General features: G+C 66.0%; 117 protein-coding genes, 5 tRNA genes and 1 pseudogene (1 of these 123 only partly in view). 64 read left to right on the plus strand and 59 right to left on the minus strand.

The features are described 5' to 3' along the window. The 3 genes in view from A5779_RS19495 to A5779_RS19505 are tightly spaced (each overlapping or abutting the next) and all read left to right on the plus strand, a layout consistent with a single transcriptional unit that may run on beyond the window. Window positions 1-621 carry the 3' portion of a cytochrome P450 gene (locus A5779_RS19495; RefSeq protein ID WP_064884931.1) on the plus strand. Its footprint begins 585 nt before the window's first position, so the window shows 621 of its 1,206 coding nt (coding positions 586-1,206); the start codon falls outside the window, past its left edge; it ends in the stop codon at window positions 619-621. After that, window positions 618-1,532 carry a tellurite resistance/C4-dicarboxylate transporter family protein gene (locus tag A5779_RS19500; protein WP_064884719.1) on the plus strand — a complete coding sequence of 305 codons (915 nt, stop codon included), beginning with the start codon at window positions 618-620 and terminating at the stop codon, window positions 1,530-1,532. The genes A5779_RS19495 and A5779_RS19500 overlap by 4 nt, the downstream gene beginning before the upstream one ends. Beyond that, window positions 1,513-2,100 carry a DUF1707 SHOCT-like domain-containing protein gene (locus A5779_RS19505; RefSeq protein ID WP_064884720.1) on the plus strand — a complete coding sequence of 196 codons (588 nt, stop codon included), beginning with the start codon at window positions 1,513-1,515 and terminating at the stop codon, window positions 2,098-2,100. The genes A5779_RS19500 and A5779_RS19505 overlap by 20 nt, the downstream gene beginning before the upstream one ends. Before the next feature lie 219 nt (window positions 2,101-2,319). Here A5779_RS19505 and A5779_RS19510 read toward each other — a convergent pair whose 3' ends face one another. Continuing rightward, the gene (locus A5779_RS19510) at window positions 2,320-2,943 is read right to left on the minus strand and encodes a hypothetical protein (RefSeq protein WP_064884722.1); all 624 of its coding nucleotides are present in this window, start codon (window positions 2,941-2,943) and stop codon (window positions 2,320-2,322) included. Window positions 2,944-2,973: 30 nt separating this feature from the next. Between A5779_RS19510 and A5779_RS19515 the strand changes: the two genes are divergently transcribed. Together A5779_RS19515 and A5779_RS19520 are read left to right on the plus strand one after the other, a co-directional pair. After that, the gene (locus tag A5779_RS19515) at window positions 2,974-3,861 is read left to right on the plus strand and encodes a phosphoribosylaminoimidazolesuccinocarboxamide synthase (protein WP_064884724.1); all 888 of its coding nucleotides are present in this window, start codon (window positions 2,974-2,976) and stop codon (window positions 3,859-3,861) included. Beyond that, window positions 3,858-6,005 carry a S9 family peptidase gene (locus A5779_RS19520; protein ID WP_064884726.1) on the plus strand — a complete coding sequence of 716 codons (2,148 nt, stop codon included), beginning with the start codon at window positions 3,858-3,860 and terminating at the stop codon, window positions 6,003-6,005. The genes A5779_RS19515 and A5779_RS19520 overlap by 4 nt, the downstream gene beginning before the upstream one ends. On the opposite strand, the gene A5779_RS19525 is transcribed toward A5779_RS19520, so the two are convergent. Beyond that, on the minus strand, window positions 5,934-6,380 hold the full coding sequence (locus A5779_RS19525; RefSeq protein WP_064884728.1) for a DoxX family protein: 447 nt from the start codon (window positions 6,378-6,380) through the stop codon (window positions 5,934-5,936). The genes A5779_RS19520 and A5779_RS19525 overlap by 72 nt on opposite strands. A gap of 85 nt (window positions 6,381-6,465) precedes the next feature. Between A5779_RS19525 and A5779_RS19530 the strand changes: the two genes are divergently transcribed. The 4 genes from A5779_RS19530 to A5779_RS19545 all read left to right on the plus strand — a co-directional run bounded on the left by A5779_RS19530 (window position 6,466) and on the right by A5779_RS19545 (window position 9,981). Then, entirely contained in the window at window positions 6,466-7,011 is a 546-nt protein-coding gene (locus tag A5779_RS19530) for a TetR/AcrR family transcriptional regulator (protein ID WP_064884933.1), read from the plus strand. 32 nt (window positions 7,012-7,043) lie between these two features. Next, window positions 7,044-7,532, plus strand: a complete 489-nt coding sequence (locus A5779_RS19535; protein WP_064884730.1) for a glutathione peroxidase — start codon at window positions 7,044-7,046, stop codon at window positions 7,530-7,532. 79 nt (window positions 7,533-7,611) lie between these two features. Next, a complete protein-coding gene (locus A5779_RS19540) occupies window positions 7,612-8,316 on the plus strand; it encodes a DUF2334 domain-containing protein (protein WP_064884732.1) in 705 nt (234 codons plus the stop codon). A gap of 21 nt (window positions 8,317-8,337) precedes the next feature. Beyond that, a complete protein-coding gene (locus A5779_RS19545) occupies window positions 8,338-9,981 on the plus strand; it encodes an FAD-binding dehydrogenase (protein WP_064884734.1) in 1,644 nt (547 codons plus the stop codon). A gap of 45 nt (window positions 9,982-10,026) precedes the next feature. On the opposite strand, the gene A5779_RS19550 is transcribed toward A5779_RS19545, so the two are convergent. Continuing rightward, window positions 10,027-10,665, minus strand: coding sequence for an MBL fold metallo-hydrolase (locus A5779_RS19550; protein ID WP_064884736.1), 639 nt, complete (start codon window positions 10,663-10,665; stop codon window positions 10,027-10,029). Window positions 10,666-10,711: 46 nt separating this feature from the next. Here A5779_RS19550 and A5779_RS19555 point away from each other — a divergent pair, with 46 nt between their 5' ends. From A5779_RS19555 to A5779_RS19580, 6 genes are all read left to right on the plus strand, one after another. Next, a complete protein-coding gene (locus A5779_RS19555) occupies window positions 10,712-11,347 on the plus strand; it encodes a hypothetical protein (protein ID WP_064884935.1) in 636 nt (211 codons plus the stop codon). 10 nt (window positions 11,348-11,357) lie between these two features. Next, the gene (gene purS, locus A5779_RS19560; RefSeq protein ID WP_054603966.1) at window positions 11,358-11,597 is read left to right on the plus strand and encodes a phosphoribosylformylglycinamidine synthase subunit PurS; all 240 of its coding nucleotides are present in this window, start codon (window positions 11,358-11,360) and stop codon (window positions 11,595-11,597) included. Beyond that, the gene (gene purQ / locus A5779_RS19565) at window positions 11,594-12,268 is read left to right on the plus strand and encodes a phosphoribosylformylglycinamidine synthase subunit PurQ (RefSeq protein WP_064884738.1); all 675 of its coding nucleotides are present in this window, start codon (window positions 11,594-11,596) and stop codon (window positions 12,266-12,268) included. The genes purS and purQ overlap by 4 nt, the downstream gene beginning before the upstream one ends. Window positions 12,269-12,375: 107 nt before the next feature. Beyond that, on the plus strand, window positions 12,376-12,663 hold the full coding sequence (locus A5779_RS19570) for a WXG100 family type VII secretion target (protein ID WP_064884740.1): 288 nt from the start codon (window positions 12,376-12,378) through the stop codon (window positions 12,661-12,663). A gap of 86 nt (window positions 12,664-12,749) precedes the next feature. Beyond that, window positions 12,750-14,003: a hypothetical protein gene (locus tag A5779_RS19575; protein WP_236734811.1), complete on the plus strand. Its 1,254-nt coding sequence runs from the start codon at window positions 12,750-12,752 to the stop codon at window positions 14,001-14,003. Then, window positions 14,000-14,740: a hypothetical protein gene (locus A5779_RS19580; protein ID WP_131811661.1), complete on the plus strand. Its 741-nt coding sequence runs from the start codon at window positions 14,000-14,002 to the stop codon at window positions 14,738-14,740. The genes A5779_RS19575 and A5779_RS19580 overlap by 4 nt, the downstream gene beginning before the upstream one ends. A gap of 53 nt (window positions 14,741-14,793) precedes the next feature. On the opposite strand, the gene A5779_RS19585 is transcribed toward A5779_RS19580, so the two are convergent. Both A5779_RS19585 and A5779_RS19590 read right to left on the minus strand, forming a co-directional pair. Next, window positions 14,794-15,591: a family 1 encapsulin nanocompartment shell protein gene (locus tag A5779_RS19585; protein WP_064884745.1), complete on the minus strand. Its 798-nt coding sequence runs from the start codon at window positions 15,589-15,591 to the stop codon at window positions 14,794-14,796. Then, window positions 15,588-16,619, minus strand: a complete 1,032-nt coding sequence (locus A5779_RS19590; protein ID WP_064884747.1) for a Dyp-type peroxidase — start codon at window positions 16,617-16,619, stop codon at window positions 15,588-15,590. Before A5779_RS19590 ends, A5779_RS19585 begins: the two co-directional genes overlap by 4 nt. 50 nt (window positions 16,620-16,669) lie before the next feature. Here A5779_RS19590 and A5779_RS19595 point away from each other — a divergent pair, with 50 nt between their 5' ends. Genes A5779_RS19595 through A5779_RS19605 form a run of 3 tightly spaced genes read left to right on the plus strand, consistent with a single transcriptional unit; the run spans window position 16,670 to window position 19,547 of the window. Beyond that, the gene (locus tag A5779_RS19595; protein ID WP_064884749.1) at window positions 16,670-17,929 is read left to right on the plus strand and encodes a M18 family aminopeptidase; all 1,260 of its coding nucleotides are present in this window, start codon (window positions 16,670-16,672) and stop codon (window positions 17,927-17,929) included. Between the two features lie 34 nt (window positions 17,930-17,963). Next, entirely contained in the window at window positions 17,964-18,311 is a 348-nt protein-coding gene (locus A5779_RS19600; protein ID WP_064884751.1) for a VOC family protein, read from the plus strand. 27 nt (window positions 18,312-18,338) lie between these two features. After that, on the plus strand, window positions 18,339-19,547 hold the full coding sequence (locus A5779_RS19605; protein ID WP_064884753.1) for a cation:proton antiporter domain-containing protein: 1,209 nt from the start codon (window positions 18,339-18,341) through the stop codon (window positions 19,545-19,547). Window positions 19,548-19,571: 24 nt separating this feature from the next. Here the strand turns inward: A5779_RS19605 and A5779_RS34580 are convergent, their stop codons facing one another. Together A5779_RS34580 and A5779_RS34585 are read right to left on the minus strand one after the other, a co-directional pair. Continuing rightward, entirely contained in the window at window positions 19,572-20,051 is a 480-nt protein-coding gene (locus A5779_RS34580; protein ID WP_236734812.1) for a hypothetical protein, read from the minus strand. Then, a complete protein-coding gene (locus A5779_RS34585) occupies window positions 20,048-20,551 on the minus strand; it encodes a hypothetical protein (RefSeq protein ID WP_236734813.1) in 504 nt (167 codons plus the stop codon). The genes A5779_RS34580 and A5779_RS34585 overlap by 4 nt, the downstream gene beginning before the upstream one ends. 91 nt (window positions 20,552-20,642) lie before the next feature. Here A5779_RS34585 and purL point away from each other — a divergent pair, with 91 nt between their 5' ends. From purL to A5779_RS19625, 3 genes are read left to right on the plus strand one after another with little or no spacing between them, the layout of a single operon-like run. Beyond that, window positions 20,643-22,937, plus strand: coding sequence for a phosphoribosylformylglycinamidine synthase subunit PurL (gene purL / locus A5779_RS19615; protein ID WP_064884755.1), 2,295 nt, complete (start codon window positions 20,643-20,645; stop codon window positions 22,935-22,937). Then, window positions 22,934-24,661 (plus strand): alpha/beta hydrolase, encoded by a 1,728-nt coding sequence (locus tag A5779_RS19620; RefSeq protein WP_064884758.1) that lies wholly within the window; start codon window positions 22,934-22,936, stop codon window positions 24,659-24,661. The genes purL and A5779_RS19620 overlap by 4 nt, the downstream gene beginning before the upstream one ends. Beyond that, window positions 24,661-25,311: an Rv0804 family intramembrane glutamic endopeptidase gene (locus A5779_RS19625; protein ID WP_064884760.1), complete on the plus strand. Its 651-nt coding sequence runs from the start codon at window positions 24,661-24,663 to the stop codon at window positions 25,309-25,311. Before A5779_RS19620 ends, A5779_RS19625 begins: the two co-directional genes overlap by 1 nt. On the opposite strand, the gene A5779_RS19630 is transcribed toward A5779_RS19625, so the two are convergent. After that, window positions 25,232-26,497, minus strand: a complete 1,266-nt coding sequence (locus A5779_RS19630; protein WP_064884762.1) for a hypothetical protein — start codon at window positions 26,495-26,497, stop codon at window positions 25,232-25,234. The two genes, A5779_RS19625 and A5779_RS19630, sit on opposite strands and share 80 nt — an antisense overlap. A gap of 62 nt (window positions 26,498-26,559) precedes the next feature. Further along, window positions 26,560-27,765, minus strand: coding sequence for an MCE family protein (locus tag A5779_RS19635; protein WP_064884764.1), 1,206 nt, complete (start codon window positions 27,763-27,765; stop codon window positions 26,560-26,562). Window positions 27,766-27,783: 18 nt separating this feature from the next. Between A5779_RS19635 and A5779_RS19640 the strand changes: the two genes are divergently transcribed. Then, on the plus strand, window positions 27,784-28,170 hold the full coding sequence (locus A5779_RS19640) for a sterol carrier family protein (protein ID WP_064884766.1): 387 nt from the start codon (window positions 27,784-27,786) through the stop codon (window positions 28,168-28,170). Here A5779_RS19640 and A5779_RS19645 read toward each other — a convergent pair whose 3' ends face one another. Then, window positions 28,171-29,523: a hypothetical protein gene (locus A5779_RS19645; protein WP_064884768.1), complete on the minus strand. Its 1,353-nt coding sequence runs from the start codon at window positions 29,521-29,523 to the stop codon at window positions 28,171-28,173. 211 nt (window positions 29,524-29,734) lie between these two features. Between A5779_RS19645 and purF the strand changes: the two genes are divergently transcribed. Beyond that, entirely contained in the window at window positions 29,735-31,279 is a 1,545-nt protein-coding gene (gene purF / locus A5779_RS19650) for an amidophosphoribosyltransferase (protein WP_064884770.1), read from the plus strand. Window positions 31,280-31,409: 130 nt separating this feature from the next. After that, window positions 31,410-32,501: a phosphoribosylformylglycinamidine cyclo-ligase gene (gene purM / locus A5779_RS19655; protein WP_064884772.1), complete on the plus strand. Its 1,092-nt coding sequence runs from the start codon at window positions 31,410-31,412 to the stop codon at window positions 32,499-32,501. Window positions 32,502-32,583: 82 nt separating this feature from the next. On the opposite strand, the gene A5779_RS33070 is transcribed toward purM, so the two are convergent. Both A5779_RS33070 and ygfZ read right to left on the minus strand, forming a co-directional pair. After that, window positions 32,584-32,757 (minus strand): DUF3073 domain-containing protein, encoded by a 174-nt coding sequence (locus tag A5779_RS33070; protein WP_082449106.1) that lies wholly within the window; start codon window positions 32,755-32,757, stop codon window positions 32,584-32,586. Window positions 32,758-33,020: 263 nt separating this feature from the next. After that, entirely contained in the window at window positions 33,021-34,115 is a 1,095-nt protein-coding gene (gene ygfZ, locus A5779_RS19660) for a CAF17-like 4Fe-4S cluster assembly/insertion protein YgfZ (RefSeq protein ID WP_064884774.1), read from the minus strand. A gap of 66 nt (window positions 34,116-34,181) precedes the next feature. Here ygfZ and A5779_RS19665 point away from each other — a divergent pair, with 66 nt between their 5' ends. Next, the gene (locus A5779_RS19665) at window positions 34,182-35,060 is read left to right on the plus strand and encodes an aminodeoxychorismate lyase (RefSeq protein ID WP_064884776.1); all 879 of its coding nucleotides are present in this window, start codon (window positions 34,182-34,184) and stop codon (window positions 35,058-35,060) included. 247 nt (window positions 35,061-35,307) lie between these two features. Here A5779_RS19665 and A5779_RS33075 read toward each other — a convergent pair whose 3' ends face one another. The 9 genes from A5779_RS33075 to lmeA form a co-directional block, all read right to left on the minus strand. Continuing rightward, the gene (locus tag A5779_RS33075; protein WP_082941758.1) at window positions 35,308-35,751 is read right to left on the minus strand and encodes a hypothetical protein; all 444 of its coding nucleotides are present in this window, start codon (window positions 35,749-35,751) and stop codon (window positions 35,308-35,310) included. 82 nt (window positions 35,752-35,833) lie between these two features. Then, window positions 35,834-36,082, minus strand: coding sequence for a hypothetical protein (locus tag A5779_RS19675; protein ID WP_064884780.1), 249 nt, complete (start codon window positions 36,080-36,082; stop codon window positions 35,834-35,836). Then, complete coding sequence (locus A5779_RS19680; protein ID WP_064884782.1) at window positions 36,082-36,765, minus strand: heme-binding beta-barrel domain-containing protein; 684 nt, start codon at window positions 36,763-36,765, stop codon at window positions 36,082-36,084. The genes A5779_RS19675 and A5779_RS19680 overlap by 1 nt, the downstream gene beginning before the upstream one ends. Before the next feature lie 263 nt (window positions 36,766-37,028). Further along, window positions 37,029-37,331 carry a DUF1416 domain-containing protein gene (locus tag A5779_RS19685; protein WP_003884652.1) on the minus strand — a complete coding sequence of 101 codons (303 nt, stop codon included), beginning with the start codon at window positions 37,329-37,331 and terminating at the stop codon, window positions 37,029-37,031. A 1-nt stretch (window position 37,332) separates the two neighbouring features. Further along, complete coding sequence (locus A5779_RS19690; RefSeq protein ID WP_064884784.1) at window positions 37,333-38,169, minus strand: sulfurtransferase; 837 nt, start codon at window positions 38,167-38,169, stop codon at window positions 37,333-37,335. A 48-nt stretch (window positions 38,170-38,217) separates the two neighbouring features. Further along, window positions 38,218-38,700 (minus strand): DUF4395 domain-containing protein, encoded by a 483-nt coding sequence (locus A5779_RS19695; RefSeq protein ID WP_064884786.1) that lies wholly within the window; start codon window positions 38,698-38,700, stop codon window positions 38,218-38,220. A gap of 91 nt (window positions 38,701-38,791) precedes the next feature. Continuing rightward, complete coding sequence (locus A5779_RS34980; RefSeq protein ID WP_350222965.1) at window positions 38,792-38,881, minus strand: Ms5788A family Cys-rich leader peptide; 90 nt, start codon at window positions 38,879-38,881, stop codon at window positions 38,792-38,794. 29 nt (window positions 38,882-38,910) lie between these two features. Next, the gene (locus tag A5779_RS19700; RefSeq protein ID WP_064884788.1) at window positions 38,911-39,333 is read right to left on the minus strand and encodes a thioredoxin family protein; all 423 of its coding nucleotides are present in this window, start codon (window positions 39,331-39,333) and stop codon (window positions 38,911-38,913) included. Next, window positions 39,330-40,145, minus strand: coding sequence for a mannan chain length control protein LmeA (gene lmeA / locus A5779_RS19705; protein WP_064884790.1), 816 nt, complete (start codon window positions 40,143-40,145; stop codon window positions 39,330-39,332). Before lmeA ends, A5779_RS19700 begins: the two co-directional genes overlap by 4 nt. A gap of 164 nt (window positions 40,146-40,309) precedes the next feature. On the opposite strand from lmeA, the gene A5779_RS19710 reads away from it, so the two are divergent. The 6 genes from A5779_RS19710 to pstB all read left to right on the plus strand — a co-directional run bounded on the left by A5779_RS19710 (window position 40,310) and on the right by pstB (window position 46,056). Beyond that, window positions 40,310-41,110: a winged helix-turn-helix transcriptional regulator gene (locus A5779_RS19710; protein ID WP_064884792.1), complete on the plus strand. Its 801-nt coding sequence runs from the start codon at window positions 40,310-40,312 to the stop codon at window positions 41,108-41,110. Continuing rightward, window positions 41,107-42,000 carry a mycothiol synthase gene (gene mshD, locus A5779_RS19715; protein WP_064884794.1) on the plus strand — a complete coding sequence of 298 codons (894 nt, stop codon included), beginning with the start codon at window positions 41,107-41,109 and terminating at the stop codon, window positions 41,998-42,000. The genes A5779_RS19710 and mshD overlap by 4 nt, the downstream gene beginning before the upstream one ends. Before the next feature lie 121 nt (window positions 42,001-42,121). After that, entirely contained in the window at window positions 42,122-43,249 is a 1,128-nt protein-coding gene (gene pstS, locus A5779_RS19720; protein ID WP_064884796.1) for a phosphate ABC transporter substrate-binding protein PstS, read from the plus strand. A 54-nt stretch (window positions 43,250-43,303) separates the two neighbouring features. Continuing rightward, window positions 43,304-44,359 carry a phosphate ABC transporter permease subunit PstC gene (gene pstC, locus A5779_RS19725; protein WP_064884798.1) on the plus strand — a complete coding sequence of 352 codons (1,056 nt, stop codon included), beginning with the start codon at window positions 43,304-43,306 and terminating at the stop codon, window positions 44,357-44,359. Continuing rightward, entirely contained in the window at window positions 44,356-45,270 is a 915-nt protein-coding gene (gene pstA / locus A5779_RS19730; RefSeq protein ID WP_064884800.1) for a phosphate ABC transporter permease PstA, read from the plus strand. The genes pstC and pstA overlap by 4 nt, the downstream gene beginning before the upstream one ends. A gap of 9 nt (window positions 45,271-45,279) precedes the next feature. Next, complete coding sequence (gene pstB / locus A5779_RS19735) at window positions 45,280-46,056, plus strand: phosphate ABC transporter ATP-binding protein PstB (RefSeq protein ID WP_055117691.1); 777 nt, start codon at window positions 45,280-45,282, stop codon at window positions 46,054-46,056. 87 nt (window positions 46,057-46,143) lie between these two features. On the opposite strand, the gene A5779_RS19740 is transcribed toward pstB, so the two are convergent. Next, complete coding sequence (locus tag A5779_RS19740; RefSeq protein WP_064884802.1) at window positions 46,144-47,118, minus strand: quinone oxidoreductase family protein; 975 nt, start codon at window positions 47,116-47,118, stop codon at window positions 46,144-46,146. Between the two features lie 81 nt (window positions 47,119-47,199). Between A5779_RS19740 and A5779_RS19745 the strand changes: the two genes are divergently transcribed. Then, window positions 47,200-47,715, plus strand: coding sequence for a MarR family winged helix-turn-helix transcriptional regulator (locus A5779_RS19745; RefSeq protein WP_064884936.1), 516 nt, complete (start codon window positions 47,200-47,202; stop codon window positions 47,713-47,715). 3 nt (window positions 47,716-47,718) lie between these two features. On the opposite strand, the gene phoU is transcribed toward A5779_RS19745, so the two are convergent. The 4 genes from phoU to A5779_RS19765 all read right to left on the minus strand — a co-directional run bounded on the left by phoU (window position 47,719) and on the right by A5779_RS19765 (window position 53,264). Continuing rightward, a complete protein-coding gene (phoU, locus tag A5779_RS19750; protein WP_064884804.1) occupies window positions 47,719-48,384 on the minus strand; it encodes a phosphate signaling complex protein PhoU in 666 nt (221 codons plus the stop codon). An 84-nt stretch (window positions 48,385-48,468) separates the two neighbouring features. Beyond that, complete coding sequence (locus A5779_RS19755; RefSeq protein ID WP_082941759.1) at window positions 48,469-50,844, minus strand: LCP family protein; 2,376 nt, start codon at window positions 50,842-50,844, stop codon at window positions 48,469-48,471. Window positions 50,845-51,081: 237 nt separating this feature from the next. Next, window positions 51,082-52,215 carry a tRNA dihydrouridine synthase DusB gene (gene dusB, locus A5779_RS19760; protein ID WP_064884938.1) on the minus strand — a complete coding sequence of 378 codons (1,134 nt, stop codon included), beginning with the start codon at window positions 52,213-52,215 and terminating at the stop codon, window positions 51,082-51,084. A 47-nt stretch (window positions 52,216-52,262) separates the two neighbouring features. Then, window positions 52,263-53,264 (minus strand): acyl-ACP desaturase, encoded by a 1,002-nt coding sequence (locus A5779_RS19765; protein ID WP_064884807.1) that lies wholly within the window; start codon window positions 53,262-53,264, stop codon window positions 52,263-52,265. A 210-nt stretch (window positions 53,265-53,474) separates the two neighbouring features. Between A5779_RS19765 and A5779_RS19770 the strand changes: the two genes are divergently transcribed. Both A5779_RS19770 and A5779_RS19775 read left to right on the plus strand, forming a co-directional pair. After that, window positions 53,475-53,921 (plus strand): hypothetical protein, encoded by a 447-nt coding sequence (locus tag A5779_RS19770; RefSeq protein ID WP_064884809.1) that lies wholly within the window; start codon window positions 53,475-53,477, stop codon window positions 53,919-53,921. 170 nt (window positions 53,922-54,091) lie between these two features. Next, entirely contained in the window at window positions 54,092-54,532 is a 441-nt protein-coding gene (locus A5779_RS19775; protein WP_064884811.1) for a hypothetical protein, read from the plus strand. 22 nt (window positions 54,533-54,554) lie between these two features. Here A5779_RS19775 and A5779_RS19780 read toward each other — a convergent pair whose 3' ends face one another. Then, window positions 54,555-55,139: a TetR/AcrR family transcriptional regulator gene (locus A5779_RS19780; RefSeq protein WP_055117677.1), complete on the minus strand. Its 585-nt coding sequence runs from the start codon at window positions 55,137-55,139 to the stop codon at window positions 54,555-54,557. An 80-nt stretch (window positions 55,140-55,219) separates the two neighbouring features. Between A5779_RS19780 and A5779_RS19785 the strand changes: the two genes are divergently transcribed. Beyond that, entirely contained in the window at window positions 55,220-56,230 is a 1,011-nt protein-coding gene (locus A5779_RS19785; RefSeq protein ID WP_064884814.1) for an oxygenase MpaB family protein, read from the plus strand. A 10-nt stretch (window positions 56,231-56,240) separates the two neighbouring features. Here A5779_RS19785 and A5779_RS19790 read toward each other — a convergent pair whose 3' ends face one another. After that, window positions 56,241-56,567 (minus strand): DUF732 domain-containing protein, encoded by a 327-nt coding sequence (locus A5779_RS19790; protein WP_236734814.1) that lies wholly within the window; start codon window positions 56,565-56,567, stop codon window positions 56,241-56,243. A 260-nt stretch (window positions 56,568-56,827) separates the two neighbouring features. Between A5779_RS19790 and A5779_RS19795 the strand changes: the two genes are divergently transcribed. Next, entirely contained in the window at window positions 56,828-57,193 is a 366-nt protein-coding gene (locus A5779_RS19795; RefSeq protein ID WP_064884817.1) for a group I truncated hemoglobin, read from the plus strand. A 56-nt stretch (window positions 57,194-57,249) separates the two neighbouring features. On the opposite strand, the gene A5779_RS19800 is transcribed toward A5779_RS19795, so the two are convergent. Further along, window positions 57,250-57,325 (minus strand) — tRNA-Lys (locus A5779_RS19800). Between the two features lie 135 nt (window positions 57,326-57,460). Here A5779_RS19800 and A5779_RS19805 point away from each other — a divergent pair. From A5779_RS19805 to A5779_RS19815, 3 genes are all read left to right on the plus strand, one after another. Then, window positions 57,461-57,533 (plus strand) — tRNA-Glu (locus tag A5779_RS19805). A 36-nt stretch (window positions 57,534-57,569) separates the two neighbouring features. Next, window positions 57,570-57,646, plus strand: a tRNA-Asp gene (locus A5779_RS19810). A 39-nt stretch (window positions 57,647-57,685) separates the two neighbouring features. Beyond that, a tRNA-Phe gene (locus tag A5779_RS19815) sits at window positions 57,686-57,762 on the plus strand. 38 nt (window positions 57,763-57,800) lie between these two features. Here A5779_RS19815 and A5779_RS19820 read toward each other — a convergent pair. From A5779_RS19820 to A5779_RS19845, 6 genes are all read right to left on the minus strand, one after another. Continuing rightward, on the minus strand, window positions 57,801-58,955 hold the full coding sequence (locus A5779_RS19820) for a tyrosine-type recombinase/integrase (RefSeq protein WP_064884819.1): 1,155 nt from the start codon (window positions 58,953-58,955) through the stop codon (window positions 57,801-57,803). After that, on the minus strand, window positions 58,955-59,191 hold the full coding sequence (locus A5779_RS19825) for a helix-turn-helix transcriptional regulator (RefSeq protein ID WP_062914809.1): 237 nt from the start codon (window positions 59,189-59,191) through the stop codon (window positions 58,955-58,957). Before A5779_RS19825 ends, A5779_RS19820 begins: the two co-directional genes overlap by 1 nt. Before the next feature lie 4 nt (window positions 59,192-59,195). Then, complete coding sequence (locus A5779_RS19830; RefSeq protein WP_064884821.1) at window positions 59,196-59,507, minus strand: hypothetical protein; 312 nt, start codon at window positions 59,505-59,507, stop codon at window positions 59,196-59,198. Then, complete coding sequence (locus A5779_RS19835) at window positions 59,504-60,826, minus strand: FtsK/SpoIIIE domain-containing protein (protein WP_064884823.1); 1,323 nt, start codon at window positions 60,824-60,826, stop codon at window positions 59,504-59,506. Before A5779_RS19835 ends, A5779_RS19830 begins: the two co-directional genes overlap by 4 nt. Continuing rightward, window positions 60,823-61,242, minus strand: a complete 420-nt coding sequence (locus tag A5779_RS19840) for a hypothetical protein (RefSeq protein ID WP_064884825.1) — start codon at window positions 61,240-61,242, stop codon at window positions 60,823-60,825. Before A5779_RS19840 ends, A5779_RS19835 begins: the two co-directional genes overlap by 4 nt. Window positions 61,243-61,342: 100 nt before the next feature. Further along, window positions 61,343-62,122, minus strand: coding sequence for a GntR family transcriptional regulator (locus A5779_RS19845; RefSeq protein ID WP_064884827.1), 780 nt, complete (start codon window positions 62,120-62,122; stop codon window positions 61,343-61,345). 92 nt (window positions 62,123-62,214) lie between these two features. Between A5779_RS19845 and A5779_RS19850 the strand changes: the two genes are divergently transcribed. Further along, complete coding sequence (locus A5779_RS19850) at window positions 62,215-62,643, plus strand: NUDIX hydrolase (protein WP_064884829.1); 429 nt, start codon at window positions 62,215-62,217, stop codon at window positions 62,641-62,643. 11 nt (window positions 62,644-62,654) lie between these two features. Here A5779_RS19850 and A5779_RS19855 read toward each other — a convergent pair whose 3' ends face one another. Then, window positions 62,655-62,858, minus strand: coding sequence for a hypothetical protein (locus A5779_RS19855; RefSeq protein WP_064884831.1), 204 nt, complete (start codon window positions 62,856-62,858; stop codon window positions 62,655-62,657). 66 nt (window positions 62,859-62,924) lie between these two features. Beyond that, window positions 62,925-67,844: a DEAD/DEAH box helicase gene (locus A5779_RS19860; protein WP_064884833.1), complete on the minus strand. Its 4,920-nt coding sequence runs from the start codon at window positions 67,842-67,844 to the stop codon at window positions 62,925-62,927. Between the two features lie 207 nt (window positions 67,845-68,051). On the opposite strand from A5779_RS19860, the gene A5779_RS19865 reads away from it, so the two are divergent. Then, complete coding sequence (locus A5779_RS19865) at window positions 68,052-69,107, plus strand: ParA family protein (protein WP_064884835.1); 1,056 nt, start codon at window positions 68,052-68,054, stop codon at window positions 69,105-69,107. Window positions 69,108-69,119: 12 nt separating this feature from the next. Beyond that, entirely contained in the window at window positions 69,120-69,743 is a 624-nt protein-coding gene (locus A5779_RS19870) for a hypothetical protein (protein ID WP_064884837.1), read from the plus strand. A gap of 69 nt (window positions 69,744-69,812) precedes the next feature. Here the strand turns inward: A5779_RS19870 and A5779_RS33080 are convergent, their stop codons facing one another. Together A5779_RS33080 and A5779_RS19880 are read right to left on the minus strand one after the other, a co-directional pair. Continuing rightward, on the minus strand, window positions 69,813-70,646 hold the full coding sequence (locus tag A5779_RS33080) for a pentapeptide repeat-containing protein (RefSeq protein ID WP_165609805.1): 834 nt from the start codon (window positions 70,644-70,646) through the stop codon (window positions 69,813-69,815). Between the two features lie 103 nt (window positions 70,647-70,749). Then, complete coding sequence (locus A5779_RS19880; protein WP_236734815.1) at window positions 70,750-72,105, minus strand: WXG100-like domain-containing protein; 1,356 nt, start codon at window positions 72,103-72,105, stop codon at window positions 70,750-70,752. 102 nt (window positions 72,106-72,207) lie between these two features. On the opposite strand from A5779_RS19880, the gene A5779_RS19885 reads away from it, so the two are divergent. After that, window positions 72,208-72,510, plus strand: coding sequence for a WXG100 family type VII secretion target (locus A5779_RS19885; RefSeq protein ID WP_064884843.1), 303 nt, complete (start codon window positions 72,208-72,210; stop codon window positions 72,508-72,510). Then, the gene (locus A5779_RS19890) at window positions 72,511-72,810 is read left to right on the plus strand and encodes a WXG100 family type VII secretion target (protein WP_064884845.1); all 300 of its coding nucleotides are present in this window, start codon (window positions 72,511-72,513) and stop codon (window positions 72,808-72,810) included. It begins immediately after the preceding gene. A gap of 15 nt (window positions 72,811-72,825) precedes the next feature. Here the strand turns inward: A5779_RS19890 and A5779_RS19895 are convergent, their stop codons facing one another. After that, window positions 72,826-73,299 (minus strand): hypothetical protein, encoded by a 474-nt coding sequence (locus tag A5779_RS19895; RefSeq protein WP_064884847.1) that lies wholly within the window; start codon window positions 73,297-73,299, stop codon window positions 72,826-72,828. A 15-nt stretch (window positions 73,300-73,314) separates the two neighbouring features. Further along, a complete protein-coding gene (locus A5779_RS19900; protein WP_236734816.1) occupies window positions 73,315-74,175 on the minus strand; it encodes a rolling circle replication-associated protein in 861 nt (286 codons plus the stop codon). 848 nt (window positions 74,176-75,023) lie between these two features. Between A5779_RS19900 and A5779_RS34070 the strand changes: the two genes are divergently transcribed. Beyond that, a tRNA-Phe gene (locus A5779_RS34070) sits at window positions 75,024-75,088 on the plus strand. Between the two features lie 137 nt (window positions 75,089-75,225). Here the strand turns inward: A5779_RS34070 and A5779_RS19905 are convergent. From A5779_RS19905 to A5779_RS19915, 3 genes are all read right to left on the minus strand, one after another. Then, complete coding sequence (locus A5779_RS19905; protein WP_236734817.1) at window positions 75,226-75,732, minus strand: hypothetical protein; 507 nt, start codon at window positions 75,730-75,732, stop codon at window positions 75,226-75,228. 68 nt (window positions 75,733-75,800) lie between these two features. Beyond that, window positions 75,801-76,109 carry a hypothetical protein gene (locus tag A5779_RS19910; RefSeq protein ID WP_082941761.1) on the minus strand — a complete coding sequence of 103 codons (309 nt, stop codon included), beginning with the start codon at window positions 76,107-76,109 and terminating at the stop codon, window positions 75,801-75,803. Window positions 76,110-76,165: 56 nt separating this feature from the next. Continuing rightward, on the minus strand, window positions 76,166-76,657 hold the full coding sequence (locus A5779_RS19915; protein ID WP_064884853.1) for a hypothetical protein: 492 nt from the start codon (window positions 76,655-76,657) through the stop codon (window positions 76,166-76,168). Window positions 76,658-76,708: 51 nt separating this feature from the next. On the opposite strand from A5779_RS19915, the gene A5779_RS19920 reads away from it, so the two are divergent. Beyond that, entirely contained in the window at window positions 76,709-77,056 is a 348-nt protein-coding gene (locus A5779_RS19920) for a DUF2200 domain-containing protein (RefSeq protein ID WP_064884855.1), read from the plus strand. 166 nt (window positions 77,057-77,222) lie between these two features. Here A5779_RS19920 and A5779_RS19925 read toward each other — a convergent pair whose 3' ends face one another. Further along, window positions 77,223-77,855, minus strand: a complete 633-nt coding sequence (locus tag A5779_RS19925) for a hypothetical protein (RefSeq protein ID WP_064884857.1) — start codon at window positions 77,853-77,855, stop codon at window positions 77,223-77,225. A gap of 125 nt (window positions 77,856-77,980) precedes the next feature. Here A5779_RS19925 and A5779_RS19930 point away from each other — a divergent pair, with 125 nt between their 5' ends. Continuing rightward, window positions 77,981-79,378, plus strand: a complete 1,398-nt coding sequence (locus A5779_RS19930; protein ID WP_064884859.1) for a hypothetical protein — start codon at window positions 77,981-77,983, stop codon at window positions 79,376-79,378. A gap of 281 nt (window positions 79,379-79,659) precedes the next feature. On the opposite strand, the gene A5779_RS19935 is transcribed toward A5779_RS19930, so the two are convergent. The 4 genes from A5779_RS19935 to A5779_RS19950 are packed head-to-tail and all read right to left on the minus strand — an operon-like array spanning window position 79,660 to window position 82,479. Continuing rightward, entirely contained in the window at window positions 79,660-80,478 is an 819-nt protein-coding gene (locus A5779_RS19935; RefSeq protein ID WP_064884861.1) for a L,D-transpeptidase, read from the minus strand. 38 nt (window positions 80,479-80,516) lie between these two features. Continuing rightward, the gene (locus A5779_RS19940) at window positions 80,517-80,699 is read right to left on the minus strand and encodes an SCO6045 C-terminal-like domain-containing protein (RefSeq protein WP_064884863.1); all 183 of its coding nucleotides are present in this window, start codon (window positions 80,697-80,699) and stop codon (window positions 80,517-80,519) included. Continuing rightward, a complete protein-coding gene (locus A5779_RS19945; RefSeq protein ID WP_064884942.1) occupies window positions 80,696-81,562 on the minus strand; it encodes an MbnB/TglH/ChrH family RiPP precursor modification enzyme in 867 nt (288 codons plus the stop codon). Before A5779_RS19945 ends, A5779_RS19940 begins: the two co-directional genes overlap by 4 nt. Next, complete coding sequence (locus A5779_RS19950; RefSeq protein WP_064884865.1) at window positions 81,559-82,479, minus strand: TIGR04222 domain-containing membrane protein; 921 nt, start codon at window positions 82,477-82,479, stop codon at window positions 81,559-81,561. The genes A5779_RS19945 and A5779_RS19950 overlap by 4 nt, the downstream gene beginning before the upstream one ends. A gap of 333 nt (window positions 82,480-82,812) precedes the next feature. Between A5779_RS19950 and A5779_RS19955 the strand changes: the two genes are divergently transcribed. The 3 genes from A5779_RS19955 to A5779_RS19965 are packed head-to-tail and all read left to right on the plus strand — an operon-like array spanning window position 82,813 to window position 84,268. Then, entirely contained in the window at window positions 82,813-83,379 is a 567-nt protein-coding gene (locus A5779_RS19955) for a YdcF family protein (RefSeq protein WP_064884867.1), read from the plus strand. Between the two features lie 22 nt (window positions 83,380-83,401). Continuing rightward, window positions 83,402-83,644 carry a hypothetical protein gene (locus A5779_RS19960; RefSeq protein WP_064884869.1) on the plus strand — a complete coding sequence of 81 codons (243 nt, stop codon included), beginning with the start codon at window positions 83,402-83,404 and terminating at the stop codon, window positions 83,642-83,644. A gap of 24 nt (window positions 83,645-83,668) precedes the next feature. Next, complete coding sequence (locus A5779_RS19965; RefSeq protein ID WP_064884871.1) at window positions 83,669-84,268, plus strand: TetR/AcrR family transcriptional regulator; 600 nt, start codon at window positions 83,669-83,671, stop codon at window positions 84,266-84,268. On the opposite strand, the gene A5779_RS19970 is transcribed toward A5779_RS19965, so the two are convergent. Then, the gene (locus A5779_RS19970) at window positions 84,261-84,737 is read right to left on the minus strand and encodes a DUF2834 domain-containing protein (RefSeq protein ID WP_064884873.1); all 477 of its coding nucleotides are present in this window, start codon (window positions 84,735-84,737) and stop codon (window positions 84,261-84,263) included. The genes A5779_RS19965 and A5779_RS19970 overlap by 8 nt on opposite strands. A gap of 90 nt (window positions 84,738-84,827) precedes the next feature. Here A5779_RS19970 and A5779_RS19975 point away from each other — a divergent pair, with 90 nt between their 5' ends. Both A5779_RS19975 and A5779_RS19980 read left to right on the plus strand, forming a co-directional pair. Next, complete coding sequence (locus A5779_RS19975; protein WP_064884875.1) at window positions 84,828-85,433, plus strand: TetR/AcrR family transcriptional regulator; 606 nt, start codon at window positions 84,828-84,830, stop codon at window positions 85,431-85,433. A gap of 76 nt (window positions 85,434-85,509) precedes the next feature. Beyond that, a complete protein-coding gene (locus tag A5779_RS19980) occupies window positions 85,510-87,066 on the plus strand; it encodes a phytoene desaturase family protein (RefSeq protein ID WP_064884877.1) in 1,557 nt (518 codons plus the stop codon). On the opposite strand, the gene A5779_RS19985 is transcribed toward A5779_RS19980, so the two are convergent. Continuing rightward, a complete protein-coding gene (locus A5779_RS19985) occupies window positions 87,063-87,410 on the minus strand; it encodes a UBP-type zinc finger domain-containing protein (RefSeq protein ID WP_064884879.1) in 348 nt (115 codons plus the stop codon). The genes A5779_RS19980 and A5779_RS19985 overlap by 4 nt on opposite strands. A gap of 33 nt (window positions 87,411-87,443) precedes the next feature. Here A5779_RS19985 and A5779_RS19990 point away from each other — a divergent pair, with 33 nt between their 5' ends. Further along, window positions 87,444-87,884 carry an SRPBCC family protein gene (locus tag A5779_RS19990; RefSeq protein WP_064884881.1) on the plus strand — a complete coding sequence of 147 codons (441 nt, stop codon included), beginning with the start codon at window positions 87,444-87,446 and terminating at the stop codon, window positions 87,882-87,884. 5 nt (window positions 87,885-87,889) lie between these two features. On the opposite strand, the gene A5779_RS19995 is transcribed toward A5779_RS19990, so the two are convergent. After that, window positions 87,890-89,557: an alpha-keto acid decarboxylase family protein gene (locus A5779_RS19995; protein WP_064884883.1), complete on the minus strand. Its 1,668-nt coding sequence runs from the start codon at window positions 89,555-89,557 to the stop codon at window positions 87,890-87,892. A gap of 17 nt (window positions 89,558-89,574) precedes the next feature. Here A5779_RS19995 and A5779_RS20000 point away from each other — a divergent pair, with 17 nt between their 5' ends. From A5779_RS20000 to A5779_RS20020, 5 genes are all read left to right on the plus strand, one after another. After that, window positions 89,575-90,657: a CaiB/BaiF CoA transferase family protein gene (locus A5779_RS20000; RefSeq protein WP_064884885.1), complete on the plus strand. Its 1,083-nt coding sequence runs from the start codon at window positions 89,575-89,577 to the stop codon at window positions 90,655-90,657. Window positions 90,658-90,716: 59 nt separating this feature from the next. Then, the gene (locus tag A5779_RS20005) at window positions 90,717-91,616 is read left to right on the plus strand and encodes a universal stress protein (protein ID WP_064884887.1); all 900 of its coding nucleotides are present in this window, start codon (window positions 90,717-90,719) and stop codon (window positions 91,614-91,616) included. Next, window positions 91,609-92,481 carry a universal stress protein gene (locus tag A5779_RS20010; protein WP_064884889.1) on the plus strand — a complete coding sequence of 291 codons (873 nt, stop codon included), beginning with the start codon at window positions 91,609-91,611 and terminating at the stop codon, window positions 92,479-92,481. The genes A5779_RS20005 and A5779_RS20010 overlap by 8 nt, the downstream gene beginning before the upstream one ends. Before the next feature lie 65 nt (window positions 92,482-92,546). Then, window positions 92,547-92,990, plus strand: a complete 444-nt coding sequence (locus A5779_RS20015; protein ID WP_064884944.1) for an SRPBCC family protein — start codon at window positions 92,547-92,549, stop codon at window positions 92,988-92,990. 92 nt (window positions 92,991-93,082) lie between these two features. Beyond that, a complete protein-coding gene (locus A5779_RS20020; protein WP_064884891.1) occupies window positions 93,083-94,000 on the plus strand; it encodes an LLM class F420-dependent oxidoreductase in 918 nt (305 codons plus the stop codon). On the opposite strand, the gene A5779_RS20025 is transcribed toward A5779_RS20020, so the two are convergent. Then, window positions 93,997-95,565, minus strand: a complete 1,569-nt coding sequence (locus tag A5779_RS20025) for a sensor domain-containing protein (protein ID WP_064884893.1) — start codon at window positions 95,563-95,565, stop codon at window positions 93,997-93,999. The genes A5779_RS20020 and A5779_RS20025 overlap by 4 nt on opposite strands. Then, on the minus strand, window positions 95,562-95,924 hold the full coding sequence (locus A5779_RS33880) for a hypothetical protein (protein WP_131811662.1): 363 nt from the start codon (window positions 95,922-95,924) through the stop codon (window positions 95,562-95,564). Before A5779_RS33880 ends, A5779_RS20025 begins: the two co-directional genes overlap by 4 nt. A gap of 249 nt (window positions 95,925-96,173) precedes the next feature. Here A5779_RS33880 and A5779_RS34590 point away from each other — a divergent pair, with 249 nt between their 5' ends. Beyond that, window positions 96,174-96,545, plus strand: coding sequence for a WhiB family transcriptional regulator (locus A5779_RS34590; RefSeq protein WP_330220077.1), 372 nt, complete (start codon window positions 96,174-96,176; stop codon window positions 96,543-96,545). On the opposite strand, the gene A5779_RS20035 is transcribed toward A5779_RS34590, so the two are convergent. Beyond that, window positions 96,542-97,708 (minus strand): pyridoxal phosphate-dependent aminotransferase, encoded by a 1,167-nt coding sequence (locus A5779_RS20035; protein ID WP_064884895.1) that lies wholly within the window; start codon window positions 97,706-97,708, stop codon window positions 96,542-96,544. The two genes, A5779_RS34590 and A5779_RS20035, sit on opposite strands and share 4 nt — an antisense overlap. A 55-nt stretch (window positions 97,709-97,763) precedes the next feature. On the opposite strand from A5779_RS20035, the gene A5779_RS20040 reads away from it, so the two are divergent. The 4 genes from A5779_RS20040 to A5779_RS20055 all read left to right on the plus strand — a co-directional run bounded on the left by A5779_RS20040 (window position 97,764) and on the right by A5779_RS20055 (window position 104,705). After that, complete coding sequence (locus tag A5779_RS20040; RefSeq protein WP_064884897.1) at window positions 97,764-98,870, plus strand: alkene reductase; 1,107 nt, start codon at window positions 97,764-97,766, stop codon at window positions 98,868-98,870. A gap of 533 nt (window positions 98,871-99,403) precedes the next feature. After that, a complete protein-coding gene (locus A5779_RS20045; RefSeq protein ID WP_064884899.1) occupies window positions 99,404-100,615 on the plus strand; it encodes an acetyl-CoA C-acetyltransferase in 1,212 nt (403 codons plus the stop codon). A gap of 15 nt (window positions 100,616-100,630) precedes the next feature. Further along, complete coding sequence (locus A5779_RS20050; protein WP_064884901.1) at window positions 100,631-102,778, plus strand: 3-hydroxyacyl-CoA dehydrogenase NAD-binding domain-containing protein; 2,148 nt, start codon at window positions 100,631-100,633, stop codon at window positions 102,776-102,778. 103 nt (window positions 102,779-102,881) lie between these two features. Further along, window positions 102,882-104,705, plus strand: a complete 1,824-nt coding sequence (locus tag A5779_RS20055) for a S9 family peptidase (protein WP_064884903.1) — start codon at window positions 102,882-102,884, stop codon at window positions 104,703-104,705. A 1-nt stretch (window position 104,706) separates the two neighbouring features. On the opposite strand, the gene A5779_RS20060 is transcribed toward A5779_RS20055, so the two are convergent. Genes A5779_RS20060 through A5779_RS20070 form a run of 3 tightly spaced genes read right to left on the minus strand, consistent with a single transcriptional unit; the run spans window position 104,707 to window position 106,825 of the window. After that, window positions 104,707-105,153, minus strand: a complete 447-nt coding sequence (locus A5779_RS20060; RefSeq protein ID WP_110777522.1) for a TIGR03618 family F420-dependent PPOX class oxidoreductase — start codon at window positions 105,151-105,153, stop codon at window positions 104,707-104,709. Between the two features lie 11 nt (window positions 105,154-105,164). Beyond that, window positions 105,165-105,587: a PPOX class F420-dependent oxidoreductase gene (locus A5779_RS20065; protein ID WP_064884905.1), complete on the minus strand. Its 423-nt coding sequence runs from the start codon at window positions 105,585-105,587 to the stop codon at window positions 105,165-105,167. Between the two features lie 32 nt (window positions 105,588-105,619). Then, window positions 105,620-106,825, minus strand: coding sequence for an FAD-dependent monooxygenase (locus A5779_RS20070; protein ID WP_064884907.1), 1,206 nt, complete (start codon window positions 106,823-106,825; stop codon window positions 105,620-105,622). Between the two features lie 76 nt (window positions 106,826-106,901). Here A5779_RS20070 and A5779_RS20075 point away from each other — a divergent pair, with 76 nt between their 5' ends. Then, window positions 106,902-107,378 carry a TetR/AcrR family transcriptional regulator gene (locus A5779_RS20075; protein ID WP_236734818.1) on the plus strand — a complete coding sequence of 159 codons (477 nt, stop codon included), beginning with the start codon at window positions 106,902-106,904 and terminating at the stop codon, window positions 107,376-107,378. 2 nt (window positions 107,379-107,380) lie between these two features. Here the strand turns inward: A5779_RS20075 and A5779_RS34595 are convergent. Beyond that, window positions 107,381-107,546 (minus strand): annotated as a pseudogene (locus tag A5779_RS34595) (TetR/AcrR family transcriptional regulator); the annotation flags it as partial.

The following is a 107,546-nucleotide window of genomic DNA, read 5'->3' on the forward strand; positions in this document are numbered from 1 at the left end:
TACACCTACGGCTCTGAGTTGATCGCGGCGAAGCGGGCCGAGCCCACCGACGACATGCTGTCGGTGGTCGCGAATGCGACGGATGCTTCTCTGTCTGACCTTGAGCTCTACCTGTTCTTCTCCCTGCTGTTCAGTGCAGGTGCCGAGACCACCCGCAACTCGGTGGCCGGTGGGCTGCTGGCGCTGATCGAAAACCCTTCGCAGATGGCGTTGTTGCGTGAGGATCTGGGTGAACTGCCGACGGCAATCGAAGAAATGGTGCGCTGGTCCTCGCCGTCACCGTCGAAGCGCCGCACCGCAACCCGGGCGGTGACGCTCGGCGGCTGCGACATCGAGCCAGGACAGAAGGTGCAGGTGTGGGAAGGGTCGGCGAACCGGGATTCACTGGTCTTCGCGCAACCGGACGTTTTCGACATCACCCGTAAACCCAATCCGCACTTGGGTTTCGGCTATGGCATCCACTACTGCCTTGGCGCCAATCTGGCCCGGCTGGAGTTGCGGGTGTTGTTCGAGGAGCTCCTTCAGCGGTTCTCGGCGGCCCGTCTGGTGAAGCCCGTCGAATGGACCCGCAGCAACCGTCATACCGGTATCCGACATCTGGTGGTGGAGCTCGGGGCGTGAAACCCGAGGCGTTCGCCGCGGTCATGGCGACCGGCATCGTGTCGATCTCCGCGGGGCAGCACGGCTATGGCGTCATCAGTTGGCCGCTGGCGGTGCTCGCGGCGCTCGGGCTGCCGGTGCTGATGTACCTCGCCGTCCTCCGTTGGCCGTCCCTCGATCTGCAGAGCATCGACACTGTGGTCGGTTTGTTCACGTATGTGGCGGCGTGCGCGGTGGTGGCTGCCCGGTTCGCCGAGTACGGGCCCGCGCTGTGGATCCTGGGAGCGATGGGTCTTGCCGGCTGGCTGGCGCTGATCCCGATGCTGCTGGTGCAGATGCGGCGGCTGGGGCCGACCGGCCTGCGGGATCGTGCCCGTGGCACCTGGGAGCTGGCCAGCGTTGGGACGTCCGGGCTGTCACTCATCTTCGTCGCTGAGGGAATCGTGTTCTGGGGGTTCATCTTCTGGGGTGTCGCCCTGTGCCTGTACGGCGTGATGACTCTGCTCATCGCGTGGCGGGCACTCGGTGAGCCCGAGGTTCGGCGCAATGTGCCATCCGATCACTGGATCCTCATGGGTGGCCTGGCAATCGCAACGCTGGCCGGTGAGCACATCTACGGTGCGCTGCCACCCGGCCCGATTGCCGATGCGGTGCGCGTCCTCACCATCGCGACTTTTGTTGTTGCCACCGTGCAGATCGTGCCCCTGGCGATCACGAGCCGGCGCCAGATGCTCGACTGGCCCGCGGTGTTCCCGTTGGGCATGTACTCGGTGGCCGCATTCGGCCTGGCCCTCGAAACCGGTTGGAATGCACTGTCTGTCGTATCGCAGGTGTTCTTCTGGATCGCATTCGTGGCCTGGCTGGCGGTGGTTGTCGTGGTGGTCGGGCGCGTCGTTCGCCTAACCTCGGGGCATGGACTCAGGCCAGAATGACCACCTCCGAGTCTCAGACGCCGAGCGCGCGAAGGTGGGACAACTGCTCGAACGCGCGGTAGCCGAAGGCATGATCACGCTCGACGAGTTCAGCGAGCGCTACGACGCCGCCCTGGCCGCCCGGACCCGTGGCGAGCTGAATGCAGTTTTGGTCGACCTGCCGTTGGGGCGGCCGGCCGTACCGACCCCGGCTGCGGCACCCGAGGAGCTGCGCGGCTGGATGTCCTCGGTTGTGCGGCGTGGACAGTGGACGGTGCCGCCCGCCCTGCACATGACAACGCGGCTGTGCAGCACCACCCTGGACTTCACGTCGGCCGTCCTGAACGGCCCGATCGTGGACATCGTCCTCGACGATTACTGCAGCTCGACAGAGCTCATCGTGCCGGCGTCGGCCACCGCCGACCTCAACGGCGTCAACGCCATCGCCGGCAGCGCCACCGTCAAAGTGCGCACCAGCCCGCCGTCGGACCAGCTGCACCTCGTCGTGCGCGGCCGTGTGCGGATGGGTTCTGTCACCGTGCGGCACCCGTTCGGAAGCTGGCTGCGGCGCTTGAGCGGCACCGGATAGCCTCGCCGGGGCGATCGTCAAACTTTTTGACGGTTCTGGTGAGGACTATCGGCCGGGAGTCTGGCCGGTGGTGGTCGTCTCTCGGTGCGACGCGTCGCACGGGACTTCGTCAAACTTTTTGACGGTTCTGGTGAGGACTATCGGCCGGGAGTCTGGCCGATGGTGGTCGTCTCTCGGCGCGACATGTCGCACGGAACTTCGTCAAACTTTTTGACGAAATCACTCGATACGGCGCAGGCGCATGCCGGCGGAACGCAGTTCCAGGGCGGCGAGGCCGCGAATGGCCCGCTGATCTTGACTGCGCCACGCGCCGACAGGGTCGTCCGACACCGCGGTCAGCTTGGCCAGCGGTCGGTTGGCCAGGGCCCGCAGCGCGAGCAGTTGTTCGCCGGCGCTCGTCGAGGCCAGGGTGATCGCGGTCCACTTGCGCCGGAAGAACCGCACCCGTAGGAACAGCCACGGCATGGCGACGAACAGGATCGGAGCGGCGGCCACTGCCAGGGCCAACACCCAGGCCAGCCAGCTCGCGGTGCTGTCCAGGTTGTGGCCGGCGCCGGCGATGTCGAGGGCGGCCTCGCTGGCGGCGCGCAACGGCTTGCTCAGTGTGTCGCCGATCAGCGGAACGTGGTCAGTGCTGTCGCCGGCCGATCCCAGGTTGTCGGCAACCCCGTTGGCGCCGCTCTCGACCTGCCTGCCGACCTCAGCGATGGTCGCCACCGCCGAATGCACGGCCATCCCGACCAATATCCACACCGCGATCCACGTGATGACGGCCACGTCGCTGAACAACTGGGCCAACAAGCGGCCAGGTCTGCTGGCATAGGGCAGGTACCGCGATCTCATGAGACCGATCCCAACACATAGGCTGACCCAATGCGTCCTGCTCTGTCCGACTACCAGCACTTGGCAAGCGGCAAGGTCCGTGAGTTGTACCGCATCGACGACGAGCACCTGCTGTTCGTGGCGTCCGACCGCATCTCGGCCTACGACTATGTCCTGGATTCGCAGATCCCGGACAAGGGCCGGATCCTGACGGCGATGAGCGTGTTCTTCTTCGACCTGATCAGCGCGCCCAATCATCTCGCCGGGCCGCCGGACGACGAGCGCATCCCCGCCGAGGTACTGGGGCGCGCGCTGGTGGTGAAGCAACTGAAGATGCTGCCGGTGGAATGTGTGGCCCGCGGCTACCTGACCGGTTCGGGGCTGATCGACTACCAGGCGTCGGGATCGGTGTGCGGTATCCCGCTGCCGCCCGGGCTGGGAGAGGCGAGCAGATTCGACGAGCCGCTGTTCACCCCGGCTACGAAAGCCGACATCGGTGACCATGACGAGAACATCGCGTTCGCGCAGGTGATCGAACTGGTGGGGCCGGTGCTGGCCGACCAGCTGAAGGAACGCACCCTGCAGACCTACCTGCAAGGTGCCGACCATGCGTTGACGAAGGGCATCATCATCGCCGACACCAAGTTCGAGTTCGGCGTCGACGGGAACGGCAACGTGGTGCTGGCCGACGAGGTGTTCACGCCGGATTCGTCCCGGTACTGGCGCGCCGAGACCTATCAGCAGGGTGTGGTTCAGGACAGCTTCGACAAGCAGTTCGTCCGCAACTGGCTGACCGGGCCGGACTCAGGCTGGGACCGGCACGGCGACACCCCGCCGCCACCGCTGCCCGAAGAGATCGTCGCAGCCACCCGGGACCGGTATATCGAGGCGTACGAACGGATTTCGGGCCTGCGGTTCGAGGATTGGATCGGCGCATGACCCCGTCCGTGCAGCCTCCGGTCGCCAAGCGCGGCAACCACCGCCGCGAGCACCACGGTGATGTGTTCATCGACCCCTACGAATGGTTGCGCGACAAGGACAACCCCGAGGTGATCGCGCACCTGGAGGCCGAGAACGCCTACACCGAGGACGCCACCGGGCATCTGGAGCCGTTGCGGCAGAAGATCTTCGACGAGATCAAGGCCCGCACCAAGGAAACCGACCTCTCGGTGCCGATGCGCCGGAACGGCTGGTGGTACTACGCGCGCAGCTTCGAGGGCAAGCAGTACGCGGTGCATTGCCGGTGCCCGATCGGCGATCCCGACGACTGGACGCCGCCCCAGCTCGACGAGGGTGCCGAGATCCCGGGCGAACAGATCCTGCTGGACGAGAATGTCGAGGCCGACGGTCACGAGTACTTCTCGCTCGGCGCAGCCACCGTGAGTCTCGACGGCAATATCCTGGCCTACTCGGTGGACGTCCTGGGTGACGAGCGATACACCTTGAAGTTCAAGGACTTACGCACCGGTGAGCTCTATGACGACACGATCGCCGGGATCGGCGCCGGTGGTACCTGGGCGGCCGACAGTCGCACCCTGTACTACACCACGGTGGACGACGCCTGGCGACCCGACACCGTGTGGCGGCACCGGCTGGCGTCGGGCCTGCCTGCCGAGAAGGTGTATCACGAACCGGACGAACGGTTCTGGGTCGCGATCGGTCGCAGCCGCAGCGACAAATACCTCTTCGTCGCGTCGGGCAGCGCGGTCACCACCGAGGTCCGCTATGTCGATGCGACTGACCCGACCGCCGAGCTCACCACGGTGTGGGAGCGGCGCGACCTGGTGGAGTATTCCGTCGAGCACGCCGTGGTCGGGGGCGAGGACCGGTTCCTCATCCTGCACAACGACGGCGCCGAGAACTTCATGCTGGTGGAAGCCCCGGTCAGCGATCCCAGCGACGTGCGCCCCCTGATCGAACACCGGTCCGATGTCCGCCTGGACGGCGTCGATGCGTTCGACGGTTTCCTGGTCATCAGTTACCGCAGTGACGCATTGCCGAAGATGGCGCTGTGGCCGCTGACCGCCGACGGCTATGGCACGCGCGAGGAGCTGACCTTCGACTCCGAGCTGACCGCCGCAGGGATGGGTGGCAATCCGAACTGGTCCACCCCGAAGCTGCGCATCGGTGCGACGTCGTTCATCACGCCGGCGCGGATCTACGACCTTGACCTGGCCACCGGCGAGCGCACGCTGCTACGGGAGCAGCCGGTGCTGGGCGGTTACCGGCCGGAAGACTATGTGGAGCGCCGGGATTGGGCGACGGCGTCCGACGGTGCCCGGGTTCCCATCTCGATCATCCACCGGGCCGGGTTGCAGTTCCCGGCGCCGGCGTTGCTCTACGGTTACGGGGCGTACGAGTCGTGTGAGGATCCGCGGTTCTCGATCGCCCGGTTGTCGCTGCTGGACCGCGGCATGGTGTTTGTGATCGCCCACGTGCGGGGCGGCGGCGAGTTGGGCCGGCCGTGGTACGAGCACGGCAAGCTGTTGGAGAAGACCAACACCTTCACCGATTTCATCGCGGCGGCAAGCCATCTCATCGACACCGACGTGACCCGACCGCAGAATCTGGTGGCACTCGGCGGCAGTGCCGGTGGCTTGTTGATGGGCGCGGTGGCCAACATGGCCCCGGAGTTGTTCGCCGGAATTCTGGCCCAGGTGCCGTTCGTCGATGCACTGACGACGATCCTGGACCCGTCGTTGCCGCTGACCGTGACCGAGTGGGACGAGTGGGGAAATCCGTTGGAGGACCCCGAGGTGTACCGGTACATGAAGTCCTACACGCCCTACGAGAACGTGGCGGCACAGGACTATCCGGCCATCCTGGCGATGACCTCACTCAACGACACCCGGGTGTACTACGTCGAGCCGGCCAAATGGGTTGCCGCACTCCGGCATACGAAGACCGATGGTCATCCCGTGCTGCTCAAGACCGAGATGGTGGCCGGCCACGGCGGACTGTCCGGACGCTACGAGCGGTGGAAGGAAGCCGCGTTCCAGTACGCCTGGCTGCTAGCCGCCGCCGACGGCGACAACTACGGCCGCGGCCAGGTACACAGCCTCTTCGGCGGTCCGAACACCTAACCGCGAGGTCATCGACTTCGGCGGGTCGGGCATGCGGGCCGCGTGGACGTTGGCCGGGAACATGGCCAGCATGAGCAGGAACAGGCAGACTGCCGCCGCCGTGCGGGTGGGCGGGTAGAGCAGGCCGATGGCGCCGGCCAACTCCAGTACGCCGGTGGCCGTCACCAGGATGCCGGGCGCCGGGAGAGCGGGCGGCACGATGGCGATCATGTCGCGCCGCAACGGATTGACGAAGTGTGCGACGCCGGTCATGACGAACATCGCGGCCAGTCCCACGGCGATGGCCTCAGGCCAACTGTCGAGGTAGTGCACGCCTGCCAGTCCGATCACCCGGGCTGCCACGCTGCCGAGAATCAGGGTCAGAAAGACGGCCATCGCGGGCTCCAATCTTGTCAGTGCCTAGATCGACACGCTACGCCTGATCTAGCCGCTGTCAAGATGCGGGATTAGGATGGACCACATGGGCTATCACCACGGCGACCTCAAGGCCGCGATCCTCGCGCAGGCCGCCGCCCTGGTGGCCGAACGCGGCGCCGACGGCATCTCGCTGCGCGAGCTCGCGCGTGCCGCCGGGGTCTCCCACGCGGCCCCGGCGCACCACTTCACGGACCGGCGCGGGCTGTTCACCGCCTTGGCCACCGAGGGGTTTCAGTTGCTGGCGGCGGCGCTGACGGGGGCCAGGCCGCAATTCATCGACGCCGCCAAGGCCTACGTGCGGTTCGCCCTCGACCATCCCGGCCACTACGAGGTGATGTTCGACAAGTCGCTCTACGACGACACCGACCCCGAACTGGTTGCGGCCGCGTCGGCCGCGGGTGCGGAGTTGAGCCGCGGCGTCGGCACCCTGGCCGACCCCAAGGCCGCAGCCGACCCGGAAAGCGCCGCACTCGCCGCATGGTCCCTGGTACACGGGTTTTCGATGTTGTGGCTCAACGATGCGATCGACACCGGGGGAGACCCGATCGCCAAAGTGGAGAGTCTGGCCGCGATCCTGTTCGACGGTTAAGGGGCGGAGCATCGTCCGCTAACCTCATTGCGATGAGCCTCAACGACATTCCTTTGACCACCCTCGACGGCAAACCGACGACGTTGGCCGAGTTGGCAACCGGCGCAGCGCTGGTCGTCAACGTGGCCTCAAAGTGCGGGCTGACACCGCAGTACAGCGCCCTGGAGAAGCTCGCCCAGGATTACGCCGCACGCGGGCTCACCGTCGTCGGTGTGCCGTGCAACCAGTTCATGGGCCAGGAGCCGGGCAGCGCCGAGGAGATCCAGACCTTCTGCTCGACCACGTACGGCGTGACGTTCCCCCTGCTCGCCAAGACGGACGTCAACGGCGCCGACCGTCACCCGCTGTATGCCGAGCTGACGCAGGCCGCCGACGCCGATGGCGAGGCCGGGGACATCCAGTGGAACTTCGAGAAGTTTTTGCTCGCCCCGGGTGGCACGGTGACCAACCGGTTCCGTCCCCGCACCGAGCCGGACGCGCCCGAGGTCATCGCGGCCATCGAAGCGGTCCTGCCGGCCTGATCGCAGGTCTATCCCAATGGACACTCGGCGTCAGAGTGTTCGACACCGTCCCGACATGTGACGTTGCCACACTGGCAGCGTGACCGGACAACTCATCGTCTCGATATCGCAGATCAGCGATCGCACGATGGCTGATGTCGAGTCGTTCTGCGCCGAGCTCGATGCCCGTGGCGTGCCCGCCTCGATGATGGTGGCGCCGCGGCTCAAGGGTGGCTACCGGTTGGACCGCGACGCCGACACTGTGGACTGGCTGGCCCGTCGGCGCAGCGGCGGTGACGCCATCGTGCTCCACGGCTATGACGAGGCCGCGACCAAGAAGCGTCGCGGTGAGTTCGCCTCTTTGCCCGCCCACGAAGCCAACCTGCGGCTGATGGGTGCCGACCGGGTGCTCGAACACCTCGGCCTGCGTACCCGGCTGTTTGCCGCCCCCGGCTGGACGGTGTCACAGGGCACGGTGACAGCTTTGCCGCGCAACGGCTTTCGACTGCTGGCCGATCTCAACGGCATCACCGACCTGGTCCGCCAGACCACGACGCGCGCACGCGTGGTCGGAATCGGGGAAGGATTCCTGTCCGAGCCGTGGTGGTGCCGGACCGTGGTTCTCGCGGCCGAACGCACGGCGCGACGCGAAGGAATGGTGCGGGTCGCCGTCGCTGGGCGGCACCTGCGACGGCCCGGGCCCCGGCAGGCCATGCTGGATGCAATCGACCTGGCTTTGCTGCATCAGTGCGTGCCCACCGTCTATCAGTGGCGAGGATTTTCGGTACTGACCGACGCCGCCTGACAGGGGCTACTCTTTCGTCTCATGGCAGACGCCGATGTCATTGTCGTGGGGGCCGGTCTCGCCGGCCTGGTCGCTGCATGCGAGCTCGTCGACAGGGGCCTGCGGGTCCTGATCCTCGACCAGGAGAACGCCTCGAACCTGGGTGGCCAGGCTTTCTGGTCATTCGGTGGCCTGTTCTTCGTCGACAGTCCCGAACAGCGCAGGCTCGGCATCCGCGACAGTCAAGAGCTGGCGCTGCAGGATTGGCTGGGCACCGCGGGGTTCGACCGACCAGAGGATCACTGGCCCCGAGAGTGGGCGCATGCCTACGTCGATTTCGCCGCCGGGGAGAAACGCAGCTGGTTGCGGGCTCGCGGTCTGCAGACGTTTCCCTTGGTCGGATGGGCCGAGCGGGGTGGTTACGGGGCACTGGGCCACGGCAACTCGGTGCCTCGCTTCCACATCACCTGGGGCACCGGTCCGGCGATCGTCGACGTCTTCGCCCGCCGGTTGGTGGACGAGCCCCGGGTACGATTTGCCCACCGGCACCGCGTCGATGAGCTCATCGTCTCCGAGGGTGCCGTCGTCGGCGTCCGGGGTGCGGTGCTGGAGCCCTCCGACGCGCCCCGCGGTGCGGCCTCGTCGCGAAACACCGTCGGGGAGTTCGAGTTTCGTGCCTCTGCGGTGATCGTGGCCAGCGGCGGCATCGGGGGCAATCACGATCTGGTGCGCGAGAACTGGCCGGCCCGCATGGGCAGGGTGCCCGAGCAATTGCTCAGTGGTGTGCCCGCGCACGTCGACGGCCGCATGATCGGCATCTCCGAGACCGCCGGCGCGCACGTCATCAACAGCGACCGGATGTGGCACTACACCGAAGGCATCACCAACTACGATCCGATCTGGCCGGACCATGGGATCCGCATCCTGCCCGGACCGTCGTCATTGTGGTTGGACGCCAACGGAAAACGACTTCCCGGGCCGCTGTACCCCGGCTTCGACACGTTGGGCACGCTGGAGCACATCTGCCGCACCGGGCAGGATTACACCTGGTTCATCCTCGACGCGCGGATCATCGCCAAGGAGTTCGCGCTGTCCGGCCAGGAACAGAACCCCGACCTCACCTCACGCAGCGTGCGTGATGTGCTGGCCCGGGTGAAACCCGGCGCCCCGGCGCCGGTGCAGGCGTTCGTCGACCGTGGCGTCGACTTCGTCAGCGCGCGTTCGCTTCGCGAACTGGTGGCGGCGATGAACGACGTGCCCGACGTGGTCGAACTCGACTACGCCACCGTGGCCGCAGAGGTCACCGCACGCGACCGCGAGGTGGTCAACAAGTTCACCAAAGACGGACAGGTGACTGCGATCCGGGCGGCCCGAAGTTACCTCGGTGACCGGTTCACCCGGGTCGTCGCCCCGCATCGGCTCACCGACCCGAAGGCGGGTCCGATGATCGCCGTCAAACTGCACATCCTCACCCGAAAGTCCTTGGGCGGTTTGGAAACCGACCTAGACTCCCGGGTGCTCAAGGAAGACGGGACGGCGTTCTCCGGCCTGTACGCCGCGGGCGAGGCGGCCGGATTCGGCGGCGGAGGGGTGCACGGCTACCGATCTCTGGAAGGCACCTTCCTGGGCGGCTGCATCTTCTCCGGCCGGGCGGCCGGGCGGGGTGCCGCAGCCGATATCGCCTGACCCGCACGACCGCTCGCGGTCAGAAGGCCACGGCTGGGCCGTGAATCAGAACTCGGTGCCGTTCTCCTCGGTGAGCACCTGGAAGTCGGTCTTCGTCATCTCGGACAGCCGCCCGTAGTAGATGCCCCGCGCATTCGGCTCGATGATGCCTTGATGGATCGGCACCGCCCGCGCCGGTGCGACCGCGCGCAGGAAGTCCACGGCCTCCGAGACTTTCATCCACGGAGCCGCCGCCGGGGTGGCCAGCACGTCGACCGGCTCACCGGGAACGAACAGCGCATCGCCGGGGTGCATGAGCCGAGCGGGATGCTCGTCGTCGCCCAGCAGGTACGAAATGTTGTCGATCACAGGGATTTCCGGGTGGATCACGGCATGTTTGCCGCCGGTCCCGCGCACGTTCAGTGAGCCGACCCGGAACTCGTCGCCGGGATGCACGGCCTGCCACGGCTCACCCAGCTGGGCGGCGGTCTGCGGGTCGGCATACAGCGCGGCCTGGGGGTTGGCATCGATCAGCGCAGGCAACCGGGCGGTATCGGCGTGATCGGGGTGCTGATGGGTGATCAGGATGGCCGACAAGCCGGTGATGCCTTCGAAACCGTGCGAGAAGTTACCCGGATCGAACAGCACCGTGGTGTCCGAAATGCTGGCCAGTAGGCACGAATGTCCGAAATGCGTGAGTTGCATACCTATATTGTGGCGCTCGGTGGGGCTATGGCGGGTGATCGTGGCGATGTCGATGGTGCTCTGCGGGCTGGCCGCAGCGCCTCCTTCCGCGTGGTCAGAGCCCAGCGCCGACTGCCCGCCGCTGTGTGACCGCATCCCCGATTCGGCGTGGGCGCCTGCCTCGCAACTCCCGTTGGCCCGCGAATACCGCTGGCCCGGACTGGCCGGCTTGGCCGTGACCGCAGTGGCACCGCGCTTCCGCCTCGAAGAGGAGTGTGGGTCGCCACTCGTGCCGGGGGATCCGCGCGGCTATGCCGTCGCGGCGCGATCGGAGGTGGCGCAGCCCGCCGGACACTGGCAACTGCGGGTCCAGGTCCTGCATTGGCGCGGGGAGACCTGGCAGGGCGGTCAGACCGCGCTCGCGGTGGTGCAGGGGGCTGCCGAGGCATTGCGGGCGTGCCCGGGGGCCGGGACGGCCATCACCACCGACCGGCCCGGGCGGCTGGCGGCGGCCGTCAACTTCGGTAACACCAAGGTGCTGCACCAGTACCTGCTCGCCGATCCGGGCAACAGCACCGTGGTTGAGTTGGCCCTCTGGTCGAGCACGCCACCACAGGTTCCGTGGTCGGCTCCATCCGATCGTCAGGTGCTCGATGCGCTGGCCGACCCACTGTGCACGGCTTACATAGGGTCGTGCCGGTAGAGTGTGCGCCGTGGCAAAGGTGGTTGTGCACGTCATGCCCAAGGCAGAGATCCTCGACCCGCAAGGTCAGGCGATTGTCGGGGCACTTGGTCGGCTCGGACATGGTGGTATCGCAGACGTCCGTCAAGGCAAGCGTTTCGAGCTCGAAGTCGACGACTCCGTAGCCGACGAAACCTTGGCAGAGATCGCTGAATCTCTGCTGGCCAACACGGTTATCGAGGACTTTTCGGTGAGCCGGGAGGACTCGTGAGCACCCGTGTCGGGGTGATCACCTTCCCCGGGACGCTCGACGACGTCGACGCGGCCCGAGCCGTCCGTCTGGCCGGGGCCGAGGCGGTCAACCTCTGGCACGCCGACGCCGACCTGAAGGGCGTCGACGCCGTCGTCGTCCCCGGTGGGTTCTCCTACGGCGACTACCTGCGCTGCGGGGCGATCGCGAAGTTCGCCCCCGTAATGGGGTCGGTCGTCGAGGCGGCCGGCAAGGGCATGCCCGTGCTCGGCATCTGCAACGGCTTCCAGGTGCTGTGCGAGGCCGGGCTGCTCCCGGGTGCACTGACGCGCAACGCCGGTCTGCATTTCATCTGCCGCGACGTGTGGCTGGAGGTCGCCTCCAACACGACCGCGTGGACGACCCGGTACGACGCCGGCGCCGATCTGCTGATCCCGCTCAAGTCCGGCGAGGGCCGGTACGTCGCGTCCGAGGCGGTGCTCGATGAACTCGAGGGTGAGGGCCGCGTGGTCTTCCGCTACCGCGAGAACCTCAACGGCTCGATGCGCGGAATCGCGGGCGTCTGCTCGGAGAACCGCCGCGTCGTCGGCCTGATGCCGCACCCCGAACATGCCACCGAGGCACTGACCGGACCGTCCGATGACGGGCTCGGCTTGTTCTACTCCGCTCTGGATGCGGTTCTCTCGGTTTAGCGCAGATTTTTCTGCACCGGCCCGGGATCTCCTGATGTTAGATTCATTACCTATGGTTTGTGTGCCTGAGTGGCACCGCTTGAATCGAAACATTGTATGGGGGACGCATGTTAGTCAATCCCGAGCTATTGCGTGGCTTTGCCAGTGAAGTAGGCACTGCCTCAGGAGATATCCAGAGGGCGGACGTCGGCCACAAGGCGAGCGCTGCTGCGGACGGACTTCCAGGATCGGCCACTCAGTGGGCTGTTCACCTGGTAGGCGCGCACATGAATCAGCAGGTCGAGAAGATCGCCAAAGGCGTCGGTGATATCGGTGTGGCGGTTCGAGGTGCCGCCGACAAATACGAGGTCGAAGACGGTTCTCTGGCTGGCAGTTTCAACGGATTGTTCAAGTAGTGATCCCTTCCCGCCCTCGGCTTCAGAGTTGGAATCCGGATTCGTTGTCTTCGGCGGCGCCAGGAGTCAACGCCGGCGGTGCATCGGTGTACCAAGCGGTGCGCCACCTTGACGACGGTGTGAACCGACTGGACGAGGTGCGAACCTGGAGGGGGCCTGCGCACGACGCCTCGACGCAGATGTTTGACAGGGCAACCCGCACAGCGTCGAGCTTCAAGGATTACACCGAGAAGGTGTCTGCGGCGATGCAGGCAGGCGGCTCATCTATTGCTGCGGCCAGAACTCCGTTGCTTAATAAGGCTGACGAAATCGATCAGGGTGAGTTGCATGTGACCGATCAATGGGTGGTTCTCATTAGGCCCGGTCAAATGTCTGCCGAGAAAGCGGAAAATCTGCAGAAGTTGGCGATGCAGGAGCAGGGGGAGATAAACAAGTTGCTCCTTGCAGTCGGACAAGCTGACGATGGAGCAGCGGATGCGATTCAGAACGCTGCGAAGGCGTACGGGTTCGTGCCGCAGCAGCCAAATGTCGTTGGCTCGCTTTCAGGCCTGGCGCGTCCGGGAGACGAGGTTCCCAACCCATTTTCGACGGTCGGCCAACTCCAACAGCAGATAGTTCGACAACAGGATATGTCAACAACGGTTCGCGAATCGCGAGAGTGGGACACATCGGACGGCCAACATCGCAAAACAATCACGATGCTGGACGGGAGCAGGCATGAAATATATGAATGGGGCGATACCCTGCCTGCCGTGGAAGACGATTACTACGATAAGGCTGGAAATCTAGTATCATCCGCCTCTTCGCACGATCTGACTAAATATAATGGCACAAAGCAATCTAGGTATACGCTGCAGGATGGTACCGAAATAATGATGACGCAAGATGCGGACGGTAACTGTACGGGTGGAGTTACTATGCCCCCGCCCGACGGTCGGCACGCGAAACTCCCGGATGAATTTTTCACCCATCCTGATTTGACGGTGTCTGGTGGCGTACTTACCGGTATTGAAAAGCAGGCGAAGAATGGAATACCGATGATGACTGCGGCATCCATGGAAGACATCGGCAAGAGTGCCAAGTATGGCGGATACGGACTAGGTGTCGCGACTGCACTGTATGACACGGTTACTGCCGACACGTGGCATAACGCCTGCGTTGCTGCGTTTTCCGGGGCGGGTGGCATTGCTGGTGGGGAGTTCGGCGCCTGGGGGCTAGGGCTATTCGCCTCGGAGACTGGACCTGGTGCGGTTCTCGCGGCGGGACTGGGTAATATCGGGGGAACCTGGGGAGGCGGATATCTCGGCGGATTCATTGGCGAACTGGTGTGCCCAAAATGACATTTCGAAAGGCGCTGCCAGGCTATTTGATTTCCATTCCTCTTGGTCTACTTGCAATTTGGTGGGCAGTGACTTGCATTGGACGCGGCGACCTTATGACTGCTGTTGTGAGTTTTGGTTTAGGTGTCGCTTTTCTTAGCATGACTGTGCCGCCAACGCGATCGATTGCTGGAAGAATTGAGCCGCGCGCTACCAGTAGCGGTGAGGGGACCACATTTCGATCCGACATAGTTTTCGAAATTGCGACTTGCGTCATGATCTCAGCCGCAGTTGTGTCATGCGCGCTAATTGCAGTTTTTGGTCCGCTGGGAAAAATAGACATACCGGTCCTGCACTCCGCGCGGTACTCAATTCCGTTTGTTGCCGGCGCGGTCGCGCTGATGGGGATTCCAACTATCTGGCTGATGATTCGTCGTGGAGGCATGAAGTATCTGCGTCTGACGCCCGCAGGGTATGAGGTCGCCGAGGGCTACAAGCTGGAACGTGGTGCCTGGAGCGAGGTCGCCGACGTCACCAGTATGGTGCCTGGATCGAATCGCCAGTTACCGAACGCTCTTGTTCTGGTTAAATCTGACGGCACTGCTGCGGTGCTCGCGGCGGGTGCAATTACACCGGGTGGTCGGGATCTGAGGGAATTAGTCCGCTTCTATTGGCAGCACCCGGCCTATCGGGACGAGCTGACTGACGATCGGGCGCTGGAAAGGCTGCAGAGCAAGAACTTCGCAGCTGATCGGTAGCGCCTGCCCTTACGCTGCGGGCGTGCACGGAGCAGGCCCGCAGCGTAGAGCGCTTACGCGGTGAGGGCGACGGACGCCTCGGCGGTGTAGGCCAGGAACGTCAGGGTCTCCTGCAGGTACAGCTGCACGCTCTCGGCATCGTGGGACAGGTAGCCGATCGAAACGTCGGTGCCGAGCTGCAGATCGAAATCGCCACCGCGGGTGGACAATACGAAGGCGCCGTCGATCGCGGGCGCCCAGATGATCTCACCGTCCACCAGCCGGCTCAGGTGCTCGCGGATCGGGTAGCCGTGCGCAGTGGTCTCGCTGACCTTGGTGTAGGTGGCTGCCGAGAGCAGCACTGAGTACGGCCCGTCGACACCGGCCAGTCGCAGCTCCGAAAGTGCCTGCGCGATCACGTCGGGAATCTCGCGGGCATCGTCGGGCAGGGCCAGCGCCGGGTTGGAACTCGAGCTGCGGATGCCTTCGATCGAGGCCGCCGGGTAGCCCTCGAAGATCGCGCGGTCCTCGACGAACGCCAGCTTCTTGGCGGCTTCCTTGACCGGATCCCAGTCGGAGTCCTGGGCGCCGCGCTCGACGTCGTCGATTGCGGTGCGCGACACCGTGAACGGCACCCGCAGCCGCACCAGCGGCCGCGCGTCGCGTAGGTGGGCCACCACGCCGTCACCGGGTGATTTCACGTCGAGCAGATGGCCGGTGCTGACCGCCGCGGTCACCGGGCCGCCGGGCTCGCTGACATCGACCACGCGCCGACCGGCGATGTGCCGCTTGAAGGTTCGGCTGGCCTCGAGTTCGATCTCGGCCCAGGCGGACTCGGTGATCGGAGCAAGCTCGCGGTACAGGTTGTTCATTGCGGGATTCCTTTCAGACTGCCGATGCCGAGCGAGCCGTCACGGTGGCCCTGAGCCGGTGGTGCTTCCGCTGCTGCCGACTCTTGGTCGGAGGAGGGCAGCGGCGGTGGATCATCCAGAAAATCGATCGTGGGGCTGAAGAACAGGCCACCGGTGACGGCGGTGGAGAAATCCAGGATGCGGTCGGTGTTCCCGGGCGGGTCGCCGATGAACATATTGGTCAGCATCCGCTCGGTGACTTCCGGGGTGCGCGAATAACCGATGTAGTACGTGCCGAATTCGCCCTTGCCGATCTCACCGAACGGCATGTTGTGTCGGATGATCTTGAGCTCGTTGCCCTCGTCGTCTTCGATCACGTTGAGCGCCACATGAGAATTGGGCGGCTTGACCGCGTCGTCGAGCTCGATGTCGTCGAGTTTGGTGCGGCCGATCACCCGCTCCTGCTCCTCGGTGGACAGCGAGTTCCACGAACCCATGTCGTGGGTGTACTTCTGCACATGGACGTAACAGCCGCCCGCGAAATCCGGGTCCTCGTCACCGATCTGGCTGGCGTTGACCGCCACCGAGCCGTTCGGATTCTCGGTGCCGTCGACGAAGCCCATCAGATCGCGGTTGTCGAAGAACTTGAAGCCGTGCACCTCGTCGACGATCGTCACGGCGCCGGCCAGCGCATCGGCGAACTTGGTGGCGAGCTCGAAGCACACGTCCATGGACTCGGCCCGCAGGTGGAACAACAGGTCACCCGGCGTCGCCGGCGCTCGGTGTCGCGGACCGTCGAGTGGAATGAACGGGTGCAGTTCGGCGGGGCGTGGACCGGAGAACAACCGGTCCCAAGCGTCGGAGCCGATCGACACGATGGCCGACAGGTGCTTGGTGGGGTCGCGGAAGCCGATGGCACGCACCAGACCTGAGATATCGGTCAGGGTGTCGTGAACGGTCGCCTCGCCGCCCTCGTCGATGGTTGCGACCATGAACACGGCCGCCGGTGTCAGCGGGGCCAGGACCGGCTGGGGCTGTGGTGCGGGCACAAGATCGACCCTAACGCGGCGCGCGTTGAAATCCCGGTCAAGATAGAGATATGGCAGCCAGCCCCCAGAGCATGTGCGAGTTCATCGACGCGTCCCCGTCGCCCTTCCACGTCTGCGCCACCGCCGCTCAACGGCTGCGTGACGCCGGTTTCACCGAGCTTGCAGAAGTGGACGCGTGGCCCGGCACGGGGAAGTTCTTCACGGTACGGGCGGGTTCGCTGGTGGCGTGGAACACAGAGGGTGCGGACGCCGCCGCACCGTTCCGGGTGGTGGGCGGCCACACCGACAGCCCGAATCTGCGAGTCAAGCAGCACCCGGACCGCGTCGTCGCAGGCTGGCAGGTGGTCGCGCTGGCGCCCTACGGTGGGGCCTGGCTGAACTCCTGGCTCGACCGCGACCTCGGGATCAGCGGTCGGCTCTCGGTCCGCGACGGCAACCGGATCGACCACCGGCTGGTGCGGGTCGACGATCCGATCCTGCGCGTGCCGCAGCTCGCCATCCACCTGTCCGAGGACCGTAAGGGGGTGAGCCCGGACCCGCAGCGGCATGTCAACGCGGTGTGGGGTTTGGGGGAGCGGCCGCGGTCCTTCGTCGGATTCGTCGCCGAACGGGCCGGTGTCGAGCCGGATCGGCTGCTCGGTTTTGATCTGATGACCCATGACCTGGCGCCGTCGGCGATCACCGGTGCCGACCGCGAGTTCGTCAGTGCGCCGCGGCTGGACAACCAGGCCACCTGTTACGCGGGGCTGGAGGCATTCCTGGGGGCGGATGCCGGAGCGCACGTGCCGGTGCTTGCGCTCTTCGATCACGAGGAAGTCGGCTCGACGTCGGATCACGGCGCCCAGTCAGAGCTGCTGCCGACCGTGCTGGAGCGCATCGTGCTCGCCGCGGACGGTTCCCGGGAAGACTTCCTGCGCCGGGCGGCCGGTTCCATGGTGGCGTCCGGAGACATGGCGCACGCGACGCACCCGAACTACCCGGACCGTCACGAGCCCGGACACCTGATCGAGGTCAACGCCGGGCCGGTGCTCAAGGTGCAGCCCAACCTGCGCTATGCCACCGACGGTCGTACCGCGGCGGCGTTCGCGCTGGCGTGCGATCAGGCCGGGGTGCCGCTGCAGCGCTATGAGCACCGCGCCGATCTGCCGTGTGGGTCGACCATCGGGCCGATGACCTCGGCACGCACCGGGATCCCGACCGTCGATGTCGGCGCGGCGCAGTTGGCCATGCACTCGGCGCGCGAGTTCATGGGTGCCAAGGACGTGGTGGCCTACTCCGCGGCATTACAAGCATTCCTTTCGCCGCACTGACGCGGTGTCACCGCCTCGGTCTAAGGTCGGCGCCATGACGCTCTCCGTGGAAATGATCACGTTCGACTGCGCCGATCCCGATGCGCTGGCCCAATGGTGGGCTCAAGCCGTCAATGGCACGGTAAATGCCGTCTTCCCAGGCGAATTCGTCCTCATCGACCTTCCCGACGGGCCCAACCTCGGCTTTCAGCGGGTACCAGACCCGACTCCGGGCAAGAACCGCGTACACCTCGACTTCCACGCCGCGGACATGGAAGCCGAGGTGGCCCGGTTGGTGGGCCTGGGTGCCACCGAAACGGGCAGGCACAACTTCGGCGAGGAGTTCAACTGGGTCGTCCTGGCCGACCCGGCCGGCAACGCATTCTGTATCGCGGGCGGATAACCGCCGGTAGCTGGCAGGATTCCGGCCATGCTGTTGTCGCTCGTCGCGGTTTCGGTGGTGCTGGCCGGATGGTCGCTCTTCTCGCGTGGCTTCGAGCGGCTACGGCTGACGGCGCCGATGGTGCTGGTGTTGGCCGGGATCGCGGTCGGCTTCACCACCCAGGACGCGTTGGCGTCGACGCTGAATGCCGTCACCGCCCAGCGCGTCGCCGAGATCATCCTTGCGGTACTGCTTTTCGTCGACGCCACCGATGTCCGCGGCGGGTATCTCGGTGCCGATCCGCGGTCGGCGCTGCGGCTGCTGTTCATCGCGATGCCACTGGGTCTGGCCGCATCGGTGCTGCTGGGGTTGTGGCTGATGCCAGGGCTGTCGTGGGCGGTGCTGCTGGTGATCGCCTGCGTGGTGGTGCCGATCGATTTCGCGCCGACGTCGTCGCTGCTGCGCGACACGCGGATACCCGAGCGCGTCCGCAGCTTGTTGACCGTCGAGGCCGGATACAACGACGGCATCGTGTCGCCGGTGTTCATCTTCGCGCTGGTGCTGGCCTCCGATCGCACCGATGCCGAGACCCCGCTCGACGCCCTGGCCCGGGCCGTTCCGGACGCGGGTAAGGCGCTGCTGGTCGGTGCGGTCGTCGGCGCCGTTCTGGCCATCGCGACCAACAATGCCGAACGCCGCAGCCTGATGACCGGGCAAGCCAAGCGACTGATCCTGGTGACGGCTCCGCTGTTGTCGTTCGGCGCCAGTCTCGGCTTCGGTGGCAACGGCTTCGTCTCGGCTTTCGTCTGCGGCATCGCATTCAACTACTTCCGTACCTCGCCGACCTTCGCCGACGAGCTCGAGCTCGTCGACGATCTCGGATTCCTGCTGGCCTCGGTGATGTGGTTCGTGTTCGGGCTCACCGCAGTGCTGGCGCTCGGCTACGGCGTGCCGTGGGGGACCCTGCTGTTCTGCCTGCTCGCCCTGACCGTGGTGCGTACCGCCGCGGTGCTGCTGTCGATGGTCGGCTCGTCGCTGGGTTGGCGCGAGAGGCTGTTGCTGGGCGGGTTGGGGCCGCGTGGCACTCCGTCGATCGTGTTCGGACTGCTGGCGTTCAACGCCCTCGAAGGTGCGGCCGAACACACCGTCGCGCAGGTACTCGTGGTGGCGGTCCTGGGCAGCGTCGTACTGCACGGAGCGGGCGCACCAGCGGTCGCCCGCGCCTATGCGAAATCGCAGGCCAAACCGGTCACGTGAGGTCTGCACCCGCCCGCTGCCACATCACCGTGGACAGCTCTCGAACTGGGCGCGCAGCTTGGTCTGCAGGTCCATCAGCGGTGGTGTCCGCGGCTGGGGTTCCTGGGCGTCCTTCGAACAACCCCCAGGCCGGACGGTGACCTGTTCGTCCTCGATTTCGTACACCGCGGGCAGTCCCGAGTTCTTGACGAGCTGAAGTTGGTCGACGGCAACGCGATCCCCGTCGGCGCCGGCAGGCACGTCCTCGATGGACAAGCGAGGCGGCTCCAGATCGAAGAGGCCATTGGTCGGTGCCAGCTGATCGAGTGCCTCCCACAACGCCAGCTGCTCTGCGGTGGGCAGTCCGTGGTCCGAGCGGATGCTCGGTGCGTTGTTGCTGTCCGCATCGAAGATGTGCCAGGCCGTGGTCGAGTCTGCAAAGTCCGCGATCAGCCGCCGCACCGAAGCCGCGAACTCCGATGCGCCCAGGGGATCGTGCACATGGTCGTAGCTGCGCAGGGTCACTCTGAGGCTGGTTCGAGCCGGTTGCCAGGGCCGTCAGGTGACGCCCAGCCGGTGACGTCGTACGCGTAGTCGCCCTTCGCCAGTTTGAGCCAGTCCTGCCACGGCGGTTCCGGGGTGGTCTTCGAAGGGTCGACGCTGACGTACATCGTGGCGCCCGATTGGTCGGGGAAGGACTCTGACGAACGGCTCACGTGGAGGTTTGCTCCCAGCCCGCCGTACACCATCGATCCGTGGATCTGGTCGGCGAAGGTGCGCCCGAGCGCTGAGAGTTGGTCAGCCGTCGCCTCGGGACTGACCATGACCTGAAAGTCGGCGGTGCGCACCCCGAAGCCCATGTCGCGTGCGACGGTGTGTGTGACGAACGTGACGCCGGGCTGACTTTTCAAGACGTTGTCGATCAAGCCGGCCGACCACGAGCCCCTGAACTGGCAACACGTGATGCCGAGCGCCAGCACGACACCGAGAATGGCCAGCCACACCTTCGGCCCGGGCTTTCGCATGTGCTGAGTATGCCGCCGCGGGGGCGGGTGGAGGCGCAACCGGCAATCGCCTGGTCGGACGTGCGCGAGCGGCAACGATAGACTCTTGGGCGTGACGTCTGAGCTCACCCACGCTATCGACACGGTGCAGCGGGCAGCCGCCACCCCTGATCAGCCCCAGCCGTACCGCGAACTCGGCCTCAAGGACGACGAGTACGAGCGGATCCGCGAGATCCTGGGTCGCCGCCCCACTGATGCCGAGCTGGCCATGTATTCGGTGATGTGGAGCGAACACTGCTCCTACAAGTCCTCCAAGGTGCACCTGCGCTACTTCGGTGAGACCACCACCGACGAGATGCGCGCGGGCATGCTTGCCGGGATCGGCGAGAACGCCGGCGTCGTCGACATCGGCGACGGCTGGGCGGTCACCTTCAAGGTCGAATCGCACAACCATCCGTCCTACGTCGAGCCCTACCAGGGCGCGGCGACCGGCGTGGGCGGCATCGTCCGCGACATCATGGCGATGGGCGCCCGGCCGGTGGCAGTCATGGATCAGCTGCGCTTCGGCGCGGCCGACGCACCCGACACCCGCCGCGTGCTCGACGGCGTGGTCCGCGGGGTCGGCGGCTACGGCAACTCGCTGGGCCTGCCGAACATCGGCGGCGAGACGATCTTCGACCCCTCCTACGCGGGCAATCCGCTGGTCAACGCGCTGTGCGTCGGTGCGCTGCGCAAGGAAGACCTACACCTGGCGTTCGCCTCGGGTACCGGCAACAAAATCATCCTGTTCGGTGCGCGCACCGGCCTGGACGGCATCGGCGGTGTCTCGGTGCTGGCGTCGGACACCTTCTCGGGTGACGAATCCGGCGCGGGCCGCAAGAAGCTGCCGAGCGTGCAGGTGGGCGACCCGTTCACCGAGAAGGTACTCATCGAGTGTTGCCTTGAGCTGTACTCGGCCGGCCTGGTGGTCGGCATCCAGGACCTCGGCGGAGCCGGACTGTCCTGTGCCACATCCGAACTCGCTTCTGCCGGCGATGGCGGCATGCGCATCGAGCTGGACCAGGTGCCGCTGCGGGCCAAGGACATGACCCCAGCCGAGGTGCTGTCCAGCGAGTCGCAGGAACGCATGTGTGCGGTGGTGACGCCGGAGAACGTCGAGGCGTTCATGGCCGTCTGCCGCAAATGGGAGGTGTTGGCCACGGTGATCGGTGAGGTCACCGACGGGGACCGGCTGGAGATCACCTGGCACGGTGACACCGTGGTGGACGTCCCGCCTCGCACCGTGGCCCACGAAGGCCCCGTCTACCAGCGGCCGGTGGCGCGCCCCGACACCCAGGACGCCCTCGTCGCAAACACCTCGGCCAACCTGCCGCGGCCCAAGACCGGCGACGAGCTCAAGGCCGCCCTGCTGGCACTGATCGGCAGTCCGCACCTGTGCAGCCGGGCGTTCATCACCGAGCAGTACGACCGCTACGTCCGCGGCAACACCGTGCTGGCCGAGCATGCCGACGGTGGCGTGCTGCGCATCGACGAGACCACCGGCCGCGGCATCGCGGTCTCCACCGACGCGTCGGGCCGCTACACCCAGCTCGATCCGTACACCGGCGCGCAGCTGGCGCTGGCCGAGGCCTACCGCAACGTCGCGGTCACCGGGGCCACCCCGGTCGCGGTGACCAACTGCCTCAATTTCGGGTCCCCCGAGGACCCGGGGGTGATGTGGCAGTTCAGCCAGGCCGTCCGGGGGCTGGCCGATGGCTGCGCGGCTCTTGGCATTCCGGTCACGGGTGGCAACGTCAGCTTCTACAACCAGACCGGCTCGACCGCGATCCTGCCGACCCCGGTGGTCGGCGTGCTCGGCGTGATCGACGACGTGAAGCGACGCATCCCCACCGGCCTGGGTACCGAACCGGGGGAGACGCTGCTGCTGCTCGGAGACACCCACGACGAGTTCGACGGGTCGGTCTGGGCGCAGGTCACCGCCGACCATCTGGGCGGGGTTCCGCCGAAGGTGGACCTGGCCCGCGAGAAGCTGCTCGCCGAGGTGCTGACCGCGGCCTCGCGCGACGGACTGATCTCGGCCGCCCACGATCTGTCCGAGGGTGGGCTGATCCAGGCCGTGGTCGAGGCTGCGCTGGCCGGTGAAACCGGTTGCCGGGTAATCCTTCCGGAAGGCGCCGATCCGTTTGTGACCCTGTTCTCCGAGTCCGCCGGCCGGGTCCTGGTGGCCGTGCCCCGCACCGAGGAGAGCCGGTTCCGGTCGATGTGTGAGGCCAGGGACCTGCCGGTGACCCGGGTCGGCGTGGTGGACCAGGGAAGCGATTCGATCGAGGTCCAAGGACAGTTCAGCATTACGCTCGCGGAGCTACGGAGCACGTCGGAGGGCGTGCTGCCCGGGCTGTTCGGGTGACGGGGAAAACCCTCGACGAACGTCATCCCCTGCTGCGCTGGGCCTGGAGCCTGGTGCGACTGGACTTCACCGGCATCGCCGTCGGAGCCCTGTTCTTCTGTCTCTCACTGACCCCGTCGCTGCTGCCGCGCGACTGGCTGTTCGCCGGTTTGATCGGCGGCATCAACGCCGCGATCGGCTACGGCATCGGCGTCCTGTTGGGAAAAGCGCTGTACCGCTTCGTGTTACGACGCAGGACGTGGTGGCCCCCGGGTAAGCGGGTGCTGCTGGGTCTCAAGGTGGTTGTCGTCGCCGGGGCGATCACGGCATCGATCCTGATGCTGATTCCCGCCGCGGCCTGGCAACGGCAGGTCTCGGCGCTGATGGGCATGGAAGGTCCGGCCACGGCGGGCTATCTGCGGACCCTGATCATCGCGGTCGCGGTGGCGGCGGGTTTGATCGCCACGGCGCGGATGCTGCGTGACTTCGTGCGACTGCTGGCCAAGGTGTTTATCCGCCGCTGGCATCTGCACCGGGAGGTGGCCCAGTTCATCGGTACCGCCATCGTGGTGGTGCTGGTGGTCACGTTGGTCAACGGTGTGCTCTACCGCGGATTCCTGGCCGGGGCCAGCCGGGTGTTCCAGCCGCAGAACTCCACCACCCGTGAAGGCGTCAGCCAACCTTCCGAACCCGAAAGGTCCGGCAGCCCAGCGTCATTCGCAGCCTGGGATTCTCTGGGATTCCAGGGCCGCAACTTCGTCGCGACCGGCCCGCGCGCGGCCGAGCTCGAAAAAGTCAACGGCGCGCCCGCCCGCGAACCCATCCGGGTGTACGCCGGCCTGCATACCGCGGACTCCGATGATCAGCGGATCGCGGTGTTGCTCAGCGAACTTGAGCGCACCCACGCCTTCGACCGCAAGCTGCTGGTGATCGTCCCGACCACCGGCACCGGCTGGGTCAACCCGACGGCCGCCCGTGCGCTGGAGCTGATGTACAACGGGGACACCGCGATGGTCGGCATGCAGTATTCCTATCTGCCGAGCTGGATCTCGTTCATGGGCGACCGCGAGAAGTCGATGAACAACGGCCGGTTGATGATCGACGCGATCCACGCCCGTTGGGAACAACTGCCCCCCGATCACCGTCCCAAGCTGGTGCTCTACGGGGAGAGTCTGGGATCCATGGCCGGGCAGGGCGCGTTCAGCTGGTTGCCCGACATCTCCAGGATGGGCTTCTCCTCGGTGCTGTGGGTCGGCCCGCCCAACGCGAGCCCGCTGTGGCGCGGTCTGACCGTGCGCCGTGACCCGGGCACCCCGCAGGTGCGTCCGCGCTACGACAACGGCCGCACCGTCCGGTTCTCCGAGGCCGCCGACGCCGCCGAGATCGCCGCCGACGCCGCCGAACCGTGGGAGGGGACCAGGGTCCTGTTCCTGCAACACCCCTCCGACCCGATCATCTGGTGGTCGACGGATCTGCTGTTCTCCGAACCGGATTGGCTCGTCGAACCGCCAGGGACGGACCGCACCGCCTCGATGCGCTGGTACCCGATCATCACGTTCTGGCAGGTGGCCGCCGACATCACCAACGCCTCCAGCGTGCCCAACGGACACGGGCACAACTACGGCGAATCGGTACTCGACGGCTGGGCTGCGGTGGCCGCACCGGACGGCTGGACGCACGACGACACCGAACGCATCCGGCTGGCACTGGAGAAGACCGAAGCCGACAACGGGCCCGAATACTGATGGCAGCGAACCGGGTTCGCGCCGTGACGCTGGCGGCCGGCCTGGTGGCGTGGAACGGTCTGGTCGATCCGAGGCTGCCGGCCCGGTGGCAACCGCTGGTGCGCGCGGTCCTCGGCAGCGCGTTGATGTTCGGAACCGGGGCCCGGCCGGGGTTACGGCCACCGGCGTTGTGGTCGGGTGTGCGCCTGGGCGCGGCGGCCGCGACCGCGGTGAGCGCCGGTGTGGCCGCGACCTCGGCGGTGCCGATCGTCCGCACCGGCATGCGCGAAAAGACCCTGCCTGCAGCGCCCGGCAGCTGGTTGCTGCTGCGGATCCCGCTCGGGACCGTCTGGCCGGAGGAGGCCGCCTTCCGCGCCGCACTCGGCAAGGTCGCTGCCGAAGCGTTCGGCCCCGCCGGCGGTCAGGTGCTGCAGGCGACCGCGTTCGGACTGTCCCATATCGCCGATGCGCGCGCCGCAGCCCAGCCCGTGATTCCGACCGTGCTGGTCACCGGGCTCGCCGGATGGGTGTTCGGCCGGCTGGCGCAGCGGTCGGCGAGCCTGGCCGCGCCGATGCTGGCGCACCTGGCGATCAATGAGGCGGGCGCGCTGGCTGCACTGGCCTTCCGAGCCGTGCCAACAGCGCTGCCACCGCGAGGATCGCGGCCGTGACGATCAGGGGCCACAAGGTGGGCATCGAGAAATCGGTGACCCGCAGCGGGATCAACACCACACAGACCGCCACCACGGCCAGGATCAACCGCGGCGCCTGCTGTGCCGCAGCCGAACCAGCCACACGCGAATTGGCCTCGGCGACAAGCACATAGACGGCCACCAGGAGCAGCGCGGGAACCACCACCGGCAGCCTGCCGACGTAATCCTGGAACCGGGAGAAGGTCACGGCCAGAACGCACATCACCGCGGGCACCAGGAGCGCCACCTCCGGGCCGGACCCGAACAGCCGTCCCGCGACCCGGGTGGCCGCCCACATCAGGGCCAGCAACGCAGCCGAGCCCAGGCACAATGCCCCGGTGGTGAACCAGTAGAAACCGGCATCGGCGAAGAACTGGGAGATGATCAGTGAGAGATTCACGGCGGTGCTGTGGAACCCGCCGGTCGCGCCGATGTTGGCGGCCGCCAGTAGGACCACTGCGCCCAGCGCCGTAACGCCCACCGCGGTGCCCACCGGCCGCGCCACCGACTCCAGACGACCGCTCACCACGGTCGCCGCCTCGAAACCGACCAGGCCGAGGCCGAGCGGGATGGCCGCCGCCGTTGCCAGCAGGACCGAATCGACGTGGGAGCTCCCCATCATCATCGGCGGTGTACCCGCCGCCACCCGGGCCATGATCGCCAGCGCCAGGTAGACGAAGATCAGCAGGCCCACGCCGGCCAGGGCGGCAGCCGTCGCAGCCACCGCCCGGGTGGGCAGGTAGGCCACCACCGCACCCGCGATCACCACCACGGCCACCGACCAGCCGGGCCACCACCAGCCGGCCAGCGCGGTCTCCAGGTCCGGTGCGCCGGTCAGCGGCTGCAGTGCGAGAGTCAGGGCGGCGCCCACACCCAGAAGCGCATACGCGGCCAGTTGGACGAGGCTGGTGAACCGCCCCGCCGCCGGACCCACGGTGGCCGCGACCAGATCACCCGTCGACACCGCCTGCGGCGCGTACCGGTGCAGGCGGGCGAACGCGACGACCAATACCGCCGCGATCGCCGCGGCGCACAGGCCGGCGACCCCGTTGAAGATCGCAGCGCCGATCGGTGCGAGGGACAGTCCGACGGCACGCCACGCGGGCAGAGCGGGCGGCCAGGTCGCGGGCGGTTCGGGGCTCGCCGGTACTGCGCGTTTAGGCATCCGCACTGCCGTTCACAAAATCCCCTCTCACCCGAATCCCCTGGATCAAGATCGTAAGGCCGTCACGGATTGATCGTGGGCTCACCGATCTGACGGCCCCAGACGTAGTCGACAAAGATCGGTGAGCCCAGCTCGACATGGTTGTACGGCGCAATCGACAAACCGGTGTCCATCACCAGATACGGCGCAGGCCACAGGTCGGCCGTGATCGGCTTCCAACAGCCCGGCTTGCCCTCGGGCCCGCCCTTGGCGTTCACCCGTGGCAGATTGTCCGGATAGACGTAGGTGTTGCCGACGCCGATGCTCGACAAGGTTCCCGTGCTCTCGAAGGAGTATCCGTTGTCGCCGCCGAACGTCGCATAGAAGGCGGGCGCCACGTCGTGGTAGTTGCGGATGGTGCAGAACAGCTGCCCCTGGTACTTGTCGAACAGCTTCGACGTCGGGATCAGGTCCTGCGCGCCGCGCTGCAGATACGGACCGCCGCGCTCGAGGATGTCCGAACCGGTTCCGGCGAAGCCGATCGCCGCGACCAGCGCGGCATCGAGGTTACCGCGCTGGGAGTTGAAGGTGGCAGCGCTACGCGCCGCGTCGCCCAGGCCGTCGAACAGATCAGGACCGGCCGCCGCATAGCGTTCGCCGAGGTCTGCCAGTGCGGTGATGTCGTGGCGCAGCGCGGGCATGCGCGGGTTCAGATCGTCGAGGATGGTGTTGCCGTCGGCCAGAGACTGGCCGAAGGCGCTGCCCAGCCCACTCAACGCCTGGGCCGTGGCAGACAAGGTCTGGTTCAGTTTGATCGGGTCGACCTGTTCGGTGATCGCGGTGATCGTCTCGAACAACGTGTTGAACTCGGTGGTGACCGCCGTGACGTCGAGTGGGGTCGAGATCGAAACCCGTTGCGGGCTGGGATGTTCCGGAGACGTGAAGGCCACGTATTTGTTGCCGAACACCGTGGTCGCCTGGATCGAGGTCTGTACGTTGGCCGGAAGTAGGTCCAGGTATTTCGGGTTGATGTCGAGATGCACCAGAGCGCGGACCGGATCGGAGTCGGCGTCCACCGAGCCCACCCGCCCGATCGGAACACCGTTGAAGGTCACCTTCGAACCCGGATCGAGCACCAGGCCCGCGCGTGAGGCCAGCAGTGTCAGTGGGGCCCTGGGCTCGAAGGCGCCCCGGAACTGCGCCACGATCAACCCCAGTAGCAGCGCGATGATCACCAGAAACACGGCACCGGCCAAGCGGTACGGCGGATTTCGGTGATCGGCAGACATTTTGCGAGACTCTATGGCATGGCCGCGCGAGGCAATGTCGATCCGCAAAAGACCAGGGCGGCGGTCGCCGCCGTGGCCGACTGGCTGCGCGCACCCACTCACCCGGAGCCCGCCCGCACCGAACTGGCCGAGGCGGTCAGGTTGACCGCTCGCACCCTGGCCGCGATGGCGCCGGGTGCCAGCGTCGAGGTCCGGGTACCGCCCTTCGTGGCGGTGCAGTGCATCGAAGGGCCGCGGCACACCCGCGGCAATCCGCCCAACGTCGTGGAAACCGACCCGCGGACCTGGCTGCTGCTGGCCACCGGACTGCTCGATCTCGATGCAGCCGGATCCGCCGTGCAGATGTCAGGTTCGCGGGCCGGTGAAGTGGCCCGATGGTTGCCCGTGGTGCCGCTGGGGGCCTGATCACCGGAAGTAGGGATACTCCTGCACCCAGTGAAAGCCCCGATTACGCAGCGTGAACTGGTCGAGATCCAGGCGATCCAGCCATATCGTGACGTCGCGACCGGACAGCGTGCCGGTCAGCTGCAGCTGGTCCGGAGTCGGACGGGATGCGGTGAGTGTGGCCAGGGGCGTGCCGTCCGGTCCCGACACGGTGAGGTTGTGCCCGTCGACCTTGACCGGTGCGTCCACCAATTCGCCGCTCATGCGCTGATAGGTCACGACCTCGGGCAGGTCGAAAACGACTCGCTGCCAACGGTACTGGTCGGCGGTCAGCGGCGGTGCCGTCCTGTCGTCGACGTCGAACCGGCTCACCGTCCAGATCCCGTACAACTCGGGTTTGGCGCGCCCGCCGCCGTACTCGCTCCAGCTCTGCCATCCGGTCAGGACACAGCCGGCCACCATCCAGATGCCGAGTACGGCCTGGACCCGTGTCGCGATGGTGTTGGCCCTGGCACCGGCGAACAGTTCGGGTTGCACGGCCGGTTCCGTGTTGCGCTGCAGCACCAGGAAGTCGGCCAGCCGCCGGTACTGCGGCGCCAGCAGCACCAGGCCCATCAACATGAGATGCCCGGACAGGATCTTGACCGGCACGTCGAACGTCATGTTCAGCAGGAACACCTGGACCATGCTGGCCAGGGCGAGCAGCGCACCCAGCGTCGCGGTTCGGGGCACGAACAGCAGCAAGCCGGCGAGAACCTCGACCGCACCCAGTGCCATCTCGTACGGATAGGAGCTGCCCACCTGCAGCCACAGCACCGAGGCTGGGCTGAACTCGCCGTACGGGCGTAGCAACGCCGCCAACGGTGGAGCCGGCATCTGCGTCGGGATGAGCTTGGCGAATCCGTAGAACAACATCTGACCGGCCACGCACAACCGCACAAACGTCAGGAACCACACCCACAACCCCGAGTAGTCCTGCCGCTGCCGGTCCACCCACGACCACACCGCGGTGCCGACCACCGAGAAGACGAGCAGGCAGAAGATCATCACCCAGATCGCGGCCTGGTCCCCGCTGCCCGAGTCCTGATGCAGCACCGCCTCGACGCCGAAGACATGACGGCCGACCCAGGTCACCACCGGGCCCAGGACGGTCATCTGCCACATCACCGCCCGGTCCGGCAGCCAGTGGCCCACGATCCCAAGGAAGGCGAAGGTGATCTGCGCGAACAACAAACAGAACAGGCCGAAGTACAGGAAGCAGAACCGGAATGCGATCTTCGTCACCTCCGGCCAGGGTTGCGGCTGAGCCGGGTCGTCGGAATCGAGGGGATCGGTTGCCGGCTTGTCGGAGAGTTGACGCGTCACGAAATCCATCCTTGCCGTTGGCATGTAGTGGGTCGATGGGGTTAACCCGACGGTTCCGGCTACGGCTGATCACACCCTGGCGAACGGGTGGGGGAATGGCGAAGGTAGCGCCGGTTGTTGCAAAAGCCGGTGCCAGACCGGCCATTCGATTCTTTTGTTGGCCCGCCTGGACCGTAGACTCGGTTATGTCACCAACCGCCGCCCCGGGAGCAGCCCTATCGTGACTGGTCAGCAACTCGACGAAAACGAACCGCGCGAAGAGTGCGGTGTATTCGGAGTCTGGGCTCCCGGCGAGGACGTCGCCAAGCTCACCTACTACGGCTTGTACGCGCTGCAGCACCGTGGCCAGGAAGCTGCGGGCATCGCGGTGTCCGACGGCTCACAGATCCTGGTGTTCAAAGATCTCGGGCTGGTCAGCCAGGTGTTCGACGAGCAGACCCTGGCCGCGATGCCGGGCCACGTCGCCGTCGGGCACTGCCGGTACTCCACCACCGGCTCCACCACGTGGGAGAACGCCCAGCCGGTGTTCCGCAACACGGCCGCCGGAACCGGCGTCGCACTCGGCCACAACGGCAACCTGGTCAACACCGCCGAACTGGCCACAAGGGCCCGCGCCGCCGGACTGATCGACATGACGATCCGGGGGAGCGCCACCGCTCCAGCGACAACGGACTCCGACATCCTGGGTGCGCTGCTGGCCCACGGCGCCGCCGATGCGACCCTGGAGCAGGCCGCCCTCGAGCTGCTGCCCACGGTGCGCGGCGCCTTCTGTCTGACCTTCATGGACGAGAACACCCTCTACGCCGCCCGCGACCCGCACGGTGTGCGGCCGCTGGCGCTGGGCCGGCTCGACCGGGGTTGGGTCGTCGCCTCCGAGACCGCCGCCCTCGACATCGTCGGCGCCTCCTTCGTCCGCGACATCGAACCCGGTGAACTGCTGGCCATCGACGCCGACGGGGTGCGCTCCACCCGGTTCGCCAACCCTGAACCCAAGGGCTGCGTCTTCGAGTACGTCTACCTGGCCCGCCCCGACAGCACCCTGGTGGGCCGCTCGGTGCACGCCACGCGCGTCGACATCGGGCGGCGGCTGGCCCGCGAGCACCCGATCGATGCCGACCTGGTGATCGGTGTCCCGGAGTCGGGAACGCCCGCGGCGGTCGGGTACGCACAGGAATCTGGCATCCCGTTCGGGCAGGGCCTGATGAAGAACGCCTACGTGGGGCGCACGTTCATCCAGCCTTCGCAGACCATCCGGCAGCTGGGTATCCGGCTCAAGCTCAACCCGCTGCGGGAGGTGATCCGCGGTAAGCGGCTCATCGTCGTCGACGATTCCATCGTGCGCGGCAACACCCAGCGCGCACTGGTTCGCATGCTGCGGGAGGCCGGCGCGCTGGAGGTCCACGTCCGGATCGCGTCGCCCCCGGTGCGATGGCCCTGCTTCTACGGCATCGACTTCGCCACCCCGGCCGAGCTGATCGCCAACGCCGCATCCGCCGAGCACCCGGGCGAGATGCTGGAGGCAGTGCGGCACGCCATCGGCGCCGACAGCCTGGGCTACATCTCCCAGCAGGGCATGATCGCGGCCACCGAACAGCCGCCGACCAGGCTGTGCTCGGCCTGCTTCGACGGGAACTACCCGATCGAACTGCCCGGCGAGACCGCGCTCGGTAAGAACGTCGTCGAGCACATGCTGGCCACCGCAGCCCGCACCGGCGTCCCGCTGCAGCCCGACAACGACAACGCTTCGGCACTCAGGCGTCCCTGACGTCTCCGACATCGTGGCGTCCCTGACGTCTCCGGCATCGTGGCGTCCTTGACGGCGCCACCTCCTTGAGGGGTCCTTAACGCCTCCTGCGCTGTACCCCCGCAACAGCGGGGCGGTAGCCTTGCTTGCGATGACTAAGGGCGCCGAACAGCACGGCATCGCCGAACACAGCAACATTTCCTACGCTTCGGCCGGAGTGGACATCGAAGCCGGTGACCGCGCCGTCGAACTCTTCAAACCCCTCGCCGCGAAGGCGACCCGTCCGGAGGTCAGGGGTGGCCTGGGCGGCTTTGCCGGGTTGTTCGCCCTGCGGGGCGGATACCGCGAGCCGGTGCTGGCTGCCTCGACCGACGGGGTGGGCACCAAGCTCGCCGTCGCGCAGGCCATGGACAAGCACGACACCGTCGGGCTGGACCTGGTCGCCATGGTGGTCGACGACCTCGTGGTGTGCGGCGCCGAGCCGTTGTTCCTCCAGGACTACATCGCCGTCGGTCGCACCGTGCCGGAGCGCGTCAGCGCGATCGTGTCCGGTATCGCCGAAGGCTGTGTCCAGGCCGGCTGCGCCCTGCTGGGCGGTGAGACGGCCGAACATCCCGGCCTGATGGAACCCGACCACTACGACATCTCCGCGACGGGCGTCGGCGTCGTCGAGGCCGACAACGTGCTCGGGCCCGACCGTGTCCGCCCCGGCGACGTGATCATCGCCATGCGCTCCAGCGGACTGCACTCCAACGGCTACTCCCTGGCCCGCAAGGTGCTGCTCGAGATCGACCGGATGAACCTTGCCGGCCACGTCGAGGAGTTCGGTCGCACGCTCGGAGAGGAGCTGCTGGAGCCGACGCGCATCTACGCCAAGGACTGTCTGGCGCTGGCCGCCGAGACCCAGGTGCGCACGTTCTGCCACGTCACCGGTGGCGGCCTGGCGGGCAACCTGGAGCGCGTGGTGCCGCACGGGCTGACCGCGGAACTGGATCGCGGCACGTGGACGCCGGCACCGGTGTTCCAGATGATCGCCCAGCGCGGACGCATCGAGCGTGCCGAGATGGAGAAGACGTTCAACATGGGTGTCGGGATGGTCGCGGTCGTGGCCCCTGAGGACACCGATCGCGCGCTGGCCATTCTGACCGCACGTCACCTGGACTGCTGGACGCTGGGAACCGTGAAGAAGGGCGGCAAGGACAGTGTGCGCGCCCAACTGGTTGGACAGCATCCGCGGTTCTAGGCATTAGACAAGGTCGCGCTGATAAGCGACGTGCGCTGTCAGCGCGACCTGTGTCTAGGTTCTACAACGGAGTGTCGACGGCTCAGCGCCGCCAGTCATCCTCGCCCGACCAGTCTTCGGCGTCGTCATTGGCGTCACCGGAATCGGGAGATCCCGACAGCTCACGTTGGAGCTGACTGAAGTCGGTATTCGGCGAGCTGTACTTCAGGTCACGTGCAACCTTGGTCTGCTTTGCCTTCGCCCGGCCGCGGCCCATGGGGGACCCCCTCGCGCAATAACGGAGCGGCCCAATAGCTAGGCGGCTCCGATCTGTGTGTCTTTATTGTCCTGCCAACACTTTACCGTGCCCGTCCGAGAAGTGCTGTCAGGCCCTGCCTCACATCGAGTGGCCGGGGCCCGGCTGCCCTGCGTCGTTGCACAGTTGGGCGACCGTCACCAGGTTCGCCGAAGGGGCGATGAGACGGTCGTCACGTCGTCGTTGACCGGGTGAGTTTACGTGCTGGTGAGCAGTTTCACCGCTTAACGGCCTCGGAGTCGGTCGACTGCCGCGCGGCCGGCTCCGGCGGTGGCGTCGGCCTCCGGCATCGAATCGGGGTCGATCACGGCCGGTGCCTGGGCCTGCTCCCCGACGACCAGCTCGATATCGACCGGTATTCCCCGCTTGACCAGGGCCAATGCGATCGGGCCCTCGTCGGCGTGCTCGACGACCGTGCCGACGCGACCGACGTTGCGGCCGCCCGCGGTCACCGCATCGCCGGTGACCGGGCGGTCCGTGGAACCGTCGAGTTGCAGGATCACCAGCATCCGGGGCGGTTTGCCCAGGTTGTGCACGCGGGCGACGGTCTCCTGACCGCGGTAGCAGCCCTTGTCCAGGTGCACGGCCCCGACGCCGGGCCCGCCGATCCAACCGACCTCGTGGGGGATGGTCCGCTCGTCGGTGTCGACGCCCAGCCGCGGTCGTGCGGCCGCCACCCGGTGCGCCTCATAGGCCCACACCCCGGCCGGTCGGACCCCGGCATCAGCGAGCCGCCGCGTGTAGTCCGCGATCGACTCGCGTGGCACCACCAGGTCCAGTTCGATGCCGGGTGCGGGCAACCGGCGCAGGAAACCGCCGCCGGGCAGTGCCACCGCGGTCGACTCCTGCGGCAGCCCTTCGACACCCACGGCCTTGAGCACCTTCTCGTCGGCCAACCCGGGCCCCAGCAGTGACAACACCGCGAGGTCGGCCGGCTCGATCTGCACGTCGGCCCAGAACACCATCTTGCGCAGGTAGGCCAGCAGCGGCTCGCCCCGCCACGGCTCGGTGTCCACATAGGTGGTCCCCGCGAGATCGGTCTGGATCCAGTGATCTTCGACACGGCCCTGCAGGTCCAGGCTCAGGTTCTCGGTGACCGCACCGTCCGGCAATGCGCTGACGTGCTGGCTGGAGATGCTGTGCAGCCACGTCTGCCGGTCCTTGCCGGTCAGTGTGAGGACCGCCCGGTGCGAGCGATCCACCAGGACCGCGGCGCTTGCCGCTGCGCGCTGTTCACCGAGCGGATCACCGTAATGCCAGACGGCGCCGGCGTCGGGACCTGCCTCGGGCGCCGGAACCGCTGACGGTAGTGCAGTCATAGCCCAACTGTACGTTTGTCGCTCTTCGCCCAAGCTGCTCGCACGCGCAAACTACGCTGGGGCCCCATGGCGAGCCCACCAGCCGTGCTGGTCACCCTTGACGGGCAGATCCACGACCCCAACGCCCCGCTGCTGTACGCCGACGACCTGGCCGCGGTGCGCGGCGACGGGGTCTTCGAGACGCTGCTGGTGCGTGACGGCAGGCCCTGCCTCCTTGAGCCGCACCTGGCCCGCCTGGCCCAATCCGCCAAGATGTTGGATCTGCCCGTGCCGGACCTGGATTCCTGGCGGGCGGCGGTGGCGCTGGGGACCGAGTGCTGGATCGCCGACCACGACGACGACGGCGTGCTGCGCCTGGTGTACAGCCGAGGGCGCGAAAGCGGTGGCCCCGCGACTGCGTTCGTCACCATCGGCGCCCTGGCCGACCGAGTGGCCGGCGTGCGGCGCGACGGCTTGGCGGCGATCACCCTGGACCGAGGGTTGCCGCTGGGTGCCGGCGACATGCCATGGCTGGCCGCGGGTGCCAAGACCCTGTCCTACGCGGTGAACATGGCCGCGCTGCGGCACGCCGAACGGCAGGGCGCCGGCGACGTGATCTTCGTGAGCTCCGACGGCTACCTGCTGGAAGGGCCGCGGTCGACCGTTGTCATCGCGACCGAGGAGAACGATGGTCAGCCTCTGCTGCTCACCCCGCCGCCCTGGTATCCGATCCTGCGTGGCACCACCCAGCAGGCACTGTTCGAGGTAGCCCGCAACAAGGGTTACGACTGCGACTTCCGTTCCCTCAAGCCTGCGGACCTGCTTACCGCACAAGGGGTTTGGCTGATTTCCAGCATCACCCTGGCAGCTCGGGTGCACACCTTGGACGGCCGACGGCTGCCCGATGCGCCACTGGCCGCCGACATCTCCGGCCTGGTGGACGCGGCGATCCTCAGTGACCGCTGAGCCGCGCGTAAATCGCTTGTCGGCGTGAGCGGACGGGGGTAGCTTCGTGATCACACAGGGAAGGAGGTGGTCCGAGAAATTGAGTGACTTATGGACATGTGAGGTGGCTGCCCGCTAGCAGCGCCGGGGATACTGCCTGCGCGCGCTGGCGAATTCCCCGCAGCCACCCGGCCCCCGAGCCCCTCGGTCTGTCCAACCAGGTACCAAGGCTCGGGGGCCGCCCCATATCTGGGGTCGGCTGAAACCGTTACTGCGGCGGCGGGTGTGGTGCCAGTGACTGGCAGGACTGCATCGCGTCCTCCCACTGCGCCTGATCGACTCCGGGTGGTGCCGGCGGCGTCGCACCCGCACCGGGCGGCGGGCTGTCTGACCCACCCGGAGGCGGACCGTCCGGGTGGTGACCGGGTCCGCCGGGATGCTCAGGTCCGCCGGGTGCACCGGGTGTGCCCTCGGGAGGCGCGGGAATCCCGTGCTCCTGCATGCACTGTCCGAAGGCATCCGGGGTGACCGACGCCGACGGCTGCCCCGACGATGACATGGGTGCCTGCGTCGACGACTGCGCGGCCTGCGTCGGGGAATCCGTCGACTTGCCGGAGGCGCACGCGGCCGCCGAACCGATCACCGCGAGCGCGGCCAGGCCCGAAATTGCGGTTCGCACAAAGGTTTGTCTCGTCACGGCGCTCTGTCTCATGCGATGACCGTATGAGACCCCGCTGAGCGCGGATTAATCGCCGGCTATGTGTCCGCTGTGCGGCGGGCAGTTACCGCGAGAACTAGCTCGGACCGGGAGCCAGCGTGGAACACGCCTTGACGGCCTGCTGCCAGGTCTGTTGGTCGACACCGGCCGGTGGCCCGGCGACCGGGCCGGGCGCGACGGGCACGCCGTGTTCGGACAGGCAGTGCGCGTAGTTGCCGTGCTCGGCAGGCGGCTCGGTGGGAGCCGGTTGCGGCCCCTCCGACGAACACGCTCCGAGAATCGCTGCCACGGCAAGCAGACCTGCCGCGATGATCGGCCGGCGCATCAGCCGACGTACCGGGACAGTCGGGCCGACAGGTGCGGCACCAGGCCGCCGTCGGCGTCTACACGTTCCTCCACGTAGCCCAAATCTCCGCCTTCGACGATGCCGTACAACCGTTTGGCGCCCCCCACCAGCAACCCGGACTTGCTGCGGGCCAGTGCATCGGTGACCAGCTCCCAGGACGCCTGGGTGAGGGGTTTGCCGTAGAAAAGCTCGACATAGCCGGCCGAATGGGCCAGCAGCAGTTCGATGGCCTGCGACTCGTCCCGGCCGGCGGGATCCTCGGGATCGGTCACGAATCGCCAATAGCCGGTCTCGCGCAGGCCTGGGGAGTCGTATTCGCCCGATTCGTTCAGTCGCCACGACCGGGAATCCCAGTTCAGGTAGTCACCGCCGTCATGGGAAACGATGATCTGCTGGCCGAACCGGTAGTCGCCATGGGTGTCGCGGCCTTCGCCTTCGCCGCGCCAGACGCCGACCAACGGCAACAGTGCCAGCAGCGCATCGTTGAGTCCGACGCCGTCGCGCAGATTGGCGGTATCGGCGGGAACCGGGAGGTCATCGAAGACCGGAATGTTCCGGGAGGCCGTGGCCTTGGCCCGTTCAGCGGCGGCCGCTATGGCTCGGTCACCTGAGCCTCGCTCAGGGACGGAGGCCTCGGCTGGAATGTCCCGGTCGGAGGTCACGACTCGTCGGTGACGAGGCGGTACAGCGCGTACAACGCGAACCACGTGATCACCACGACGGCCGCGACGAGCATTATCTCGAAGAAGAGCACCACGGGAGTGAGTCTAGTTCCTTGTCGAAGGTGTCGGCGCCCCGGGTCGGGACGCCCCTATACACGCCGAACGTGAGCTTGTGTGTCAGATTCGTGCGAATCCTCGTACACAAGCTCACGTTCGACTGGAGGAAGGACTAGGCCGAGCTGGATGGCCTAGCTCCTTCGTCGCTAGGCAACCTTGACGTCGACCTCGTGGATGCCGGCGCCGGTCGGGGCCACGCTGGCGTCGCCGTTGCCCGCGGGGGACAGGGCGCGCAGCGTCCAGGTACCGGGAGCGGCGAAGAACCGGAAATCACCGGTTGCCGAGGCCACGACCTCAGCGGTGAACTCGTCGCTGGAGTCCAGCAGACGCACGAAGGCACCACCGACCGCCTGGCCGGAGCCGTCCACCACGCGACCGGTGATGACGGTTTCCTTCTCCAGGTCGACGCCGGCGGGCAACGTCAGTCCTTGCTTAGGTGCAGAGCACATATCAACTTCCCAACTCGATCGGGGCGCCCACCAGGGAGCCGTATTCCGTCCAACTGCCGTCGTAGTTCTTGACGTTCTGGTGTCCCAGCAGCTCCTGCAGCACGAACCAGGTGTGCGAGGAACGCTCACCGATCCGGCAGTAGGCGATGGTCTCCTTGTCTCCGTCGAGGCCCGCCGCGGCGTACAGCTGCGCCAGGTCCTCGTCGGACTTGAAGGTGCCGTCCTCGTTGGCTGCCTTGCTCCACGGAACGTTGATGGCGCCGGGGATATGCCCGGGGCGCTGGCTCTGCTCCTGCGGCAGGTGTGCCGGGGCCAGGATCTTGCCGGAGAACTCGTCGGGGGAGCGCACGTCGACCAGGTTCTTCTCGCCGATTGCGGCGATGACCTCGTCGCGGAAGGCGCGGATGTTGTTGTCGGGTGCCTTGGCCGAGTACGACGTCGCCGGGCGGCTGACGGCATCGGTGACCAGCGGGCGGCCGTCGAGCTGCCAGCGCTTGCGGCCGCCGTCGAGCAGCTTCACGTCGTTGTGGCCGTACAGCTTGAAGTACCAGTAGGCGTAGGCCGCGAACCAGTTGTTGTTGCCGCCGTACAGGACCACCGTGTCGTCGTTGCCGATGCCCTTGTCGGACAACAGCTTCGAGAACTGCTGCTGGTCGACGAAGTCACGCTTGACGGCGTCCTGCAGGTCGTCCTTCCAGTCCAGCTTGACGGCGCCGGGGATGTGGCCCTCGTCGTCGTAGGCGCTGGTGTTCTCGTCGACCTCGACGAACACCACGCCGGCGGTATCGAGATTGTTCCCGGCCCATTCGGTCGAGACCAGGACGTCGGAACGTGCCATGTAACGAATTCCTTTCGGTTGCTTGCTATTTGATATGTCTGGTGGGTGTCATGCGGGATTGGGGACGCGGCGCAGCCGAGCCACCAGGGGATAGATCTGGCAACCCAGGCAGATGCCGAAGGCGGCGTTGAGGAAGGCCGCCACCAACGCGAACGCGGTGGCGGTAAGGCCGAGCGCAGTGATGCCGAAGGCGAACCCCACGGTCCCGGCGACGGCGAAAACGAACCCGACCAACTGGGCGAACTTCAGTGGCGCAACCGGCTCACGTTCGGTGACCGGTGCCAGGCGCGGCGCGACGAACGTGGCGAACAGCCGGCCGTAGGGATGCTTGCGCGGGCCACCGGCCGCGCCGATCGCGAACACCACTGCCTGTGCGCCCAGCAGCACCGCGGCCGCGGGCTCACTCACCCCGGCGACCAGCAGCGTGCCGATCAGGACCGCGGTGGTGACCCAGGCCGCGAACCTCGGCCCCCGCACGTCCACCTGAGCAGGCTGAACACCGGTGATGGGGCGGGTGGATGTCGAAGACATGTGAAAGAACTCCTGTTGTTGTCGAAGGCCCGGTTGTGTGCAGGCTCAGGGCTCAAGGCCCGAGCGGGCGCGCGAAAGCGCGCGGCTGCGCTCAACAGCAACAACAACAGCAGCAACCCGCGACGCGGCACAGATCGACTGCGCGGCGCTTGGTGAGCACAAGCTCAAGGCGGGCTGACACGACCGACAGCTTACCCAATAACCGCCGGGTCAGGCCAACAGTGGCTCCAGCGCCGAGCGCAGGTCAGCGGCCTTGGGGACCCCGCTGGTGCGGTACTGGGGCCGCCCGTCCCGGTCGAAGATGATGGTCGTGGGCAAGGACAGGACCGAAAGCCGCCTGGCGGCTTCGGGATTGGTGTCCATGTCGATTTCAACGTGAGCAACCTCGGGCAGCTCGGCGCACACCTGGTCGACGACGCGTCGTACCCCGGCGCAGGGCCCGCACCATTCGGCTGTGAAGTGCAGCACCGTCGGGCCGGTGTCGGACAAGCCCAGGTCGCTGGTGTCTACGTCGGCGGCTTCCTTGCCCGCCCTGATCAGGCCGGCGCGCAGCGTGATGAGGCGACCGATCACATAAGCCACCCCGAGCGCGGCGATCAGCACCACGATCGCCAGCACCAACGAAGAGCTCATGACTGTCTGAACCCCGCCAGGTCGATAGTTACTCCCGACGCGATGCCCTCGATGATCACGTCGGATCCCCGGGCGCCCGCAGTGGTCGGGGCGATCCCGAACGGCAGCTTCTGCCCGGTGATGGTGTGGCTGAACTCGGCCAGCACCGCCGCGGTCTTCTCGTCGGGTACCGGTTCGTCGGCGGTTCCCGGGCCGGTCAGGATCCCGGTCGCGGTCAGCACCAGGGTGGTGTCGTCCCGGTCGGCGAAGGACAGGTCCACCGAGACGCTGACCCGTTTGTCGAGTCCCGAGCCCTTGGGGGTCCCGGTGAACACCAGCCCCTGACTGCTGGATATGCCGGACTCGGTGGTGCCCCCGGTGGCGTCGTTGGTCTCCCGCGACGGAGCCTCCACCAGCAGATCGTCGATGCCCATGAACCGGCCGATGTGGGTGGAGTCGATGATGATGCGGCTCTCGGCCTTGTTGACGGGCAGTTTCGCGTCCGGCGGGATCAGCCACGACGAGCCGCTGATATCGATGCCGTGCAGGGTGGCCTCGAGCGAGGCTTTGCCGACCACCGGGTGGTCGACGCCGGCGGCACGGATCTCGATCTCTCTGTAACGGTCGTTGCGGACCTGGGTGAGGAACGGGAAACCGAGGATGGCGACCCATGGATCCCAGCTGAGGTCGGCCGCGCTGCGAACGTTGCGGGCCAGTCGGTACTCGGCGTAGATCGCCGAACCGAAATCCGTGCCGACGACGCCGACGACAAGCGCGGTCACGGTCGCGGTGAGCCCGATCAGCAGTTTGCGCACCGGCACATTGTCGCCCACGGCTGTCTGGTCTAAGCGCTTGGCGCGGCTGATCAGCAGGTGAGGCGTTATCGTTAGATCGCAAAAGGCCGGTAACGGCTACATGTCAGTCATGAATCCGACCGTGTGGACATCGGGGTCCGGGCGATCGTGGGAAGTGATTGCCGGCGCGCCGGAGGACCCTGTTGGATCTACTGCTACTGACCGTCGACCCGCATCCGGAGTCGGTGCTGCCCTCCCTGACGCTGCTGGCGCACACGGTGCGTACGGCACCGACCGAGGTGTCGTCGCTGCTGGAGGCAGGCAGTGCCGATGTGGCGATCGTCGACGCGCGGACCGATCTGGCGGCCGCTCGCGGTCTGTGCCGACTGCTGGGCACGACGGGCACCTCGGTCCCGGTCGTCGCGGTGATCAACGAGGGCGGGTTGGTCGCGGTGAACCACGAATGGGGCCTGGACGAGATCCTGCTGCCCAGCACCGGCCCGGCCGAGATCGACGCCCGGCTGCGGCTCCTGGTCGGCCGGCGTGGTGGGGGTGCCAGTCAGGAGAACGCCGGAAAGATCACCTTGGGTGAGCTCGCGATCGACGAGGGCACCTACACCGCCCGGCTGCGCGGACGTCCCCTCGATCTCACCTACAAGGAGTTCGAGCTGCTCAAGTACCTCGCGCAGCACGCCGGGCGGGTCTTCACCCGGGCGCAGCTGCTGCAGGAGGTGTGGGGCTACGACTTCTTCGGCGGCACCCGCACCGTAGACGTGCACGTCCGTCGTCTGCGCGCCAAGCTCGGTCCCGAGTACGAAGCGCTGATCGGCACCGTCCGCAACGTCGGGTACAAGGCGGTACGCCCGTCGCGCGGCCGCCCCCCCGCAGGCGGGGCGGCCGGGACCGGAGAAGCGGCCCCTGACGAGGGCCACGGCGACGACGACTTCGAGCCGGCAAGCGACGATGCGGACGAGCCGCTCGCCGGGCGGTTACCCAGCCAGTGACCGAACTCGACTGGCGTACCGGGCTGTCAGATGCCGAACAGGCCGGGATCCGGGAACTCATCGGCGCAGCCACCGCGGTCGACGGCGTGGCCCCGGTCGGCGATCAGGTGTTGCGCGAGCTCGGCCTCGACCGGACCCGTCACCTGCTCGCGACCGACGGGACAAGACTCGTCGGGTACCTGAACCTGGCCCCGGCCGGCGCCGACGACCCGGCGATGGCCGAACTGGTGGTGCATCCGGACGCCCGACGGCGCGGTACCGGTGCGGCGCTGGCCCGTGCCGGGCTCGCCGAGGGCGGGGCCGGCACACGCATCTGGGCACACGGCAACCTCGAGGCGGCCCGCTCCCTGGCGGCCACACTCGACCTCAAGGTGGCGCGCGAGCTGCTGCAGATGCGTCGCCCGCTGAGCGACCTGCCGCCGCTGCGCACCGCCGAGGGCGTGCGGATCAGTACCTATGCCGGTCCCCAGGACGACGCCGAGATCCTGCGGGTCAACAATGCTGCCTTCGCCTGGCATCCCGAACAGGGCGGCTGGACCGAACAGGAGATCGCCGAACGGCGAAGCGAGCCGTGGTTCGACCCCGACGGTCTGTTCGAGGCGTTCGACGAGCGCACCGGCGCACTGCTGGGCTTCCACTGGACGAAAGTCCACGCCGGTGTGGGCGACGACGCGGGTCTCGGCGAGGTCTACATCGTCGGCGTCGACCCCGCCGCGCAGGGCAGAGGCCTGGGCTCGGTACTCACCCTGCTCGGCCTGCACCACCTCGCCGAGCGGTCCCTGCCGACGGTGCTGCTTTACGTCGAGGCAGATAACTCGGCGGCCGTGGCGACCTACCGAAACTTGGGTTTCGAGGTGTTCGGTGTCGACGCGGCGTATGCCGCCGGTTAACCCGTTTAGCTGTGAACACGCTGAACCTATTCACTGCTGATTCACCTGTTGTCCGCGAGCCGTCCACTGCGGCCGAATACGTTGCCGGAGAGTTCGAAGCCGTCAACTGAAAGTGGGACAAGTGAAGCTCATGAGCATTGGCAAGCCGTTCGGTGTCGCGCTTTCCGCGACGGCGATCGCGGCACTCACGCTGACCGCGTGTGGCAGCGACAACAACGCCGCGGGCACCAGCTCCCCGGCCGCGGGCACCAGCTCGGCGTCGTCGGCCGAGTGCGGCGGCAAGGCCGCGCTGACCGGCGAGGGCTCGACGGCGCAGCAGAACGCCATTGCTGAGTTCAACAAGGTCTGGGGCCAGGTCTGCTCCGGCAAGAACCTGTCCTACAACCCGACCGGTTCGGGCGCGGGCGTGGATCAGTTCATCGCCAAGCAGGTCGACTTCGCGGGCTCCGACTCGGCGCTCAAGGACGATCAGGTCGCCAAGGCCGCCGAGCGCTGTGGCGGCAACGAGGCCTGGAACCTGCCGCTGGTGTTCGGCCCGGTCGCGCTGGCCTACAACGTCGAAGGCGTCGACAAGCTCGTGGTGAACCCCGACGTGCTCGCCAAGATCTTCCAGGGCCAGATCAAGAAGTGGAACGATCCGGCGGTGGCCGCGTTGAACGCCGGCACCACCCTGCCCGACCTGGACATCAAGCCGATCTACCGGTCGGATTCCTCGGGCACCACCGACAACTTCCAGAAGTACCTGGCCGCCGCCGCTCCGCAGACCTGGACCAAGGGCGCGGGCAAGGAGTTCCAGGGCGGTGCCGGCGAGGGTGCGCAGAAGTCCTCCGGCGTCGTGCAGGCCGTTCAGGCCACCCCCGGCTCGATCGGCTACGTCGAGAAGAGCCCGGCCGCCGCGGCCGGCCTGCCCTACGCCCAGATCGACAGTGGCGCCGGCGCGGTCCCGCTGGACGACCAGTCGACCACCAAGGCCGTCGGCGCCGCCACCTTCAAGGGTGAGGGCAAGGACCTGGTGCTGGATCTGAACGCGCTGTACGCCTCGAAGGAAGCCGGTGTCTACCCGCTGGTGCTGGCCACCTACGAGATCGTTTGCTCCAAGGGCTACGACGCCGAGACCGCAGCGGCAGTGAAGTCCTTCCTGACCGTGGCCGCCAACGAGGGCCAGGCCAGCCTGTCGCAGGCCGGATACATCGCGCTGCCCGACGAGTTCAAGCAGCGCCTGCTGACCTCGGTCGAGGCCATCGCCTAGTAGCCGGACTGGCTTTAGAGGACGGATTTGGGCGAGGATGGATTTACCGACCGCATGACGACCAGGGGCCCCGACGGGACGACAGTGACAACGCCGAATCCAGCTGATTCGGGGTCAGGGGAGACGCTCGCCTCCCCCCACCCCGAGCCGGCACCTATATCCACCAATCCGTCCAAGGGAGCCAAGGTTCGCCTTGGCGACCGAATTTTCCGTGGGCTCGCCGAAGGCTCAGGCGTCCTGATCGTCGCGCTGATCGCGGCGATCGGGGTGTTCCTGCTCTGGCGCGCAGTTCCGGCGCTGGCCCGTAACGAGGAGAACTTCTTCCTCTACGGCGGCAACTGGATCACCACCGACACGTCCGCGATGCACTTCGGCATCTTCGATCTGCTGCAGGTGACGGTGTTCGTCTCCCTGTTCGCCCTGGTGCTGGCGATGCCGGTGGCCTTGGGCATCGCGATCTACCTCACCCAGTACTCGTCGAGGCGACTGGCGGGTCCGCTGGGCTATCTGGTGGACCTGCTGGCCGCGGTGCCGTCGATCGTCTACGGCGTCTGGGGCCTGTACGTACTGGCGCCGGCGATCAAACCCTTTGCCGTTTGGCTCAATACGAACTTGGACTGGCTGTTTCTGTTCAAGACGGGCAACGCCTCGGTCGCCGGAGGTGGCACCATCTTCACCGCAGGCATCGTGCTTGCGGTGATGATCCTGCCGATCATCACCGCAGTGACCCGCGAGGTGTTCACCCAGACCCCGCGCGGCCAGATCGAAGCCGCGCTGGCGCTCGGCGCCACCCGCTGGGAAGTGGTGCGTACGACGGTGCTGCCTTTCGGCTTGTCCGGCTACATCAGTGGCGCGATGCTCGGTCTGGGCCGGGCGCTCGGTGAGACCATCGCACTGCTGATCATCCTGCGCGGCACCCAGACCGCGTTCAGCTGGTCGCTATTCGACGGCGGCTACACCTTCGCCAGCAAGATCGCAGCCACCGCAAGCGAATTCAACGATCAGTACAAGGCGGGCGCCTACATTGCCGCCGGCCTGGTGCTGTTCATCCTCACCTTCGTGGTGAACTCGCTGGCTCGCGCCGCGGTCGCCGGAAAGGGACGCTCATGACCTCCACGCTTGAGCGGCCGGTCAAGGCGCCTGCGTTCCAGGGCGTGAGTCTGCGCCGCAAGCTGACCAACCACCTCGCCACGGTGCTGGTGACCATGTCGTTGCTCGTCGCCCTGGTGCCCCTGGCCTGGGTGCTGTACTCGGTGATCGTCCGTGGCTGGAGCGCATTGACCTCAGCCACATGGTTCACCAACTCCCAGGCCGGGATGACGACGTTCACCGCAGGCGGCGGTGCCTACCACGCGATCGTCGGAACCCTGCTGCAAGGCATCGTGTGTTCGCTGATCTCCATTCCGATCGGCGTGATGGTGGGTGTGTACCTGGTCGAGTACGGCGGAGGTACCCGCCTCGGCAAGGTCACCACGTTCATGGTGGACATCCTCACCGGTGTGCCCTCGATCGTCGCCGCACTGTTCATCTACGCATTGTGGGTGGCCACGCTCGGGTTCGGCCGGTCCGGCTTCGCGGTGTCACTGTCGTTGGTGCTGTTGATGATTCCGGTGATCGTGCGGGCCACCGAGGAGATGCTGCGCATCGTCCCGATGGATCTGCGCGAAGCGAGTTATGCGCTGGGCGTACCGAAATGGAAGACCATCGTCCGCATCGTGATCCCGACGGCGCTGTCGGGCATCGTGACCGGGATCATGCTGGCGCTGGCCCGCGTGATGGGCGAGACCGCGCCGTTGCTGATCCTCGTCGGTTACGCCCAGGCGATGAACTTCGACATGTTCGGCGGCTTCATGGGATCGCTGCCGGGCATGATGTACGACCAGATCTCGGCGGGTGCCGGCGCCAATCCGGTGCCCACCGACCGCCTGTGGGGTGCGGCGCTGACGCTGATCCTGCTGATCGCGCTGCTCAACATCGGCGCTCGCACGGTTGCCAAACTCTTTTCCCCCAAGAAGGTGTAGGAACTATCCATGGCCAAGCGGCTGGATCTCAAGGACGTCAACATCTATTACGGCGCGTTCCATGCCGTTGCCGAGGTTTCGCTGTCGGTGCAGCCGCGCAGCGTGATGGCTTTCATCGGCCCGTCGGGTTGCGGTAAGTCGACGGTGCTGCGGACGCTGAACCGCATGCACGAGGTGATCCCCGGCGCTCGCGTCGAGGGCTCGGTGCTGCTCGACGGTGAGGACATCTACGGCGCCGGGGTGGACCCGGTGGGTGTGCGCAAGACGATCGGCATGGTGTTCCAGCGTCCGAACCCGTTCCCCACCATGTCGATTCGTGACAATGTGGTGGCCGGTCTGAAGCTGCAGGGCGTGCGCAACAAGAAGACCCTGGACGAGGTGGCGGAACGCTCGCTGCGCGGCGCCAACCTGTGGAACGAGGTCAAGGACCGGCTGGACAAGCCGGGCGGTGGCCTGTCCGGTGGTCAGCAGCAGCGGTTGTGCATCGCCCGCGCGATCGCGGTGCAGCCCGATGTCCTGCTGATGGATGAGCCCTGCTCGGCGCTCGACCCGATCTCGACGCTGGCCATCGAGGACCTGATCTCTACGCTCAAGCAGGATTTCACGATCGTCATCGTCACGCACAACATGCAGCAGGCCGCCCGGGTGAGTGATCAGACCGCGTTCTTCAACCTCGAGGCCACCGGCAAGCCCGGCAAGCTGATCGAGATCGACGACACCGAGAAGATCTTCTCCAACCCCACCCAGAAGGCCACCGAGGACTACATCTCGGGCCGCTTCGGCTGAGTCTCCTCCCACATTTCTTCCGCGAGCAGACGCAGACTCGCACTATCTGACTCGTGAACGTGCGATTTCACGTCTGCTCGCGAGGGATCAGGGTGTGAGCACGACGCGGGTTCCCGAGGGCTCCCCGCCGGCCCAGACCTCGGCAACGTCGGCCAATGCCCTTGGCTGGGTGCGTAATTCGAGCCGGCCGTCGGCGACCATCTGAAACAACTCCGGCAGCGCCTCGGTACGGGCCTTGACCAGGACCTCGGGCGGGACACTGCCGATGCCGACCCCGCTCAGGGTGATCCCGGTGCCGCGCAGCACCCCGGCGTCCAGGGGCAGCGTCGGCCCCGCCATCGACCCGATCTGCACGAACCCGGTCGGGTGGTAGTGCGCGGCCGGATGGGCGCCGGCCAGGGCGGTGAGCGCCTCCGCGGCGGGCTCGCCCCACAGGTAGTCGAGCACTGCGTCGAACGGGCGCTCGGCGTGCATCTGAGCGACCACGGCACCCAGGTCCTGCTCGCCCATGGCGATGGTCGCGTGCGCCCCGGCCGACCGCAGCCACGCAAGCCGCTCGGTGTTGCGTCCGGCCGCTACCACCATCCCGGCGCCGAACATGGCCGTGGCCAATTGCACTGCCATCGAACCGGTTACGCCGGTGGCGCCCAGTACCAGTACGTGATCGCCGGGCTTGACGGCCGCGGCGTGCGCCAGTGCGGTCCAGGCCGAGATGCCCGGATTGGGCAGCGCGGCGGCAGTCACCGAGTCGACGTGCTCAGGGATCTCGACGCCACCGTCTGGCTGGACCAGCGCGCGCTGCGCCATCATGCCGGAGGACCCCAGCGCACCGGTGTAGATCCGACGGCCGTCGGCGAGCCGGGCGATGCCGTCCACGCCGGGAATGGCTGGGAGATGAATCTCCTTGCTGGCGTAGTGCTTTCCTGACACCAGGGCTCGGGTGAGGTTGGTCAGGGCCGACGCCTCGACCTCGGCCACCTCGGCTCCGTCGCGCGCTTCGGGCTCAGGGACCTCGGTATAGACGGGGTGTCGCCCCCACTCGGTGACCACGGCAGCCAACATGGCGACTCCTTTGGTTTCTGAAGATATGGTTTCTATGGAAACAATCTACGCATCGCCGCGGTCGGTGGCAAGATGGTTTCCGTGAAAACCAAACTCGAGCTGATCGACGCCATCACGGCACTGATCGCCACGGTGGGCGATCGGCTCGGTAACGACGGGGACGGCGACGCGGAGCGTGATTTCATGGCCGCCGGATGCCCGCAGCGCCTGCAGCAGTTGGTGCGGACGCTACCCACGTCCTCGATGCACCTGCTGGCAGAGATCGCCGAAGGTCCGGTCAGTGTCGTCGGGCTGGCGGCGCGCTCCGGCCGGCTCAAGGGCACGGTCTCCAAGCATGTGCAGCGACTCGTGGAGGCGGGCCTCGTCGTCCGCACGCCGGTGCCCGGCAACCGCAAGGAGATCGAGCTCGGTCTGACCGTGGACGGAGAACTGGTCGCCGACGTGCACCGGAGGATGCACGACGAGATGAACCGTGGGGCCCGTGACTTCCTGCTGCGCTACAGTGGGGCTGACCTGCAGGTATTGGTGAAGATCCTGGGGGACCTGGCCGGGGCGCACAAGGACGGGGTCCGCCTCGTGCCGCCCGACCGGTCCTGAGTTCTACTTCGAGGAAACGGAGTCGTCTTCCGGGTAGGAGCCGGTGACCTGGAAGATGACCCGACGGGCGACCTCGACGGCGTGATCGGCGAAGCGCTCGTAGAAGCGGCTCAGCAACGTCACGTCGACGGCAGCGGTCACGCCGTGCTTCCACTCCCGGTCCATCAGCACCGAGAACAGGTGGCGATGCAGGTCATCCATCGCATCGTCTTCCTCCTGGATCCGCGCGGCCTTCTCCGGATCCTGGGTGAGCAGCACCTCACGCGCGGCGTGTCCCAATTCGACCGCCACCCGGCCCATCTCGGCGAAGTAGCCGTTCACTTCCTCCGGCAGCACGTGCTGCGGGTGGCGCCGGCGCGCGATCTTCGCCACATGCAGTGCCAGCGCGCCCATCCGGTCCACATCGGCGACGATCTGAATCGAACCCACCACCGAGCGCAGATCACCGGCAACCGGCGCCTGCAGCGCGAGCAACACGAACGCAGACTCCTCGGCCTGGGTGCTCAGCGTGCTCATCTGGTCGTGATCGCTGATCACCTGTTCGGCAAGTGCCAGATCGGCCTGCAACAGCGCCTGGGTGGCGCGCTCCATCGCGGTACCCGCCAACTCGCACATGGCTCCGAGTTGGTCCGTGAGTGAATGCAGCTGCTCGTGGTATTGGGTACGCATGCTGCAAGATTAGGCGGTCAGCGGCCGTGTCGTCACGATGCAACGGTGAACGAACGGTGAATGCCGTCCATGCGGGTCACCGGCTTATTCGCAGGTGGTGTCCGCGGCGTTGGTGACGGTCAGGTCCTCGGGCAGATGTGTCGGGCTGGCGCCGCTGCCCTTCAGCACGTGCACCTGCACTTCCGACCCGCTCGGGGTCGGGGCGTTCACCGTGTAGAAATCAGAGCCCAGCACCACCTGCACCACGCTGCCCATGCCCGTGACCCGCTCGATGGTCGGGTTGGTGAAGGAGCTGGCCACGGTCGCGGCCGCCTCCTCGTTCCCGGGGGAGAAGAACACCGTGGTCGCCGGCAGCGTGCTCGGGTAGTCGTCGGGGGTGTTGACGTTGAAGCCGTGTTCCTGCAGTTCGGTAGCCGCTGTGGAGGCCAGGCCGCTCTGGCCCGTCGAGTTCGACACCTGCACCGTGACCTGCTGCGGTTCGGTGGTGATGGCGTTGACCATCTCACCGCTGTCGGTGGCCGGCGCGGGCGCCGGAACCGACGAGGGCGTCGCTGATGCTTCGGGGGGAGCGGCAGCCTGGACGGACGATGTCGCCGATTCGGGAGTGCCCGGGACCGGGGTGTTGTCCGGGTTCTTCTCACCAGGGAGCGGGTCGTCGTTGATGATCGCGTCGAACAGGGAACGCATGTCGTCGGTTCGCGGGACCTCGTTGCCGTACTCGTCGGCGTAACCCACGGTCGGCACCGTCACGAACGTGATCCGGCCCGCGTTCACCCCTTGGACCGACTGCCCGAGGTCGACGAGGTCCCTGGTCCTGATGTTGTCGACGAAGCTATCGCTGATGAACATGTTGACCACGTTGTTCAGCTTGTTCAGCGAGAAGAAAGTGTCGCGGGAGATGAGCGTCCGCAGGAGCGACGAGAGGAACAGCTGCTGTCGTTTGATGCGGCCGTAGTCCCCGTTGTACTCGGTGGTGACCTGGCGGGCCCGCACGTAGTTCAGCGCGGTGTGGCCGTCGATCGTCTGACGACCGGCGTTGGCCAGCACGGTGCCCAGCTCGTAGTCCTCAAGCGGGGTGGTGCTGCACACCTCTATCCCCCCGAGTGCGTCGACCATCTTCGAGAAGCCGGCGAAGTCGACGGCCATGAACCGGTTGATGGAGAGGCCGGACAGCTTCTGGATCACCTTCACCAGGCATTTCGGACCGCCGAAGGCGAAGGCCGAGTTCAGCTTGGTTTCGGTGTAGACCTCGTCCGGGCCGTAGGTCTCCGTCTCTTCGTCGTACAGCGGGCCATACGTCGCGGTCTCGGCGTTCCAGGGCTCGCACTTCATCGGAGTGATCGAGAGGTCACGCGGGAACGACACGGCGACCACACGTCGCCGGTCCGCGGGGATGTTGACCAGCATGATCGTGTCCGACCGGGCGCCACCGGCGTCCTCGGTGCCGCCGGCGCCCATGCCGCCGTTTTCACCGAACCGGCTGTCGGTGCCGACGATCAGGAAGTTTTCGTCACCGAACTGAGCGTTGGGGTCGACGATGTCGCGCGAATTGAGGTCGAGCGCGGCCACCTTGTTGAGGCTGTTGTTCTTCGAGCTCTGCCACTGCCAGGCCCCGCCGGTCAGCACCAGGGTGAGGACCGCGAGCATCGCCGCGGCGGCTCGGCCGGCCAGCATCACGCGGCGGTTGATCGGTGGCCGCACCCGTTCGATCTCGTCGGTGTCGGCGCGATCGTGCTCGGAATCGTGCTCGTCCGCCGAGGTCGGGCGGACCCGCCACGACGGGCGTGCCTTGGGGACGTCGTACTCGTAGACCGCCAGGGCCGGCAATACGTCGGTGTTCTCGACGTCGATCTCGCGGTGATCCGGCGAGGCCTCGAAGGGCTCCTCGAAGCGTTCCTCGAAAGGTTCCGGGTAGTCCTCGGCCTCGGGAGAATCCCGGGGTTCGTCGAGTTCGGCGTCGATCCGCACCGCTTCGATCACGTCGGTCGGGTCGGGCACCCGCGGGCGGACGTACGCCGGTGCGTACGCAGGTTCAGGTTCGACTTCGAGCTCGGGTTCAGGGTCCGGCTCTGGCTCCGGGTCCCAGGCGTGGGCGGGCTCGGACTCGGGCTCCGGCTCCGGATCCCAGGCGTGGGCGGGCTCGGACTCGGGCTCCGGCTCCGGATCCCAGGCGTGGGCCGGTTCCAGGTCGGGCTCGGGCTCGTCGGGTTCCAGCCGATGACGGGTCGGTGCGTATCCGGTTCCGGCGACCTTGGCGATCAGATCGGCGACAGTTACCCCGTCGGCGTGACTGCCGGTGGGCTCATCGAGGGGCGAATCATCGGGTGAAGGCGGATCCTGGCGTTCCCACGGCGCGGCGCCTGGCAAAGGTTCCCGGGATCGGGTAATCCATTGGTTGTCCGACGAATCCTCCGGAGCGCGGCGCCGACGGCCGGGAGTGGCGTTATCACCGTCACTCATGTCGTTACCGGCCTCCGACTCTTCGAACTAGTGCATGCGCGTCGGTGCGCATCGTTCCTGCGTTGTGTGAATGGGTGCTGCTGAGGTTTTCTCCTCATCTCTTCTAGCAGCACTGTGCCGGACTGGCTACCTGAGCCGGCCGCGGCAAGGTTTTCATCGTACTGAGCGACCCTGAGCCTGAGCTAGACCCAACCCGGTGACAGTGCCGTCTCGATGTCATCTCGGAGCGAGCCCAGCTCAGCCCCCGGAATGCATCACGTCGGCTCCGGCCGGCACCGCGCAGTCGTCGGGATCGTCGAGCCACCCCTCGGGCAAAGACACCGAGGCGGCCGAACCCTGGCGCCCACGCGGACCGGTGGCCGCGGGCGGGAACGGGGCGTCGCCGTCCAGTTGGTCGAGCAGCGCGTCGAGTTCGGCCCGGGTCTTGACGAGCGCCAGTCCACGCCGCAGGTCGGCGCCGGCGGGGAACCCGTGCATGTACCAGGCCACGTGCTTGCGGATATCGCGCATGCCCTTGTCCTCGCCGAAGTGGTCGCTGAGCAACTCGCCGTGGCGGCGCACGATGTCGGCCACCTCGCCCAGGTTCGGCGGGGTGGCAGCGGGGCGCCCGTTGAAGGCCGCCGAGAGTTCGGCGAACAGCCATGGCCGCCCCAGGCAGCCGCGGCCGATCACCACGCCGTCGCACCCGGTCGCGGCCATCATCGCCAGTGCGTCGTCGGCTTCGAAGATGTCGCCGTTGCCCAGCACCGGAATGCTGGTGACATGGGCCTTGAGTGCCGCGATCTGATCCCAGTCGGCCGTGCCCGAATAACGTTGTGCCGCAGTGCGGGCGTGCAGTGCGACGGCTGCCGCGCCTTCTTCTGCGGCGATCCGTCCCGCGTCCAGGTGGGTGTGGTGGGCGTCGTCGATGCCGATCCGGAACTTCACCGTCACCGGAATATCGGTGCCTTCGACACCACGGACCGCGGCCGCCACGATCTGACCGAACAGGCGCCGCTTGTACGGCAGGGCCGATCCGCCGCCACGCTTGGTGACCTTGGGCACGGGGCAGCCGAAGTTCATGTCGATGTGGTCGGCCATGCCCTCGTCGGCGATCATCTTGGCCGCGAGGTAGGTGGTCTCTGGGTCGACGGTGTAGAGCTGCAGCGACCGCGGTGATTCGTCGGGCCCGAACGTCGTCATGTGCAGGGTCACCGGATGGCGCTCGACCAGGGCCCGGGCGGTGACCATCTCGCAGACATAGAGGCCGCTGACGGTGCCGGCACGGGCGATCTCGAGCTCGCGGCACAGTGTGCGGAATGCCACATTGGTCACCCCGGCCATCGGGGCGAGTACGACCGGGCTTGGCAACGCGAACGGCCCGATCCGCAGCTGGGATCGGGCCGACGCTGCAGTTGCAGGAGGCGTGGCGGTCAGGGTCATGAAGACGAAGACGACACCAACAGGTTCTTCATGGCCTTCTTCTCGGCCACCTTGCGCTCGCGCTCCAGGCGACGCTCCTTGGCCACCTCGAACTTGTCGCAGGCGTCCTCGAGCTCCTCGACGATGCGGCCGATGTCGTCACGCAGGCGTGCACCCTCGCCCGTGAAGTCCTCGCGCTCGAAGATGCGCCACTTGCGCAGCACCGGCATCACCACGTCGTCCAGGTGGATGCGTGGGTCGTAGACGCCACCGACCGCGATGATGACGGCCTTGCGGCGGAAGTCGGGCACGGTGTACCCGGGCATCTTGAAGTTGTCCAACACCCGGTGCAGCGAGGCCATGCCCTGGTTGGGGGCAATGTCCAGGCCGGCCGCCGAGACGTCGCGGTAGAAGATCATGTGCAGGTTCTCATCGGCCGAGATGCGCTGCAGCAGTTGGTCGGCGATCGGATCGTCGCAGGCCTTGCCGGTGTTGCGGTGGCTGACACGGGTCGCGAGTTCCTGGAACGACACGTACATGACCGAGTCGAACAGGCTCTCGGCGAACAGATCGCCCTGCTGGTTCTGGCCAGGCGAGAAACCGCGGGTGACCTGCTCGACGCGCAGTTCCTCCAGCTCGACCGGGTCCACCGCGCGGGTCACCACGAGGTAGTCGCGCAGGGCGATGCCGTGGCGGTTCTCCTCGGCGGTCCAGCGGTTGACCCAGTTGCCCCAGGCGCCGTCCATGCCCATGTTCATCGCGATCTCGCGGTGATACGAGGGCAGGTTGTCCTCGGTGAGCAGGTTCTGAATCATCGCGGTCCGGGCAACCTCGGACAGCTTGGACTGCTCGGGATCCCAGTCCTGCCCGCCTAGTGCGTAGTAGTTCTTGCCGTCCGACCACGGAATGAAGTCGTGCGGATTCCAGTCCTTACGCATCCGCATGTGGCGGTTGATGCTGGTCTCTACGACAGGCTCGAGTTCATGCAGCAGCTGCAGGTCGGTGTATTCCTGCGACATGTGCTCCACCCTCCTCGCGTCTCGGGGACGCTCAGTTATCTGTACCTGTTGGTAGCAGTCAATATATCTGTGTAACTCGGTGACATCAAGTTGCCCCGCTGGTGTTGCGTGAGCCCTGTTTCGCGAGCCCTGCGCCGCGTGCGATGCGCCGGTAGGATCCGCACGAACATCTGTCGGATACCCACGCTCGGAGGTTGGGCACACGTGAAAATGTTTGTCGTCGGCGCCGGAGCCGCGTTCGCCACCGGTGCGGCCGTATCCCTGCTGTTCGGTGCCGGCATGGCAGCCGCCGCCCCTGACGTGGTGGGTCAGACCTACTCGGACGCCTCGAGCGCGATCGAGGATAGCGGTTCCAGCGCCAAGGTGGCGGTCACCGTGGGAAGCAAGCTGTCCCAGGGGGATTGCATCGTCACCAACGCGTGGGACGCACCGTTCGTGCGTGACGGTAGTCACGCCTCCGGCGAGGTCATGGTCGCCCTGAACTGCGACGGCGCTCATGCCAGCGCCAACCATCCGGGCGCTTCGGTCGCCAGCCCGGCGGGCCGCGAGGCCAAGGCTGCTGACGATCTCGAGGAGGCGAAGCAGGCGTACGCCGAGCAGCAGGCCCAGCTCGCCGAGCAGGAAGGGCTTGCCGAGGCCAGCACCCCCGACGAGTAAGGGTTAATTACTCGATGTGAGCCCCGCTGCCGACTAAAATCCAGGTCAGCTCCCAAAGAGTGTTGCCGTGACACCTTGTCGCGGACCGCGGGGTTGCTGACACGTACGGCCGGAAGCGCCGTCGCCCCACCTCTCCGGGAGAGATCGCCGGACGGGGAAGGTCGGGCCATATGAAGATCGCGATCGGGTTCGGAAGCGCTATCGGCATGTCCGCGGCGGGTTTTGCGTTCGCGGTGATGGGGGCGGGGGCGGCTCAGGCGGCGCCGGACGTCGTAGGGCAGACATACAGTGACGCGGTCAGCACCATCGAGGACGGTGGCGGCACGGCGCACGTCGCGGTGACCGTGGGCAGCCGGTTGCCGCGCGACGAGTGCATTGTCACCAACGCCTGGACCGTGCGCCAGCTGGTGCCGCAGACTTCCGACACGTACTACGAATACCGCGAGGACGTGACAGAGGTGTCGCTCAACTGCGACGGTGACCACGCCACCGAGGCTCACCCCGGTGCGTCCATCGCCAGCCCGGCCGGACGTGAGGCCAAGGCTGCCGAAGACGAGGCCGCGGCCGCCGAGCAAGCGCCGATCGCCGAGGCCAGTACCCCCGACGAGTAGCCGGGGACCTCGGGGAGTCTGCTCAGAAACTGCCGATGCGCCCGAGCAGCATGTCGACGCAGTAGTCGATGAACTGTTCGCGGCTGGCCGGCAGTCTCTCGTCGAGGTAGGCACTAAACAACGCCGTCAGTGCTCCGATCAGGCTGGTGGCGACCATGGCCTGGCGCACCGGGTCGGCGATGCGGGTCAGTTTGCGCTGTAGCAGTCCGATGAAGTTGGGCATCCATTCCGCGCCCGAGCGGGTCAGCACCGGTTCGGATTCCGGGGCCAGCAGCAGCACGCGGCCCTGGGTGGGGTCGTCCACCATCAGTGCGACGAAACGCTCGACCGCGTCGCGGGGCGTAGCCGCCGTGGTCAGGGCCGACATCGCCCGGGCGCAGACGTCGTCGTAGACGGCCCGGACGAACGTGTCACGGTCGCTGAAACTCTCGTAGAAGTAGCGTTCGGTGAGTTCGGCCGCACGGCAGACGGCGCGGACGGTCAGGGCCGGGCCCTCGGCTTTGCCGAGTAGGCCGACCCCCGCTGCGATCAGTTCGTCGCGACGACGGGCCGCGCGTTCCTGCAGCGGAACGCCCGACCATCGGCCGCGTCGTTGACCGGATGGCACATCTACTCCTAAGCTCTGATGACAACGTGTGTAGTCACAATTGAAACAGGACCTTCGTTCTGCCGGCAGAAAGCGCACCTGTGACACAAGATACTTCTGAGACATGCCCGGTGACCAGCGGTTCCGATGCGGTGGCGGCGGGTTGCCCAGCTGCCCCGGGCGGGTACGAGGCACCGCCGATACCCCTCGGGCCGGATTCGCTGACCTGGAAGTACTTCGGTGACTGGCGCGGCATGCTGCAGGGTCCGTGGGCCGGTTCGATGCAGAACATGCATCCGCAACTCGGTGCGGCCGTCGAGGAGCACTCGATCTTCTTTCAGGAGCGCTGGCCCCGGCTGCTGCGCTCGCTGTACCCCATCGGCGGCGTCGTGTTCGACGGCGATCGGGCGCCGCAGACCGGCGCCGAGGTGCGCGACTACCACGTCAACATCAAAGGCGTGGACGCTCAGGGGCGCCGCTATCACGCGCTGAATCCCGAGGTCTTCTACTGGGCGCATTCGACGTTCTTCGTCGGCACGATCATCGTTGCCGACCGGCTCGCGGGCGGGATCTCCGAGGCCGAGAAGCGGCAGCTCTTCGAGGAGCACAAGCAGTGGTACTCGATGTACGGGATGAGCATGCGCCCCGTACCGGAGACCTGGGAGGACTTCCAGGTCTACTGGGAACACATGTGTTGCAACGTGTTGGAGAACAACACCGCGGCCCGTGAGGTCTTGGATCTGTCCGAGCTGCCCAAGCCGCCGTTCGCGTCGAAGATGCCCGACTGGATGTGGGCGCTGCAGCGCAAGTATGTGGTGCACCCGCTGTTCGTCTGGTTCACCGTCGGTCTGTATCACCCAGCGGTGCGCGAACTGATGGGCTACACCTGGTCGGAGCGCGACGAGAAAGTACATCGCCTGTTGGGCAAGGTGATTGGCAAGGTGTTCGCAGTGGTGCCGCGTCGGCGCCGCATGCATCCGCGGGCGCGCACCGCGTGGGATCGGGTCACCGGCCGTCTCCCGGCGGACGCACCGCTGGTGCACACGCCGGCCCGCAACCTGCCGCCAATCGGCCACCGCGACAACGGGATGCACTACTGCCCGAAGGTCTGAGCGGACCGCCTCAGCGCCCGACGAACGGGGCGTTCTGTGGGCAGTAGACCTTGACCGCACCCCGGACCAGGTTTGCCGCCTGGTGCTTGTCGATGCCCGCCTGGTTCATCAGCTGGCTGATCACTCCACGCACCGTGCGGGCGGGCTCGATCTTGCCCTTCGTCAGCGCGTCGCAGACGCCGCGACCGACCTGGCCGGCCTCCTCGGCGGACGTGGTGGGGATTTTCAGGTCGTTGACGATCGTGAAGAACTGGTCGTCCTGAGTGTCCGCGTGGGCCGGCGCGACCCCGAATGCGGCGCTGGCCGCGAGCGCGGCGGCGCCGATCGCGGTCGCCATGGCTCGAGTGCGTAGGCGCCGGGAGAACATGCTGCTGACTCCTTCATGCTGTCGACCTCGACCGTGAACATGATCGTGAGGTTTCTCGGCGATCTCGCCATCTTCGTTACGTTGGGCCGTCCGACCTCAGTGCACCACGATAAACGGCCCTGGCCCACGCCGCGCAGGCCGCGTCGTCGCGTCGCGCCCGTGAGGCGGCCGTAGCGGCTCGGCTACGCGTCTGAAATTGGGCGGCAACGACGCCAGGCGAGGCTGGCCCCATGACGACCATCTATGACCAGATCGGCGGAGGAGAGGCACTCGAGACCGTCGTCGAGGACTTCTATCGGCGGGTGCTCGCGGACGACGAGCTGGCCGGGTTCTTCACCGGGACCAACATGGCCAGGCTCAAGGGCAAGCAGGTCGAGTTCTTCGCCGCGGCACTGGGCGGCCCCGTGCCCTACAGCGGCGCACCGATGCGTCAGGTCCATCAAGGGCGCGGCATCACGATGCATCACTTCAAACTGGTGGCAGGCCACCTCGCCGACGGCCTCGCCGGTGCCGGAGTGCCCGAACCGATCGTGGGCCAGATCATCGCCGCGATCGCTCCGCTGGCCGACGAGATCGCGACGGCGCGCAGCGCGTAATCCGCTGGAGCGCGGAGCGCGTGAACCGCACCGTGACCCGCCTTGCGGCGGGTGTGTGGTGCCCCCAGTAGGGCTCGAACCTACGACCTGCGGATTAAAAGTCCGTAGCTCTACCAACTGAGCTATAGGGGCGCGAGAAGACAGGGTACAAGATGACCGAAATTGGTGCTGCGACCACCTGGTTTGAAGATTTGGGCATCCGTACCCTAAGCTATCGAAGCTCCCAACGAACGAGGTTGATGAGTACCCCGGAGAGATTCGGATTAGGCCCCCATCGTCTAGTGGCCTAGGACGCCGCCCTTTCACGGCGGTAGCACGGGTTCGAATCCCGTTGGGGGTACGCAACGCGGAAACGTGGAGCATGCTGGAAAAGTAAGGCCCTGTGGCGCAGTTGGTTAGCGCGCCGCCCTGTCACGGCGGAGGTCGCGGGTTCGAGTCCCGTCAGGGTCGCCATCACGGCGAGGCACTTCGGTCTAAGGCCGACGGCCTTCCGGCCAGGTAGCTCAGTTGGTACGAGCGTCCGCCTGAAAAGCGGAAGGTCGCCGGTTCGATCCCGGCCCTGGCCACCACTCTTTACCTGCATTGACACGGGTCTTGCACTCGGTTGTCAGTTTTCTTTGTCCGGTTCTTGTCCGGTCTTCGGTGCGTGAATCTCGGTCGCGTGAAGTTGATCGAGATTCGTCGCGACCTGGTCCAGCTCATCGGCATAGAGGTCGCTGTAGATGTTCGCGGTCACGGTTGGCGTGGAGTGGCCCATGGTCTTCTGTACGTATCGAAGGTCAGCCCCGGATTTGCGGGCCAAGCTGGCATAGGTATGGCGGAGATCATGGATGGTCAGTGGCGCCAGGCCGGTCTTCTTGAGGGCTTTGTTCCAGTGCGTATGCCGACGCCAGTTGTTGGAGCGCAGCATCGCCCCATTGGGTGAGGTGACGGCGGGCTCATTGGGTTCCCGGCCGGTGATGCGCGACTTGAAGATGTCGACGACGACTTGGGGGAGCGGGACGGTTCGGATGCCGGCCCGGGTCTTGGGCGGTCCGATGATGATGCGGCCTTCGACTTCTGGTGCCGCTCGTCGGACGTAGAGGCGACGGGCGGTCAGGTCGACGTCCTTGACCCGCAGGCCGACGAGTTCGGACCAGCGCAGGCCCGTGTAGGCCAGGATGGTCACGACGTCGCCCTGGTCCACGCACGCGGTGGCGAGGGTCTGGACTTCCTGCGCGGTCAGGTAGCGGTGCCGTTCTCGCTCAGGAATCCGGCCCGCTGAGACGCCGAGGGCAGGATTGCGGTGGATCCGGCCGTCCTGGTGGGCGACGTCGAGAATCGAACGCAGGAGTCGCAGCGTCGACACCTTCGCCCACGGCCCGACTGTCAAGCCATCGACGAACGCCTGGACGTCGGCGCGAGTGATCTCTTCGACGGGCATATGGCCGAACCGCGGCGCGATGCGAAGTTCCCAGTGCTGGGTGTAGCCGCTCCACGTCTTCGGCGACACTGCCGGTTTCTTGGAGCCGGAGAACTGGGTCCAGATCCGGTTGAGCGGCGTGCGGCCGAGGCGCGGATCGAATCGGCGGGCGCCGAGTGCGGCCTCGTTGTCGCGTTCGGATTTGAACGCCTTCGCGTCCCGCAGTGTCGGGAACGTCGCCGACGTTTCAACCCAGCCTGACGGGGCGTCTGGATCACGGATCAAGTAGCGGACTTGGTAGCGGGGCTCCCCGGCTGCGTTGAGTCGCTTTCGGATGCCGCGCGGGGTGTTGCCGGCCATTACCGACGCACCTGCTTCAGCCAGGACCGGACCTCGGCGCAGTCCCAGCGGCGTACCCGCTCAGACAGCATGTAGCAGGGCGGGCCGATCTGCTCGCCGGTGGTTTCGCGGATCGCCGCCCAGCGGTTTAGGGTCGCGGCGGAGACGCCGAGCAGTGCCGACACCTGATCTGCGGTCAGCAACTCAGGAAAGTTGCCTGCGGCGACGAGAGTCTCCCGGAGGCCGTGAGTGACCATCGCTTCACCTCGCTGTGCGAATCGAGTCGAACCAGGCGCGTGTGCGCTGCAATCCAGCGTCGGCGTCGGACTGACCTCCGGTGACTCCCCAGAGGTCGAATGCCCACCGCTCCAGCGCGGAGGTCGTTGTTTCGCCGCAGCGCTGGATTTCGGCGTTGTCGTTCAGGATCAGGGCGGTGCCGATGACTTCGCCGCAGGACCATCGATGCCGGTACTCGTCCCATCCGTGTCTGCGGACGAGGTTGGCGCGGCGGGTCAGGTCATCGGCATACCGCGCCAGCTGATCCTGGTCGGGTGGTTCGAAGATGGAACTCATTGAGCTGCCCTTCCTGCAGGTGAGCTTGCACGCCCGTATTGCTTTGCGGCGGTGCGGATTTGCTCATCTGACCAGTAGTCGGATCGCACCTTTGTCACTTGCCCGTCCTCGGCGACGACGTAGCCGGTGCCCGGTTTTTCGGGGCTGATTCGGTGTGCGGGTGCGTTGTCGGCCATGCCGTCACCGAGCACCATCGTCACTTCGTCTCGGGATCGCAGTCGAAGCGCGATGGTCTGGGTGAACAGTCCTCGCATCGGTAGAACTTCCTTGCGTGGGTCTTGAAGGAACGCGGCCACCACGATTCCCAGCGCACGCCCCTTCGTGAGGATCCGCGACAGCGAGGTAGCGGCCTCCTTGCGCAGGGCCGGGTCGCTCATGTACGCAGTGACTCCGGCCAGCTCATCGATCAGTAGCACCACAAGGGGCGAGGCCTTGGTTGGACTGTGCTCGCGCGTGTGACCTGCCATCGCGTTGCCGCGCTTGTTCATCAACTTCTCCAGCGCGGCAAGGGTTTCCACGGCGTCGGATTCCGTAGTGGCGATCTTGGTGAACAAGTCGGAGCCAACTGACAATTCGATGCCGTACTTCAGGTCGATTCCGACGAGGCGAACCGTTCCTGCGGCAACGGCGGGCCCGAGTCCACCGGCGATGCCCCAGAACACGGAGCCTTTTCCGGAGCCTGAACAGCCGACCGTGAGGGTGTGTCGGCCGCTCAGCGGCAAGGTCCAGGCTGAGCCGTTCTCGCATCGTCCGAGGGTGACTCGTGCTGTCGCCACTGCAGTCGGCGGCGCGACGTGACATACCGTCGACAACTGCTCCCGCATGACCAGCTCGATCCGAAGCGTGCCGGGGGCGACGACAACCGACCGTGCCGAGTAAGCCGCGGCAGCGTCGCGGATCGCGGGTACGGCGCGCTCCAGGTCTTCGACGGTCTGCCCCATGCGTGCCCGCACCGTCAGCCGCAGCGTGGTGTGAGACACGTCAGTTCCCAACAGCTTTGGATGAAACCAACGTGTCGACGTGGCCTGGCGGCCTTCGTTGTCGCGGCGAGTGACCTGCTCGGAAGCTGACAAGCCGCATCGCTTGCAAAGCTTTTGCCACGAGATATGTGCCCAGAGCCGCCAGCGCAGGAGCCGGATGGGTGAGGCGAACCGTTCCTCGTAGGTTTCCGGTGAGCGCAGTCGCCAGTAGATGAGAACGGCGCTGGTGATGACCACGACGGCAGCCACACACAGGGCGAAGTTGGTCAGCAGGTTCAGCAGGTGGTCGAACCTCAGTGGGGTGTCGGGATCGATTGGTGCGAACGGGTCCGGATTCATGCCGATGCCCTGTTCGTGTTCGCTGTTGGCGACTTGCCTGGTGCTGTCATGCCAGAGGCCCGGTAGGACCACGCGATTCGGGAGAAGTCGCCCGACCGCTCGACGTACGGCAGAGCAATCAGGTCCTCGAGAACCACAGGGGTGAAGGGTGTTCCGCTGGAATTGGTCGGAGCAGTTGGCTGCGTTGCCGCGGCGAATTTGATGGTTACGGTGCGGCTCCGCTTCGGCGCAGCCGGATCACCGTCGAGCACTTCGACCTGCCACATGGGTAGGCCGGTGTCGCGGTCCCTCGCCTGCACGCGGTTTTCGCCGGAGGACTTGTCGAAATCGACCATCGGCGTCACTTCGGACACGAGGAATGCGCCGAGGGAGAAAACCTGGTCATGCCCGATCTGGAGCCATTTAGGGATGGACATTGCAGAACCTTTCGAGTGGATTGGACTAGATGACTATCTAACATAGTCGTCTAGAGGAGCGAGTCAAGCGTTGCGCCGGATTTGATCGTTTCGCGAGGCTTCAGCGCGCTGAGAAGTCGTATTCGAGCAGGTAGGCGGACGCCACCTTCACCGTGTCGCACACTTCGACAGCCACGTCGTTGGTGTCGTAGGCAGTCCGAACCACGGTCAGCACGGGCACTCCGGTCGCGAGTTGCAGGGCTCGCCGCTCTTCGGGGGTTGGCATCCTGGCGCCGACCTCTTCGGTGAACCGGTCCAAGATGTGGCCGGCGTCTTCGAGGCGAGCGTAGATGCCTCCGGGTCCGGTGTCGGTCTGTTCGATCTTGGTGCCCTGGGCGAATGCGGCGGGAATGTATGAGGTTGCCGTTTCGACTGGCCGGCCGTCGGCAAGGTAGCGCCGTGATCGAACGATAACCTCGTCGTCTGGAGTCAATCGGAGACGTTCGGCGACAGTGGGATTCGGTTGCTCGCGCGTCACGCTGATGTTGTCGACCTGCGGCGCGTAGCCTGACTTCTCCGCCTCGACGGTGAACGCCGCTTTGCCGCTCGCTCGATGTCGGCGAGCGAAGCGGTCGGAAGCGAGTCGGCGAATCGGGGGAGCGGGACGAACGAAAACACCGCGGCCGTGTTCGGAGATCACCAGGCCCTCAGTGCGCAGATCTTGTACTGCCTGGCGAACTGTCATTCGGGCAACGCCGAAGTGGTCGATCAACGCTGCCTCGGATGGCAGGCGCTCACCGGCGATGAGCTGGCCAGAGCAGATTGCATCACGCAGCATGCCGGCGATCTGCCGGTATGGCGGCTTGTCGTCCGACCGGTCGATCTGACCAAGTTGCAGCACTGCGCGCCTTCCCTTACATGTCTAGGCGACTAGTCTAGGGAAACGACACGCCCATGTCACGACTGGAGTCGGGCGCAGAGTAGGAGTCTTGCATGGCAGCCACACCGAAGCACTCGGTCAGCGTCGCAGGCATTGTCGTCCGGGATGATGGTCGGGTGCTGGTCATCAAGCGAGATGACAACGGCCATTGGGAGGCGCCTGGGGGAGTCCTGGAGCTCGACGAATCTTTCGAAGTCGGTGTTCAGCGCGAGGTGCTGGAAGAGACCGGCATCGAGGTCGCCGTCGAGCGGCTAACAGGCGTCTACAAGAACCTGACCCACGGAATCGTCGCGCTGGTGTATCGCTGCCGGCCAGTCGGCGGTGAACCTCACACGACCGACGAGGCCCGCGAAATTCGTTGGATGACAAAGGAAGAAGTGCAGTCAGCGATGGTGCCGGCATTCGGGGTTCGCGTCTTGGACGCCTTCGAAGAGTCGCCGCAGTCGCGGGCGCACGACGGCGTGAATCTCCTGTGTATATAGCAGCTCGCGTGCTATCTCGGGAGAAAACGCAGTGTCTGCACTTCGGTGCCGGGCACTGCGGTCCACCCGCCATGCACTTGGTCGCCGTTCTCACGCATCACTTTGGCCGCATCGAGTAGCACGGTATTGAGATCACCGGGCAGCAGCGCGGTTCTGCCTGCGTCGTCATAGAGCACCCAGCCCTCGGTGGACTCGCTCAACAAGTAGGTCACCATGCTCCGAAGCTATCGCGGTCGACCGACAACAAATCGCGATCCGACACATGGCCTAGTCGTCGGGTCCTATCCGCTTTCGGCGAGCCCGTCGACGATCTTCATCGTTTCCACCGCAACGGTCGTGACCTTGGCGATGAGATCGACGATGTAGCGCGGATCGTCGTGTTCATCGCACCAATCGTTGGGGTCATTGACGATGCCGGAGGCCTTGTCGGTCTTGACCTGGTAGCGGTCGACGATCCAAGCCAGTGCGGACCGCGAGCCGAGCATGTAGCGATCGGCCTCTTGCGGGATTCCAATGATGGTCACCTTCGGGTTGTAGACAAGGGTGGTCACATCATCGGCGCTCTTGCCGGTCTCGGGGTCTTTTTTCTTGGCCCACTTCAGTTTTGAAACCCGCCAAGTGTCTCGGACACCGGGATCAACGCCGGGCTTGACCTGGATGTCGACGGGGTACGGCGCTACGGACTCGTAACCGACATGCAGATCGGCCAGTGCCCGCCCGGCTGCGGCCAGTTGCTCGAACCGTTCGCGCGAATCGGGGGTGGGGATGTGCGGCAGCATCTTCCTCAGATCAGCGGCGTAGGTCCGCCGGTAGGCCGGGTCATGGAGCAGGCCGTAGACGTAGAAGAAGATCTCGTCCTTGGTGACCTGGTCCCCGATCGCATCCCGGTACAGCGCGAGGATGTTGTCGGTGATGTTGTCGACGCGGCGATAGCCGTACTCGTCGGTTTCTTCGGCATTGGTTTCGAGGTCCAGGGCGCCATCGGTGTCGGCTTTTTCGTAGGTCCAGCGCGGGAAGAACTGAGCGGTGTAGGTGAAGAAAGAGAGGTCCGGCAATTGGTCGGTAATGAGCGTTGCGAAGGTCGTCCCGTCGCGTGGCGCAAGGACCAGGATACCGGTGTTGAAGTGCTGCGGTGTCGGGAAGATCGAGCGTAGCTGGTACACCATCGCGTTGAACTCGCGCTCGAAGTAGCCGTTTAGCCGGGTGAATGGCCGGTAGGCGGACACCCGTATCGCGGAAGGTTTGAACGAATAGCGCATACCGCGAGCGAGATCTTGCCGAGCATTTCGATTCCAGCTGATTTTTGTGGCGTCAGAATCGATAAATCGGTCGACGTTGCCTTTGCGATCGGCGATCTGGTTGCGCTCGCACCAAGCCGCGTAACCCTCGACCTGCTGGTTGTAGAAGGTGATCGTCCGGTCGATGTTTGTCCTGAGCGCGGCGTCGCTGAAGTTGTAACACCAGGCGTCACGCCCCGTGGCGAGCCCGAGTGAGTAGTTGGAGAAGACCGCGGACGACGGCTGCTTCTTGTCCCCGATAGCTGGCCAGGCGGTGAAGTTGTCACTCCGCTGGTTGATCCAATCACCGTGACTGTTCGGAGTAATAGGCTGCCACTCAGCGGTGTCGAGGGCACTGGCGGCGACTATCGCCAGTTTCTCATCGCGGGTGAGGTTGTCACCGATGTCCCGGTAGAGGACTTCACATGGTCCTGTGTCGGTTGGGTGCTTGATACCGAGGAATACCGCGATTGTTGCTTGGGATCCGGCTCCGAATATCTGGCCACCCTCTTCGCGCCAGTTAGTCTTTCGCATATTGCCTCGGAAGTTGTAGACGTAGATCCGGCTGTACTCGTCGGCGAGTGACAGCCGGATTCCGTCAGCGGTGTTGCCATCGATCCAGCCGCCATTGGAGACAAACGCCACGATGCCGTGATCTCCGATCCTGTCGGTGGCCCACCGGAACGCCCGCAAATACGAGTCGTACAGAGTGCGTTGACTTGTGGCGGTGGAGCGGGCGGCGTAGGTATCGGCGATCCGTTTGTCCAGCGTCGGGTAGGCGAGGTTCGCGTTGAGGTCGTTGGCAGAGTCCTGGCCCACGGAGTAGGGCGGGTTACCGACCACGATGTGAATGGGCGCTGTGATCTGCCGTGCGATGCGGGAGTTGTTCTGCGGGAACATCTCTGTGTCCAGAGAGTCGCCGTCTTCGGTGATCTGGAAGGTGTCGGCCAGGACAATGCCCTCGAACGGGGAGTACGCGGCATCGGTGAGCGCGTGGTATGTGGTCTCGATGTTGACCGCAGCGATGTAGTACGCCAGCAGCATGATCTCGTTGGCGTGCAGCTCGTTTGCGTACTTGCGGGCTAAATCCTCGGTCCGGATCAGGCCGGACTGCAGCAGTCTCGTCATGAAAGTGCCGGTTCCGGTGAATCCGTCGAGTACGTGGACACCCTCGTCGGTGAGGCCGCGGCCGAATGCTTCGCGGGAGGCGTGGTCGGCCGCGCGCAGGATGAAGTCGACGATCTCGGTGGGGGTGTAGACGATGCCCAGAGCGTTGGCCTGCTTGGCGAAACCGATCTTAAAGAACTTCTCGTACAGTTCTGCGATCACCTGTTGCTTGCCGTCAGCGGTGCTCACCTCCGAGGCCCGAATCCGCACCGAGGTGTAAAAGCCTTCCAGGTGGGCGGTTTCGGTTTCCAATCCGGCGGCGCCGAGCTGGTCGACCATGGCCTGCATGACGAGAGACACCGGGTTATGCGCTGCGAATTCGTGGCTGGCGAACAGCGCGTCGAACACCGGCGCGGTGATCAGATGCTGGGCAAGCATGCTGATCGCGTCGTCGCGGCCGATAGAATCGTTGAGGTTGTCGCGCAGTCCTTGTAGGAACTTGTCGAACGCTGCGGTTACATCGGGGTCGGCACCGTCGAGCAGGGCGCCGATCCGGGCGATCAGGGCGGCAGCGATGTCGGCGACATCCTTGGCCCAGTCCTCCCAATAAGTACGAGTGCCGACCTTGTCGACGATGCGGGTGTAGATGGCCTCCTGCCACGCCGAGAGCGAAAACAACGCCATCTGCGTTGTCAGCCCACCGTCCGACACACCGGTCGAGGGATCTGTGTCACCGCTTGGTGCCATCGATGAAGTACCGTCAGTGCCAAGGGTTTCGGGTGTGTCAGTGGTGGGTCCGACGTGTCCGCCGAGCAACCGATCTGAGCCCTGGCCGCTGTCCAGGCCCGGTGTGGCGGCATTGAGTGCGATGGAGTTGACCATCGCATTGAATCGGTCATCGTGGGCACGTAGCGCGTTAAGCACCTGCCAGACCACCTTGAAGCGACGGTTGTCGCCGAGGGCCTGCGATGGCGAGACACCGGCCGGGACGGCCACCGGCAGGATGATGTAGCCGTAGTCTTTTTCGTCGGCCCTGCGCATTACCCGCCCCACGGACTGGACGACGTCGACGACGCTGTTGCGGGGGTGCAGGAACAGCACTGCATCCAACGCGGGTACGTCCACCCCCTCCGACAGACACCGCGCATTTGACAGGATTCGGCACTCGCCGTCAGGCAGCGGGGCTTTGAGCCACTGCAGTTCTCGATTGCGTTCCAGCGCGTTGAATGTGCCGTCGACGTGGTGGACCTGAACGGCCAGGTCCAGGTTCGTCCCGTTCGATTCGCCGCTGTCATCTCGTTTGTCGGTCAACATATCTCGGTATGCGTCAACGACTTTCGGGAAGAGTTCGGCGACCTGCTTTGACGTGGCGATGTCCTTGGCGAACGCGACCGCTCGCCGCATCGGCGGCTCACCTGGCGTGAAGCCTTTGCCGTCGGGGGTCTTTCCGGCGCGTTTGGCCAGTCCGTTCCAGCAACCGACGATCTTCGACGCGTCATCAAGGTTGCCCAGTTCTCCGCCGGCGGCGAGTTGGGCTTGCAGCGGGGCTGCCACCATCTCCTCGTCCACGGTGAGCACGAGGACTTTGTAGTCGGTGAGCAGACCCCGCTCGACTGCCTCGCCAAACGAAAGGCGGTGGAACTCCGGCCCATAGACGGCCTCGTCGTCCATCGACGTCAGGACCGCCGAATGCTCGTCGGCCTTGGCCTTAACGGTCTCGTCGAAGATCCGCGGTGTGGCCGTCATGTAGAGGCGACGGGCGGCGTGCAGGTAGTCGGCGTCGTGAACGCGGACGAAGTTTGACTCGTCCGCGCCGGCCACCGTCACGCCTGTCGTGCGGTGCGCCTCGTCGCAGATCACCAGGTCAAACTGATCGACACCGAGTTTCTGCGCTTCGGCGACGACGGGCAGCGACTGGTAAGTGGTGAACACTACGGTCAGCCCCTTGGCGCGGCGCCGGTGACCCATTTCGGTGACCAGTTTCGCCGGGTTGGTGGTGACCGGGATCGCCACGTCATAGGTGTTGATGTCCTCGGCGGCCCGAGACACTTTGGTGTCCGAGCACACGGCGAACGCGCGCAGGTCCAATTGGGTCTGTGCGGTCCACTCGCGCAAGGTTTGTGAAAGCAGTGAGATCGATGGGACGGCGAACAGGATTCGAGCGTTGTCGCCGTTCTTGGCCGCGGTCTGCTCGGCAATCTTCAAGGCGGTAAAGGTCTTTCCCGTCCCGCACGCCATGATCAGCTTGCCACGATCGTGCCCCGCGGCGAAGCCGTCGAACACCTTCTCGATTGCCTGTGCCTGGTGTGGCCGTGGTTCATGCCGGGTTGCCTCTGCCACGTCGATTTGCAGGTCACCGTCGACCCAGGCGATGTCCCAACTGATCGGTGAATCGGCGATCTCGGCGAGCCCGATCCGCTGCACTGGGATCAGTTGATCCTCAAGGGCGTCCTCGGCGTTGGGTCCCCACCGATCGGTCGTCGAGATGATGATCCGGTTAGTGAACGGGTTCTTGCCCGAAGCGGTGAAAAACGAGTCGATGTCTTCTTTCCGCAGCGTGTGGGTTGGCTCGTAGAACTTGCATTGGATCGCGGTGTACTCACCGCTGTTCCGCTCGCGGGCCACCAGGTCAATTCCGGTGTCGGGCTTGCCTTTGCGACCGGGCCAGTCGATCCACCGCCACACTGCGTCGTACTGCTGCGACAGCAACGGGTCCAGGTCGAAGTAACGCACCATCAGCTTCTCGAACTTCGTCCCGCGTTCGGAGTTCGACGGCGCCTCACGGAATGCCGCCATCACCTCGTGGACTGACCCCATGCTGTGTCCCCCTCAATTTGCGGTTTCGCCAGGTGAGCCTATGCCGATGAGCGGTGGACTGAAAGGTGGCCCCGCGCGATTCGGAGCGGCTTGAATCTCGATTACTAGCATCAGGCGGATTCGTCCACATGGCTGATCGGGTGACGCGACGAGGACTTATATCGAGTCGTACGGAGGCCTGTTTTGCACGACTGTCAGAATCGTTTCATGACATCTGGCGGACAACTGACCACGATCGCGCTCTTCAACCACAAGGGCGGTGTCAGCAAGACAACCACCAGTTTCAACCTCGGCTGGAAGCTCGCCGAACAGGGCCACACTGTCGTGCTCGTAGACGCTGACCCGCAGTGCAACCTGACAGGCATGGTGACTGGTTTCACGGAACTTTCGGACCTCGAGGCAATTGTTGACCGCGGCACCATCTATACAGGCTTGGCACCAGCGTTCGAAGCCCAACCTCGTGAAGTGAGCGCCGTTCCGCTGCTAAGCGTTGAGACCAGGCAAGGACTCCACCTTCTGCCCGGTGATATCCGCCTTGCTGAATACGAGAACACGCTGGGCATCGCACAGGAACTCAGCGGGTCCATCCAGGCGCTCAAGAATCTTCCGGGCAGCCTGTCGTTCTTGATAAAGAGGACCGCCGCCTCGGTCGAAGCCGATTACGTGATTATTGACCTGAGTCCTGGGCTCGGCCCGATAAATCAAAATCTTGTGTCCACGTCTGATTACGTGATCCTGCCAACAGCTCCGGACTTCTTCTCAGTAATGGCCATCGACTCGATATCCAGGGTGCTGCCCCGTTGGAAACGGTGGGCGGAGCAAGCGTTCACGATGCCGATACTCAGCAGTGCCGCCTATCCCTTTCCTGAGCCGGGGATGAGGGTGCTCGGTACGGTTGTGCAGAAGTACCGCCCCAGGGGCGGGCAGCCAGCCGCTGCCTTCCAGAAGTGGATTGACGAGATCAACGACGCGGTGAAAAGTCGTCTCGTGCCGGCGCTGAAGGACGGCGGACTATTGCTCTCCGAAACCCAGTACGCTGCCGGCGGCGTATCCATGGACGACCTCTGTCTGGCTCAGATTGCCGAGTTCAACAGCCTCATCGCGAAGTCCCAGGAGAACTGCACCCCAGTGTTCGCACTGACGGAGGCACAGCTAGGGGGAACCGGTTCTGTGCTCGATAACTGGACTGAGTCGCGCGACGCGTTCAACCAGCAGTTCACCGACCTCACCAACAAGATCACCGCGATGATCGAGTCCGACTGACCCTTACCGCACATGCCGAAACGTGAACTCGACCTGTTCGAGCGAAGCCTCTCCAGGGCGCGGGACATGATGGGTCTAGCGTCTTCGCTGGCCAGCACTACGTCGGGGGCGATGGACCTGTCCGACGTCCATCGTGCAGCGTTCGTTCAAGGGGTGAGCGCGTTCGACACCTTCGTCCATGAAGAAATCCGCGTGCGGATCCTGGGCATATTTGCGTCGGCCTCTCCAATGCCCAAGGCGTTGCAGAAGTTCAAAGTGTCGCTGGCATCGGCGCAAATCGCCGCGACTGGCTCCGGGCTCGGCTGGCTGGAGACCGAGATACGTGAACAGCATTCCTTGCTCAGCTTTCAAAAGCCGGACAAGGTCGCTGACGCGGTACGTCTAATCAGCGATGTTCAGCTGTGGAAATCGCTCGCCGACCATCTGGGCCAGGGACCGTTGGGTGGGGACACTGGCGATCAAATCCTTAAGCGCCGATTGACGCTGATAGCGGACCGGAGGAACACAATCGTGCACCAGTCCGACCTGGACCCAACGCCGCCTGGAGACGAACCTTACCCAATGACGCGCGCCACGGTTGAAGATGCCCTTATGTTCCTAGACCAGGTCGCACGAGGCATCCAAGCGGTTACTTGAACTGGGGGACATTGCGCTACTGCCGAACGCCAGGGCGCTTCCGCTCAGCAAAGAGCAGTGCTTGACGCCTCAGTGATCTAATTCGAACACGGCGGCCAGCAGCTTCGCGTCAGCATCCGATAGCCCTCCAAAATCCAGCATTCCAGTCGCATCTTTAGGCAAGAATTTTGCAGCGGCGAACTCCATTTTGTAACGGAGTGCCAACCAAGATGCGTCGCCGCTGCCATTGGCTTTTAGTCGGTCCGATGCAATCTCGACTCGACGAGGGAAGTCGGTTACTAGAACGTATTGCTCGCCCCTTGGGGGGATGAGATTTCTGAAATCGATGGCCAGAAAACTGGTGCTCTCCAACCGACTCGTCGAGAAGTCACAGCCTTTCAACTTATTTTCGCCGAGTCCAGCTGGACCCTTGCTGTCGAAACGCCGCCCGTCAAAGAATACTTCGCTGATCTCTGCGTCTCGAAAGTCGCAGTTCTCGAATACCGCCGTAAGTGTCCGTGTGTTGCTCCATCGAGTCCCGGCAAATATGCAATTGGCAAATCGTCCTTGGTCGGTATTAATGTCGCGCAGGTCGGCTCCAGTGAAATCGCACCCTGCGTAGACGCCGCCCGCATTTTTCTTGCTTTCTTGCGCACCTAATGAGGCTTCACGCATCGACGCGTTTCGGAAAAAACAGTCAATAAACGTTGCTGAGTATGTTCGCAACGAAGGAAGGGTTGAGGCGTTGAAAACGCAGTTGGTAAACGAGCTTCTGACCACTCGCCACTCAGGCAGTACCGCGTGGCTTAGATCAACGTCCCTGATCGTCAAGTTGTTGAACTCATAGACTTTCGAAATTCGATCTACATTCTCGTTGACTCGGGACCGCTCGGGTTCGTCGATGGTGAGTCCGCGTAGATCCACTCGACCTTCATGCGTTCCGTGGGGCGACGTTGGTCGCCCACGTAACAACGAATCAACTACGAATGCCCGTGATTCCTCATTCCACCGAGATTGCAGCTCGTTGCTACTTTGGGGGGACATACGTCACTCCTCCTGGGGTGTCCCAGATTATTCCACCGCCCGGGCCACCGTGTGAAGATTCGTACTTCGCATGTGCGGCCCATTGCTTCATTGTAGTGAGATCGTACCAAGGCGCTTGGCCTGGTTTGGGTGCTGTGTTGACGAAATCTGGACCATATTTGAAAAGTCCGGTGGACGTTAGGTCCTTGAGGGACAAGTCTGCGTCGACCAGTTTCTTGACCTGAGTGTCAAGAACGCTTCCTTTGAAGGCATTGTAGAGATTGGGGTTCTTTTTGAGGGCATCAATTTGCCCTCTACTGAAACCGATAGTGCCGTTATCGAAATCGTCTAGTGCTTGCTTTGTGTATTTGACAAGGGCGTCTACATTGCGGTCGGCGTTAGTGCGAGTGACGAGCGCAGCGACCGCGCTTTTAACCTTCTCGACGACCTTGGCGATGGCTTCTGCTGCGGCTTTTGCGACGCGTGCGGCACCTCGTGCGAGTTCGATGAGTTTTTCGATAATTCGAGCGCAGCGTTGCGCAATGACTGCTGCGCGGGCAGCGAGGAGCGCGTTGCCCCATATTTCGCCGCCGATTTCGAAGAGTATGGCGCACACGACTTCACCCACGACGAACTCGGCGGCAAACTGCGCCAGTTCGTCAATCAACTGTTGGTGTGCGTCTTTAATGGCTTGCGCGAGGTTGTTGCAGCTGGTGGCCATGTTGAAGCAAGCCCCGGATGCGTCGTCAAACTTACTTTTGAGGTCAGCGAGGTGTTGGGTAGCGGCGGGAACCTCGGGCGACACCTGCCCGCTCAGGCCCGACTTCGCCTGGTCGAGGGGGCCAGCCCCGGTTCTGATGGCGTTCCCGGCGTCGGTCCACGCTTGCGCGGCTGACTCGAGCTTCTCGGGGCTGCCGTTGGGCCAGACGTAGCCCACCATGTCCTGGATGAAATTCCATGCCGTTGCGATGGCCCCGGTTGGTTCGCTCCCGCCGCCCCCATAGGCAGATGGAATGCTCGGTACTGCTGTCGTGGTGGCGGTGGGAATCGGCACCGACGGCGGGGGTGTCGATCCATCGGCGGAAGCGCGGTTCGCGGCAGCATGGTTATCGCCGCTAACCTTGATGAGGTCTGCGGCGTTGTGCGACATATCTCCCAGCCCCGCAAGCATCGTCGCGAGATCCTTGGCGGCCTGGTCGTAACCGCCGCTGAACTCCTCACCGGTGTTGTCTGAACCAGCCATACCGCCTGACGCCGAAAGGCTGCTGCTGAGTCCGCTGAGTGCCCCGACAAGTTGCTGGGCGCTGAACCTGGTCGAGGCTGACGCGGAGAAATACACCTGCGGATCCACATCAACCATCGCTGGCCCTCCCCCCACAGACCCCTACACTGGCAGTTGCTAGGCAGCAGCCTAAGCCACAACCGGCTACAGTACCGGCACCAAGTTTCAAGGGAGGGCGGGGTGGCAGCAGATAACGGCGGGTCGGGGGATGTGCTCGGTATCCGGGTCCCGGAAGTCATCACCTCCGCGCAGGGAATTGACGACGTCAACTCCGACATCAAGACCGCATTTGAAGCTCTCAAAACCGAAGGCGGCGAGGTGATCGAGGGTTCCTGGACAGGGACAGCCGCTGCCAAGCTCGACGATGGCTGGCAACAATGGCAACAAGGCGTCCACAAGATTGTCGTCGCCCTCGAACAGGCGACCGGCCTCGTCGTCGAATCCGCCAACAGGTTTCAGACCCAGGATCAGGGGGGCATGTAGATGGGCACCGGCAGCGACGACGCCTACACAGTTGACCTGGACGCACTTGATTCTTTGATCGACCACATGGCTCGGTTCACTAGGGCGACCGACACCAACGTGGACAACATCGAAGCGTTCGTCGCCTCAATGCCTTGGCAAGGTGCTACAGAACAGGCGCACAAACATTGGCAAGCGCAGTGGCGGTCCGGGGTTGAAGATTTGCAGGACGGGTTGCGCAAAATCCGCGAGGGCGCCAAGACCGCCCACGAGAACTACAGCAGCGCGATAAAAGCCAACCTCAAAATGTGGGAGCAATAGCCACCCAACATCTGCCTATCTGCGGTTGCGGCCGAACGGATCGGAGGCCGGATCCCATTCTGGCTCTTCCCAATCGGGTCCCAAATTCTGTTCCTGACGTTCCCGTTCTGCGCGGGGCTTCGGAGCCCGAAGGGTTGTGCTCAACTTGCCGAAGTCGCGGTCAAGCAATTCGAACATGTCGGCGAGCTGCGGATTAGCGTCGGTAACCTGCTTGATCCGTTCACGGACCTGGGATACCGCCGATTCGCACGCTTCGACATACGCCTGCTCGATCCACGCTGCTAATCGGTCCGATCGGAGCTCAGAAGCCTTGGGCTCCAACTGCAACCGCACCAGTCGGCCCTGCGGTGAGACCGTTACTTGACCTACGCCGCCGGACATCGCACTTACGCCAACTCGTGCCGTTCCCGAAATCTCAGTGACCGCTTCGGCCAGCCAGTCACCTACGCGGCGAGCCGCGTTTGGATCCACTGCCGCTTCGAAATCCATGCTCTCACGCTACAGCTACACCCTCAGTGCCGCAGATGAGTTCAGTGCACGAGCGAGTTGGCAGGCAAACGTCGGGCCGTCGTTGACGAGCGCGAAGCCGCCAGCCAGTCCGCCTTGGTCGCAGAGCGCGCGTCGTCGGCGGACTCGGCGATGCTGCACGACGCCGGAATCGCGGTCGACCCGGGCGACAAGGCGGACTGCCGTACGCGGCACCACCGCGGTAGGGAAGCGGCTGGATGAATCGCCGTAGACCGCCTGACTGCGTGACCATCGCCGCACGATCCGACGAGCCGCCAGGTATGCATCCTGTGCGACCTCGACAACGGCGACAGCCTTCTTGAGTCCATACACGCCCCAGAACCGGCCAGGACCGTGACCGGGCTGCTGCCATAGTTCAGGAACGATGTGTTGATATTCTTTGTCGCCGTGCATGTTTGGCGATGAGTGCTTGGTGAAGTAGATGGCCAATCGTTTCGGATCGCACGCCCGCAGCCCGTTGCGCACGTCGATGGCGGTGCCGGCGAGTAGGTGTCGCGCCTTCTGCTCGGCGTCCGGATGGTCGACAACCTGTGCCCACGACTCGGATAACCACTGCGCGAAGCCTCGCCCCGAGCGGCCCGGTGACATTGGCGGCGCCATCCATAGGTGAACGTGTGGAGCGCCGCGCCGCTGGAACTCAAGCTTCCAGATGTAACGTGCGGGTTCGCCGTATTCACGTTGAAACCGTTTGCGCCACAACACCATGTGCCGTTTCACACTGGCCCCGTCGGGGGCGACGGCTTCCCAATCTCCGGGATAGGTCAGTGTGACCATCGCCGGGACGCGGTCAGACTCCACCAGTGGGCTGTAGTCGAGTTCCGCGAAAGTGCGGCACATCGCCGAGCGTGACTTTCGGGACCATTCGGTGATGACACCGCCAGTTCCGCTTTGGTCGTTTCCCGTAGGACTCCGTCGGGCCAAACGCCCGACGGCCTGATCACCGTGCCCTGTATCGCGTTCGAGGTCGCTTCTAACGTGATACTTCGCATCGTCAACGTCACGTTGGTGATGACCGACCGATCGTTCGGCGGTCTTCTCGGCCCGGACAGGATTGGTCCACCCGAGTCGGACGACACCGGGACCGATAAAGATGCGAAACCCTCCAGATTCGGGTTCGACACCGCGACGCCCAGGACCACATGCCCACGGTGCAGCGGACTCGAACAATGCCGCAGCTGCAGTGACCAACTTGGGGCTCGGGAATCGCAGCCCCAATGCGTCGGTCGCCCGCAGCTCGCCCGTCGCAGTCCCGTCGTCAACCGCGTCGCGGACACTTTTGGCACATATAACAAGCCCGCGGCTCGTCGGCGGGTTGACGCCCGGTGCCTCGGTTGACGTCCGGCAGACCGCTGTCGCTCTCCCGCCCTGCGGCCTGGCGGCCTCGGGCGCTCGCGACCTCCCGTCAACCGAGGCGCCAGCGGAACTGTCCCCGAATGACGGGCAGGAGCGTTCGAGTGTCGTGCCGGCCGGCGATGGTGTCGACCCGGTGGCTGGTGATGCGATTCTGGGCATCGGCTACCTGCTCCCCGGAACCTCCGAAGCTGCCCACAACGTGAGCGGCAGCGCGAAAGCTCCTGGACGGGAGTGCAAGCACCGTGTCCGGTTTATGTCCGTTCGTCGGACGGCCTCGGTACGTCAGCACTGCTCAATGCGGCGCATACGACGCACAGAATCAAATAAACCGCAGGTCAGTGGCTATCCCGTCCGCCTGAAAAGCGGAAGGTCGCCGGTTCGATCCCGGCCCTGGCCACTGAGAGAACCCATCGGCGACGGTGGGTTTTTCTGCATTCTGGGGACGTTCCGGCATGAGCGCATATTGGTAGAGCCGCCGCCTATCGACGGGTCCGCAAGGGTGTGCCCGTGGCGGGCAACCAAGTTCCCGGGTCTTCACGTCAGCCGCGGCGCCAGTGCTCGGCTCCACACCTCTCGCGTGGCGATGCCGAGGAGCACCAGGAGGAACACGAGCAGCGGCGGAAGATCGAGCTGACCTCCGCCGAGGAACCCCGCTCGTTCATATAGCGCGGTGAGGATGATCGCCGCGCCGATTATCGGAGCGAGCACGGTCCCCGCACCTGACAGCCACCGCCGCCCGAGGACGGCTTCGACGAGCGCCGCGATCACGGTGACGGCCAAGGCTGCCACTGAGACGGTCACGATGATGTTCGCGCTGTAGAACGGGTCGGCCAAGGCCGACGGCGGCCGGTCGGTCAACGGTTCATAGGCGGTCCAGCCGTAGTCGGCTTGGCCCAGGCCGGAGCCGAAAATGGAATCGGCGCTGTAGTCGGCGTAGCGCCGCGGCATCCCGCCGCCCATCGTCAATCCCAGCTCCGACATCAGCCGAGCGACGACGAATATCCACCAGCTCACATGGCCGACGACCCTGGCAACACCCACACGGCGGAGTCTATCTACCCCACAACCGAAGTCGGTGGCGCAGCAAATAGACGGGCCGTGCCTTCGCGTCACCAGGCAAGCTGCAACGTGAAGAGCGAGAGCAGCGCGAACGGCGCAGAGGCCACGAGCACCAGCACGATCGGGATGATCGCGCGGCCGGTGACCACGGACACCCATGCACCCAGGGCGGCGACGATGCTCCCGACCGCAGCGGCTCGGACACCTGCCACGTCGGCCCCGGGCGGCACGACGCCATTCTCGAACTTCGACGCCATGTTCGTGTCGGAAAGCACGGTGAACGCCAGCACGTATGCGATGACCATCGCCACGATGCCGATCATCGACAGTGCAGGGTTGCGGCGCAGTTCGCGGCTCATGGCACCATCGTTGGCCAAACGGCCCGCGGCCGGATCAGTAGAACTACGTGGACACGTCAGTCGATGAGGCTCACGAGTGCGGGATCGGCGAACAGCGCCGTCGGGATCCCGAGAACCTGGTTGGGGCGGACTCGCAGCACGATCAGGGCACCGGCCGGGCGGACCGAGATGATGTTGCTGCGGCTGATGACCAGAGTGGACGCCGGGGTGTCGATACGGATTCGGGTTTCGTCACCGCCGGCGGCCCATCGCGAACCGGTACGCAGAACTCGCCGGTTCGGGATGTAGGCGCACACCAGACTCACCAAGACTGCGAACGCCGCGTACACCGCAGCTGCCCCCGCGAATATGACGGACCCGACGAGCCACCCGCTGCCGTTGACGACACACACCGCGGCGGCGATCGCCGCGACCACCGTCGTGAATGTCAGCAGCCGTTTCCACAGCGCGGGTTGCCGCAGAATCGAAAGCGTTGCCCGGCGCGCGTCGCCGGGCTGAGCGGTCCACTCCGTGGTGGCCTTGGGGATCTGATCCACGCTGCCGGTCACGACAGCAGTCTGGCACGGCGCGGGGACACCACCGGGCCGTAGCCTCGATGCATGGAGCACCGGATCTTCGGCACCGCCGTTGCCGCGGTGTACCCGCACTACCTGGCGAAGATGCAGCGCAAGGGCCGCACACAGGCCGAACTCGATGAGGCGATCTGCTGGCTGACCGGATTCGACGAGACGACGCTGCGGGGCCATCTCATTGACGAGACCTCGTTCTCGGAGTTCTTCGCCGATGCCTCTCTGAACCCGAACGCCTCGCTCATCACCGGCGTCGTGTGCGGGGTGAAGGTTCAGGAGATCGAGGACCCGCTGATGCGAAAGATCCGCTACCTCGACAAGCTCGTTGACGAGCTCGCTCGCGGCAAGCCGATGAACAAGGTGCTGCGCACGGCGTAGTCGGGATCCCCAAGCGGTGGACTACTCCCGCACCCGCTGTCACTGCGAGATCTCGTGATCCCGGTTTGGGCCGACCAGCTCGGCCCGAGGAGCGGCTTCGCTCTCGCCGTTCTTCGACCGCCGGCAAACCGTCACCGACTCGTCCAGGAGCTCCCCGCTTCGTATCTCAGCACCAGCAGCCGCCGAAGGACGAGGTGTGTTCGTCGGTCTCGATCGACTCCTCACGCACCACGGTGCTGCCGCCGCGCGGATCGAAGTGCAGCACCGAGCTCAGGGGGTCGTGCCGGATCCACACCGCCACCGACTGCGGATGCCGCGGGCGGGTCAGGTAGGAGACCAGCTCGATGTCACCGGGCTTCCCGAGGCTGCGGACATCGGACACCGCGGCCCGTATCCGCTGTCCCGACAGATCCGCCGCGGTGAACGCCAGTTCGCCCGCGTGCAGGTCGGCAATCGAGTCCATGTCCTCCACCTCGCCGTCGCGGATCCAGTACATGTGGAGCTGGCCGTCAGCGGCGACGGCCTCGACCGAGATCAGGTTGGAGGTCACGTCCACTCGCCGCATCGGCAGGTCACCGAGCTGTGCGCGCACCACGTCCAGTTCCGAGTCCAGCCGCTGCGACGAGAACAGATCCTCGCGCGCGACGCCGCCGAACATCTGGCTGATCCGGCCGGGTCCACCAACAGCGACCGCGACTCCCGCGGCGACGGCCAAGACAACCGCTACGACGATGGCCACGATGTACTTCACCCGGAGGTTTGGTCGGGGTGCACCCGGCTCGGCGCCCAGCATGCTCATGGGCGGATGTTGCCACAGCACTGTGACCCAAGGGCAGCGGCGGGGCCCAATTCATGTGCCGCAGTGCTCCACTGCGCGTCCTGCCAATGCGGCCAACGTCTTACCCCCCTCGTACCCTCTCCACCATGACCGACGGGTTCCTCGAGGAACTGGAAGCCCATACCGAAGTTCGTCTCGGATTGCCTGCCGCGAACGCGTTGGGGATGCTGCGTTCTCAGTGGGTGATCGTCGGGCAGGACCACGATGTCCTGCGCGCACTGATCGAGCAGCTCGGTAGGGACCCCGAGTACCTCGAGTTCGCGCGCAGGATCCTGACGCTCGCGGACTCGCGACTCGCTGCCATCCACGACGGCACCGAGCCGTTTGTCGCCGACAAGGCATTCACCGCGGACGACGCCAGGGTGATCGAGCGTGCCGCGCTCGTTGCGCTCAGTCTGGACGCAGACTGGGCAGAACCGATCCCTCGCATTCTCGGCCGAGCTGCCATCGCACCTGAGGCAGCAGCCAAGTCGGCTCCGTCCCAGGCGACAGCCTTCGCGCTTGCACGCGCCATCATGGCCGCGCCGACCCCAGAGAGCGTGGCGGGCCTCGCGGACACAACGCGCGACGTACGGCACGCCGGGATCAAGAAGAAGTTCACCAGATACACCAAGGAGGCTCGTCGAGCCATTGCCGGCCGCCCGGACGTCGCCTTGCGGCTACCGTTCGAAACCGCCCCAACCAAGGCTCAATTGACCACGTGGACCAAGTCGCTGGAGGCGGGGTGGCTCGCTTCCGCGTCGTGGTCGTATCCGACCTGGGTCGACGCTGCATTCGCTGTCCCGGTCGCGCCGATCAGCGCAAGCCTGGTGTGGCAGATCGTCGATGGGCTCGCATTCCTCGGCGAGCCAGGCGCTTTCGCCGACGCGGGCCGGCTGGTCGAAGGTCACGCGGTTCTGAACGTGCGGCAGCTGGCGGGCCTCTATCGCGCAGAGGGATGGACGTCCGGAGCCCAGGAATCGATCAGCCGACGAGTGGGCGCAGTAGGCGCGGAGATGTGGTTCGACGGCCCGGTGTACCCGGGTTCGGGGCTGGAGACCTGCAGTGCCGTAGGCCTGCGCGTAGGAGCACCGGGGATGGCCGCAGACGGTTCCGTCACGATCGCTGCCGAGGGATGCGACGACCTGCCCGCGGTGTCCGAGCTCATTCGATCGGCCGATCTGATCGTCAGTGCCTCAACCGTCGCGACCGAGGGGGAGTCCGAATTCGGCTGCGCCGCCCCGCAGTCACCCGCGGGAGTGCTCGCAACGCGACGCGTCATCCTGGAACACGTCCTGGCGGAGTTCGAGGCCGCCGAGCCGGTCCGAATCACCCAAAGGCACATCGAGGTAAACGGATTCAGAATCAGTCTCGCCACGGGGCGGGTCACGCGCGACGGGGACCATGTCGACATCACACCGAAGAAACGCCACGGGGTGTGGCAACCGGCCTCGGATCGACTGCTGACGACGATCGTGGGAACCGTCGCGGCCCTTCTGGATTAGAGCTACGGCTTGGGTGTCACCGCGGCGGCTCCCACGGCCACGTGCCTTCCCTGAGGCGCCAGCGGACGAACGTGATCGCGAACGCGATCGCCGAAAGCGCCAGCGCCACGATCTAATCCATGCCGAAGGACAGCAATGCGAGAAAGATCACGAGCGGCGCAACTACCAGCAGGACGAAGCGGGCCGCGCGAACACGTCGTTGGCGAACAGCTGCGAAATCTTCGGCCATGTCTGGAACCCTATGGGGCTGAACCTGGCCGCAGCTCACAATTTGTCGATTCCTAGATCTGCCAGTCGTTGGAGCCGTCGTAGCGGGTGTAGGTGCCGGTCGAGTTCTGAACGATGATGGGATCGCCCGGGCGGACGGTGTCGAAGAACCACTGCGCGTTCGACGGGCTGATGTTGATGCAGCCGTGACTGACGTTGCGCTTGCCTTGATCGGCCACAGACCACGGGGCGCTGTGGACGAAGTCGCCGCTGTCGTCGAACCGGACGGCCAGATCTACGTCCAGCTTGTATCCGTTCGGCGAGTTGACCGGAACACCGTAGGTCGACGAATCCATCACCACCGAGGGCAGCTTCTCCTGAACGTAGAAGGTGCCGTTCGGAGTCTGGTGGCCGCCCGATGCCATGCCCATCGACATCGGGATGGTTTTCTCCACGGCCCCGTTGCGGGTGACGGTCAGTTGGTGGGTGGCGTCGTTGGCCGTGGCCACCAGCGCGTCCCCGATGTTGAAGTTGGACACCGTGCCGCCGGCATCCACGGTGACCGTGGTGTGGGCGGGCCAGAAGCTCAGCGGACGCCACCGCAGCTGCGTGGGGGTGATCCAGTAGAACTTGCCGGGCACTTCCGGGACCGACGAGATGTGGATGGCGTTTTCGGTGGCACCGGCATCGTCGACGGGGCCTGGGAAGTTGATGATGACCGGCTGGGCCACACCGACGGTCGCGCCGTCGGCCGGCACGAGCCTCGGCGGCTCGAACGGAGCCGGATCTGCCTGCGCGGCACCGGCGCCCAACACCAATGCACAGCCCACCATCGAAGCCGCTCCGGCCGCCCTCAAGGCACCGAAAAGTCTTCCCCTCGTCCAGTCACTCATCTGACCATCGTGTCACGCTGCCCGGGCTGTCCGGTATTTCAGCGCCACACCGACCACCACCGGCGCCGCCGAGGGGCGGCACCCGAGTGCGCGTCGCGTTTGTGACGACACACCTCGCCTGCCGCGGTGACTGCCGCCGGATCGAAACCGGGCGGCACCGGACCGTCGGCCACCAAAGCCCGGACGAGGGCTTCCTGCCGCCGAGCCAGGCTTTCGCTCATGCCCACACCTTTCGTGCGCGGGAGGTGATCGGTGCGGCCCCCGCGGCCGTGGCGATCGCGTCCAGTTCGTCGAACAGCTCTGCCGCGGGTGGGTACCGCCCGTCACGCTCGAGCATGAACGGGGTGTCCACCCGCTCACGCAACGCGGTAACCAGGTCCAGCACCTCCGGTGGCGTCCGATCGGTGTGGGTGTCGTGATAGAAGTCGTCACCCTGCCGGCCACCTGCGACGTGGCTGTAGGCGACCCGCTCGATGGGGAGCCGGGCGAGCTCGCGTTGCGGGTCGAGGCCCCGATTCCGGGCATTGGCATAGACATTCGCCACGTCGAGCACCAGCAGCACATCGGTGCGTTCCACCAGCGCGGTGAGGAATTCCGACTCGCTGAGGTCCGATTCCGGCCACTCCACGAAGGACGCGATGTTCTCCACCGCCAGTGGTACGGGCAGCTGCGCGGAGGTGCGGGTGATGTTGTGCACCAATGCATCCAGTGCCTCGCGGGTGCGGGGCACCGGCAGTAGGTGCCCCGCCTCGATCCCGCCGGCCCGCACGAAGGCGATGTGCTCGCTGACCAATGGGGATCCCAATGCCTCCGCGCAGGCCGCCAATCGACGGATTCGGGCCGCCTGCACCGGTTCCGCACCGCCCAGGGACAGCGCGACCCCGTGTGGGATCACCGGAACCCCGGCGGCCGCGAGCCCGGCGAGCATCGGATCAGGCCGGGCCCGACGGCGCCGTATCGGCACCGTCTCGGCGATCACCTCACAGAAGCCCGGCGTGAGGTCGGCTAGTAGCCCGGCGATCTCGCGGCGCCACCCCAACCCCACGTCGCCCAGTGCCGGCACGGTGCGGGTCGCGGTGGTCATCCGCCGCACCCTCCGCAGCCGCCGCACCCACCACATCCGCTTCCACAACCACCGCCGCCGCCGTCGCCGCCGCAGGAGGCGCCACAGCCGCCACCGTCAGCGCCGCCGCCAGAGGAGTCCCCGGCCAGTTGCACGGAACTGGAGTAGTCGGAGTCCACCGCCCACAGTGCTCCGGTGCCGAACAATGCCACCGAAAGGGCCACCGCTGCCGGCCCATACGTTTCGTACGCCGGGCGCTCGGCCGGGTTGAGGTAGGCCAGGCGGCCCTGCTCGGCAGCCAACCGTTGCCGGCCGGCGCGCGTCAGCCGTCCCACCGTGAGCAGCCGGGGCAGCACCACGGCGCTGTAGAAGACCGTCGCCAGGATCAGCACCATCAACGGCACCACGTAGCTCGGCTGGTCTTCGGCATGGGTCGCGAGGTACACGCAGTAGCCGATGCCGATTGCCAGCACGAGAAACGACGGTGCCGCGCCCCACCGCATCCGGGTCCGCTCGGACCGGCTGCGGAGCAGACCACGTTCGGCCAGCTTTTCTTCCAGCGCGGCCAGGTCGGCATGGGAATCGGTGAACAGGCCCGGCACGGTGTGCCCCGGATCGGCCGCGACCCGCGCCAGCGTCTGTTCGGTGAACCGGTCGTCCTCCGGGCCGGCGGGTACCGCGCGGTCTACTCGTCCGTCGCCGGTGATCCGTCCACTGGCGCGAAGTCCGGCCAGGGCGGCGACCACCGGCGCGATGTCCGATCGCAGCAGTGCGAGCTCGGTCGGGCTGATCGGTTCCTGGGTTGCCGGTCGCCGCGGGGCAGTGGCGGCCCGCCAGAGCACCGCGAAGACCGCCGCTGCGACCAGTGCGGCCAAATACCATTTCGCATCTGCGTACGGGGCTGACGCGTAAAAATCAAGCACTTCGTGGATCGACATCACAGTCACCTCCTGGTGTTCGGTTCAGACCACCGTGCCGGGGCTGTGCCCGTTACCGGTCACAACTTTCAGTCGGATCGCTGTGGCGCACGCCCGGCTGAACCAGCCAGCGTGCACGGCGGGGGACAGGAGTTGGTGAGGGCTCATTGGCCGTTGAATGAGGAAAATCCGTTGCGTCAGCGCGTGTTCCGAAGCCCGTGATTTCGGGCGCGGAAGTGCCGGAACACCTGGAAAGTCACAGTAGGCACACTGCGCCTCACGGACCTTATCTGTAACATCGCCCTCAGAGGCATCGATAATCACGCGTGTCGCAATTTTTTCGGGGGTGAACCTGTGCGCCGAGGGTTGGCGGCAACTGTCCTGGCCGTGACGGTGGTGTTCGGCGGGCTGAGCGCGCCCGTCGCCCAGGCAGTCCCGCCGGTGGCCGGCAAGGACTTCACCAAGCCAGCCATCGTCATCCTGGGCTACGGGCTGAAGCCGGACGGGTCGATGCGCGCGATCCTGTATCACCGTGTGCTCACGGGGCTGGCGATCGCGCAGTCGTTCCCGCAATCGCCTGTCATCGTCACCGGCGGCAACCCGCAGAACGGTCAGACCGAGGCGGCGCAGATGCGCAATCTGCTTCTCATGCTGGGTTTCCCGGCCAACCGGATCATCGTCGAGGACAAGGCCAACAGCACCGTGCAGAACGCGCAGTTCTCGGTGCCGCTGGCCAAGAAGGCCGGGGCCACCGGGATCATCGTGGTGACCTCTTCGACTCATCAGGGCCGTGCGGATCAGAACTTCGCGGACGCCGGCGGCACTGTGCTGGCCACCGTGAGCTTCCCGGACGGAAACCCGTCGGTGAACATCGCGCAGTTCGTGCGCGACGTCCTGAGCCCGATAACGCCGATCGGCTGACCTGCGGAGTTACGCTGCCGGAATGGGTCGGATCGTCTTGGCCGTCGTCGCGCTGGTGGTGGTGTTCGCACCGCCTGCCGCCGCTGAACCGGCCGCGTTGGATCCGACCGGCAACCGTTCCGGGGGTCCCGTTCCGACGGTCAACGGGGTGCCGTGTGTGGGCGGCAATCTCGGGGTCTGTCTGAGCTTCCGGCAGAACCGACCACCGTCCGCCAGCCCGGGGGCGCGGTCCAGCGTCGGCCATAGCCCCACCGTGCGTCGTTGACCGGCACTACCATGGCAGCCCGAGATGAACAGTCCTACGACGTCGGTTGAGGCCGACAAGAGCGCGTTCCGGTCGCGGCTGCTCGATGCCATGATTCAGTCGGTCGTCGAGGACGGCTATCAGAACACCACGGTCGCCGACATCGTGCGGCGGGCCAAGACGTCGCGCCGCACGTTCTATGAGCACTTCGCCAGCCGTGAGGAGTGTTTCGTTGCGCTGTTGACGACGGTCAACACCAAGCATGTGCGGGAGATCGCCCGGGTGGTCGATCGTGATGCGCCGTGGCAGGCTCAGGTCCGCCAGGCGGTCGAGGCGTGGATCGGCTCGTATCAGGCCCACCCAGAGTTGATGCTGGCCTGGATTCGCGATCTGCCGACCATGGGGACCGCGGCGCGGACGCTGCAACGGGAGTCGATGGAGAATTTCGTCGCGATGGTGCAGGTGATGACCAGCTCTGAGGCGTTCCGAGCGGCCGGGGTGTCGATCTCTCGGCGCCGCACGATCATGATGATCGGCGGGTTGCGTGAGCTCACCGCGATGACCGTCGAGAGCGGCGGCGAGGTGGGCGAGATCATCGAGGACGCGGTGCAGGCCTGCACCGCGATGTTGACCCCGCTCAGCTGACGGTGACCTCGGCCTGCTGGTGGCGGCGCTGCCGTTCGATGGTGGCGAAGTAGAAGGCGAATGCGAACGCGAAGCTGGTGAACAGGCTCGCGACAAAGAACAGCCAGGGATGGCGGATGCCGCGTCGTAGCCCATCGATGATCGTAAACAGCGGCAGCAGAATGACATTCGCGATCGTGTAGTCGGCGCTGGCCGAGCCGGCGGCGGGGTTGGTGTACCCGAGTGCGATGAACTCGGCCCAACTTCCGGGCCCCCAGATCGGGTTGCCGCCGGGTACGGCGTACTGCGCGACGAACCGCATGTTGAAGTACCAGCAGATCGGGATCGATGCGAGGCCGACGACGTAGAAGGCCAGTTCGACGCGGGACAGCGCCGGCCCGGGCGGGCGGGCGAAGATCCCAGGATTGAGCCGGATGACGAGCGCGACGACGGCCACGCCCAGAATTGCATGAACGATGAGCGACACCATGGCGTGAGCACACTCGCGATCCGAAGTTTTGTCAATATTGACATTTCGAGTCGTCCGGCTACGGGTCGGCGATACGGTAATTTCACTGCCATGGCCAGGCCCGCGCAGACCGCGCGCAGTGAGCGCACGCGCGAGGCGCTGCGGCAGGCCGCGTTGGTGCGATTTCTCGCCCAAGGGGTCGAAGACACCTCGGCCGAACAGATCGCCGCGGACGCCGGGGTCTCCCTGCGCACGTTCTACCGGCATTTCACGTCCAAACACGACCTGCTGTTCGCGGACTACGATGCCGGTCTGCACTGGTTTCGCGCTGCGCTGGCCGAACGCCCCGCGTCGGAATCGGTCCTCGATTCGGTGCAGTCGGCCATCCTGGCGTTCCCCTACGACGTCGACGCGGTGACGAAAATCGCCAGCATGCGCGCAGTGGAACTCGACCCCGACCGGATCGTGCGCCACATTCGCCAGGTCGAATCGGACTTCGCCGACGCGGTCGCCGAACTGCTCGTTGCCCGTCGGGGCCAGGTCCCGCAGGGCGATGACCGGCTGCGGATCGTGGTGACGGCCCGATGCGTTGCGGCCTCGGTGTTCGGCGCCATGGAGTTGTGGATGGTGGGCAACGAGGCGGGGGAGCGATCGCTGCCCGAACTGGCGCGGATGTGCCGGACCGCGCTGGAAGCGTTGCGCTCCGGGCTGGATTGAGTCCGAGCTCGGTGCCGGTTCGTCCAATGTTTTGTCATTATTGACAAAACATCCGGATCGGTGCCAGCCTCAAGCGATGGCGGACTACGACGCGATCGTGATCGGCGCCGGGCACAACGGGTTGGCCGCGGCAGCTCTGTTGGCGCGGGCCGGAATGCGCACCCTGTGTCTGGAGGCCAAGCGGTATGCCGGCGGGATGGCCTCGACCGTGGAGCTTTTCGACGGCTACCGCTTCGAGATCGCCGGGTCGCTGCAGTTCCCGACCTCGGCCGTGGTCAGCGCCGAGTTGGGGCTGGACGCCTTGCCGACCGTGGACCTGGAGGTCATGTCGGTGTCACTGCGTGGAATCGGCGACCCGCCGGTGGTCTACTACGCCGACCCGATGAAGATGCTGGGTCACCTCGGTGAGGTTCACGGCGCCGACGCGGTGGCCGGCATGGCGGGCCTGATGGGCTGGAGCCTGGCACCCACCCGGGCGCTGGGCCGGTTCGACGCGGGTCGCCCGCCTCGCACGCTCGATGAGATGTACGCCTGCGCGGCAACAGAATCCGAGCGGGCAGCCATCGATGACCTGCTGTTCGGGTCGGTCAGCGACGTCCTGGACCGTTACCTGCCGGACAAGGACAAGCACGGGGCGCTACGCGGCATGCTGGCGTTTCTCGCGGTCAACACCACCTATCGCGGGCCGGAGACGCCGGGCAGCGCGGCCGCGCTGGCCTACGGCCTGGCGGTGCCTGACGAGAACGCCGTGCTGATGAAGAAGCTGGCCGGCGGAATCGGCGCTTTGACCGAACATCTGCACGCCCTGCTGACCGCCGCCGGGGGTGAGCTGCGGTTGCGCAGCAGCGTCGACCGGATATCGGTCGACGACGGACGGATCACAGGCGTGCGACTGGCCGACGGTACGACGGTCACCGCGCCCGTCGTGGTGTCCGCGATCGCCCCGGACACCACGGTGACCAAGCTGATCGACCCCGAGGCGCTGCCGGCCGAGGTGCGCGAGCGGTTCACCCGCATCGACCATCGTGGCAGCTATCTGCAGATGCATTTCGCCCTCGACGGAGCCCCCACCTTCGATGCTCCGTACGAGATGCTCAACGACCCTGAAATGCAGGCTGCCATCGGCCTTTTCAGCACCCCGGAGGAACTGCAGCAGCAGTGGCAGGACGCTCGACGCGGGATCGTGCCCGCCGATCCTGCCATCGCCTTCCAGATCCCGTCGGCCCACGATCCGACGCTGGCCCCGGCGGGCAAGCATGCCGCCTCGGCGTTCGCGCTGTGGTTCCCGGTCGAGGAGTCGGCATCCGGTTACGGCGAACTCAAGGATGAGATGGGGCGGCGGGTCATCGAGAAGATCACCCGGCTGGCACCGGATTTCGAGCGGCGGATCATTCGGCACACCACGTTCACACCTCGCCACATGGGCACCATGTTCGGCGCGCCGGGTGGCGACTACTGCCACGGCCTGATCCATCCGGAGCAGATGGGGCCCAATCGCCCCGGGCCCAAAGGGTATGTCGGTCAGCCGATTCCGATCGATGGTCTGTATCTGGCCAGCGCCGGGTGCCACGGCGGCCCTGGCATCACCTTCATCCCCGGCTACAACGCGGCCATGGCGGTGCTGGCCGGCTAGCGATTGCGGAGCTGTTCGGCCCAGTCCTTGGGCACCCGACCCTTGGGGCCCGGCACCGGCTGGTCCGTCGGATGATGCTGCGGCTGCGCGAGCTCGGGCCCGTCGTAGTACTGGTTGGTCTCGAAGTTCCAGAACCAGTCCTCGCCCGGCTCGAATGAGCGGATGATGGGGTGCCCGCTTTCACGCCAGTGCGCCGAGGCATGACGGGCCAGCGAATCATCGCAGCACCCGATATGGCCGCACGCCGCGCAGCGTCGCAGATGGACCCACCAGCCTCCATCGGCGGTGCACTCCGCACATCCGGGTCCGCTGGGGCGAGCGGTCGGATCGACCGGATTAGTCATATCGCTGAGCGTAGCCCCGGGTAATCTCGCCGCATGGCAACCAGCGATTCCCGTGAAGTAGTGATCGAGGCGACGCCCCAGGAGATCCTCGACGTCGTTGCCGATGTCGAGGCGACGCCGAGCTGGTCGCCGCAATATCAGCGTGCCGAGATCCTCGAGTCCTACGACGACGGTCGGCCCAAGCAGGTGAAGATGACGGTCAAGGCCGCCGGGCTGACCGACGAGCAGGTCATCGAATACACCTGGAGCGAGAACAAAGTCAGCTGGACGCTGGTGCGCGCAGGCCAGCTCAAGGCCCAGGACGCCAGCTACACCCTGACCCCCGATGGTGACAAGACCAAGGTGCGGTTCGACATCTCCATCGACCTGTCGGTGCCGCTGCCGGGCTTCATCCTCAAGCGGACCATGAAGGGCGGCGTGGAGACCGCCACCGAGGGCCTGCGCAAACAGGTGCTCAAGGTCAAGAAGGGCTAGCAGGCCTAACTCGAGTTGGCGTCCGAGGCGGACTGCGCCAATTCGGTCAACAGTGGCGGGATGTCCATCCGGCCCAGCATCACCTCGAGAAACACCATCCGGTCCGGGGTGGCCGCCGCGGCGGTCAACGCATCGTCGAGTTCGCCGTAGGTGCTGACCCGGAAGGTGAGCGCATCGGGGACGCCGAGCGCGGCGGGCAGCTCCGTCCAGCGCCAACCGGTGATGTCGTTGTATTCGGCTGTGACACCGTGGATTGCGCGTTCCACGGTGTAGCCGTCGTTGTTGACCACCACGACGACCGGGGTCAGGCCCTCACGGCCGAAGGCGCCCAACTCCTGGATGGTCAGCTGGGCGGCGCCGTCACCGATGAGCAGCACGGTGCGGCGGTCCCGGTCGGCCACCCCGGCCCCGAGCGCGGCGGGCAGGGTGTAGCCGATCGAGCCCCACAGTGGTTGGCCGATGAACGTCACACCCGACGCCAACCGGTGTCCGGCCATGCCGTAGAACGAGGTGCCCTGATCGGCGAGCACCACATTGCCGGGCGTGAGAGCCTCAGAAAGGCGGTCCCACAAGGCTTCCTGTGTCAACGCGGCATCGCGCCCGGGTGGGTCGGTGTGCGTTCGGACGGGGAGCGGGGGCAGCGCGGGTGAGGTGATGCCGCGCTCGGTGAGGATCGCCGTGACAGCCTCGAGCGCGGCCGACATGTCGAGCGGGGCGTAGACCTGCCCGGCCACCACGCTCTGGTTGGCGCCGATGTCGATGGTGCGGGCCGGGTCGATGCGTTGGCTGAAGAAGCCGCTGACCATGTCGGTGAACAACACGCCCGCGGTCACCAGCACCGGAGCGTCTTCGATCGCCTCGCGCACCGAATCTTCGCTGGCTGCACCGGCATAGATGCCGAGATAGTTGGGTGAGCTCTCGTCGACCAGACTCTTGCCCCACATCAGGGTGGCGTGACCGACCGTATCGGCCGACAGCAGCGCGCTGAGTTCGTCGACGCAGTCCAGGCGGTGCACCAGGAAATCGGCGAGCACGGTCAGCGGATGATCCCCGATCAACTCGGCGGCCGCGGCGGTGAACATCGACAGGGCCCGCGGACTGGTGCCGCCGGTGTAGCGGGGCAGTGGTGCGGCGGGAGGTTCGGTGGGAAACCGGGCCACATCCGTCGCGATCAACAGGTAGCCGGGCCGCTTCTGTTCGCGCACCTCAGAGAGCACCCGGTCGATCTCGCGCGTCGCGGTCGCTGGTACCAGATTCGCCTGGGCGCAGGTGATCTCGCGACTGATCCGCAGGAAGTGATCGAAGTCCCCGTCGCCCAGGGTGTGGTGCACGATCCGACGCGCCGCCTGGGAATCCTTGGACGGCGCACCGACGATGTGCACCACCGGCACATGTTCGGCATAACTGCCCGCGATCGCATTCGCCGCCGACAGCTCACCGACCCCGAATGTGGTGACCAGCGCGGCCATGCCGCGCAGCCTGCCGTAGCCGTCGGCGGCATAGCCGGCGTTGAGCTCGTTGGCGCCACCCACCCAGCGGAGCGTCGGGTGGGCGAGGATGTGGTCGAGGAACTCCAGCTGGTAATCGCCGGGAACGCCGAAAACCTCGGTCACACCGAGTTCGGCGAGCCGGTCGAGCAGGTAGTCGCCGACGGTGTAGCCGTTTTCGCTCATGCCTTAGTGTGCCTCGCATGACCAACACGGGACCGCTCGCCGGAGTGCGAGTTATCGAACTCGGAGGCATCGGCCCCGGGCCGCACGCCGCGATGATGCTCGCCGACCTGGGCGCCGACGTGGTGCGGGTGCGCCGTCCCGGTGGCCTGACCATGCCCGCCGAGAACGTCGACCTGATGCACCGCGGCAAGCGCATCGTGGACCTGGACGTCAAGGCCGAGCCCGGCAAGCTGTTGGACCTGGTCGCCAAAGCCGATGTGCTGCTGGACTGTTTCCGTCCGGGCACCTGTGAACGTCTCGGCATCGGTCCGGCCGAGTGCGAGGCCGTCAATCCGCGGCTGATCTTCGCCCGGATCACCGGCTGGGGTCAGGACGGGCCGCTGGCCACCACGGCGGGCCACGACATCAACTACCTGTCGCAGACCGGTGCGCTGAGCGCGATCGGCTACCGCGACCGCCCGCCGGTGGCCCCGCTCAACCTGGTCGCCGATTTCGGTGGCGGCTCGATGCTGGTGCTGATCGGCATCGTCACCGCGCTGTATGAGCGGGAGAAGTCCGGCAAAGGGCAGGTCATCGACGCCGCGATGGTCGATGGCGTCAGCATGCTGGCGCAGATGATGTGGACCATGCGGGCCACCGGCTCGCTGCGCGACGAACGCGAGTCGTTCCTGCTCGACGGCGGCGCCCCGTACTACCGCACCTACGAGACGTCCGATGGCGGCTACATGGCCGTCGGTTCGATCGAGCCGCAGTTCTTCGCTCAGCTGGTGGCCGGTCTCGGTCTGGACTCCGCCGAGATCCCCGGACAGTTCGAACTGGCCCGGTACGACGAGATGCGGGCCATCTTCACCGAGCGGTTCGCCACCAAGACCCGCGACGAGTGGACCAAGATCTTCGCCGGTACCGACGCGTGCGTGACACCCGTGCTCACCTGGGGTGAGGCTGCCGAGGGCGAGCATCTGCAGGCGCGGTCGACACTGGTCACCGTGGACGGTGTTGCCCAGGCGGCCCCCGCCCCGCGGTTCTCCCGGACCCCTCCCGCAACGCCCGGCCGTCCGCCGCAGTCGAGCACCGACATCGCCGACATCGGCTGGACCTGACCGACACCTGAGGTCTTTGTGCCCTGGCGATCGGGCTCAGAAGCAGCCACGATGAGGGTGTGACTTCCTCGGACGCACCAGTAGTAGTCGGAATCAACGGCAGCGACGGCGCACTCGACGCGGCCCGCTGGGCCGGCGCCGTCGCCGCCCGGTTCGGCGCGCCGCTGCGCATCGTGCACGCCCTACCGTCCATCGGCCGCAATCTGACCCAGACCGCGGCCGCCCTGACCGCGGCGATGATGTCGTATCAGCGCGACATGGCCGACGCGTTCCTCAAGGCTGCGGACGAGGCCGTACGCGCCGATCACCCCGACCTGTCGGTGTCGACGGTCTCGTTCAACGAACCCGCCGATCAGGTACTGATCGAGGCCAGCCGGGAGGCACGCCTGGTGGTCCTCGGCGGTAAGACGGTGACCCCGGCGGCAGCCCTGTTGATCGGGTCGACGGCGCTGTCCGTGGCGACCCGGGCCGCATGTCCGGTGGTCGCCTTCCGCGGCGACCGGGTCGCCCCGGGGGACGGCCCGGTCGTCGTCGGGGTCGACGACAGTCCCGCGGCCCAGGCTGCACTGGAAACAGCGTTCGAGTTCGCGGAGCGGTTCGGACTGCCGCTCACGGCCGTGCGGTCGTTGTCGCTGACCGCTCCGGCCGAGACCGGTGTCACCATCCCACTGCTGATCGACTGGGATGGCGTGGAGTCCGCCGAACTGGCGGCCCTGACCGAGACCGTCGACGCCCACGACAAACGCCACCCCGCCGTCACCGCCAAGTGCTTCATCGAGCCGGACTCACCCGGCAAGGCACTGCTGAAGCATGTCGACGATTCCGGGCTCGTGGTGGTCGGGTCACGCGGCCGCAACGCGCTGGCCGGTGTGCTGCTGGGCTCGACGAGCCTGAACCTGCTGCACCACAGCCCGGTACCAGTGATGATCTGTCGGGCACAAGGAGATTCGCATGAGTGAGCACGAGCGGTACGGCATCGTCGTCGGGGTTGACGGGTCGCCGGCATCGGACCACGCAGTGGCCTGGGCTGCCCAGGATGCGGCGTTGCGGGGAGTAGAGCTCACGCTCGTGCACGCACTGCCGGGTGCCATGTCGCCGATCTGGTTGGATGTGGCTCTGCCCCAGGACTATTGGGACTACCAGGATCAGTTGGGGCAAGAGGTCCTCGATGGTGCCCAACGGATCGCCGTGGAGGCTGCGGGGGCGCATCCGCTTCGCGTCGTCACCAAAGCTGTTCCGGGGCATGCGGTTGCGACACTGATCGAATACTCGCGGCGGGCCGATCTGGTGGTCGTGGGTTCTCGTGGCCTGAGTAAATGGGGACGCCGGTTGCTCGGATCGGTGAGCTCGAGTCTGGCGCTCCATGCCCACGGTCCGATGGCGGTGATCCCCCACAGCGAACGCCCGCCGACGGCGCCCGTGGTGGTCGGGGTCGACGGGTCGCCCGCATCGGAGCTCGCTACCGAGATCGCCTTCGACGAGGCGTCGCGCCGCGGTGTGGAGCTCGTGGTCCTGCACACCTGGACCGACCTGAACTTCGAGTTCCCCGCCATCAGGTGGGAAGACCTGAGCGCCGAAGCTGAGCGCATCTTGGCGGAGCAGCTGGCCGGCTGGTGCGAGCGGTATCCCGATGTGGCCGTCCGCCGGGTCGTCATGCCTGACGAGCCGGGCCGCCAGCTCTTGGCTCAGGCCGAGACCGCGCAGCTCGTGGTGGTCGGTAACCGTGGCCGGGGCGGGTTCGCCGGGATGCTGCTCGGCTCGGTCAGTTCCGCGGTGGTGCATTCATCCACGGCGCCGGTGATCGTTGCGCGGCAAGCCAACTGATTGTCGGCAGTATTCAATGCGGAGAACCGCAGCATTAGGCGGCACACTTCGCTAGATTTGTGGACGTGGCCGTACAGGCATCACGCGAGGCCGTCTTCGATGCCTCGCCGGAGGCGATCATGGAGGTGCTCGCCGATGTCGACGCGCTGCCGTCCTGGTCTGCGCTGCACCGTCGCGTGAAGGTGCTCGACCGCTATCCCGACGGCAGGCCCCACCACGTCAAGGCGACGATGCGGTTGCTGGGCATCACAGACAAAGAGCTGCTTGAGTTCCACTGGGGCGACCACTGGATGGTGTGGGATGCCCAGCCGAACCTGCAACAACGCGGTCAGCACGTCGAATACAACCTGACGCCTGAGGTGGACAGGACGCGGGTGCGGTTCGACGTCATCGTCGACCTCGCGATGCCGATCCCGGAGTTCCTCATCAAGCGCGCACGCACGCTCGTCCTCGATGTCGCCATCGAGCGGTTGCAGCGGCGTGTCATGAATAATTCACGGCGCCGGTAATTTTCGCGCAGCTGGACTCGGAACTTTCCAGAGTCAGGCGCATCGTGATCAGAACGGAATAGCGCCGACCGTCGTGCCGGTTGGTGCCTGGTATGCCGACCGGAGTCGTCCTCACCCTGAACCCGTCCGCCCCCAATGTTGTCGATGCCGCGATCACACAGGCCCGTACCGCGTACGCCGCCGGGGTCCGCCAGATCTGGGTGGCCCAGCAGTTCGACATCGACGCCATCACCCTGGCCGCGTTGATCGGGTCCGCGGTGCCCGGTCTCGGCGTCGGCACCTCGGTGGTGCCGCTCAATCCCCGTCACCCACTGGTGGTGGCGTCAGCCGCGCAGACCGCGCAGGCCGGCACGCACGGGAACTTCACGCTGGGTCTCGGCCTGGGCTCGCATGCGCCCGAACACCGGGCATTCGGCACGGTGTGGCCGGATCCGGTCGGTCGGTTGCGGGAGCACCTCCAGGTGCTCCACGCGATCCTGCACGACGGTGCGGTCGACTTCCACGGCACGGAGTTCACCGCCAGCCCCGAGTGGCCCGTGCATGTGCCCGGTGGTGCCCAGGTCCCGGTGTACGTCGCCGCGATGGGGCCGAAAGCTCTGCGAGTGACCGGTGAGCTGGCTGACGGGACACTGCCGTACCTCGCCGGGCCGCGCACGGTGGGGGACTTCATCGTGCCGACGATCTCGGCCGCTGCTGCCTCGGTCGGCCGTCCGCAACCGCGTGTGGTGGCGATGGTTCCGGTACTGGTCAGCCATGATGCCGACAGGGCCCGCGCTGCCGCTGCGGAACGGCTCGCATTCTATGCGGCCATCCCTTCGTATCAGAAAGTAATTGCCCGCGAACAGGTTTCCAGCGTTGCGGAATTGGCCGCGGTCGGGTCGCCCGAACAGGTGCGCGCGCAGTTGCAGCGCTACCTCGACGCCGGGGCCACCGATGTGGCGCTCAGCCCGATCCGGACCGAGCCGGAAGATCTCGCCGCGATCTGGGCGGTGGCTGCCACCCTGCCCTAGTTGGTGGGAATCCGTTCGCGCATCTCGTAGGCGATGGCCACGGCGCGTGCCGGATCCCCGGTGCCACACACATCGACGGCTACGACGATGTTGGACTTGGCGGCCAGGGCTTGGGTGCAATCTGCGACGGTGCTCGACGGCGCGGCGTCCGGCATCGACAGGATTCGGTCCTGCAGCCCGTGTGTGCCCAGAGTGCGAGCCTGCGTCTCGCCGTGACGGTTCACCGTGGCCGTCTTGCCCACGCAAGCATCCCAGTGGTCCCGCACGCGGGTCATGAAACCAGTCGCCTCCGCAGGGTTGTCGAACTTCATGGCTCGCTGCCGCAACCACGCGCGACCGGCGGCGCTGTCTCCGGTGATCTCCCGTTCCCGTGCTGCCGGCACACCTGCCGGATAGGGTGGCAGCGCGGAGGCCTCCGACGGATCCCCTTCGTCCGCACAGCCTTTCGCCCACGTGTCGCCATCGCTGTTGCCGGGTACCGCTTCGGATTCGGTGTCAGGGCCGGCAGCTCGTAGATTGGCGGCGCCCAGGAGCGTCTGTGCGTCCTCGGGTCCGATCATGATGGGCACGAGGTCAGGCTTGTCGAAGGTGCGTACCAGTTCCGGGCACTGCCAGAACGGATCGATATTCGGGCCTTTCGCAACGGGTGTCGAATTCATGACTCCGGTGATCCGGTGTGTCGCGTCGGGCGTGACGGTGATCGCGTAGCCGTGCCCCCGCGACCATTTGGCCGGTACCAAAACGTATCGCCCGCCGTGCGCTTCAAGGACGCGTAAGCATTCATAGCGGTAGACGCGCGCGCCCGGTGACCCCTCGGCGGTGATCGGTGTCTTCTTCACCTGATCGTGTGGCAGCTTCAGTTCCTCGGTGGTGTCGAGTTGCACGGCTATGTACTCACCGTCGGCCGCCCACAATTGGTCTGCGGCATACTCGCCGTGGCCTTTCCCCTGATCGACGGCATAGAGGTCGGTGACCCAGAACAGTGCCACCACCAGGCCGATGGCCGCCACGGTGAGCAGTGTCCGCTCGGCCGGCTTGGGTAACCGGCGCAATCCGCCGACGCCCCCGGTGAGGGTCAACACCCAGCAGCCGGCCGTAAGCAGCACGATGCCGGCCGCGATCGTCCCCGCCATGTACATCTGGCGTGCGGTGTCGACGAGAAGATCGATCAGGCTCTGCTTGGAGACCAACCAGACCACCGCGATACCCAGACTGGCTGCACCCAGGGCCGTCAACAGCCAGGCGATGTTGCGTAGCAATGCGATTCGGCGCCCGGTAGCCACCCAGCGCCGAACTGCCACAGCCAGCGCCGTGAGCACCGCGAGGACGACCAGCACCCGCAGAGCCGCGAAGAAGAAGAGCCCGATGGTGGTGACGGCATAGTCGGCCGACGTGTAACCCAGCGTCGATGGCTCGACGCCGAAGTACTTCAACTTGTTCCGGATGAAGAGCAGGCCGAAGAAGTAACACAACCCGGTGATCAGTGACGTTGGCGCGACCACCAGTGCAGCCAGGCTCAGCCACTTCTCCGCGGACTGGGTGAGTGACTGCGGCTCGTCGCTCACGTCGGCGGCGCCGTATATGGCGTTGTCATGACCGGCAGCGGCGAAGTGATCGTGGTCGTAAGCGTCGTTGTGTTGTTGTCGGTGACCGTGGTGTACGTCGGGAGCGGGAGCGTCGTCGTGGTCTTTGTCGGCGTACCGGTGTAGTCGGTTTCGCCTTCGACGAACGTGGTCGGATTTGGCCGTGTGGATGTCGTGGTGGAGATGGTAGTGGTTGACAACGCCACACTCCCGCTCGTCGGAGTGTGCGTCGTCGTCGTGCTGTGACCCACCTCGCCACCGTTACAGGCCACCGCCAGCACTGCCGATAACCCAAGCGCCGCGATCCCCATCGCGCGCCCCACCGTCGATCCGACGTTCATCAGGCCTCCCACCAGTGTCTTTACGATGGTGGCAAATTTGGGAACGTTGCGCGCGAGTATCGGACTACTCGATTCGCGGACGTCCCCGTCGAAGATGGGCGTACCACTCGATCGCCTGCGGCGTGCCGGAATGGAGCAGCAAAGTGTCGCGATCTGTGGTCGATTCTTTACAGGATGACAACCTGCCGCCTTCGGGCGGGCTGGCAGCATGGCAGGCCACACGCCACTTCGTCCAAAGGGGTGAACGCCTTGTCCCGCACGCTGTTCGACAGGCAGCCGCCGCTGGAATTCGTTGCGCGACAGGCGATCCGAGATGCCCCTGTCGGCCGTCCGGCGATTCCGTTCTACCGCTCACCTCGCAACCTGCCGCCACCCGCATTCGATGCGTGGAGCTGGCAGTTGCACGGCCTCTGCCGGGACCATCCGGCGGAGGTGTTCTTCCCGGAGGAGCTTCGGGGGCGTCCGCTGCGCAGGCGCGAGGACGCGGCCAAAGCGATCTGCCGGGCCTGTCCGGTGCTGGACCGGTGTCGCTCGCATGCCCTCTCCGCTCCCGAGCCGTACGGCATCTGGGGAGCGATGACAGCCCGGGAGCGCGCCATCAAGCTGAGCGACGAACGCTAGACCCGCAACACCTCGAGCCGGCGGATCGCCTCTTCCATCGTCTCGTCGCGTTTGCAGAAAGCAAAGCGCACCAGGTGATTCCACAGATCGGCGTGCGGAGCCTCGGCGTCGCAGAAGGCTGACATCGGGATGGCTGCCACCCCGGCCTTGTGCGGCAGTTCGGCGCAGAACTGCGCGCTGTCCGCATAGCCCAGTGGCCGTGGGTCCGCGCACAGGAAGTAGGTGCCGTGACTGTCGTGCACCTCGAACCCGATGTCGGCCAGTGCGTTGCCCAGTCGATCCCGCTTGGCCTGGAACGACTCCCGCAGGCCGGCCACCCACGCGTCCTCGTGATTGAGCGCGTGGGCCACCGCGGGCTGGAACGGCCCGCCGCCCACATAGCTCAGGTACTGCTTCGCGGCACGCACCCCGGCGATCAATTCGGACGGCCCGCAGGCCCAACCGATCTTCCAGCCGGTCACGTTGAACATCTTGGCCGCGCTGGAAATGGTCACGGTGCGCGCGGCCATACCGGGGTAGGCGGCCAGGGGAAGGTGCGCGACGCCGAACACCAACTGCTCGTAGACCTCGTCGGTGATCACCAGCAGGTCATGTTCGATGGCCAGCGCAGCGATGGCGCGCAGCTCGGCGTCGGAGGCCACAGCGCCGGTCGGATTGTGCGGCGAGTTGAGGATCAGCGCCCGGGTGTTGGGCGTGATGGCGCGGCGCAGACCCTCGGTGTCGATCGCGAACCCGGCACCATCGGCCACCAGCGGCACGGCCTTCCGTACACATCCGGCCATGGCGATCACGGGGGAGTAGGAGTCGTAGAACGGCTCGATCACCAACACTTCGGAGCCCGGTTCGACCAGGCCGAGGACAGATGCGGCGATGGCCTCGGTGGCGCCGACGGTCACCAGCACCTCGGTGTCGGGGTCGTAGTCGATTCCGTAGTGCCGTTTGCGCTGTGCCGCGATGGCCTGGCGCAACTCGGGGATGCCGAGGCCGGGCGGGTACTGGTTGTGGCCTTCCGCGATGGCGTTCTGCGCCACTTTGAGCATCTCGGCCGGGCCGTCCTCGTCTGGGAAACCCTGGCCCAGATTGACCGCGCCCAGTCGGCCGGCCAGTGCAGACATCTCCGCGAAGATGGTGACGGCGAAGGGCTGCAGCCGTGTGACAGTCATGTTGCATGAGGCTAATGCGGGAATGATTGCCGCGCCCACGGCGCTTTAGACCGGCGTGAGCTACAAACTGAACGCCGACGCCGCACTGCTTCAGCCGATCCAGGTCGGCGACACCGTCGCCACCAACCGTCTGTTCATGGCACCGCTGACGCGTTCGCGCGCCGATGCCGACGGCACCCCGTCGCCGCTGGCCGCGCAGTACTACACGCAGCGTGCCGGAGCAGGCGTGATCATCAGCGAGGCCACCGCTGTCGCGGAGACCGCCAACGGCGCCTACATGAACACCCCGGGCATCTACACCGACCGCCACCAGCACGGCTGGGCCGAGATCGCCGATTCGGTGCACGCCGCCGGCGGCAAGATGTTCGTCCAGTTGTGGCACGTCGGCCGCATGGCTCACCCCGACATCAGCGGGTTCGAACCTGTCGCGCCCTCGGCGATCGCCGCCGACATGGTCACCCACACCCCCACCGGCAAGAAGCCGCTGCAGACCCCGCGCGCCCTCGAAACCGCTGAGATCCCCGCGATCGTCGAGCAGTTCCGGGCCGCCGCACGCCGGGCGATCGACGCCGGCATGGACGGTGTGGAGATCCACGGCGCCAACGGCTACCTGCTGCACGAGTTCGCCTCCGATGTGGTCAACCAGCGCACCGATGCCTATGGCGGTTCCCCCGAGAACCGGGCCCGGCTGACCGCCGAGGTGGTCGAGGCTGTCGTCGACGAGATCGGCGCGGGCCGGGTCGGGCTGCGGATCTCGCCCGGGAACACCGCCGGCGACATGCACGAGAACGACCCCGTCAGCACCTACGAGGCGCTGTTGGAGCGGATCGCCCCGCTGGGCCTCGCGTACCTGCACGTGCTCATCGATCCGGGCACCCGGACCTTCGGTGCCATTCGAGCCCTGTGGTCCGGGACATTCGTCCTCAATACCGGCCGCGCCACCGGCACGGACTTCGCCGCCCTGGAGGGCTATGCGGAGTGGGGCGCGATCAGCGCGGCCGCGGTGGGGCGGGCGTTCCTTGCCAACCCGGACCTGATCGACCGGCTGATCCTCGGCGCCGAGCTCAACGAACCCGACGTGTCGACCTTCTACGCCCCCGGTCCGATCGGTTACACCGACTACCCGTCGCTGATGGCGATCGAGGAGCCCCGCTCCGCCTGAGGTGTGCGCTTTGAGCTGTGCGTCTTGAGGTGTGCGTCCTGAGGTGTGCGTCGTTTTCTACGCCTGGGTCGCTGCGTCGCGTGGTGTGCAGCCCTGGTGTCGAAAACGGCGCGGGGAGGCGCGGGGTGCGGCCTCGTGTGGCGGCGCTTCACGCCCGTTTTCTACGTCAGGGTCGTTGCGCCGCGTAGTGCACAACCCTCAGGTCGAAAAACGCGTCGAGGCCGCTCGTCTGATCGAGATCGAGGAGCCGCGCTCCGCCTGAGGTGTGCGTCGTTTTCTACGTCAGGGTCGTTGCGGCGCGGGATGCACAGCCCTGGTGTGGAAATCCGCGACGAGACCGCGACGAGACCCGACGAGTCCGCGAGGAGTCCGCTACGAGTCGGGTCGACGACCGGTTCAAAGAGATGCTGAGCACAGGCCCAACCAACGGGTTGGGCGAGGCTGCTACGCTGCCGTCCAGAGGACTGCACCCGTAATGGGGCGGTTCCACAACCCAACCTGAACCTGGACGCCGATACGGCAGGGGAGCAGACATGTCCGAAGAAGCCTTCATCTACGAGGCGATCCGCACGCCCCGTGGCAAGCAGCGCGGCGGCGCACTCAACGAGATCAAGCCGGTCAACCTGGTTGTCGGCCTGATCCAGGAGATCCGCGCGCGGTACCCCGACCTGGATGAGACGCTGATCAGCGACGTCATCCTGGGCGTTGTGTCCCCGGTCGGCGATCAGGGTGGCGACATCGCCCGCACCGCCGGTCTGGTGGCCAAGCTGCCCGAGACCACCGGTGGTTTCCAGCTCAACCGTTTCTGCGCGTCGGGCCTTGAGGCCGTCAACCTGGCCGCACAGAAGGTCCGTTCCGGGTGGGACGACCTGGTGCTGGCCGGTGGTGTCGAGTCGATGAGCCGCGTGCCGATGGGCTCCGACGGCGGCGCCTGGGCGTCTGACCCGGAGACCAACTACCGCATCGGCTTCGTCCCGCAGGGCATCGGTGCCGACCTGATCGCCACCATCGAGGGCTTCTCCCGCGAGGATGTCGACGCTTACGCAGCCCGCTCGCAGGAGCGCGCCGCGGCGGCGTGGTCCGGCGGCTACTTCGCCAAGTCCGTCGTCCCGGTCAAGGACCAGAACGGCCTCGTCGTCCTCGACAACGACGAGCACATGCGTCCCGGCTCCACCGTGGAGAGCCTGGGCAAGCTCAAGACCGCGTTCGACGGCATCGGCGCGATGGGCGGCTTCGACGACGTGGCGCTGCAGAAGTACCACTACGTCGAGAAGATCAACCACGTCCACACCGGTGGCAACAGCTCGGGCATCGTCGACGGTGCCGGCCTGCTGCTCATCGGTAGCGAGAAGGCCGGCCAGAGCCAGGGCCTGACCCCGCGCGCCCGCATCGTGGCAACCGCCACCAGCGGCGCCGACCCGGTCATCATGCTCACCGGCCCCACCCCGGCCACCAAGAAGGTGCTGGACCGCGCCGGCCTGACCGTCGATGACATCGATCTGTTCGAGCTCAACGAGGCCTTCGCCTCCGTGGTGCTGAAGTTCCAGAAGGACCTCAACATCCCCGACGAGAAGCTCAACGTCAACGGTGGCGCCATCGCGATGGGCCACCCGCTGGGCGCCACCGGCGCCATGATCACCGGAACCATGGTCGACGAGCTCGAGCGTCGTGGCGCTCGGCGTGCCCTGATCACGCTGTGTATCGGCGGCGGCATGGGCGTGGCCACCATCATCGAGCGCGTCTGAGAGGGCTGAACAACAATGGCTGAGAACACCATTCAGTGGGACAAGGATGCCGACGGCATCGTCACCCTGACGTTGGACGACCCGACCGGTTCGGCCAACGTGATGAACGAGCACTACAAGGAATCCATGCACAATGCTGTGGAAAAGCTTGTAGCTGAGCAGGATTCGATCACCGGTGTGGTCATCACCAGCGCGAAGAAGACCTTCTTCGCCGGTGGCGACCTCAAGGGCATGATGAACATCGGCCCGGACGACGCCGCCGAGGCGTTCGAGATGGTCGAGACCATCAAGGCCGACCTGCGCAAGCTGGAGACCCTGCCGAAGCCCGTCGTGGCCGCCATCAACGGCGCCGCGCTCGGCGGTGGCCTGGAGATCGCGCTGGCCACCAACCACCGCATCGCCGCGGACGTCAAGGGCAGCCAGATCGGCCTGCCCGAGGTCACGCTGGGCCTGCTGCCCGGCGGTGGCGGCGTCGCCCGCACCGTGCGCATGTTCGGCATCCAGAAGGCCTTCATGGAGGTCCTGAGCCAGGGCACCCGCTTCAGCCCGTCGAAGGCCAAGGACACCGGCCTGGTCGACGAGCTGGTCGGCAGTGTCGAGGAGCTGGTTCCCGCCGCCAAGGCGTGGATCAAGGCCAACCCCGAGGCCCACACCCAGCCGTGGGACGTCAAGGGCTACAAGATGCCCGGCGGCACCCCGTCGAGCCCGGGCCTGGCCGGCATCCTGCCGTCCTTCCCGGCACTGCTGAAGAAGCAGCTCAAGGGTGCCCCGATGCCCGCGCCGCGGGCCATCCTGGACGCCGCTGTCGAGGGTGCGCAGGTCGACTTCGACACCGCGAGCCGCATCGAGAGCCGCTACTTCGTCTCCCTGGTCACCGGCCAGACCGCCAAGAACATGATTCAGGCGTTCTTCCTGGACCTGCAGGCCATCAACGGCGGCGCATCGCGTCCCGAGGGCATCGCCAAGCAGGAGATCAAGAAGATCGGTGTGCTGGGCGCGGGCATGATGGGCGCTGGTATCGCCTACGTGTCGGCCAAGGCCGGCTACGACGTCGTCCTCAAGGACGTCACCATCGAGGCCGCCCAGAAGGGCAAGGCGTACTCGGAGGGCATCGAGGCCAAGGCGCTCAAGCGTGGCAAGACCACCGAGGAGAAGTCCGCGGCCCTGCTCGCCAAGATCACCCCCACCGCCGATCCGCAGGATCTCAAGGGCGTCGACTTCGTGATCGAGGCCGTGTTCGAGAACCAGGAACTCAAGCACAAGGTGTTCCAGGAGATCGAGGACATCGTCGAGCCCAACGCGCTGCTCGGCTCGAACACCTCCACGCTGCCGATCACCGGTCTGGCGACCGGCGTGAAGCGCCAGGAGGACTTCATCGGGATCCATTTCTTCTCGCCGGTCGACAAGATGCCGCTGGTGGAGATCATCAAGGGCGAGAAGACCTCTGACGAGGCGCTGGCCCGGGTGTTCGACTACACCCTGGCGATCCGCAAGACCCCGATCGTCGTCAACGACAGCCGCGGCTTCTTCACGAGCCGTGTGATCGGCACCTTCGTCAACGAGGCGCTGGCGATGCTGGGCGAGGGCGTCGAGCCCGCGTCGATCGAGCAGGCGGGTTCGCAGGCCGGTTACCCGGCGGCGCCGCTGCAGCTGAGCGATGAGCTGAACCTGGAGCTCATGCACAAGATCGCTGTTGCCACCAAGGAAGGCATCGAAGCCGCAGGCGGCACCTACGAGAAGCAGATGAACGAGGTCGTCGTCGAGAAGATGATCGAACTCGGTCGCCCGTCGCGCCTGAAGGGCGCGGGCTTCTACGAGTACGTCGACGGCAAGCGCGTCGGCCTGTGGCCGGGGCTGAAGGAGACCTTCAACTCGGGTTCGGTGGAGCTGCCTCTGCAGGACATGATCGACCGCATGCTGTTCGCCGAGGCGCTGGAGACCCAGAAGTGCATCGACGAGGGCGTGCTCACCTCGACCGCTGACGCGAACATCGGCTCGATCATGGGTATCGGCTTCCCGCCGTACACCGGTGGTTCGGCGCAGTTCATCGTCGGCTACCAGGGTGCCGGTGGAGTCGGCAAGGCGGCGTTCGTCGCCCGCGCCAAGGAACTGGCCGCCAAGTACGGTGACCGCTTCCTGCCCCCGGCCTCGCTGGAGAGCTAAGCACCAAACGTCAAGAGCCCCCGACGCAAGTCGGGGGCTTTTGCGTCTGGTCGTCGGCCCACGGTGCGGCAGTATTGAGAAATACCGACGACAAGGGGGCGTAATGGCGGACGCGACGTTGATCCCGCTCGAAGTGCTGCTCGGCAATCCGGAGCGCGCGGGCGCACAGATCTCACCGGACGGAACGCGGCTGTCGTACGTGGCTCCGCTCGACGGCGTGCTCAACGTGTTCGTCGGCGTCATCGGGGCGGGTGACGATCGCCCGGTCACGCACGACACGGACCGGGGGATCGCCAACTATGTGTGGGCGCACGACAACCGGCACATTCTCTATGTGCGCGACCGCGACGGCAGTGAGAACTTCCGGCTCTACGACGTCGACGTGGAAACCGGTGTCGAACGTGACCTCACCCCGTTCGACGATGTGCAGTGCCGAATCATCAGACTTCCCAAGAAGTTTCCCAACGATGTGCTGGTCGGGATCAACAAGGACAACCCGCAGCTGCACGACGTCTACCACCTCGACCTGACCACCGGGGAGTTGCGGAAGGTGGTGGAGAACCCCGGTTTCGTGGGCTGGCTGGTCGACGACGAACTGCGGGTCCGCGGCGCGATGCAGCCGACCGCCGAGGGCGGCATGACGATCCTGGTGCGCGACGACGAACACTCTGACTGGCGAACCCTGTTGGACGTGCCGCCAGAGGATGCCGAGACGACGGCCCCACTCGCCTTCAACGGCGACGGCACGGCGATGTACCTGCTGCTGTCGGTCGGCTCGAACACCACCCGACTGGTGACGATGGACATCGCGACCGGGGCCGTCGAGGTGCTCGCCGAGGATCCGGTGTACGACGTCAGCAACGCGGTCTTGCACCCGGACACCCGTGAGGTCCAGGCCGCGACCGTGTACGGCGAACGGTTGGAATACCGCATCTTCGACGAGTCGATTCGCGGCGACATCGAGGCGCTCACGCGGGTGAGCCCGGGCGACCTGTCGATCACCGACCGCAGCCACGACGACGGCACCTGGCTGGTCGCGTTCGATCAGGACGCCGGGCCGGTGAAGTTCTACTCCTGGGACCGGGCTTCGCAGACCCCGACGTTCCTGTTCGACCATCGCCCTGAGCTCAACGACTACCCGCTGGTGCCGATGGAGCCGTTCAGCTTCACCTCCCGCGACGGCCTGACCGTGCACGGCTACCTGTCGTTCCCGCCCGGCGTGGAGCGCTCCGGCTTACCCGCCGTGCTCAGCGTGCACGGCGGGCCGTGGGCCCGTGTCGGCTGGGGCTTCGACCCCGAGGCGCAGTGGCTGGCCAACCGCGGCTATGTCGTCGTGTCGGTCAACTTTCGCGGCTCCGCCGGCTATGGCAAGGAGTTCCTCAACGCGGGCAACCGCGAGTGGGGCGCCAAGATGCACGACGACCTGCTCGACGCCGTCGAGCATCTCGTGGGCAAGGGCTACATCGACGCCGAGCGGGTCGCCATCTACGGCGGTTCCTATGGGGGCTACGCGGCACTGATCGGCGCGACGTTCACGCCGGATGTGTTCGCCTGCGCGGTCTCGATGGTCGGTCCGTCCAACCTGAACACGCTGATCGCGTCGTTCCCGGAGTACTGGAAGCCGATGATCCAGTTGTGGCACAAGCGAGTTGGGGATGACCCCGACTTCCTGTGGTCCCGTTCTCCGCTGTCCCGGGTCGACGCGATCAAGATCCCCATGCTGATCGCGCAAGGCGAGAACGACCCTCGGGTCAAGCGGGCCGAATCCGAGCAGATCGTCGCGGCGATGGCCGAGCACGGCATCGACCACGAATACGTGATGTACGAGAACGAGGGTCACGGCTTCGCCAAGCCCGAGAACCGGCTGGACTTCTACCACCGCGCCGACCGCTTCCTGGCCAAGCATCTGGGGGGCCGCGCGGAGTGAGTCAGCCGGGGTTCGAGTAGATCCGGGTGGGGGCGATCAGCACCGCGGTGCGACGCTCCTCGCGCATGACGCGGTCGTAGGTGTCCCAGTCGTCGTGGGTGCCGCCGGCGGCTTCGAAGATGGCACGCAAGAGCAGCCGCAGCCCCTCGGCGTCGGTGCCGGGATCGGCGTCGTCGGGTCCGATGATCTCGGCCGTGCCCTCGACCGTCACCCACTGCCAGCCGGCCCGGGCGACGACGGTGGTGCGGGGATCGGCGCGCAGGTGCTGCAGCTTGCGCGCTCCGCCGATGGCCACGAGTGCGACGACGGGATCGCCGGTGCTCGGGTGTGCCATCACACCGGCATTCACCACCGAGGACTGGATGCTGCCATCGCGACGCAGCGTGCTCAGCACACACAGCCCGTGGTCACGGGACAACATCTCGGCGAATGCGGAAACCTCGGCCACAATGCCTCCCTTCAGTCCGCCACGTCGAATGCGGCATGGACTTTCGTCGGCTTGACCCGCACCACGAGTTCTCCGGGAACCCCGTTGCGCCGGCCGAATTCCTCGGCGCGCTCGGCGCCCATGTATCGGCCGCCGATGCGGGTGGCGGTGGCGAGCAGCTCGTCGGGATCCTCGCTGACCGCCGCGACACCTTGGACTTGGACGAACGCGAACGGCGGGGTGTCGTCGTGGATACACAGCACCACCCGCGAATCCCGGGCCAGTGCCCGGCCCTTGGCGGTGTCCTTGCCCGTGTTGAAGACGAGCGCGCCGTCGTCGACCACGAACCACACGGGTGCCGACAACGGCCGACCGTCTGCTGCCACCCAGCTCAGTACGGCGGTGCGGGTGCCTTCGGACAGAAACGCGATCACTTCCTCGGAAAGTTCGCCCATGCCGCCACGCTACGCCCGCCGGCGCGTTCTGATCAGTGAAGCGCGGCAGGCCAGGTAGGCAACGGCATGGTGTCGTAGAGCCGTACCCCCTTGGTGTTGAGCCGGGCCAGCGACTGCGTCACGCCCAGCGGCAGCAACGAGATCAGCCTGCCTGTGCCCACCAATGCGCGTATGCCCCAATTGCTCATGGGCACCACGGTTTTCGCGTTGACGGCCGCGAGCTTTCGGCTGCCTTCGACCGGTGGGCGCATCGTGCGTTCATACGCGGCGAATGCGGCGGCGTAATCGTCGCCGGCCCGGACCATCTCGGCGGCCAGGACGTAGGCGCCGTACACCGCCAGGCTGGTGCTACCGCCGACCGCCGGGCCGGGACAGTAGCCCGCATCGCCGACGAGAGTCACCCGGCCCCGCGACCAGGTGGTCATCTGCAGCTGCGTGATGGCGTCGAAGTAGAACGTCGGCGTCTGCGGTACCTCGTCGAGCCAGCGGTCCACCTCGGGCGCCGTGTGCGCGAATGCGGTGCATAGTTGCGCCTTTTGACGGTCCGCGTCGCGGTAGTCGTAGTCCAGCCGTTGACCGGGGCGGAAGATGAACACCGCGCGGGCATCGTCCAGATGGTCGGCGGTGTAGATACCTGCCATGTGGCCAGGCTTGAAATAGCCGGTCATCTCGCCGTCGCGGGCCAGATCCTTCGGCACGGACACCACGGACAGATAACCGCCGAGGAAGTTCTCGGAAACGTTGTCGCCGAACGTCAGACGGCGCACACCGGAGTGCAGTCCGTCGGCTCCCACCACCACGTCGAAGCGCCGGGGTGCGTTGCGCTCGAAAGCCACGTCCCCGTCCGGTGAGATCGAGGTGATGGTGTCGCCGAAGAGGTACTCGACGTCGTCACGGCACGCGTTGTAGTAGATCTCGCTGAGGTCATCCCGCATGATCTCGACGTGCCGGTCGGACATGGCGCCGATGATCTTCAGGTAGTCCAGATGGGCGGGGCGCGATCTGCCTGGTCGATGGATGATCATCTCGGTGGTGCCGGTGGCGTGCGCCTCGATGTCGGACAGCACGCCCATGCGTTCGGAGATCTCCATGGCAGGCCGGAACAGGTCGACGGCGTGGCCACCGGTTTTGCGCAGCGCGGGTGAGCGTTCCACCACGGTGACGTCGAATCCATGCCGCGACAGCCAGTAGGCGAGAACCGGCCCGGCGATGCTGGCGCCGGAGATGAGTACCTTCACGATGCCCCCTTACTTAACGGTCGGTAAGTGCTTCGTTGGCCAGCTTACCGATCGTTAAGTAAGTTAGGGTGGCTACGTGGCCAAGCCTGCATTGGATACCCGCCAGCGCATCCAGGACGTGGCGCGCGAGCTGTTCGCCGAGAAGGGCGTCGTGCGCACCAGCCTGCAGGACATCGCCGACCGCCTGGGCATCACCAAACCCGCCTTGTATTACCACTTCCGGTCACGTGAAGACCTGGTCCGCAGCATTCTGCAGCCCCTCATCGACGAGGGTGAGGCCTTCATCGCCGAGCAGGAACGCAAACGCGGAGCGGCCCGCGCCACGCCGCGGGAGCTCCTGGAGGGCTACTTCGACTTTCACTACCGGCACCGCGCCGATCTCATCCTGATCGTCTCCGAGCTGACCACGTTGGTCGATCTGGGGCTGATCGACCAACTGCTGGCCTGGCGCGCCCGGCTCGGTGTACTGGTGTTCGGGCGGCGCCCCACCCTCGAACAATCCACCCGCGCCGTCATCGCCTTCGGCGGCCTGCTCGTGGGCAAGCTCGGCTGATTTCACAACCCGAGCGCGGCCATCGCTCCGTCGACCGTGGCGGTGCGCAGCTGATCTCCGGGGACGTCGGGGAACTGCAGGCAGCAGTCCTGCAGGCCGCCGAAGGCGATGACGGCGCGGGTGGATTGTTCGAGGGTGGGGCGCCGCCCGAACACCAGTACACCGATC

This window comes from Mycolicibacterium peregrinum (genome assembly GCF_001665625.1).
Lineage (GTDB): Bacteria > Actinomycetota > Actinomycetes > Mycobacteriales > Mycobacteriaceae > Mycobacterium > Mycobacterium peregrinum_B.

Excerpts from the sequence above, each read along its gene's own strand:
- A5779_RS19505 (WP_064884720.1), top strand. The coding sequence starts at position 1,513 with ATGGACTCAGGCCAGAATGACCACCTCCGAGTCTCAGACGCCGAGCGC.
- A5779_RS19510 (WP_064884722.1), bottom strand. The coding sequence starts at position 2,943 with ATGAGATCGCGGTACCTGCCCTATGCCAGCAGACCTGGCCGCTTGTTG.
- A5779_RS19515 (WP_064884724.1), top strand. The coding sequence starts at position 2,974 with ATGCGTCCTGCTCTGTCCGACTACCAGCACTTGGCAAGCGGCAAGGTC.
- A5779_RS19520 (WP_064884726.1), top strand. The coding sequence starts at position 3,858 with ATGACCCCGTCCGTGCAGCCTCCGGTCGCCAAGCGCGGCAACCACCGC.
- A5779_RS19525 (WP_064884728.1), bottom strand. The coding sequence starts at position 6,380 with ATGGCCGTCTTTCTGACCCTGATTCTCGGCAGCGTGGCAGCCCGGGTG.
- A5779_RS19530 (WP_064884933.1), top strand. The coding sequence starts at position 6,466 with ATGGGCTATCACCACGGCGACCTCAAGGCCGCGATCCTCGCGCAGGCC.
- A5779_RS19535 (WP_064884730.1), top strand. The coding sequence starts at position 7,044 with ATGAGCCTCAACGACATTCCTTTGACCACCCTCGACGGCAAACCGACG.
- A5779_RS19545 (WP_064884734.1), top strand. The coding sequence starts at position 8,338 with ATGGCAGACGCCGATGTCATTGTCGTGGGGGCCGGTCTCGCCGGCCTG.
- A5779_RS19550 (WP_064884736.1), bottom strand. The coding sequence starts at position 10,665 with ATGCAACTCACGCATTTCGGACATTCGTGCCTACTGGCCAGCATTTCG.
- A5779_RS19555 (WP_064884935.1), top strand. The coding sequence starts at position 10,712 with ATGTCGATGGTGCTCTGCGGGCTGGCCGCAGCGCCTCCTTCCGCGTGG.
- A5779_RS19570 (WP_064884740.1), top strand. The coding sequence starts at position 12,376 with ATGTTAGTCAATCCCGAGCTATTGCGTGGCTTTGCCAGTGAAGTAGGC.
- A5779_RS19580 (WP_131811661.1), top strand. The coding sequence starts at position 14,000 with ATGACATTTCGAAAGGCGCTGCCAGGCTATTTGATTTCCATTCCTCTT.
- A5779_RS19585 (WP_064884745.1), bottom strand. The coding sequence starts at position 15,591 with ATGAACAACCTGTACCGCGAGCTTGCTCCGATCACCGAGTCCGCCTGG.
- A5779_RS19595 (WP_064884749.1), top strand. The coding sequence starts at position 16,670 with ATGGCAGCCAGCCCCCAGAGCATGTGCGAGTTCATCGACGCGTCCCCG.
- A5779_RS19600 (WP_064884751.1), top strand. The coding sequence starts at position 17,964 with ATGACGCTCTCCGTGGAAATGATCACGTTCGACTGCGCCGATCCCGAT.
- A5779_RS19605 (WP_064884753.1), top strand. The coding sequence starts at position 18,339 with ATGCTGTTGTCGCTCGTCGCGGTTTCGGTGGTGCTGGCCGGATGGTCG.
- A5779_RS34585 (WP_236734813.1), bottom strand. The coding sequence starts at position 20,551 with ATGCGAAAGCCCGGGCCGAAGGTGTGGCTGGCCATTCTCGGTGTCGTG.
- A5779_RS19625 (WP_064884760.1), top strand. The coding sequence starts at position 24,661 with ATGGCAGCGAACCGGGTTCGCGCCGTGACGCTGGCGGCCGGCCTGGTG.
- A5779_RS19630 (WP_064884762.1), bottom strand. The coding sequence starts at position 26,497 with ATGCCTAAACGCGCAGTACCGGCGAGCCCCGAACCGCCCGCGACCTGG.
- A5779_RS19635 (WP_064884764.1), bottom strand. The coding sequence starts at position 27,765 with ATGTCTGCCGATCACCGAAATCCGCCGTACCGCTTGGCCGGTGCCGTG.
- A5779_RS19640 (WP_064884766.1), top strand. The coding sequence starts at position 27,784 with ATGGCCGCGCGAGGCAATGTCGATCCGCAAAAGACCAGGGCGGCGGTC.
- A5779_RS19645 (WP_064884768.1), bottom strand. The coding sequence starts at position 29,523 with ATGGATTTCGTGACGCGTCAACTCTCCGACAAGCCGGCAACCGATCCC.
- purM (WP_064884772.1), top strand. The coding sequence starts at position 31,410 with ATGACTAAGGGCGCCGAACAGCACGGCATCGCCGAACACAGCAACATT.
- A5779_RS33070 (WP_082449106.1), bottom strand. The coding sequence starts at position 32,757 with ATGGGCCGCGGCCGGGCGAAGGCAAAGCAGACCAAGGTTGCACGTGAC.
- ygfZ (WP_064884774.1), bottom strand. The coding sequence starts at position 34,115 with ATGACTGCACTACCGTCAGCGGTTCCGGCGCCCGAGGCAGGTCCCGAC.
- A5779_RS19665 (WP_064884776.1), top strand. The coding sequence starts at position 34,182 with ATGGCGAGCCCACCAGCCGTGCTGGTCACCCTTGACGGGCAGATCCAC.
- A5779_RS33075 (WP_082941758.1), bottom strand. The coding sequence starts at position 35,751 with ATGAGACAGAGCGCCGTGACGAGACAAACCTTTGTGCGAACCGCAATT.
- A5779_RS19675 (WP_064884780.1), bottom strand. The coding sequence starts at position 36,082 with ATGCGCCGGCCGATCATCGCGGCAGGTCTGCTTGCCGTGGCAGCGATT.
- A5779_RS19685 (WP_003884652.1), bottom strand. The coding sequence starts at position 37,331 with ATGTGCTCTGCACCTAAGCAAGGACTGACGTTGCCCGCCGGCGTCGAC.
- A5779_RS19690 (WP_064884784.1), bottom strand. The coding sequence starts at position 38,169 with ATGGCACGTTCCGACGTCCTGGTCTCGACCGAATGGGCCGGGAACAAT.
- A5779_RS19695 (WP_064884786.1), bottom strand. The coding sequence starts at position 38,700 with ATGTCTTCGACATCCACCCGCCCCATCACCGGTGTTCAGCCTGCTCAG.
- A5779_RS19700 (WP_064884788.1), bottom strand. The coding sequence starts at position 39,333 with ATGAGCTCTTCGTTGGTGCTGGCGATCGTGGTGCTGATCGCCGCGCTC.
- pstC (WP_064884798.1), top strand. The coding sequence starts at position 43,304 with ATGACGACCAGGGGCCCCGACGGGACGACAGTGACAACGCCGAATCCA.
- pstA (WP_064884800.1), top strand. The coding sequence starts at position 44,356 with ATGACCTCCACGCTTGAGCGGCCGGTCAAGGCGCCTGCGTTCCAGGGC.
- pstB (WP_055117691.1), top strand. The coding sequence starts at position 45,280 with ATGGCCAAGCGGCTGGATCTCAAGGACGTCAACATCTATTACGGCGCG.
- A5779_RS19740 (WP_064884802.1), bottom strand. The coding sequence starts at position 47,118 with ATGTTGGCTGCCGTGGTCACCGAGTGGGGGCGACACCCCGTCTATACC.
- phoU (WP_064884804.1), bottom strand. The coding sequence starts at position 48,384 with ATGCGTACCCAATACCACGAGCAGCTGCATTCACTCACGGACCAACTC.
- A5779_RS19755 (WP_082941759.1), bottom strand. The coding sequence starts at position 50,844 with ATGAGTGACGGTGATAACGCCACTCCCGGCCGTCGGCGCCGCGCTCCG.
- A5779_RS19765 (WP_064884807.1), bottom strand. The coding sequence starts at position 53,264 with ATGTCGCAGGAATACACCGACCTGCAGCTGCTGCATGAACTCGAGCCT.
- A5779_RS19770 (WP_064884809.1), top strand. The coding sequence starts at position 53,475 with ATGTTTGTCGTCGGCGCCGGAGCCGCGTTCGCCACCGGTGCGGCCGTA.
- A5779_RS19775 (WP_064884811.1), top strand. The coding sequence starts at position 54,092 with ATGAAGATCGCGATCGGGTTCGGAAGCGCTATCGGCATGTCCGCGGCG.
- A5779_RS19790 (WP_236734814.1), bottom strand. The coding sequence starts at position 56,567 with ATGGCGACCGCGATCGGCGCCGCCGCGCTCGCGGCCAGCGCCGCATTC.
- A5779_RS19795 (WP_064884817.1), top strand. The coding sequence starts at position 56,828 with ATGACGACCATCTATGACCAGATCGGCGGAGGAGAGGCACTCGAGACC.
- A5779_RS19820 (WP_064884819.1), bottom strand. The coding sequence starts at position 58,955 with ATGGCCGGCAACACCCCGCGCGGCATCCGAAAGCGACTCAACGCAGCC.
- A5779_RS19825 (WP_062914809.1), bottom strand. The coding sequence starts at position 59,191 with ATGGTCACTCACGGCCTCCGGGAGACTCTCGTCGCCGCAGGCAACTTT.
- A5779_RS19830 (WP_064884821.1), bottom strand. The coding sequence starts at position 59,507 with ATGAGTTCCATCTTCGAACCACCCGACCAGGATCAGCTGGCGCGGTAT.
- A5779_RS19835 (WP_064884823.1), bottom strand. The coding sequence starts at position 60,826 with ATGAATCCGGACCCGTTCGCACCAATCGATCCCGACACCCCACTGAGG.
- A5779_RS19840 (WP_064884825.1), bottom strand. The coding sequence starts at position 61,242 with ATGTCCATCCCTAAATGGCTCCAGATCGGGCATGACCAGGTTTTCTCC.
- A5779_RS19850 (WP_064884829.1), top strand. The coding sequence starts at position 62,215 with ATGGCAGCCACACCGAAGCACTCGGTCAGCGTCGCAGGCATTGTCGTC.
- A5779_RS19855 (WP_064884831.1), bottom strand. The coding sequence starts at position 62,858 with ATGGTGACCTACTTGTTGAGCGAGTCCACCGAGGGCTGGGTGCTCTAT.
- A5779_RS19860 (WP_064884833.1), bottom strand. The coding sequence starts at position 67,844 with ATGGGGTCAGTCCACGAGGTGATGGCGGCATTCCGTGAGGCGCCGTCG.
- A5779_RS19865 (WP_064884835.1), top strand. The coding sequence starts at position 68,052 with ATGACATCTGGCGGACAACTGACCACGATCGCGCTCTTCAACCACAAG.
- A5779_RS19870 (WP_064884837.1), top strand. The coding sequence starts at position 69,120 with ATGCCGAAACGTGAACTCGACCTGTTCGAGCGAAGCCTCTCCAGGGCG.
- A5779_RS19880 (WP_236734815.1), bottom strand. The coding sequence starts at position 72,105 with ATGGTTGATGTGGATCCGCAGGTGTATTTCTCCGCGTCAGCCTCGACC.
- A5779_RS19890 (WP_064884845.1), top strand. The coding sequence starts at position 72,511 with ATGGGCACCGGCAGCGACGACGCCTACACAGTTGACCTGGACGCACTT.
- A5779_RS19895 (WP_064884847.1), bottom strand. The coding sequence starts at position 73,299 with ATGGATTTCGAAGCGGCAGTGGATCCAAACGCGGCTCGCCGCGTAGGT.
- A5779_RS19900 (WP_236734816.1), bottom strand. The coding sequence starts at position 74,175 with ATGTGCCGCACTTTCGCGGAACTCGACTACAGCCCACTGGTGGAGTCT.
- A5779_RS19910 (WP_082941761.1), bottom strand. The coding sequence starts at position 76,109 with ATGAGCCGCGAACTGCGCCGCAACCCTGCACTGTCGATGATCGGCATC.
- A5779_RS19920 (WP_064884855.1), top strand. The coding sequence starts at position 76,709 with ATGGAGCACCGGATCTTCGGCACCGCCGTTGCCGCGGTGTACCCGCAC.
- A5779_RS19925 (WP_064884857.1), bottom strand. The coding sequence starts at position 77,855 with ATGAGCATGCTGGGCGCCGAGCCGGGTGCACCCCGACCAAACCTCCGG.
- A5779_RS19930 (WP_064884859.1), top strand. The coding sequence starts at position 77,981 with ATGACCGACGGGTTCCTCGAGGAACTGGAAGCCCATACCGAAGTTCGT.
- A5779_RS19935 (WP_064884861.1), bottom strand. The coding sequence starts at position 80,478 with ATGAGTGACTGGACGAGGGGAAGACTTTTCGGTGCCTTGAGGGCGGCC.
- A5779_RS19940 (WP_064884863.1), bottom strand. The coding sequence starts at position 80,699 with ATGAGCGAAAGCCTGGCTCGGCGGCAGGAAGCCCTCGTCCGGGCTTTG.
- A5779_RS19945 (WP_064884942.1), bottom strand. The coding sequence starts at position 81,562 with ATGACCACCGCGACCCGCACCGTGCCGGCACTGGGCGACGTGGGGTTG.
- A5779_RS19950 (WP_064884865.1), bottom strand. The coding sequence starts at position 82,479 with ATGTCGATCCACGAAGTGCTTGATTTTTACGCGTCAGCCCCGTACGCA.
- A5779_RS19960 (WP_064884869.1), top strand. The coding sequence starts at position 83,402 with ATGGGTCGGATCGTCTTGGCCGTCGTCGCGCTGGTGGTGGTGTTCGCA.
- A5779_RS19965 (WP_064884871.1), top strand. The coding sequence starts at position 83,669 with ATGAACAGTCCTACGACGTCGGTTGAGGCCGACAAGAGCGCGTTCCGG.
- A5779_RS19970 (WP_064884873.1), bottom strand. The coding sequence starts at position 84,737 with ATGGTGTCGCTCATCGTTCATGCAATTCTGGGCGTGGCCGTCGTCGCG.
- A5779_RS19975 (WP_064884875.1), top strand. The coding sequence starts at position 84,828 with ATGGCCAGGCCCGCGCAGACCGCGCGCAGTGAGCGCACGCGCGAGGCG.
- A5779_RS19980 (WP_064884877.1), top strand. The coding sequence starts at position 85,510 with ATGGCGGACTACGACGCGATCGTGATCGGCGCCGGGCACAACGGGTTG.
- A5779_RS19985 (WP_064884879.1), bottom strand. The coding sequence starts at position 87,410 with ATGACTAATCCGGTCGATCCGACCGCTCGCCCCAGCGGACCCGGATGT.
- A5779_RS19990 (WP_064884881.1), top strand. The coding sequence starts at position 87,444 with ATGGCAACCAGCGATTCCCGTGAAGTAGTGATCGAGGCGACGCCCCAG.
- A5779_RS19995 (WP_064884883.1), bottom strand. The coding sequence starts at position 89,557 with ATGAGCGAAAACGGCTACACCGTCGGCGACTACCTGCTCGACCGGCTC.
- A5779_RS20000 (WP_064884885.1), top strand. The coding sequence starts at position 89,575 with ATGACCAACACGGGACCGCTCGCCGGAGTGCGAGTTATCGAACTCGGA.
- A5779_RS20010 (WP_064884889.1), top strand. The coding sequence starts at position 91,609 with ATGAGTGAGCACGAGCGGTACGGCATCGTCGTCGGGGTTGACGGGTCG.
- A5779_RS20020 (WP_064884891.1), top strand. The coding sequence starts at position 93,083 with ATGCCGACCGGAGTCGTCCTCACCCTGAACCCGTCCGCCCCCAATGTT.
- A5779_RS33880 (WP_131811662.1), bottom strand. The coding sequence starts at position 95,924 with ATGAACGTCGGATCGACGGTGGGGCGCGCGATGGGGATCGCGGCGCTT.
- A5779_RS20035 (WP_064884895.1), bottom strand. The coding sequence starts at position 97,708 with ATGACTGTCACACGGCTGCAGCCCTTCGCCGTCACCATCTTCGCGGAG.
- A5779_RS20045 (WP_064884899.1), top strand. The coding sequence starts at position 99,404 with ATGTCCGAAGAAGCCTTCATCTACGAGGCGATCCGCACGCCCCGTGGC.
- A5779_RS20050 (WP_064884901.1), top strand. The coding sequence starts at position 100,631 with ATGGCTGAGAACACCATTCAGTGGGACAAGGATGCCGACGGCATCGTC.
- A5779_RS20055 (WP_064884903.1), top strand. The coding sequence starts at position 102,882 with ATGGCGGACGCGACGTTGATCCCGCTCGAAGTGCTGCTCGGCAATCCG.
- A5779_RS20065 (WP_064884905.1), bottom strand. The coding sequence starts at position 105,587 with ATGGGCGAACTTTCCGAGGAAGTGATCGCGTTTCTGTCCGAAGGCACC.